Annotated in this window: 99 protein-coding genes and 1 other annotated feature (2 of these 100 cut by a window edge); of the genes, 84 read left to right on the top strand and 15 right to left on the bottom strand. The window is 27.9% G+C overall.

Features of this window, described 5'->3' with window-relative positions; translation table 11 throughout:
* From VJI94_RS02995 to VJI94_RS02985, 3 genes are all read right to left on the bottom strand, one after another.
* Positions 1–385, bottom strand: the 5' portion of a protein-coding gene (locus VJI94_RS02995; protein WP_324008278.1) for a stage 0 sporulation family protein. It extends 497 nt beyond the left edge of the window; the window shows 385 of its 882 coding nt (coding positions 1–385); it begins with the start codon at positions 383–385; its stop codon lies beyond the left edge, outside the window.
* Positions 386–560: 175 nt separating this feature from the next.
* Entirely contained in the window at positions 561–2,870 is a 2,310-nt protein-coding gene (locus VJI94_RS02990) for an ABC transporter permease (protein WP_324008277.1), read from the bottom strand.
* A gap of 1 nt (position 2,871) precedes the next feature.
* Positions 2,872–3,570, bottom strand: a complete 699-nt coding sequence (locus tag VJI94_RS02985; protein ID WP_324008276.1) for an ABC transporter ATP-binding protein — start codon at positions 3,568–3,570, stop codon at positions 2,872–2,874.
* 219 nt (positions 3,571–3,789) lie between these two features.
* On the opposite strand from VJI94_RS02985, the gene uvrB reads away from it, so the two are divergent.
* The 36 genes from uvrB (at position 3,790) to VJI94_RS02805 (ending at position 39,507) form a co-directional block, all read left to right on the top strand.
* Positions 3,790–5,763, top strand: coding sequence for an excinuclease ABC subunit UvrB (gene uvrB / locus VJI94_RS02980; protein ID WP_324008274.1), 1,974 nt, complete (start codon positions 3,790–3,792; stop codon positions 5,761–5,763).
* Positions 5,756–8,593: an excinuclease ABC subunit UvrA gene (gene uvrA, locus VJI94_RS02975; protein WP_324008273.1), complete on the top strand. Its 2,838-nt coding sequence runs from the start codon at positions 5,756–5,758 to the stop codon at positions 8,591–8,593. The genes uvrB and uvrA overlap by 8 nt, the downstream gene beginning before the upstream one ends.
* Positions 8,586–9,176 (top strand): DJ-1 family glyoxalase III, encoded by a 591-nt coding sequence (locus VJI94_RS02970; protein WP_324008272.1) that lies wholly within the window; start codon positions 8,586–8,588, stop codon positions 9,174–9,176. Before uvrA ends, VJI94_RS02970 begins: the two co-directional genes overlap by 8 nt.
* Entirely contained in the window at positions 9,166–10,212 is a 1,047-nt protein-coding gene (gene rlmN / locus VJI94_RS02965) for a 23S rRNA (adenine(2503)-C(2))-methyltransferase RlmN (protein ID WP_324008271.1), read from the top strand. The genes VJI94_RS02970 and rlmN overlap by 11 nt, the downstream gene beginning before the upstream one ends.
* 378 nt (positions 10,213–10,590) lie before the next feature.
* Positions 10,591–11,718: an acyl-CoA dehydrogenase family protein gene (locus VJI94_RS02960; protein WP_324008270.1), complete on the top strand. Its 1,128-nt coding sequence runs from the start codon at positions 10,591–10,593 to the stop codon at positions 11,716–11,718.
* Between the two features lie 73 nt (positions 11,719–11,791).
* Entirely contained in the window at positions 11,792–12,613 is an 822-nt protein-coding gene (locus tag VJI94_RS02955; RefSeq protein ID WP_004833077.1) for a phosphate/phosphite/phosphonate ABC transporter substrate-binding protein, read from the top strand.
* Between the two features lie 7 nt (positions 12,614–12,620).
* Positions 12,621–13,802 carry a cobalamin-independent methionine synthase II family protein gene (locus VJI94_RS02950; protein WP_324008269.1) on the top strand — a complete coding sequence of 394 codons (1,182 nt, stop codon included), beginning with the start codon at positions 12,621–12,623 and terminating at the stop codon, positions 13,800–13,802.
* Complete coding sequence (locus tag VJI94_RS02945; protein ID WP_029948606.1) at positions 13,795–14,262, top strand: OsmC family protein; 468 nt, start codon at positions 13,795–13,797, stop codon at positions 14,260–14,262. Before VJI94_RS02950 ends, VJI94_RS02945 begins: the two co-directional genes overlap by 8 nt.
* Before the next feature lie 178 nt (positions 14,263–14,440).
* Entirely contained in the window at positions 14,441–14,701 is a 261-nt protein-coding gene (locus VJI94_RS02940) for an HPr family phosphocarrier protein (RefSeq protein ID WP_004833080.1), read from the top strand.
* A 47-nt stretch (positions 14,702–14,748) separates the two neighbouring features.
* On the top strand, positions 14,749–16,413 hold the full coding sequence (gene ptsP / locus VJI94_RS02935) for a phosphoenolpyruvate--protein phosphotransferase (protein ID WP_324008268.1): 1,665 nt from the start codon (positions 14,749–14,751) through the stop codon (positions 16,411–16,413).
* Positions 16,414–16,549: 136 nt separating this feature from the next.
* On the top strand, positions 16,550–17,239 hold the full coding sequence (ftsE, locus tag VJI94_RS02930; protein ID WP_041954317.1) for a cell division ATP-binding protein FtsE: 690 nt from the start codon (positions 16,550–16,552) through the stop codon (positions 17,237–17,239).
* On the top strand, positions 17,226–18,122 hold the full coding sequence (gene ftsX, locus VJI94_RS02925; RefSeq protein ID WP_324008267.1) for a permease-like cell division protein FtsX: 897 nt from the start codon (positions 17,226–17,228) through the stop codon (positions 18,120–18,122). The genes ftsE and ftsX overlap by 14 nt, the downstream gene beginning before the upstream one ends.
* Positions 18,123–18,132: 10 nt before the next feature.
* Complete coding sequence (locus tag VJI94_RS02920) at positions 18,133–19,329, top strand: murein hydrolase activator EnvC family protein (RefSeq protein ID WP_004833084.1); 1,197 nt, start codon at positions 18,133–18,135, stop codon at positions 19,327–19,329.
* A gap of 12 nt (positions 19,330–19,341) precedes the next feature.
* Complete coding sequence (locus tag VJI94_RS02915) at positions 19,342–20,538, top strand: S41 family peptidase (RefSeq protein ID WP_324008266.1); 1,197 nt, start codon at positions 19,342–19,344, stop codon at positions 20,536–20,538.
* Positions 20,539–20,653: 115 nt separating this feature from the next.
* The gene (locus VJI94_RS02910) at positions 20,654–21,406 is read left to right on the top strand and encodes a PP2C family protein-serine/threonine phosphatase (protein WP_029948610.1); all 753 of its coding nucleotides are present in this window, start codon (positions 20,654–20,656) and stop codon (positions 21,404–21,406) included.
* Positions 21,400–23,340, top strand: coding sequence for a Stk1 family PASTA domain-containing Ser/Thr kinase (gene pknB, locus VJI94_RS02905; protein WP_324008265.1), 1,941 nt, complete (start codon positions 21,400–21,402; stop codon positions 23,338–23,340). Before VJI94_RS02910 ends, pknB begins: the two co-directional genes overlap by 7 nt.
* Before the next feature lies 1 nt (position 23,341).
* Positions 23,342–24,217, top strand: a complete 876-nt coding sequence (gene rsgA / locus VJI94_RS02900; protein WP_269755442.1) for a ribosome small subunit-dependent GTPase A — start codon at positions 23,342–23,344, stop codon at positions 24,215–24,217.
* Positions 24,218–24,877, top strand: coding sequence for a ribulose-phosphate 3-epimerase (rpe, locus tag VJI94_RS02895; protein WP_029948613.1), 660 nt, complete (start codon positions 24,218–24,220; stop codon positions 24,875–24,877).
* A 72-nt stretch (positions 24,878–24,949) separates the two neighbouring features.
* Positions 24,950–26,215 (top strand): GTPase ObgE, encoded by a 1,266-nt coding sequence (obgE, locus tag VJI94_RS02890; protein ID WP_029948614.1) that lies wholly within the window; start codon positions 24,950–24,952, stop codon positions 26,213–26,215.
* A gap of 12 nt (positions 26,216–26,227) precedes the next feature.
* Positions 26,228–26,524 (top strand): ribosome assembly RNA-binding protein YhbY, encoded by a 297-nt coding sequence (gene yhbY / locus VJI94_RS02885; RefSeq protein ID WP_004833091.1) that lies wholly within the window; start codon positions 26,228–26,230, stop codon positions 26,522–26,524.
* Positions 26,524–27,669 carry a nicotinate (nicotinamide) nucleotide adenylyltransferase gene (nadD, locus tag VJI94_RS02880; protein WP_324008263.1) on the top strand — a complete coding sequence of 382 codons (1,146 nt, stop codon included), beginning with the start codon at positions 26,524–26,526 and terminating at the stop codon, positions 27,667–27,669. The genes yhbY and nadD overlap by 1 nt, the downstream gene beginning before the upstream one ends.
* 4 nt (positions 27,670–27,673) lie before the next feature.
* Positions 27,674–27,982, top strand: coding sequence for a ribosome silencing factor (rsfS, locus tag VJI94_RS02875; RefSeq protein WP_004833093.1), 309 nt, complete (start codon positions 27,674–27,676; stop codon positions 27,980–27,982).
* A gap of 17 nt (positions 27,983–27,999) precedes the next feature.
* Positions 28,000–28,371, top strand: a complete 372-nt coding sequence (locus VJI94_RS02870; RefSeq protein ID WP_029948618.1) for a RidA family protein — start codon at positions 28,000–28,002, stop codon at positions 28,369–28,371.
* 356 nt (positions 28,372–28,727) lie between these two features.
* Positions 28,728–30,242, top strand: coding sequence for a D-alanine--poly(phosphoribitol) ligase subunit DltA (dltA, locus tag VJI94_RS02865; RefSeq protein ID WP_029948619.1), 1,515 nt, complete (start codon positions 28,728–28,730; stop codon positions 30,240–30,242).
* A 12-nt stretch (positions 30,243–30,254) separates the two neighbouring features.
* Positions 30,255–30,482 carry a D-alanine--poly(phosphoribitol) ligase subunit DltC gene (dltC, locus tag VJI94_RS02860; protein WP_004833096.1) on the top strand — a complete coding sequence of 76 codons (228 nt, stop codon included), beginning with the start codon at positions 30,255–30,257 and terminating at the stop codon, positions 30,480–30,482.
* Between the two features lie 2 nt (positions 30,483–30,484).
* Entirely contained in the window at positions 30,485–31,657 is a 1,173-nt protein-coding gene (gene dltB / locus VJI94_RS02855) for a D-alanyl-lipoteichoic acid biosynthesis protein DltB (protein ID WP_324008262.1), read from the top strand.
* A complete protein-coding gene (locus VJI94_RS02850) occupies positions 31,651–31,782 on the top strand; it encodes a hypothetical protein (RefSeq protein WP_004833098.1) in 132 nt (43 codons plus the stop codon). The genes dltB and VJI94_RS02850 overlap by 7 nt, the downstream gene beginning before the upstream one ends.
* A gap of 8 nt (positions 31,783–31,790) precedes the next feature.
* Positions 31,791–32,948 (top strand): D-alanyl-lipoteichoic acid biosynthesis protein DltD, encoded by a 1,158-nt coding sequence (gene dltD, locus VJI94_RS02845; RefSeq protein WP_004833099.1) that lies wholly within the window; start codon positions 31,791–31,793, stop codon positions 32,946–32,948.
* A gap of 104 nt (positions 32,949–33,052) precedes the next feature.
* Entirely contained in the window at positions 33,053–33,571 is a 519-nt protein-coding gene (locus VJI94_RS02840) for an adenine phosphoribosyltransferase (protein ID WP_004833100.1), read from the top strand.
* Positions 33,571–33,810: an RNA-binding S4 domain-containing protein gene (locus tag VJI94_RS02835; protein ID WP_004833101.1), complete on the top strand. Its 240-nt coding sequence runs from the start codon at positions 33,571–33,573 to the stop codon at positions 33,808–33,810. The genes VJI94_RS02840 and VJI94_RS02835 overlap by 1 nt, the downstream gene beginning before the upstream one ends.
* Positions 33,811–33,846: 36 nt before the next feature.
* Positions 33,847–34,158 (top strand): FtsB family cell division protein, encoded by a 312-nt coding sequence (locus VJI94_RS02830; RefSeq protein WP_004833102.1) that lies wholly within the window; start codon positions 33,847–33,849, stop codon positions 34,156–34,158.
* A 51-nt stretch (positions 34,159–34,209) separates the two neighbouring features.
* Positions 34,210–35,583 (top strand): tRNA lysidine(34) synthetase TilS, encoded by a 1,374-nt coding sequence (tilS, locus tag VJI94_RS02825; protein ID WP_029948622.1) that lies wholly within the window; start codon positions 34,210–34,212, stop codon positions 35,581–35,583.
* On the top strand, positions 35,571–36,131 hold the full coding sequence (gene hpt / locus VJI94_RS02820; RefSeq protein ID WP_324008260.1) for a hypoxanthine phosphoribosyltransferase: 561 nt from the start codon (positions 35,571–35,573) through the stop codon (positions 36,129–36,131). The genes tilS and hpt overlap by 13 nt, the downstream gene beginning before the upstream one ends.
* 18 nt (positions 36,132–36,149) lie before the next feature.
* Positions 36,150–38,105, top strand: coding sequence for an ATP-dependent zinc metalloprotease FtsH (ftsH, locus tag VJI94_RS02815; RefSeq protein WP_029948624.1), 1,956 nt, complete (start codon positions 36,150–36,152; stop codon positions 38,103–38,105).
* 50 nt (positions 38,106–38,155) lie between these two features.
* Positions 38,156–38,632 carry a DUF5673 domain-containing protein gene (locus VJI94_RS02810; RefSeq protein ID WP_314719972.1) on the top strand — a complete coding sequence of 159 codons (477 nt, stop codon included), beginning with the start codon at positions 38,156–38,158 and terminating at the stop codon, positions 38,630–38,632.
* Positions 38,632–39,507, top strand: coding sequence for a DNA-3-methyladenine glycosylase family protein (locus VJI94_RS02805; RefSeq protein ID WP_324008257.1), 876 nt, complete (start codon positions 38,632–38,634; stop codon positions 39,505–39,507). The genes VJI94_RS02810 and VJI94_RS02805 overlap by 1 nt, the downstream gene beginning before the upstream one ends.
* Positions 39,508–39,548: 41 nt before the next feature.
* Here the strand turns inward: VJI94_RS02805 and VJI94_RS02800 are convergent, their stop codons facing one another.
* Positions 39,549–45,716, bottom strand: coding sequence for a S8 family serine peptidase (locus VJI94_RS02800; RefSeq protein WP_324008256.1), 6,168 nt, complete (start codon positions 45,714–45,716; stop codon positions 39,549–39,551).
* A 357-nt stretch (positions 45,717–46,073) separates the two neighbouring features.
* Between VJI94_RS02800 and VJI94_RS02795 the strand changes: the two genes are divergently transcribed.
* Genes VJI94_RS02795 through VJI94_RS02775 form a run of 5 tightly spaced genes read left to right on the top strand, consistent with a single transcriptional unit; the run spans position 46,074 to position 50,296 of the window.
* Positions 46,074–46,616: an XRE family transcriptional regulator gene (locus tag VJI94_RS02795; RefSeq protein WP_324008255.1), complete on the top strand. Its 543-nt coding sequence runs from the start codon at positions 46,074–46,076 to the stop codon at positions 46,614–46,616.
* A gap of 9 nt (positions 46,617–46,625) precedes the next feature.
* Positions 46,626–47,675: a spermidine/putrescine ABC transporter ATP-binding protein gene (potA, locus tag VJI94_RS02790; protein ID WP_118058960.1), complete on the top strand. Its 1,050-nt coding sequence runs from the start codon at positions 46,626–46,628 to the stop codon at positions 47,673–47,675.
* A complete protein-coding gene (locus VJI94_RS02785; protein WP_004833110.1) occupies positions 47,676–48,503 on the top strand; it encodes an ABC transporter permease in 828 nt (275 codons plus the stop codon).
* Positions 48,493–49,269 (top strand): ABC transporter permease, encoded by a 777-nt coding sequence (locus tag VJI94_RS02780; protein WP_118058959.1) that lies wholly within the window; start codon positions 48,493–48,495, stop codon positions 49,267–49,269. Before VJI94_RS02785 ends, VJI94_RS02780 begins: the two co-directional genes overlap by 11 nt.
* On the top strand, positions 49,262–50,296 hold the full coding sequence (locus VJI94_RS02775) for a spermidine/putrescine ABC transporter substrate-binding protein (RefSeq protein ID WP_324008253.1): 1,035 nt from the start codon (positions 49,262–49,264) through the stop codon (positions 50,294–50,296). The genes VJI94_RS02780 and VJI94_RS02775 overlap by 8 nt, the downstream gene beginning before the upstream one ends.
* Before the next feature lie 45 nt (positions 50,297–50,341).
* Here VJI94_RS02775 and VJI94_RS02770 read toward each other — a convergent pair whose 3' ends face one another.
* Entirely contained in the window at positions 50,342–51,367 is a 1,026-nt protein-coding gene (locus VJI94_RS02770; RefSeq protein ID WP_324008252.1) for a M42 family metallopeptidase, read from the bottom strand.
* 130 nt (positions 51,368–51,497) lie between these two features.
* Here VJI94_RS02770 and VJI94_RS02765 point away from each other — a divergent pair, with 130 nt between their 5' ends.
* Positions 51,498–51,725 (top strand): hypothetical protein, encoded by a 228-nt coding sequence (locus tag VJI94_RS02765; RefSeq protein ID WP_324001090.1) that lies wholly within the window; start codon positions 51,498–51,500, stop codon positions 51,723–51,725.
* Positions 51,726–51,748: 23 nt separating this feature from the next.
* Here the strand turns inward: VJI94_RS02765 and VJI94_RS02760 are convergent, their stop codons facing one another.
* The 3 genes from VJI94_RS02760 to VJI94_RS02750 all read right to left on the bottom strand — a co-directional run bounded on the left by VJI94_RS02760 (position 51,749) and on the right by VJI94_RS02750 (position 54,984).
* Positions 51,749–53,248, bottom strand: a complete 1,500-nt coding sequence (locus tag VJI94_RS02760) for a C69 family dipeptidase (protein ID WP_324008251.1) — start codon at positions 53,246–53,248, stop codon at positions 51,749–51,751.
* Positions 53,249–53,398: 150 nt separating this feature from the next.
* Positions 53,399–54,256, bottom strand: coding sequence for a pyridoxal 5'-phosphate synthase lyase subunit PdxS (pdxS, locus tag VJI94_RS02755; protein ID WP_004833116.1), 858 nt, complete (start codon positions 54,254–54,256; stop codon positions 53,399–53,401).
* Between the two features lie 92 nt (positions 54,257–54,348).
* On the bottom strand, positions 54,349–54,984 hold the full coding sequence (locus VJI94_RS02750; protein WP_324008250.1) for a thiamine diphosphokinase: 636 nt from the start codon (positions 54,982–54,984) through the stop codon (positions 54,349–54,351).
* Between the two features lie 134 nt (positions 54,985–55,118).
* Here VJI94_RS02750 and VJI94_RS02745 point away from each other — a divergent pair, with 134 nt between their 5' ends.
* Both VJI94_RS02745 and VJI94_RS02740 read left to right on the top strand, forming a co-directional pair.
* Positions 55,119–56,873: a 1-deoxy-D-xylulose-5-phosphate synthase gene (locus VJI94_RS02745; protein WP_004833118.1), complete on the top strand. Its 1,755-nt coding sequence runs from the start codon at positions 55,119–55,121 to the stop codon at positions 56,871–56,873.
* Positions 56,874–56,892: 19 nt separating this feature from the next.
* On the top strand, positions 56,893–57,366 hold the full coding sequence (locus tag VJI94_RS02740; RefSeq protein ID WP_324008248.1) for a flavodoxin: 474 nt from the start codon (positions 56,893–56,895) through the stop codon (positions 57,364–57,366).
* 147 nt (positions 57,367–57,513) lie between these two features.
* Here the strand turns inward: VJI94_RS02740 and VJI94_RS02735 are convergent, their stop codons facing one another.
* Positions 57,514–58,152: a superoxide dismutase gene (locus VJI94_RS02735; RefSeq protein ID WP_324008246.1), complete on the bottom strand. Its 639-nt coding sequence runs from the start codon at positions 58,150–58,152 to the stop codon at positions 57,514–57,516.
* Positions 58,153–58,331: 179 nt separating this feature from the next.
* Between VJI94_RS02735 and trkA the strand changes: the two genes are divergently transcribed.
* The 9 genes from trkA to VJI94_RS02690 all read left to right on the top strand — a co-directional run bounded on the left by trkA (position 58,332) and on the right by VJI94_RS02690 (position 70,407).
* Entirely contained in the window at positions 58,332–59,687 is a 1,356-nt protein-coding gene (gene trkA / locus VJI94_RS02730; RefSeq protein WP_150263103.1) for a Trk system potassium transporter TrkA, read from the top strand.
* Between the two features lie 7 nt (positions 59,688–59,694).
* The gene (locus VJI94_RS02725) at positions 59,695–61,140 is read left to right on the top strand and encodes a TrkH family potassium uptake protein (RefSeq protein ID WP_324008245.1); all 1,446 of its coding nucleotides are present in this window, start codon (positions 59,695–59,697) and stop codon (positions 61,138–61,140) included.
* Between the two features lie 12 nt (positions 61,141–61,152).
* A complete protein-coding gene (locus tag VJI94_RS02720; protein WP_324008244.1) occupies positions 61,153–61,773 on the top strand; it encodes a ribonuclease H family protein in 621 nt (206 codons plus the stop codon).
* Positions 61,774–61,776: 3 nt separating this feature from the next.
* On the top strand, positions 61,777–62,802 hold the full coding sequence (locus VJI94_RS02715; RefSeq protein WP_324008242.1) for an L-threonylcarbamoyladenylate synthase: 1,026 nt from the start codon (positions 61,777–61,779) through the stop codon (positions 62,800–62,802).
* A 285-nt stretch (positions 62,803–63,087) separates the two neighbouring features.
* Positions 63,088–63,771, top strand: coding sequence for a class I SAM-dependent methyltransferase (locus VJI94_RS02710; RefSeq protein ID WP_324008240.1), 684 nt, complete (start codon positions 63,088–63,090; stop codon positions 63,769–63,771).
* A gap of 22 nt (positions 63,772–63,793) precedes the next feature.
* Positions 63,794–64,267, top strand: coding sequence for a GNAT family N-acetyltransferase (locus VJI94_RS02705; RefSeq protein WP_324008239.1), 474 nt, complete (start codon positions 63,794–63,796; stop codon positions 64,265–64,267).
* A gap of 404 nt (positions 64,268–64,671) precedes the next feature.
* Positions 64,672–67,047, top strand: a complete 2,376-nt coding sequence (locus VJI94_RS02700) for a DNA internalization-related competence protein ComEC/Rec2 (protein ID WP_324008237.1) — start codon at positions 64,672–64,674, stop codon at positions 67,045–67,047.
* On the top strand, positions 67,044–68,090 hold the full coding sequence (holA, locus tag VJI94_RS02695) for a DNA polymerase III subunit delta (protein ID WP_324008236.1): 1,047 nt from the start codon (positions 67,044–67,046) through the stop codon (positions 68,088–68,090). The genes VJI94_RS02700 and holA overlap by 4 nt, the downstream gene beginning before the upstream one ends.
* Positions 68,083–70,407, top strand: coding sequence for a heavy metal translocating P-type ATPase (locus VJI94_RS02690; protein ID WP_324008234.1), 2,325 nt, complete (start codon positions 68,083–68,085; stop codon positions 70,405–70,407). Before holA ends, VJI94_RS02690 begins: the two co-directional genes overlap by 8 nt.
* A 45-nt stretch (positions 70,408–70,452) precedes the next feature.
* On the opposite strand, the gene VJI94_RS02685 is transcribed toward VJI94_RS02690, so the two are convergent.
* Positions 70,453–71,895, bottom strand: coding sequence for a leucyl aminopeptidase (locus tag VJI94_RS02685; RefSeq protein WP_324008233.1), 1,443 nt, complete (start codon positions 71,893–71,895; stop codon positions 70,453–70,455).
* A gap of 100 nt (positions 71,896–71,995) precedes the next feature.
* Complete coding sequence (locus tag VJI94_RS02680) at positions 71,996–72,451, bottom strand: COG2426 family protein (RefSeq protein WP_029948650.1); 456 nt, start codon at positions 72,449–72,451, stop codon at positions 71,996–71,998.
* Positions 72,452–72,572: 121 nt separating this feature from the next.
* Positions 72,573–72,689: a sequence feature (ribosomal protein L10 leader region), on the top strand.
* 21 nt (positions 72,690–72,710) lie between these two features.
* Between VJI94_RS02680 and rplJ the strand changes: the two genes are divergently transcribed.
* The 10 genes from rplJ to VJI94_RS02630 all read left to right on the top strand — a co-directional run bounded on the left by rplJ (position 72,711) and on the right by VJI94_RS02630 (position 86,400).
* Positions 72,711–73,214 carry a 50S ribosomal protein L10 gene (gene rplJ / locus VJI94_RS02675; protein ID WP_029948651.1) on the top strand — a complete coding sequence of 168 codons (504 nt, stop codon included), beginning with the start codon at positions 72,711–72,713 and terminating at the stop codon, positions 73,212–73,214.
* Positions 73,215–73,243: 29 nt separating this feature from the next.
* A complete protein-coding gene (gene rplL / locus VJI94_RS02670) occupies positions 73,244–73,618 on the top strand; it encodes a 50S ribosomal protein L7/L12 (protein ID WP_004833133.1) in 375 nt (124 codons plus the stop codon).
* A 246-nt stretch (positions 73,619–73,864) separates the two neighbouring features.
* The gene (locus VJI94_RS02665) at positions 73,865–74,380 is read left to right on the top strand and encodes an NUDIX hydrolase (RefSeq protein WP_004833134.1); all 516 of its coding nucleotides are present in this window, start codon (positions 73,865–73,867) and stop codon (positions 74,378–74,380) included.
* A gap of 261 nt (positions 74,381–74,641) precedes the next feature.
* Positions 74,642–74,980, top strand: coding sequence for a type II toxin-antitoxin system PemK/MazF family toxin (locus VJI94_RS02660; protein WP_004833135.1), 339 nt, complete (start codon positions 74,642–74,644; stop codon positions 74,978–74,980).
* A 16-nt stretch (positions 74,981–74,996) separates the two neighbouring features.
* Complete coding sequence (locus VJI94_RS02655; protein WP_004833136.1) at positions 74,997–75,869, top strand: hypothetical protein; 873 nt, start codon at positions 74,997–74,999, stop codon at positions 75,867–75,869.
* Between the two features lie 16 nt (positions 75,870–75,885).
* A complete protein-coding gene (locus VJI94_RS02650; protein ID WP_324008232.1) occupies positions 75,886–76,995 on the top strand; it encodes an FAD:protein FMN transferase in 1,110 nt (369 codons plus the stop codon).
* A gap of 196 nt (positions 76,996–77,191) precedes the next feature.
* Complete coding sequence (locus VJI94_RS02645; RefSeq protein WP_004833138.1) at positions 77,192–77,791, top strand: TetR/AcrR family transcriptional regulator; 600 nt, start codon at positions 77,192–77,194, stop codon at positions 77,789–77,791.
* A 1-nt stretch (position 77,792) separates the two neighbouring features.
* Complete coding sequence (locus VJI94_RS02640; RefSeq protein WP_040597080.1) at positions 77,793–79,847, top strand: efflux RND transporter permease subunit; 2,055 nt, start codon at positions 77,793–77,795, stop codon at positions 79,845–79,847.
* A 14-nt stretch (positions 79,848–79,861) separates the two neighbouring features.
* Positions 79,862–82,192, top strand: coding sequence for a hypothetical protein (locus VJI94_RS02635; protein WP_324008231.1), 2,331 nt, complete (start codon positions 79,862–79,864; stop codon positions 82,190–82,192).
* A 365-nt stretch (positions 82,193–82,557) separates the two neighbouring features.
* A complete protein-coding gene (locus VJI94_RS02630; protein ID WP_324008230.1) occupies positions 82,558–86,400 on the top strand; it encodes a leucine-rich repeat domain-containing protein in 3,843 nt (1,280 codons plus the stop codon).
* Between the two features lie 58 nt (positions 86,401–86,458).
* Here the strand turns inward: VJI94_RS02630 and VJI94_RS02625 are convergent, their stop codons facing one another.
* Positions 86,459–86,848 (bottom strand): hypothetical protein, encoded by a 390-nt coding sequence (locus tag VJI94_RS02625; protein WP_324008229.1) that lies wholly within the window; start codon positions 86,846–86,848, stop codon positions 86,459–86,461.
* Positions 86,849–86,984: 136 nt separating this feature from the next.
* Between VJI94_RS02625 and VJI94_RS02620 the strand changes: the two genes are divergently transcribed.
* The 6 genes from VJI94_RS02620 (at position 86,985) to VJI94_RS02595 (ending at position 93,719) form a co-directional block, all read left to right on the top strand.
* The gene (locus VJI94_RS02620; protein WP_269755466.1) at positions 86,985–88,202 is read left to right on the top strand and encodes a hypothetical protein; all 1,218 of its coding nucleotides are present in this window, start codon (positions 86,985–86,987) and stop codon (positions 88,200–88,202) included.
* Between the two features lie 14 nt (positions 88,203–88,216).
* Positions 88,217–88,858: a GntR family transcriptional regulator gene (locus VJI94_RS02615; protein ID WP_029948659.1), complete on the top strand. Its 642-nt coding sequence runs from the start codon at positions 88,217–88,219 to the stop codon at positions 88,856–88,858.
* Between the two features lie 445 nt (positions 88,859–89,303).
* On the top strand, positions 89,304–89,681 hold the full coding sequence (locus VJI94_RS02610; RefSeq protein WP_324008227.1) for a GrdX family protein: 378 nt from the start codon (positions 89,304–89,306) through the stop codon (positions 89,679–89,681).
* Positions 89,682–89,695: 14 nt separating this feature from the next.
* Positions 89,696–90,982 carry a glycine/sarcosine/betaine reductase component B subunit gene (locus VJI94_RS02605; RefSeq protein ID WP_324008226.1) on the top strand — a complete coding sequence of 429 codons (1,287 nt, stop codon included), beginning with the start codon at positions 89,696–89,698 and terminating at the stop codon, positions 90,980–90,982.
* A 14-nt stretch (positions 90,983–90,996) separates the two neighbouring features.
* The gene (locus VJI94_RS02600) at positions 90,997–92,292 is read left to right on the top strand and encodes a glycine/betaine/sarcosine/D-proline family reductase selenoprotein B (protein WP_324008225.1); all 1,296 of its coding nucleotides are present in this window, start codon (positions 90,997–90,999) and stop codon (positions 92,290–92,292) included.
* A gap of 83 nt (positions 92,293–92,375) precedes the next feature.
* Entirely contained in the window at positions 92,376–93,719 is a 1,344-nt protein-coding gene (locus VJI94_RS02595) for a sodium-dependent transporter (protein ID WP_269754450.1), read from the top strand.
* Between the two features lie 112 nt (positions 93,720–93,831).
* Here the strand turns inward: VJI94_RS02595 and VJI94_RS02590 are convergent, their stop codons facing one another.
* Entirely contained in the window at positions 93,832–94,833 is a 1,002-nt protein-coding gene (locus VJI94_RS02590) for an asparaginase (protein ID WP_324008224.1), read from the bottom strand.
* Positions 94,834–94,978: 145 nt separating this feature from the next.
* A complete protein-coding gene (locus VJI94_RS02585) occupies positions 94,979–96,421 on the bottom strand; it encodes an ABC transporter substrate-binding protein (RefSeq protein ID WP_324008222.1) in 1,443 nt (480 codons plus the stop codon).
* A gap of 233 nt (positions 96,422–96,654) precedes the next feature.
* On the opposite strand from VJI94_RS02585, the gene VJI94_RS02580 reads away from it, so the two are divergent.
* From VJI94_RS02580 to VJI94_RS02510, 15 genes are all read left to right on the top strand, one after another.
* On the top strand, positions 96,655–97,629 hold the full coding sequence (locus VJI94_RS02580; RefSeq protein WP_324008221.1) for a thiamine pyrophosphate-dependent dehydrogenase E1 component subunit alpha: 975 nt from the start codon (positions 96,655–96,657) through the stop codon (positions 97,627–97,629).
* 22 nt (positions 97,630–97,651) lie between these two features.
* A complete protein-coding gene (locus VJI94_RS02575) occupies positions 97,652–98,641 on the top strand; it encodes an alpha-ketoacid dehydrogenase subunit beta (RefSeq protein WP_324008220.1) in 990 nt (329 codons plus the stop codon).
* A 9-nt stretch (positions 98,642–98,650) separates the two neighbouring features.
* Positions 98,651–99,688 (top strand): dihydrolipoamide acetyltransferase, encoded by a 1,038-nt coding sequence (locus VJI94_RS02570; RefSeq protein WP_324008219.1) that lies wholly within the window; start codon positions 98,651–98,653, stop codon positions 99,686–99,688.
* A 15-nt stretch (positions 99,689–99,703) separates the two neighbouring features.
* Positions 99,704–101,419, top strand: a complete 1,716-nt coding sequence (gene lpdA, locus VJI94_RS02565) for a dihydrolipoyl dehydrogenase (RefSeq protein WP_324008218.1) — start codon at positions 99,704–99,706, stop codon at positions 101,417–101,419.
* A gap of 97 nt (positions 101,420–101,516) precedes the next feature.
* Positions 101,517–102,443 (top strand): lipoate--protein ligase, encoded by a 927-nt coding sequence (locus tag VJI94_RS02560; protein ID WP_324008217.1) that lies wholly within the window; start codon positions 101,517–101,519, stop codon positions 102,441–102,443.
* 9 nt (positions 102,444–102,452) lie between these two features.
* A complete protein-coding gene (locus VJI94_RS02555; RefSeq protein ID WP_324008216.1) occupies positions 102,453–102,956 on the top strand; it encodes a GNAT family N-acetyltransferase in 504 nt (167 codons plus the stop codon).
* A gap of 144 nt (positions 102,957–103,100) precedes the next feature.
* Positions 103,101–104,930 carry a translational GTPase TypA gene (gene typA / locus VJI94_RS02550; RefSeq protein ID WP_324008215.1) on the top strand — a complete coding sequence of 610 codons (1,830 nt, stop codon included), beginning with the start codon at positions 103,101–103,103 and terminating at the stop codon, positions 104,928–104,930.
* A gap of 213 nt (positions 104,931–105,143) precedes the next feature.
* Positions 105,144–106,406 (top strand): UDP-N-acetylglucosamine 1-carboxyvinyltransferase, encoded by a 1,263-nt coding sequence (murA, locus tag VJI94_RS02545; RefSeq protein ID WP_029948674.1) that lies wholly within the window; start codon positions 105,144–105,146, stop codon positions 106,404–106,406.
* Between the two features lie 50 nt (positions 106,407–106,456).
* Entirely contained in the window at positions 106,457–108,676 is a 2,220-nt protein-coding gene (locus VJI94_RS02540; protein WP_324008213.1) for an ATP-dependent RecD-like DNA helicase, read from the top strand.
* Entirely contained in the window at positions 108,676–109,290 is a 615-nt protein-coding gene (locus VJI94_RS02535; protein ID WP_324008212.1) for a ComF family protein, read from the top strand. Before VJI94_RS02540 ends, VJI94_RS02535 begins: the two co-directional genes overlap by 1 nt.
* A gap of 213 nt (positions 109,291–109,503) precedes the next feature.
* Positions 109,504–110,556, top strand: a complete 1,053-nt coding sequence (locus VJI94_RS02530) for a phosphate/phosphite/phosphonate ABC transporter substrate-binding protein (RefSeq protein WP_314939155.1) — start codon at positions 109,504–109,506, stop codon at positions 110,554–110,556.
* Between the two features lie 65 nt (positions 110,557–110,621).
* The gene (phnC, locus tag VJI94_RS02525) at positions 110,622–111,389 is read left to right on the top strand and encodes a phosphonate ABC transporter ATP-binding protein (protein WP_004833162.1); all 768 of its coding nucleotides are present in this window, start codon (positions 110,622–110,624) and stop codon (positions 111,387–111,389) included.
* Position 111,390: 1 nt separating this feature from the next.
* Positions 111,391–112,212, top strand: a complete 822-nt coding sequence (phnE, locus tag VJI94_RS02520; RefSeq protein ID WP_324008211.1) for a phosphonate ABC transporter, permease protein PhnE — start codon at positions 111,391–111,393, stop codon at positions 112,210–112,212.
* Between the two features lie 5 nt (positions 112,213–112,217).
* Positions 112,218–113,033, top strand: a complete 816-nt coding sequence (phnE, locus tag VJI94_RS02515) for a phosphonate ABC transporter, permease protein PhnE (RefSeq protein ID WP_314939159.1) — start codon at positions 112,218–112,220, stop codon at positions 113,031–113,033.
* Positions 113,033–114,535: a bifunctional UDP-sugar hydrolase/5'-nucleotidase gene (locus VJI94_RS02510; protein ID WP_324008209.1), complete on the top strand. Its 1,503-nt coding sequence runs from the start codon at positions 113,033–113,035 to the stop codon at positions 114,533–114,535. Before phnE (VJI94_RS02515) ends, VJI94_RS02510 begins: the two co-directional genes overlap by 1 nt.
* Positions 114,536–114,639: 104 nt before the next feature.
* On the opposite strand, the gene VJI94_RS02505 is transcribed toward VJI94_RS02510, so the two are convergent.
* On the bottom strand, positions 114,640–115,343 hold the 3' portion of the coding sequence (locus tag VJI94_RS02505; protein WP_324008208.1) for an exodeoxyribonuclease III. 49 nt of this gene lie beyond the right edge of the window; the window shows 704 of its 753 coding nt (coding positions 50–753); the start codon falls outside the window, past its right edge — the gene reads right to left on this strand; its stop codon occupies positions 114,640–114,642.

Below are 115,343 nucleotides of genomic sequence, written 5' to 3'. Positions count from 1 at the left end.
ATTCTCTAAAATCAATTCTATTGTCAGAAACAAAGTAAAAAATAACTTTTTGATTGTCAAAAGTATATTCACAATCAACTAATTTCATATCTAAGCCGTGTTCATTTGCTTTTACTTTGCAAATTTCAATAGCATCTTTAGCTTTCTTTTTATTTTCTTCATGTATATAATCATCCATGTTATCAGCAATTCTCAAAACTGGTTTTAATGATGAAACTAGTTTTGATTCTTCAACTTCTCTAGGTTCAATGGCTACATTTCCATACTCTATACCACGAGAAGTTTCTACGATTACATTATCATTTTTATTTATACTAAAGTTGCAGGGATCAAAGTAATATATCTTTCCGGCTTCTTTGAATCTTATCCCAACTACTTTTTTCATGATTCCTCCTAAAATTTATACACACATATTATACCATAATTTTCTGTTGAATACTAGATATATTAATTTAATGGGATTAAAGTTGTCATAAAAAACAACGGAATTTTTTTCCGTTGTTTTCTAAATTAAATATAAGATTATACTCTTGATTATGACAGAATTAAGTGATAGTAAATTATTCTCTGTTTTTTAGAACTTCGCTGAAATTCATTTTTGATATTCTATAAAATTGTAATATACTTACAAATAAATAAGTAGCAATAGTTATCACAATTGACATTATTACAATTTTTGGCGAAATATCAAGCTCTAAATATCCTGAAAATTTTAGCATTGAATAATACATTATTTGTTTTACTGTATATATTTCAAGTGGTATTAAAGCTATTAAACTTAATAATACTGTTAGAGTTACTGGTCGAATATAGATTTTTGAAATTTCTCTATTCGTGTAACCGAAAATTTTTAAATATGCAATTTGGATAGTATTTTTATCTGTTATTATTTTCATTAGACTGTAAGTAAAGCCTGCTAAGAATATTGTAGATACAGCTATAAATGCAGATAGCATTGGTCCCATAAGTTTAGACATTTGTTTAGAAACATCTGTCATTGAATTTTCATCTATTGTTGTTGATACATACTTTTCATCAATATCCAATTTTTCATTACTAAAATATCCATTAAAGAATTCTTTATTTTGCTCTAATTCTTCATTCAAATATTCTTGCTTTATAAATGCTGAAAGATTAGCAGACTTTTTGTGTATATTAACTATTTTATAAGTCTTTTCTTTATCTGACAATTTCCCTTTAACTGTTATTTCATCTCCAACATACTTTCTAAGTTTCTTTGAAAGATTTTCACTAATAACTATCTCATTTTTGTTTTCGGGTAGTTTGGTGTTTTCAAAGTATTTTGAATTTTCAGTAATTCCTAAAAGAAGTATGTCTTCATCTGATTTTTTGATACTGTGATAAACCCTTGCTGGTGTAGTCGTATATTTTTCTGCTGTTTTATTGCCAATTTCAATAGAAGCCTTTAGCACATATTGATATTTACTAATCAAATTTTCTTTTATATTATTTCCGTAGTTGTCGAATGTAGGTTTTGCAGAAATTCCAAAGATGAATAATATTGAAGTAATAAATATTCCAAGTACTATCGCTACATAATCACCTTTGTTGGATTTTATAATTGATTTTCTAAATGAACCTAAAAAGTTTTTGTTGACTTTTAATTCATTTTCATACTTTGATTTTCTTTTATTTTTATAATGTTTTAAATTTTTTCTTAAAAAATCTAAAGGTGTGAAGTTTAATTTTCTATAAATATAAATATAATTAAAAATTAAAATTATTGAAATAGGTATGATAGTCGTAATTATTAATGCTTCCAAGTTGAAACTAGGAGTAAAGTTCTGCATATTAAATGATTTGTAGTAAACAGATTTAAAAGAATTTGTAAAAACTGTGTACCCAAAAATATTTCCTAAAACAGCAGCTAAAAATGTAATTATAACAGAGTTTGCTATATAATTTATAACGAGCTCTGATTTTTTATATCCATTCGCAAGAAGTATTCCAATTATTTCAGATTCTTCTTGTATTTTACTCACAATAGAAAGTGCAAATATGAATCCTATTAGCGTTACCATTAGACAAAGCATAACAATGACCATAGGCCTATCTCCACCCATATCGTCAATCAAATAACTTATAGCATTATTATCTTTTTTTGGAAGTTGTTCTAAAACTGTTTTTGAAATATTTGCAGAATTTACAACTTCTTTATTTTTTTCTTTCGTTTCTTTTTCACTTAGGTTTCTATCGTTAAATCTATATGAAACTTGATATTTTAACTTGCTTTCGTTAAAAATATCTTTGTCTTTATCAGATACTAATCCTACTCCAAAATCTATTGCATTAAATATTAAATCTGTAGATTTTTGAAAAGATGAATTATAATCTGGAGTTGCTATTAAACCAACTATTTTAAAAATACGTTCTTTATTATCTTTAAAAAATTCTTTTTTAAAAGTAATATTGTCACCTATTTTTAAATTATTATTTTCAGCAAATAGTCTATTAATAGCTATTTCATTTTTATTTTTTGCAAGATTACCTTCATTTATAACAGGGAGATTTATATTTTTTCTATTTGTATAAAGTCTAATTGTCTTTTCATCTTTATCATCTTTAATTTTATTAATTTTTGCATCAACGTAAGGAGCTTTTTCGACTTTAACATTAGTTTTTTCAATGGATCTTAATATTTCATCTGTAGGGTCAAATGCGAATAATATTTTTCCATCTTCAACAACTCCAGTTGACATAAGTTCATAATATAAAGTCTTGATACTTCCTGATGAAACTAACATGCCTGAAGTTGTGGAAATCATAAAAAACAGAAGTATAAAGAGAAATAAATTTTTTGACCATTGGGCTTTTAATCCTCTAAGAATTCTTTTATTTAAATTTCTCATGTTACCACTCCAATTCTTGTGCATCCATTACCTTGTCATTTTCAATTTCTTGACATATAATTCCATCTTTTAGCCTTATTGTAATATTAGACATCTTTGTTATTTCTTCATTATGAGTTGCAAGGATAATTGTAGTTTTATATTCATTATTTATTCTTTGAAGTAGAGATAAAATATCCTTTGAAGTTTTATAATCTAAAGCACCTGTAGGCTCATCACAAAGTAAAATTTCAGGTTTTTTTATTAAAGCACGACCTATTGCACATCTTTGTTGTTGTCCACCTGATAATTGTCTTGGATATTTATTTTTATGTTCCCATAGACCTAAATCTTTTATTAATTTTTCAATATCCATAGGGTCATTATGTATAAAAGAACCCACCTGAATATTTTCTGTTACGGTTAAGTCCGGAATTAAATTATAAAATTGAAAAATAAAGCCTAAATATTTTCTTCTAAAATTTGAAAGGGCATTTTGTTTTAAACTTGAAATTTTATATTCATTTATTATGATAGATCCGCTGTCAATTTTTTCAAGTCCGCCAATAGCATTAAGTAATGTCGATTTTCCTGAACCAGATGGTCCTAATAGAGTACAAAGTGCACCTTTTTCTAAAGAAAAATTTATATTTTTTAAAACGGAAATTTTATTTTCATTTGTTCCATAAGATTTGTTTAAATTTTTTACAACTAAAAACATAAATACCTCCATAAAAATTTATTTAACTATAAACCAATTATAGCACTTTCAATATTTATTATCAACAATAAAATTTTATAACAGAAAGTAGTTTTTAATTTGATTATTAAAGAAATTTTTGCGGTATATTAGCTATGTTATAGATAAAAAATATAGTATAATATTATATAGATTATTTTAAATAAAAATATTTGATTAATAAATAAATGGGAGTACATTATGGAGTTTGTTTTAAATTCAAAATTTAAGCCTACAGGAGATCAACCCGAAGCTATTGAAAAAATATCGGATTCAATTAAAAAAGGAAATAAAGAAATAATTTTAAAGGGTGTTACAGGAAGTGGAAAGACTTTTACAATGGCAAATATTATTGAAAAAGTTCAAAAACCAACGCTGGTTATTGCACATAATAAGACTTTGGCTTATCAGCTTGCGAGTGAATTTAAGGAATTTTTTCCTAACAATGCTGTTGAGTTTTTTGTGTCCTATTATGATTATTATCAACCTGAAGCCTATGTTCCACAATCCGATACTTATATAGAAAAAGACAGCTCAATAAATGATGAGATAGACAAACTTAGACACTCCGCTACAATGTCTCTTTTTGAAAGAAAAGATGTAATTATTGTTGCTTCCGTTTCTTGTATTTACGGTTTAGGCGATCCAATAGACTATGAAAATTTAGTAGTTTCATTAAGACCGGGAATGATAAAAGATAGAGATGAAGTTATAAGAAAACTTGTAGATATTCAATATGTAAGAAATGATATTAATTTTATTCGTGGTACTTTTCGTGTAAGGGGAGACAGTTTAGAAATATTTCCTGTTTCTTCATCTGAAAATAGTATTAGAGTCGAATTTTTTGGAGATGAAATAGATAAAATTTCAGAAATTGATGCCTTAACAGGTAATGTAATAGGAACTCGTGAGCATGTTGCAATTTATCCTGCTTCTCACTTTGCTACAAGTGCGGAAAAAATAGAAAGAGCTGTTGGTACAATTTCAAAAGAATTGGAAGAAAGACTTTTAGTTTTAAATCAAGAAAATAAATTAGTTGAAGCGCAAAGACTTGAACAGAGGACAAAATATGATTTGGAAATGTTACAAGAAATTGGATTTTGTAGTGGAGTAGAAAATTATTCTGCTCATTTAAGCGGTAGAGAAAGAGGCTCAAGACCTTATACTTTGATTGATTATTTTCCTGATGACTTTTTGATTATTGTAGATGAAAGTCATGTTACTGTTCCACAAATTGGAGCAATGTATGAAGGAGATAGAAGTAGAAAACAAAATTTGGTTGATTATGGTTTTAGATTACCTTCTGCTTTGGATAACAGACCATTAAAATTTACAGAATTTGAAAGTATGGTAAATCAAATCTTATATGTATCTGCAACTCCAGGCAAGTATGAAAGGAGCCATAATTTAGAAGAAGTTGAACAAATTATAAGACCTACGGGACTTTTGGATCCTTTAATTGAAGTTAGAAAAACAGAAGGACAAATTGATGATATAATTGGGGAAGTGAATTCAGTTATTAAAAAAGGTGAACGTGTTTTAATTACAACTTTAACTAAAAAAATGGCTGAAAATTTAACGGATTATTTAAAAAATGTAGGAATAAAAACAACTTATTTGCATAGCGATATTGACACGATTGAACGTATGGAAATAATCAGAGATTTGCGTGTTGGAAAGTTTGACGTTTTGGTTGGAATAAACTTGTTAAGAGAAGGACTTGACTTGCCTGAGGTAAGTATGGTTATAATTATGGATGCAGATAAGGAAGGTTTTTTGCGTTCTGAAACTTCTATGATACAAACAATCGGACGTGCTGCAAGAAATGTAAACGGAAGAGTTATTATGTATGCTGATAGAATTACAAAGTCAATGGATGTGGCGATTAAGGAAACAAATAGAAGACGTGAAATTCAAAATAAATACAATATAGAGCATAATATTACTCCGAAGAGTGTTAAGAAAGATATTAGAGAGATTATTCAAGCTACGAAGGTTGCTGAGGATAATGTGGATTATAAAACAGAAGATGTAGAAATTACAGATTATGAAAGTTTCATTGAAGATTTGAAAAATGAGATGTTATCTGCTGCTGATTCTTTAGATTTTGAAAGAGCAGCATCAATAAGAGATGAAATAAAGAGATTAAAAGAAATGTGGGGATTAGATGTCTAAAAATACGATTAGAATTAAAGGGGCAAAAGTAAATAATTTAAAAAATATAGATTTGGAAATTCCAAGGGATAAAATGGTTGTTTTTACAGGACTTAGTGGAAGTGGAAAATCATCTTTAGCTTTTGATACAATTTATGCCGAAGGGCAAAGAAGATATGTTGAGAGCTTATCAAGTTATGCAAGACAATTTTTAGGTCAAATGGATAAACCTGATGTTGAATATATTGATGGACTAAGTCCGTCAATTTCTATTGATCAAAAAACTACAAATAGAAATCCAAGATCTACTGTAGGAACTGTTACTGAAATTTATGATTATTTGAGATTGCTTTTTGCAAAAATTGGAATTCCAAAATGTCCAATATGTGGAACTGAAATAAAAAGTCAAAGTATCGATCAAATGGTTGATAGGGTTATGAAACTTGAAGAGAGAAGTAAGATATTTGTGTTAGCTCCTGTAATTCGTGGAAAAAAGGGAGAACATAAAAAACTTTTAGAAAATATAAAAATTCAAGGTTTTGTCCGTGCAATTATTGACGATAAGGAATATGAACTTACAGAAGAAATTGAATTAGATAAAAATAAGAAACATAATATTGATATCGTAGTTGATAGACTTGTTGTAAAAGAAGGAATTGAGTCAAGACTTACAGAGAGTTTGGAAACAGCTTTTAAATTTAGTGACAGTATTGTTAAGGTTAAAGTTGTTGATGGAGAAGAAATTTTATTTTCTGAAAAAATGTCCTGTCCTAATGGGCATATTTCATTTGATGAAATTGAGCCTAGAACTTTTTCTTTTAACAGTCCTTTTGGAATGTGTCATGATTGTAATGGACTTGGAAGCCATAAAATTATAGATCCGGATTTGGTAATTCCTGATAAAAATAAATCACTTTTAGAGGGAGCTATTGAATGTTACAATATGACTACCGGAGAGGATGGATACTATTATAAAATATTTCACGAAATCATAAAATATAATGGTTTTGATGAAAATACTCCTTTTAAGGATTTAAGTAAAGAAACTATAGATGAACTTTTTTATGGGACAGGATCAAGAAATATAAAATTTAGGTTTGAAAGTAAGTTCACAAATGAAAATAAAACTTTTAATAAACCATTTGAAGGAATAGTAAAGAATTTGGAAAGAAGATATGCTTCTTCTCCAATGTCTTCTATGAGAGAAAAAATTGAAACAGTGATGTCTGAAATGGAATGTGAAACTTGTAAAGGAAAAAGACTTAATGAAAAAGCTCTTTCAATTTTTATAAGAGATAAAAATATTTCAGATGTTACTGCAATGTCCGTTCAAAAATTAAATGAATGGTTTAATGATTTAGAATTAACAGAAACTGAAAGTATTATTGGGGAAAGAATTTTAAAGGAAATTAAAGAAAGACTTAAATTTTTAAAAGATGTAGGTCTTGAATATTTAACTTTGGCAAGAAGTGCAGGAACTCTTTCAGGAGGAGAAAGTCAAAGAATTAGACTTGCAACTCAAATTGGTTCTGGGCTTGTTGGAGTTGTTTATGTTTTAGATGAACCAAGTATCGGTTTACATCAAAGAGATAATGAAAAACTTTTAAATGCTTTAAGAAATTTAACAAATCTTGGAAATACTTTGATTGTAGTAGAACATGATGAAGATACAATTCGTTGTGCTGACCATATTGTAGATATTGGACCAAGGGCAGGGATTCATGGTGGAGAGGTTGTTGCACAGGGAACTATTAAAGATATTATGAAGAGTAAAAAATCTATTACAGGTGCATATCTTTCAGGAAAAAGTAAAATAGAAGTTCCTAAACAAAGAAGAAAATACACAGATACAATTAAAGTTTTTGGAGCAAGAGAAAATAATTTAAAAAATATTGATGTTGAATTTCCTATCGGTGTTTTTACTTGTGTAACTGGTGTTTCCGGAAGTGGAAAGAGCAGTTTGGTAAATTCAATTTTAAATAAAGAATTGTCAAACAAATTAAATAGGAGCAAACAAAAAACAGGAAAATTTGATAGGATTGAGGGCTATGAAAAGCTTGATAAAGTTATTGAAATTGACCAAAGTCCAATAGGTAGAACTCCGCGTTCAAATCCTGCAACTTATACTAAACTTTTTGATAATATAAGAGATGTTTTTGCTATGACTACAAAGGCAAAAATGAAAGGATATAGTAAAGGTAGATTTAGTTTTAATGTTCATGGTGGTCGTTGTGAAGCTTGTAAAGGAGATGGAACAATAAAGGTTGAAATGCACTTTTTACCTGATGTATATGTACCTTGTGAAGTTTGTGGTGGTAAAAGATATAATAGAGAAACTTTGGAAGTAACATATAATGGAAAAAATATTTCAGATGTTTTGGAAATGACTGTTGAAGATGGACTTAAATTTTTTGAAAATCATCCTTCAATAAAAAGAAAATTACAAACTTTATATGATGTAGGATTGGATTATATTAAGATTGGTCAAAGCTCAACAGAGCTTTCAGGTGGAGAGGCTCAAAGAGTTAAACTTGCATCTGAACTTGCTAAACGTGGAACGGGACAAACTGTTTATATTTTAGATGAACCAACTACAGGATTACACATTGATGATATAAAAAAATTGATTGAAGTTTTAAATACCTTAGTTGAACAAGGAAATACTGTTATTGTTATAGAACATAATTTAGATATGATAAAAATTGCAGATCATATAATTGATTTAGGTGTTGAAGGTGGCGACGGTGGAGGAACCATCGTTGTAACCGGAACTCCGGAGGAAGTTGCAAAATGTGAGAAATCATATACAGGACAATTTTTAAGGAAAATATTAGGAGGGCAAAATGAATAGATATATTTTAATTTTAACAGATACCTTTGAAGAAGTTGAAGCACTTACTCAAGTTGATTATCTTAGAAGAGCAGATATTAAAGTAGATATGATTTCAATTACAGGAAAACTTCAAGTTACAAGTAATAGAGGAATAACTGTTTTAGCTGATGATTTGTTTGAAAATATAAATTTAAAAGAATATGCAGGAATTATTATTCCTGGTGGACTTCCTGCTGCTTTTGATATCAGAGATGATAAAAGAGTTTTAGATATTATAAAGAAATTTGACGAAGAGCACAAATTGATTTCTGCAATTTGTGCAGGACCTTCAGTTCTTGCAAAGGCAGGTGTTTTATCCGGAAGAGATGCTGTAATTTATCCGGGAATGGAAGATGAATTGCTTGACGCAAATATTAAAGAAGATGCTATTTGTATCGATGACAATATAATTACAGCAAGAGGAGCGGGACTGGCAGGAGAACTTGCTTATACATTGATTAGAAAAATCAAAGGTAAAGTTCAAGAAAAACAAGTTCGATTTATGTCTGTTGATTATTTGTTAAGAGATTTTATTCTAAAGGAAGAAAAGAATGGGAAATAAAAAAATAGAATTTAACTCTTTGAAAATTGAAGAGCTTGAAGATTTATTTTTGAGTTTGAGAGAAAAAAAGTTTAGGGCTGAACAGTTTTTTAGATTTATGCACCAAAAGAAAAACTTTGAAATAGATAATTGTAAACAACTGCCTAAAATTTTAATTGAAAAACTAAAGCAAATAGGCTATATAAATTCTTCTTCAATTTATACAAAATATGAATCAAAGCTTGATAATACAAAAAAATATTTAATTAAATTATACGACAATAGAATAATTGAAACGGTATTTATGGACTATGGAAGTTATTGTACAGTTTGTATTTCAAGTCAAGTAGGTTGTAGAATGGGATGTACTTTTTGTGCGTCAACAAAAGAAAATTTTAAAAGAAATTTAACATCTGCTGAAATGCTAAATCAAATTTATTTAATAGAGAATGATTTGAATTTAACTATAAATAATGTCGTTATTATGGGCATTGGGGAACCACTTGATAATTATAATAATGTAATAGGATTTTTGAAAATTATAAATTCTGAAAAAGGTAAAAATTTGAGCCTAAGAAATATTACAATTTCAACTTGTGGACTTGTCCATAATATTTATAAATTAGCTGATGAAAAATTACCCGTAACACTTACAATTTCACTTCATAATCCGTTCCAAAATGAAAGAAGAGAGATAATGCCTATTTCAGACAATTTTTCAATTGATGAAATATTAAAGGCTTGTAAATATTATTTTGATAAAACTTCAAGAAGAGTAAGTTTTGAATATACACTAATCAAAGGACAAAATGACTCAAGAGAACATGCGTTAGAGCTTAAAAATATTCTAAAAGGCTTAAATTGCCATATTAATATAATTCCTTTAAATTCAATAAAAGAGTTTGATGGAGTTGCACCAAGTACAAAGTATATTTACTCTTTTAAGTCAATGCTTGAAAATTACGGAATAAATGCCACGATAAGAAAGAAACAGGGTGATGATATAAATGGAGCTTGTGGGCAACTTAGACAGGGAGTGTTAGAACAAGAAAATTAACTGACTGAAAGGTCAGTTTTTTAATGTCTAAAATAAATGGATTTATTATAAGATCAAAGTATGACTAAACTGTAATAATATAATTGATATTTTTTATAAAAATTTATTATGATTTTAAATTTTTATAATTGTAAATTTCAATATCTATAAAATAAATAATTTATAAAACTTATAATAATAAATTTTTACATAAATAATATTTATGTAAAAACGCTTATAAACGTTGAAAAACTAATAAACTATAAAAACAACTAAAAAATTATTAATACTATCAAACTGAATTTTTAAAAATGATTATTAATATGCTATAATGGGCAAACAAAGAATAATCTTTATAGATTATAAAGATTATTTATATTTTAAAAATTGGAGGTTAACATGAGTATTTTTTACGAAGAAGCATTAAAATTTGCTAATGAACATATTTTGCCTTATGCAAAAGAAATTGATGAAAAAATGGAGTTTCCCGTTGAATCTTTTAAGGAAATAGGAAAAGCTGGATATTTTAAATTAATGGTTCCAACAGAACTAGGCGGATTAGGAAAAGGAATGACAGAACATTCTGAAGCTTGTAGAGCTTTTGCAAAAAGTAGTGCAACAGCCGGACTTTGCTATATGATGCATAATGTTTGTTTAAGCATTGTTTTAAAATATGGTAGTGAAGAATTAAAAAATAAAATAGTTAAAGATGTAGTAGAAAATAATAAATTTTTAGGATTTGCTTATTCTGAATTTGGTTCAGGAACAAATTTCTATTTACCTGATATTAAAGCTGAATTTACAGATAGTGAAGTAATCTTAAATGGAACAAAGAGTATGGTTACATCTGCTGGACAAGCATCATATTATTTATTACTATCTTCTTCAGAATCTGGAGAAGGAATTGATAACTGGATAGTTCCTATTGAAACTGCTGGTGTTGAATTTAAACAAAGCGAATGGAATGGTTTAGGTATGAGAGGAAATGTTTCATGTCCTATGGAATTTAAAGATGCTCATTTACCAAAATCATATAGAATTGGAGAAATCGGTGATGCTATGACTCATATTTTCGAAGTTGTTGCACCATTCTTCATTACTGGTTTAGCTTCAGTTTATACTGGTGTATGTGAAGCTGTTCTTGCAGAAGCTTTAAATCATGCTACAAACAGACAACATACTTTTGGACCAAAACTTGCAGAATATGAAACTGTACAAACACATATTTCAAGAATTTATTCTCAAACAAATGCTGCAATATTAGGAACAAAAGAAGCTGCTAGAGCTGCTGATGCAGGTGAAAGTGATGCTGTTTTAAAAATTATATCAGCTAGAATTTTCGCATCTGAAGCTGCAATAGAAGTTGCAAGATTAGGAATGAGAGTAGGCGGAGGAAAAGCTTATAATAAGATGGGAATAATGGAAAGACTTTTAAGGGATTCTTATGCAGGACAAATTATGGCACCAAGTGTTGATGTTTTAATTCTTTGGTTGGGAAGAGCTCTTTTGGGACTACCTTTAATCTAAATTTCAATTTTTTAATAAATAGGCTTTTTTGCTTAAATTTATCTTAAATATTTACAAAATAGGAGGAACATATATGAATAAATTAAAAGTTGGAGCAGTAGTTTATGCACCTAGAGTTACTGTTATTTGGGGGATAATTGCCGATTTCTTCAAAGAAGAAGGTTTTGAAATTGAACCGATTTACTACAAAGACTATAGATCACAAGTTGACGGACTTATGAAAGGAGAAATTGATGTTGCTTGGAATTCTCCTCTTGCGTGGTTAGATGCTAATTTAAGAACTAATGGGAAAGCACTAAATGGTTCTATGAGAGATACAGATAATGATCGTTCAACTTATTTGGTTGTAAAAAAATCTTCAAATATAAAATCTATAGAAGATTTAAAGGGAAAAATGATAGGCTTTGGTGCTATTGATTCTCCTCAAGCCAGACTTATACCTATATATAATTTATATCAACATGGTCTTGAATTTAATAAAGATTATGTTGAAAAAAGATTTGATATAGGAATTGGACTTCATGGAGATCATGTCGGTGGAGAATTGGATTCAGCAAAAGCTATGCTTAATGGCGAAGTTGATGCTACTTGGATGTTGGATTTGAATTATGATGCATGGATACAAGACGGAACTATTGATAAAAATCAAGTTGATATAATTTATAAAACTCCGTTTTTTGATCATTGCATTTTTTCAGGAAGACCTGATCTTAAAGTTGAAAAATTTGAAATGTTTGCAAAAATTTTACACAAAATGGATTACAATAACCCTGAACATAAAGAAATGATGGATATGGAAGGGCTAAAAAAGTGGGTTATTGGTCGAACAACAGGATTTGAACAAATTAAAAATGCAAATGAATATATTAATTTTTTAGAAACTTTTTATAAGTAGGTATGAGATGAAAAAAACTTTTAAACCATTTACAACTTCTCTTATAGGAAGTCTGCCAAGAAGTAAAAAGATAATGGCTTTGAAGAGAAGATTAAAATCTGATGTAGATTTCAAAAAGGAATATGATGAATTAATAAAAATCGAAACGGAAAAATTGGTTAAACTTCAAGAAAAATATTCAATAGATATAATAACTAATGGAGAATTGGCAAGAGATAATTATGTTTCTTTTGTAGCAGATAGGATAGATGGAGTTGTTATGATGAATATGGGTGATATGCTTGAATATATAGACGATAAACAGTCGTTCGAACAAATCTTGGAAACACTTGATGTTCCATCTGTTAGTATAAAAAATGCTATTTGTAACGGTGTTTTGAAATATAATAAAAGTTTAGTTTCCGATGAGATAAAATTCTTGAAAAAAATTACAACTTCTTCTGTAAAAGCAACACTTCCGGGTCCCTATCTTATGACAAGATCTATGTGGCTTCCTGCTCTTAGTAAAAAATTTTATAATAGCAAAGAAGAATTAGGTAAAGATGTAGTAAAAATTTTAAAACAAGAGATTGACAATTTAATAGAAGCTGGTGTTGATATAATCCAGTTCGATGAGCCTGTACTTACAGAAGTTGTTTTTTCTGAAGGAAAAACAAGATCTTTTATGTGTGCTGCTCTTTCTGAAAGAAAGGATCCTACAGAGGAATTAATATTTGCTACTAATTTAATAAAATGTGTTATGGATTATATGAAGGATAAACCTGTACTTAGTTCACTTCATGTTTGTAGAGGAAACTGGAGTAAGGATGAGAGTATTTTGCTTAAAGGACCATATACACCTCTTGTTCCTCTTTTTGAAGAAACATCTCCAAATATTTTGACGCTTGAATTTTCAACTCCTCGTGCAGGAGAGCTTGATTCTCTATTATCAAGTGAAAAAATTAAAGAAAATTCAATTCTTGCGCTTGGAGTTATAAATCCTAGAACGGATGTTATTGAAACAGCACAATCAATAATTGACAGAGCTAGAGAAGCGTTGAAATTTATATCTAAAGAAAGACTTTGGTTAAATCCTGATTGTGGCTTTGCTACTTTTTCAAATAGACCTGTAAGTACATTTGAAATAATTGAAAAGAAGTTGGAACAATTACAAATAGCTAAAAATACTTTAAGAGAAATGTATGAGTAGTTTATATGAATCATATAATTATGATGCTTCCTACAGAGCAGTTTTAAGTTCTAATGATGTTGTAAAAGTTTTTACAGAAAAAGACTTTATTGAAGTGAATTCTCAGATAAGTTTTGATATAGAAGATAGCAATAAAACTTCTTTTAATTATTTTGCAAGCTCAATTATTTCAGGGATAATTCATAATTTAATTTTTGTTTCAAAAAAACTTAATATAAAATTAGAGGATATTGAAGGGAAAATTAAAATAAAACTAAAAAATCCGCTGACAGTATTAGCTGTTAAAGGCTATTCTGAAGAAGCAAAAATTGATAGTTGTGATATCACAGTATATTTGTTTTCAGATCTTGAAGATGATGAATTAATTGAATTTTGCAAAAAATCTTTGAATAGTTGTTTTATTTATAACACACTTAAGGATTTAATGGATATTAATATAAAATTTATTCCAATATTATAAAACTTTTATTTATAGACCTAAATTATTAATTGAAAAGTTAATGATTTTAGGTCTATTTTTATATATTTTCCAAGACTGACAGAAATACTAAAATATTTTTAAAAAGGTATTGAATTGTTTTCATAATAATGGTAAAATATAATTGGTTTAGATATTAATATAATTTAGGAGGCGTATTATGGTAGAAAAAAACGTTATAATAAAAAATGAAACGGGATTACACGCAAGACCTGCAGCATCTTTGGTTCAATTTGTTAAGAAATTTGATGAAAGTATTGAAATTATTATGGATAATAAGGTTGCAGATGCAAAAAGTATTTTTAATGTTATGAGTTTAGGTATTTCTAAAGGAACAGAGGTAACATTGAGAGTTGATGGGGAAAATGAGGAAAAAACTTTAGAAGAAGTTGTAAACTTCATAGAAAATTTAGCTGATTAATTTTTAAGTATAGCTTCTCGAGAGAGAAGCTTTTTTGGTGGAGTATTATGAGAATATATAACGGATTTTCTGTTTCGAACGGAATTGTATACGGTAAAGTTGTTACATTATTTTATGAAAAAAATTTTATTCAAGATAAAATTTCTGATAATGAAAAAGAAAGAGAAATTATAAGATTTGAGAATTTGTTATCAAGTTATTTAGAAGTGGATAGGGTAAAAGTTGATGATAAAAAGCTTGAAAATTTATTAAATGTTCATATTGAATTAATAGATGATCCATTTTTAAAAGATACTGTAAAAAATAAAATATTGATAGAAAATAAATCTCTAGAAAAATCTATAGAGGAAACTTTCGGTCATATCTGTTTTGAATTGAACAACCTTGATTCAGATTATATGAGAGATAGAATTTATGATTATATTTCAATTCAAGATGAATTCATTAGAGATTTAACCTCTGATGAGGAGATTGAAATTTATGAAAATAAATTTATACTTTTTACTGAGAATTTATCTCCAAAGATAATTGAAAAGTACAAAGAACGATTAATCGCAATAGTTTCTAAAAACGGCGGGAGAACTTCTCATGCATCTTTGTATGCTAAAAATTTACAAATTCCTTATATAATTTGTGATTCTTTAGATTTTCAAGAGTTAAAAAATAAAAATTTTGATTGTATTTTAGACTGCAATCAAGAAAAAATATTTTTAAATCCGGATGATGAAACAATTAATATTTATAAAAAGTTATTAAAATCATCACAAAAAGAATTTTTAGATAAAAATATAGTAAGGACAAAAAATAATAGATATGTAAGGGTTTGTAGTAATATTTCAAGTTTTGAAGAATTTGAGGTATCCCTTAAGAACGGGACAGACGGTTGTGGATTATTTAGAACGGAGTTTTTATATATGTCTTCTGAATCTCCAACTGAGGAATATCAATTTAAGATTTTTAAAAAACTTGCACAAAGCACGGATAAGCCTATCGTAATCAGAACTTTTGATATTGGAGCGGATAAAAAATCAAAGTTTTTTAGATTAGATGAAGAAAAAAATCCATTTTTGGGACTTCGTGGTTTTAGAATTTATAAAGAATTCTATAAGGAACTTAGGAAACATCTAAGAGCAATTTTAAGAGCTTCAGCTTTTGGAAATATAAAAATTATGATTCCTATGATAACTACATTAGATGAAGTTTTGTGGATAAAAAACGAAATTTTAAAAATTAAAGATGAATTGAAAGAAGAAAAAATTGATTTTGATGAAAACATCGAATTTGGGATTATGATAGAAACTCCGGCATCGGTTTTTCTTTTTGATATTCTTGTTAAAGAAGTTGATTTTGTGAGCATTGGAACAAATGATTTGGCCCAATATATGTTAGCATGTGATAGAGAAAATTCTAAGATGCAACAACTTTATGATTGCTATAATCCGTCAGTTATTCGTTCAATTCATCGTGTTGTGGACATTGCTCATAGAAATGGAAAAATTGTTTCAATGTGTGGAAATTTCGCAAGTGAATTGGATGCTGTTGAACTTCTAATTTTACTTGGAATTGATGAATTCAGTGTTACTAACGATGTTTTGCAAAAAATAAAGAAAAAGATAAAATTGTTTGATCACAATAATTATTTAGACTTTTTTGACAATATAAATAAATTTAAAACCGGTCGTTCAGTTATAAATTATTTTGATAACAAATAAAATCCCTCAAAAATATTAATTTTTTGTAATATTTTTGTAATTATTTTGTAACTTTTTTGGTTTTTTTACTACATTTAGTAAATTTTATGATATAATAGTTCTGATGATTATTTATAAATTTATTTGAGGTGGTATTTTGTTAGAATTTATAGAAGTAAATAAAATATATAACAATGATGTTTGTGCTTTGAAGGATCTTAGTTTCAAAGTCGAAGATGGAGAGTTTGTTTTCTTAATAGGAGCGAGCGGTGCCGGTAAGACAAGTATAATTAAAATGCTGTTAAGAGAAATAAAGCCGACATCAGGAGAAATAATTGTTGATGATGTAAATATAGTTAAGTTAAGAAATAGAAAAATTCCTCAACTTAGAAAAACAATGGGTGTTGTATTTCAAGATTTTAGGTTATTGGAAGGAAAAACTGTTTTTGATAACATAAAATATCCATTACAAATTTTAGGAGTTTCAAAAAGGGTGATAACTAAAAGAGTTACAGAAATTTTAGAGTTGGTAGGATTGTCAGATAGAGCCAATTCTTTTCCAAATCAATTATCCGGTGGAGAACAACAAAGAGTTTGTATTGCTAGAGCTTTGGTAAATAAGCCGAAATATTTAATTGCTGATGAACCTACAGGAAATTTAGACCCGAATACTTCAGAAGGAATTATGAAGTTGCTTTTAGATGTTAATGCTAAAGGAACAACGGTTATTGTTTCTACTCATGATAGAGATATAGTTAATAAACTAAAGAAAAGAGTTATCAGTATGGATCATGGAGAAATGATCAATGATGAAGAACGTGGAGGTTATTTTAATGAGTTCAATTAGAAGATTTTTTTCTGCAATAGGAGAAGGCTTGGTTGGTCTTTGGAGAAATAAATCCATGGGTGTTGCATCAATAGTTTCTATTTGCTCAATGCTTTTAATTCTTGGTGGAATTACTTTTGGAGTTTTTGTGGCTAATAATATTGTAGAAGATATGAAAACAAAGGTTGATCAAATAGATGTTATTTTAGAGCCGGAAGTTACGCATGAAAGAGTTTTGAAAATAAAAGAAGAGTTGAAAAAAATCGAAAATGTAAAAGAAGTAAATTATGTTTCAAAAGAAAAGGCTCTTGAAAAAATGAAAGAACAGTGGAAAGAAAACTCGTTTCTGTTAGATGGAATGGAGTCCGCACTTCCGGAAAGTTATGAATTAAAAGTTGAAAATATTGAAAATTCAAGTACTGTTGCATCAAATATATATAATATTAAAGATGTTGAAAAAGTTGTTTATTATAAAGACATTGTAGATAAACTGACAAAAATGTCAGATGTAGTTAAGTATGTAGGGATTACACTGGTTGGTGTACTGTTACTGGTAAGTTTCTTTATAATGTCTATAACTATAAAATTGACAGTTATTGCAAGAAGAAAAGAGATAAGCATAAAGAAGTATATAGGAGCAACGAATATGAGTATTACAGGACCATTTATTGTTGAAGGTATGTTGCTTGGGGTGCTCGGAGCGGGAATATCTTTTGTAATGATATTCTTTGCCTATAAATATGTTTATGAAAGTCTTGCTTGGGGAGTAGGTAATATATTATATAATTATCTTATACCTGTTAATATTTTTGGATTTTATGTAGCTATTGCGTATTTTGGAATAGGTATAGGTATTGGAATATTGGCATCAATATTCTCAAGTAGAAAGTATATGAAAGTATAGGTGGTTGTGTATGAAAAAGAGAAGATTTATAGCATTAATACTTTTGTTTTCAATGTTTGGTTCAGGAGTAGTTTCTTATGCGGATAAAGTTGATGATTTAAAGAAAGAAAAACAAAATCAAGAACAAAATGTGGAAAATAAAAAGAAATCAATTCAAGATATGACTACTGAAAAAGATGCAGCTTTTAAGGAAATTGTTGAAAAACAAAAGCGTATTGAGCAGTTGGATAAAGATCTTACTGATTTGGAAGATTTGATTAATAAAATATCTGAAGAAATTCAGGCTTCAAAAGATAAAATAACAATTTTAGAAGATAGAATTACCGAAAAACAAGAACTTTTTAAAAAGAGAGTTCGTGTAATGTATGGGAATAAAGATTTAAATTCTATTGAAGTTTTATTTTCGGCATCAGATATAAGAGATTTTATTTCAAGATATTTTATGATGCAATCAATTGCTGATTATGATAAAAAATTAATTACGAGTTTAAAAAATGATAAACTTGCTTTAGTAAAAGAAAAAGAACAACTTGAAGCGAGAAAAGAAGAAAAAGTAGTTAAGAAAAAAGAAATGGAAATAAAATATCAAGCTTATACTGAAGAAGTTGAAAAGAACAAACAACGTATTGCAAAATTGGAAGAAAGCATAGAATATACTAAATCAGAAGTTGACAAATTGCAAAGTAAAGTTAAGAGTCTGGATGCGAATATAAGTTTTGAAGAAAAAGTAAAAGCCGATATTTTAAGAGGAATGAATGAAAAGAGAATCCAAAAAGATATTGCTGACGGTAAAATAGATGCACGTCCTTCAAATGGAGAAATGTTATGGCCGTTAAAAGGCTATTATAGCATTTCTAGTGGATTTGGTTGGAGAAATGCACCAATTGGTAGTGGTGGAGAAAGACATAGAGGAATTGATATTCCCGCTCCTACAGGAACTCCTGTATATTCTGCAACAGATGGTGTTGTAATTTCTTCAGGATGGAATGGTAGTTATGGTAATGCTGTTATGATTAAATATACAAATAATATTGTTATTGTATATGGACATAACTCAAGCCTAATAGTTAGAGCCGGACAAAGAGTAAGTAAGGGACAAGTTATTTCTCTAGTAGGTTCTACAGGAAATTCAACAGGACCTCATTTACATTTTGAAGTAAGATACAATGGATATCCGGTAGATCCACTTAAATATTTGAATCACTAGGAGTAATAATTTATGATAAAAAATAAAAAACTTACGTGTTTTTTGGTCTTGATGATATTTTTGTGTTCATTTATATCATACAAGGCCGGAAAAAATTCTACAGCCGTAACGGGACAAAATACAAATAGTGGAGCAACCGCTGATTACGGAAGTTTTAAATCTTTTGTGGATGCTATAAAGGAAAAATATTATTTTGATATTGATTATGAAAAAATGAATACTGAAATAAAGAAGGCTATATTTTCTTCTTTAGGAGATCCATATACTCAATATATGACTGAAAAAGATATGAAAGAACTTCAAAAAACAAGCACAGGAAAATTTATTGGTATAGGTGTTCAGGTCAGTGTCAACGAAAATGGAGAAGTGGTTGTTGTTGCCCCGATAAAGGGCGGTCCAAGCCAAAAGGTAGGGATACAAGCAGAGGATATTATAGTAAAAGTTAATGACGAAGAAGTCAAAAAAAATGATTTAGAGTCAACTATTAAACTTATGAGAGGAAATGAAGAAGTAGGTTCAGAGGTTAAGGTTACAGTTAAAAGAATTGTGGATTCTAAAGAAAAGATTTTAGATTTTACAGTAAAGAGAGAAGAAATAACCACAGAATCTGTCATTTCAAAACTCTTGGATAATGGAACTCTATATGTTCAAATTACTAATTTTGCTGAAAAAACAGGAGCTGATTTTGAAAAAGCTGTTGATGAGGGTGTTAGTAAGGGAGCAAAATCTTTGATAATTGACCTTAGGAATAATCCGGGAGGACTTTTAACATCTGTTAAGCAAGTTGCAGATAAACTTTTACCTGAGTCTACAATTATGAAAATTGTAGATAGCAAAGGAAAGGAAACTATTGAAAAAGCAACTGGAAAAGGAATTGATATTCCTATAGTAGTTTTGATTAATAAAGGGTCTGCATCTGCATCAGAAGTACTAAGTGTTGCACTTCATGATAACAAAAAAGCTACATTAGTTGGAGAAAAATCTTTTGGTAAAGGAATTATTCAATCAATTTTTCCTATAAATAATGGAGGAAAAACTGAAGGAATAAAAATGACTGTTGCAGAGTATTTTGGGCCTAATGGTACTAAAATACATAAAGTTGGATTGGAACCGGACTATAAAGTTGAACAAAAAAATTATTCTAAAATAGGAATAGAACATTTAGACAGTGATTCACAATTAAAAAAAGCTATAGAATTGTTAAAATAGTTTTGATTGTTAGTTGTTAGAAATTCTTGTCAGTTGTTAAATTGAAAAAAAAATGATATAATACCTTTATGAAAATTATAAATTTTCATAAAGGTATTTTTTTAAGGAGTGTTTTATGTCTTTTTATATGGATTCAGATAGAGGAAATGTTAGACAGAATAATGAAGACAGTTTTCTTTTTGAACAATTTGAAAAACTAAATATTTTAATTTTAGCTGATGGTGTAGGAGGACATGAAGATGGAGAAATTGCATCAGGTTATGCAGTAAATATAGTTATGGAATACATAAAAAGTAACTATAAACTATATTCAGATTATTTGCATTTATTAGTTGATGCTTTTTGCGAGGCTAATAAAGTTATTTATGAGATAAATTTAGAAAAAAATTCAGAAGAAAATAAAATATCAAATAGACTTATGGGAACAACTTTAGAAGTTCTTTTATTTGATGGAGATGTTTTATACTTTGGACATGTTGGTGATAGTAGAATATATATTAAAGATGATAATTTTAGATTGTTAACTAAAGACCATTCTTTAGTTCAATATTTGTATTCAAGTGGGGCATTAACAGAAGAAGAAGTAAAAAATTATAATGATAAAAACTCTATTTTGAGAGCGATCGGGATGGAAAAACATGTAGAAGTTGATGTTAGTTCTGTTAGAATCAAACCTAAAGATATTATACTCGTTTGTTCTGATGGACTTACAAATGAACTTGATGATGACAAAATTTCAGAAATGTTAGATTTTAAATACAGTGCAAAGGAAATGGTTGATAATATTATATCTACTGTTAAAAATGGATTAGCAAGAGATAATGTTACTGTTGGAATTTTTAAAAATGATGAGGAGATTATATGTTAGGATCAATTTTAAATGGCAGATATGAGATAATTGAAAAAGTTGGAATTGGCGGAATGGCCATTGTATATAAAGCTAAAGATATTTATTTAAAAAGAATTGTTGCCGTTAAGGTTTTGAAAGAGCAATATCTTGAGGATAAAGAATTTATCAAAAAATTTGTTATCGAAGCTCAATCTGTAGCTAATTTAAATAATCAAAATATAGTTAAGATTTACGATGTAGGGCAACATATAGAAGATGGCAAGATCTACAATTATATTGTTATGGAATATATAAAGGGTAAAACTTTAAATGAACTTATAAAAGATAAAGGTAGATTAAATTCAAATGCTGTTATTTCTATTTCAAAACAAATAGCAAGCGCTTTAGATTGTGCACATAAGCACCATATAATACATAGGGATATAAAGCCACATAATATTATTATAGATGAAAATTTGAATGTTAAAGTTACGGATTTTGGTATAGCGAGAATAGCCACAAGTTCAACTATAACTTATACTTCATCTGTGCTTGGAACTGTGCATTATATTTCACCTGAACAAGCAAAGGGAAAATTTATTGACGAAAAATCAGATATCTACTCTTTAGGTGTTGTTATGTATGAAATGGTAACAGGTAGAGTTCCTTTTGATACAGATAATGCTGTTGGAATAGCAATGCAACATATAAATGAACCTTTGGTTGAACCGATTAAACTTGTGCCAAACTTAGAACCTTGGTTAAATGCAACTATTGTTAAATGTATGGAAAAAAATCCTGAAAACAGGTTTGAAAGTGCTGAAAGCCTAATTAGAGCGTTGGAAGATAAAAGTATAGGAACTAACCCAAAAGCTACATTTAATGATAATACTAATAGAGCTTTATATAGAGAGTCTGTTTATAAGGCGGATAAACAAAAAGATTTTAACAAGCCGATTATAAAAAATAATAATAAAAATAGGGAACAGCTAAAAAAGAAAAAAGGCATTTTTGATTATAGTATAACATATGTTGTTTTAGCATTATTTATAATTGCGTCGGTATTTTTTATCTATAGACTGGCTATTTCAAACAAAGCTACAAATACTGTCAAGGTACCTGCTGTTATTGGATTGGATAAAGATGAAGCTATAAAAGTTTTAAAAGAAAAAAAACTTAATGGACTTATAGTAAAGACTGTAAATGATGATTCTGTTGAGGCGGGAAAAATTGTTCAACAATCTCCGGCTCCAAATGCAGAAGCAAAAGAAGGAACAAATGTTGAGTTGACAGTTAGTGTAGGCAAAAATAAAACAATAGTTCCAAATCTCTCAAATGTTGAATTTGAAAAAGTTGAAGAATTATTAAAAAAGAGCAATTTGACATTGGGGAAAGTTGAAAGAAAGTATGACGATAAAGTCGATGAAAATAAAGTCATAAGTCAAAGTATAAATTATGGAGATGAGGTTGAAAAAGGAACAAAAATTGACATTGTAGTAAGTAGAGGAAAAGAAGATAAAAAGGTAGAAGTTCCCGATTTAATTGGAAAAACTGAAGCTGATGCTATTAAAGCATTATATGATAGTGGACTTGCAGTTGGCAGAACAGAGAAAAAGGCTGATTCTAAAAAAGCCGGAACCGTAATTTGGCAATCTTATGGCAAAGGAGTAAAGGTTGATGCGTCAACTAAGGTTGATATTGTTGTAAGTTCAGGAAAGACAAGTAAAGATAATGTACTAAACTTAACTTCTTATAGTGAAGCAGATTCTGTTACTAAAAAATATACAATAAATGAACCGGATAAGAATTATCTTTTAATGGTAACAAAAAATACAGAAAATGGTGAAACTAAGCTGTATGAAAAAACTATGGTTACCGGTGGAGGAAAATTGACAATAAATATAAAAGCTAAATCTAGTGAGAAATTTAATATTTATGTAAATGGAGAACTTATTTTATCAGGTGAGAATTAATATGTTTGAAATTGGCGTTATATTTGATATTTCAAAAGATTTATATTATGTAAAAACAAAAACTGGTAGATATATGTCAAAAGCTAGAGGAATTTTTAGGAAACAAAAATTTTCCCCAATGGTTGGCGATAATGTTAAGATTGAAATTTTTGAAGACAATACTGCATGTATCGTAGAAGTTTTTGAAAGAAAAAATGAAATTTTAAGACCCCCAGTTGTAAATGTAGATCAAGCTATAATAGTTTTTTCTTTAAAAGACCCAGAAATTTCATATAAAATTATTGATCGATATATAATGTACTATGAAGTAATGAAAATTCCAATAATTTTATGTTTGAATAAGTGTGATTTAATTGATAAAGAAACAGAAATTAATTTTAGAAATATTTATGATAAACTTGGTTATAAGATAATTTTTAATAGCATTAGTTTAGACAATAGAAAATTATTTGAAGAGATTTGTAAAGATAAAATTTCAGTTATTACAGGTGCTTCGGGAGTTGGAAAAAGTACAATTTTAAATTTTTTAAATCCGGATTATAATATTTGGGTTGGAGATATAAGTAATAAGACAAAAAGGGGTAAACATACAACAAGAGCTGCTACTTTATATGAATTTTTTGATAACTCATTCATCATTGATACGGCTGGTTTTACTTCTCTTGATCTTACTAAATTTATAGATAGTGAAGTTCAAATTAGAGATGCATTTGTAGAATTTGAATTCGGCTCTAAATGTAAGTTTTCTGACTGCAAACATATCAATGAACCGGATTGTTATGTAAAATCAAAATTAGAAAGTGGAAGTATAAGTAAAAGTAGATATGACAGTTATATATTTTACTTAAATGAATATCTAAAAAATAGGAGGTATTAAATGTTAGAATTATCACCATCATTGTTATCGGCTGATTTTACAAATTTAAAATCTGAAATGGAAGTTTTAGACAAAAATGGAGTTAAGTATTTACACCTAGATGTAATGGATGGAATGTTTGTTCCGAATATTTCTTTTGGACCAATGATAATTAAACAGTTAAGACCTTTAACAAATATGATTTTTGATGTTCATCTAATGATAGAAGATCCTGATAGATATGTTCAAAATTTTAAAGATGCAGGAGCAGATATTTTAACTGTTCACTATGAAGCTTGTAAACATCTTCATAGAACAGTTTCTTATATCAAATCATTAGGAATGAAAGCCGGAGTTTCTTTAAATCCTGCAACTAATATTGATGTTTTAGATTATGTATTAGAAGACTTGGACTTAGTTTTAATTATGAGTGTAAATCCGGGTTTTGGCGGACAAAGTTTTATTCCTTCAGCTATTGATAAAATAAAAAATTTGAAAGCAAAAATAAGAGAAAGAAATTTAAACGTTATAGTTGAAGTTGATGGTGGTGTAAAAACTACAAATGTTAAAGATGTTATTGAAGCCGGAGCAGATTTGATAGTTTCAGGTTCAGACGTTTTTGCGGATAAAGAAAATAGAATTAGAGCTTATAAAGAAATTTTTAAAAATTATGAAAAATAATTATGAGCTTGTCATTAAAAAAAGATTGAGCTTTCAATCTTTTTTAAAATTAAATAAGAAAAAGAGGTTAATATGTTTATAGATATTGCAAAAATAGAATTAAAAGCCGGAAAAGGTGGAGATGGCTGTGTTTCTTTTAGAAGAGAGAAGTATGAACCTGATGGCGGACCTTACGGTGGCGACGGCGGAGATGGCGGAAGTGTAATTTTTATATCCGATGAAGGCGTAAGGACTCTTATGGATTTCAGATATAAAAAACATTATTTTGCTCAAAACGGCGAAAATGGAAAAACAAAAAAACAATATGGGAAAAAAGGTGAAGATTTAATAGTAAAAGTCCCTGTTGGTACCTTGATTAAAGATTTTGAAACTAATAGAGTTATTCACGATTTTAAAGTTAAAGATGATAAGTTTATAGTTGCTAAAGGTGGTAGAGGTGGTAAAGGAAATGCAAGATTTGCCACAAGTACAAGACAAGCCCCTCGTTTTGCACAGCCCGGAACAAAGGGAGAAGAGAGAACTATAAAATTAGAATTAAAGTTAATTGCAGATGTTGGACTTGTTGGTCTTCCAAATGTTGGAAAATCATCTTTGCTTTCTGTTTTGAGTGATGCAAAACCTAAAATTGCAAATTATCATTTTACAACTTTAGAACCTAATTTAGGGGTTTGTAGAGTTGAAGAAAATAAATCATTTGTAATAGCTGATATTCCAGGGTTAATCGAAGGAGCGAGTGAGGGAATAGGACTTGGATTTGAATTTTTAAAACATGTTGAAAGGACTAGACTTTTAGTACATGTTTTAGATGTTTCCGGAATTGAAGGCAGAGATCCTATTGAAGATTACAATACCATTTATAATGAATTAAAGCTTTATAATGAAAATATTAAAAATAAAAAAGAGATAATTGTTGCAAATAAAATAGATTTACTTACTTCTGATGATAATTTAAAAAGAGTAAAAGAATATTTTAAAGATAGAACAGTATTGGAAATTTCTGCAGTTACTCAAAAAGGAGTAAAGGAATTAAAATATAAAATATTTGAGGAATTATCAAAAATTGAAATTGATTATGAAACATTTGATGAAGATTATGAATATATAGAGGAAGTTGAAAAAGAGGCTTATGAAATTTATAGCGAAGACGGAACATTCTATGTTGAAGGACCTCTCATTGACTATCTAGTTTATATAACAAATTTTGAAGATTATGATTCTTTAAAATATTTCCAAAAAGTTTTAACTGATAAGGGAGTAATTGAAGAATTAAAACAAAAAGGTGTAAAAGAAGGTCAATCCATTGTAATTGGAGAAATGGAATTTGAATTTTTTGAATAATAAGGAGAAAATATGATAAATCCAAAGCAAAGAGCATTTCTAAAGTCATTAGCCCACTCTATGGAACCTATTATGAATATAGGCAAGTATGGAGTTAATGATGAAACTATTAGACAACTAGATTTGGCTTTAGAGAAAAGAGAGCTTATAAAAATCAAAATTCTAAATAATAATTTAGACGATAATAAAGAAATAGTAGATTTAGTTTTACAAAAAACTAGAGCAGAATTTGTTCAATATATTGGAAATAAATTTGTTATTTACAGAAGAAAAAGAAAAGATGAAAATAGAATAGAGTTACCGGAATAATGAAAAAAATTGGAATTTTTGGTGGAAGCTTTTCACCTACTCATAATGGACATTTACAAATTGCTGAAGACTGTTTGCTGGAAATGGGACTTGATAAGATAGTTTTTCTCCCAAATGCAAATCCTCCACATAAAACGGTTGATAAATTTAGTTTTGATACAAGAGTCGAAATGTTAAGATTAGCTTTAGAAGATAATGAAAATTTTGAGATTTCTTTAGTAGAAAATGACCCTACAAAAGTTCATTACTCTTATAATACCATTAGTGAAAATTTTTACAATGGTAAAGATAAATTTTATTTCATAATGGGAGATGATGAGTTTTTAAATATAAGATCGTGGTATGAATATGAAAAACTTTTAGAACTCACTTCAGTTATAGTTTTTCTAAGAAAATATGATTATAATTCTATTTTAGAAAAAAATAGAGAAATAATTGAAAAATACGATATTAATATAATTAAAAATTCTGTTATTTCTATTTCATCTACCGAAATTAGAGATAGAATTAATGAAAAAAAATCTATAAGATATCTTGTTCCTGAAAAGGTAAGTAAATATATTTATGAAGAACTTAATTATTTTGATTTAATGAAGATAAAAAAAGATTTAGAAAAAAAACTTTCAAAGAATAGATATGAACATTCTTTAAGGGTTGCAGAATATTGTAAAAGACTTGCTAAAATATATAATGTTGATGAACATAAGTCTTATTTATCCGGACTTGTGCACGATTGTGCAAAAAATTTGGAAGAATATTATATGTTGAATAAAAAAGTAAATTCTGATATAATATTGGATATTGAAGAAAAAAATAATCCGAAAATTCAACATGCTCCAATAGGTGCAGCTGTTTGTAAAAATTTGTATGGTATTTCTGATAATGAAATAATTTCAGCAGTTCGTTATCATACAACGGCAAGAGAAAATATGTCTTTAATTGAAAAGATTTTATTTATATCTGATAAAATTGAACCTAATAGAGAGTATGATACAGTAGAGGAGCTTAGAAAAATTGCAGATTATGATATTGATAAGGCTATAATAAAGTTTTTAAACGATAGTTTTGAATATTTAAGAAAAAAATCTCAAAAAGTTCATCCTTTGTCTGTTAAAGCAAGAGATTATTTAGTAAATATGAGGTGATTTTATGGAAAAACTTGATATTATATTGAAAGCATTGGATGATAAGATTGCAGAAAATGTTGTAAGCATTGATTTGAAAGGTAAGTCATCAATTGCCGAATATTTTGTTATCGCAACCGGTAGTGCAGTTAATCATAATCAAGCTATTTGTGATGAAATTGAGTTCCAATTAAAAAAGAATAATATGGACTGTTTAAGTACAGAAGGATATAAAGATGGAAATTGGATTTTGTTGGACTGTGGAGAAATTGTAGTTCATATTATGACAAAAGATTATAGAAGCTATTACAATCTTGAAAGATTGTGGGCATAGATTTAGGAGGTAAGAAAATGAGCGTAGAATTTTTAAAAACTGATAAGGCTCCAGCGGCAATCGGACCTTATTCACAAGCTGGAAAGGTTGGTAATTTAATATTTGTTTCCGGACAATTACCAATTACAAATGGAGAATTACAAACTGAAATAAAGGCAGCAACACTTGCAAGTTTAACTAATGTTTTAGAAATTATAAAAGCAGGTGGCGGAAGTTTAGAAAGTATTGCTAAAGTTAATGTTTTTGTAAAAGATATGAATGATTTTGAAGCAATTAATGGAGTTTATGCTGAATTCTTTGGTAATCATAAACCGGCCAGAGCATTAGTTCAAGTTGCTAAATTACCAAAAGATGCTTTAATAGAAATAGAAGCAATAGCTGCTGTTTAATAAGATTTTTTATACTGATGTGAGAGCATCAGTATTTTTTTTATAAAAATTGGTTTGTTTTTCATTATCTGAACTTTTTTGGGGTTTTGTTTTTTTTATAATTTTGATATAATATAATTTATGAAAATAGAAGTTGATTTAGTATATTATTTTAGGTTTATTTAAAGTTCATATTATAGAATGTAAATGTATTGTGGAATATTTTATTTGGAATCTGTTTTTATGTTGAAAAATACTATATCATATTTTTCACTTTTGACAGTTCTTTAAAATATGAAATATAATAAAATAATTATTTATTAATTATTATTAAAAAAGGATATACTTTATAATTTTTAGTGATTTGGGGGAGCTTTGTGGGGTATTTAGATAGTTTCAATAATTATAAAAATTCAGAAAAAATTGCCTATATTTGTGATGATGAATCCATTACATACAGGGAACTTATGTTGTATTCGGATCGACTTGCAAAATATATTTTAAAAAATTTTGGGGTCGGAAATAAAGATGCAATTGCTGTTTATGGACATAAAGATTTTTTAATGTTGGTCAGTTTTTTGGCCTGTACAAAATCAGGACATCCTTATTGTCCTATGGATATTTCTTTTACCAGAAATAGAGTTGAGGATGTGTTGACTATAACGAATTCAAAATTTTCAATTTTTACAGAAGATTTGATTGTTGATGAAAAATTTAGCATTTTAGATAAAGAAGATATTTTAGATATTATTAATGATGAAAAATATGATGATATCTCAAATGACGGCTTATATAAAATTGAACCGGAAGATATTGTTTATATAATTTTTACATCCGGTAGTACCGGAAAGCCTAAGGGAGTTCAAATAACATATAATAATTTAAATAATTATATTGGATGGATACATAATGTTGTAGGAAATGAAAAGAATAAGATTTACTTAAATCAGGCACCTTTTTCTTTTGATTTATCTGTAATGGATTTATATTTGTCTTTGTATTCTGAATCCACTTTATTTGCAATAACAAAGGAGAAACAACAAGATTTTTCTAAACTTTATGAAAGTTTAGAAAAATCCGGCATTACAAATTGGGTTTCTACACCTTCATTTGCAGATATGTGTTTATCTTTGCAAGAATTTAATTCTGAAAATATAAAGAATATAGAGTATTTTCTATTCTGTGGAGAAGTTTTGACTAAAAAAACAGCTCAAAGATTAAAGCAAAGATTTCCAAATGCAAAAGTAATTAATACTTACGGACCTACTGAATCTACTGTTTGTGTTACGGATATTTTAATTACAGATGAGATTTTAGAAAAGTTTGATATACTTCCACTTGGAGATGTAAAAAGGGGAAGTAGAATTGAAATAAGAGAAGAAGATAAAATTCTTGGAGATGATGAAATTGGTGAGATTGTCATTATTGGAGATACGGTAAGTAGCGGATATTATAAAAATCCTGTTCAAACTGAAAAAGCATTTTTTATTACTGAAAATAACGAGAGAGCATATAAGACGGGCGATTTAGGATATTATAAAGATGGAAATTTATTTTTTTCCAATAGAAAAGACTTTCAAGTCAAGTTAAATGGGTATAGAATTGAACTTGGAGATATCGAAAGTAATCTTTTAAATATAAGTGGAGTAAGTTCCTGCTGTGCTTTGCCGAATTATGATTCAGATAATAAAGTAAAGAGTATTACAGCATTTATTGTAAGTAATAACATTAACGATGAAAAAGAATATACAAAATTTTTAAAAGAAAAGTTAAAAAAATATATTCCAAATTATATGATACCTAAAAAGTTTAAATTTTTAGAGAAATTACCAATGAATAATAACGGGAAAGTCGACAGAAAAGAACTAAAGAAAATATTAGAAAATAGATAGGGAGAGAGTATTATGGAAGAAAAAGTTTTTGAAATTTTAGAAGATATTTGTGAAGAAGATTTAAGAGAAACACCGGACGTAAATATATTTGAAGAAGGCTTTATGGATTCTCTTGGACTTGTCAGATTTATTGTTGAAGTTGAAGAACAATTAGGAATAACTTTAGGAATAATGGAATTAGATAAGGAAGTAGTTAATACACCAAATAAAATAATAGAATTTTTAAACAATAGGAAGTAGAAATGGAGTTTTTTAGTGGATTAAATTTCTGGTTAGTATTTATTTTAATATCTATACCTGCGATATTTTTAGGTATTAGAGAAAAGAAAAGTAAATACTATATCTTGGGAGTTTCTCTTGTTTTTTGTTTTTTTGTTTATTCAAAAAATATAAATTCACTCATATCATTAATAATATTTGTGATATATGAATTTTTATTGATAAAAATGTATCTTAAACTTAAAACAGGAAAAAATTTTGAAAAAGTTTCTATATTTATAATTTTGAGTTTATTACCACTTGTTTTAGTTCGTGTATTACCTTTTACAAAGATGCATTATAAATTAGGATTTTTAGGAATCTCATATATAACTTTTAAGGTAATGCAAATACTTATAGAGATTAAAGATAATTTAATAAAAGAAGTAAAATTTGTTGATTACTTATCCTTTATGATATTTTTTCCAACTCTTGCATCAGGTCCAATTGATAGAAGTAGAAGATTTTTCAAAGACTTGGAAACTACAATTGGTAAAAATGAGTATTTAGATAAATTAGGAAAGGGTATAGAATACATTTTACAAGGATTAGTATATAAGATGATTTTGTCACAATTAATCTTTGATAAGATGAATATCGTTGCTGAAAGACACTATACGATTCCCAATTTATTGATGTATATGTATTTGTATGGATTTTATTTATTTTTTGACTTTGCAGGATATAGTTTAATGGCAGTGGGAGTTAGTAAGGTATTTGGAATTGAAACACCAATGAACTTCAATAAACCGTTTTTGGCAAAGGATATGAAAGATTTTTGGAATAGATGGCATATCAGTTTATCACATTGGTTTAGAGATTTTATTTTTAGTAGGTTAGTTTTTGCAATGTTTAAGAGAAAAACTTTTAAGAGTTCGCTAACTACTGCAATGGTTGCATATGTGATAAATATGTCAGTTATGGGGATATGGCATGGACTAAATTTAAGTTATTTTTTATACGGTTTATACCATGGAATTATTCTTGCACTTACAGAACTATTTCAAAAAACTAAATTTTATAAAGCTAACAAAAATAAAAAATGGTTTGAATATTCATCCATTTTTGTTACGTTTAATTTAGTTATGTTTGGATTCTTTATATTTTCTGAAAAATTTGTTCACATTTTACGAATATTAGGAGGTAGATTATGGTAAAAAAAGAAACAAAAGAATTCATATTTAGAGTTGCGTTTTACACATTGATGATTACCTCACTTATAATTTTTTGTGTATTGTATGATTTTAATGTTGTAAAAGAATTTATATATAGTAATTTTTAGGAGTATGTATGAAAAGATTAAAAGCATTATTTGTAGCAATAATTTTATCTTTAGTTATTTCTTCTACTTTTTTGCATTTTTATACCAAAAAAGAGAAGAAAGAATTTGATGAATTATCCGTTCAGAATAATTCTATAAGATATAATGATTCTCCAAATAAATATAAATCTCATGATGCCATAACAAAAAATATAGGTAAAGGAACTATAATTCTTTTAGGTTCTTCTGAACTTATTGTAACTAACGATTGGAAAGAACATCCAAAACAATTTTTAGATTATTCAGATAGGAATATTATGCAAATTGGAGAAGGATTTTATCAATCTTTAATTCAAGCTATAACTTTAGGTTCTATTGGAGAAAAATCACCTGTAAAAACTGTTAATTTGATATTGTCTATGCAATGGTTTGAAAAAAATGGAATAAAGCCGGAAGCATTTCAATCAAGATTTTCAATAGATCATTTGTATAATTTATATAAGAGTGAAAAAATTTCTAAAGAAACAAAAGATAAAATATATAATAGAATTTTGGAACTTTCAAAAAATAATGCTATTGTAACTAAGATGGTTGAAGGATTAAAAAGAGATAACACTTTAGATAAAGCAATAAATAAAGCTAATGCTGAAAAATATAAACTCATTGCAAATAGCAAATTTCTAAATTCATATCATAGAGATGATAGTGTAAATGATAAAAAAGCTCCGGAAAAATTTGATTGGGAAAAAGCTAAAGATGAGGCTGTGAAGGCTGCAAAAAAAGATTCAAATGATAATAAGTTTTTTATGTTTAATGAATATTTTAATAAAAATTTTAGAAAAAATTTTGCAAAACTAAAAGGTTCTGCGAAAGATACAAAATATAGAAGTGAAGAAGAATATGGAGATTTACAATTATTTTTAGATGTTGCAAGAGAATTGGGTTTTAAAGTTAATTTAATTTTAGTTCCACTTCAAGGACATTGGGCCGATTATACCGGAGTTCCAAAGTCTGAGATAGAATATTTTTATAAAAGAATTAGAGATATTTCAGCAAAAAATAATATAAATTTGATTGATTACAGTAATTATTCATATACACGTTATTTTTTTAAAGATGCTACACATTTAGGAAGGCTTGGACTTTTACAATTACAAGAAGATTTATTAAAATACAATAATGATTAAGTATTAGAGAAAAATATTTTAAATTCAATAAATTGTCTTAAATGATTGCAAAAAAACTTAAAATGTTATATAATGAGTAGCCGATATAAATTTAGGAGGAAATTATGAATTTAAAATCAAAAATTAGAGTTATTGAAGGATTTCCTAAGGAAGGAATCAGTTTTAAAGATATAACTACATTAATCAGTGATGGTAAAGCTTTTAAAGAAGCCGTTAATATTATGAGAAAAAATTTGGAAGATAGAAATATAGATTATATTGTTGGACCTGAAGCTAGAGGATTTGTCTTTGGGTCTGCTGTCGCTTATGCTTTGAATGTAGGCTTTATCCCTGTTAGAAAGCCGGGAAAATTGCCGGGAGAAACAGTTTCTTATGAATATGCATTAGAATACGGAACGGATGTTCTTGAAATCTGTGAGGATGTATTAAAGCCGGGAGATAGAGTTGCAATAGTTGATGATTTACTTGCTACAGGAGGAACAATTAATGCTTGTGCAAAATTAATTGAATCACAAGGTGCAGAAGTTGTTTCAATGCAATTTTTAATGGAGCTAACAGATTTAAAGGGTAGAGAAAAAAATAAAGAGTATCAGATAGATTCTGTTATGGAGTATGACATTTAATGAGAATTGATAAATTTTTAAAAAATTCAAGACTTATAAAGAGAAGAACTGTTGCAAAAGAGGCTTGTGAAAAAGAAAGAGTTTTTAGAGATGGAAGAGCTATGAAACCATCTGATGAAGTTAAAGTTGGAGATATTATAGAGCTAAAGTTTGGAAATTCTGAAGTTAAAATTAAAGTTTTAGATATAACTGACAGTCAAAAGAAAGAAGATGCACAAAAAATGTATGAAAATCTGTAAGAGTATTGAAAAATTGTATCTTTTATTATATAATCTATGTTAGATGGAGGTGATGGCTTGATGAATAAGAAAAATAAAGGTCGAATTCGTGTCTATAGTTTAATATTTTTTATATTCTGTATTGTTTTTGGAAAGACTTTTGTTTATCAAGTCAAGGAAAAAAACAGATTAAATAATAAAATTCAATCTTTGCAAGAAAGAAAAGATAAGTTGGATTCTGAAATTACAGAAGCAAAAGATAGTCTTAAAAAAGTTGATACTGAAGAATTTATTAAAAAAGTAGCTAGAGAAAAACTTAAAATGATAGAAAAAGATGAGATAGTAGTAAAGTATAAGGATAATGATTAGTTTAATTTAGGAAAGAAAGGAGCCGAGTTTTTACTCGGTTTTTTAATTTTTATGAAGAATGAATTTTTGAAAAATTTAAAAAGTTATAATCTTGAAGGTTTCGGCGTTTTACTTGCCGTATCAGGTGGTAAAGATTCTATGACTATGTTGGACTTGTTTAATTATTTTAAATATGAACTAAAATTAAATTTAGTTGTTTGCCATTTTAATCATTCTTTAAGAGATGATGCTGACAGAGATGAAAAATTTGTTAAAACTCAATGTGAAAAATATGGATTGAAATTTTATTCCAAAAAAGAAGATGTCCTTCTTTATTCAAATGAAAATAAATTATCTACTGAAGAGGGAGCAAGATTTTTAAGATATAAATTCTTTGATGAAGTAAAAAGAATTGAAAATCTTGAATATATTGCAACGGCACACAACAAAAATGATTTAGCAGAAACTGTTATTATGAGAATTTTAAGGGGAACTGGAATAAACGGACTAATTGGAATACAATCAGAAAGAGGAGATTTAATTAGACCGATTTTAAACTTTTCAAGAGATGAAATAGAAAAATATATTGAAGAAAATAATATACCTTTTGTAGAGGATAAAACCAATTTTGAAGAATTGTATCTAAGAAATAAAATCAGATTAAATTTATTTCCGATACTAAAGAACGAATATAATCCTAGAATTTTGGATGCTATTTCAAGATTATCTAATATTGCTTTTGATTATAGTACAATTTCAAGAGAATATATTGCTTCAAAAGAAGGATTATTATGGGAATTTAATAAAGAAAAAATACTGGTTTATATTGAAAAATTAAAACTTCAATCTAGGTCTTTCAGGAACATTATGTATAGAGAATTTTTTGAATTTATTAGCAAAGATCCGGATGGAATAAATTATAAAATAATTGAAGAAATAGATAATTTGATTTTTTCAAAAACGGGTAAATATATAGAAATAAAAAATGTAGTTTTTAAAATTGAATATGATAAGCTTCTAATTTATGATAAAAATATTTTTGAAAACTTAGAAATGAAATTTTATTTTGAAAATTTAGATTTTTCTTTGTATTCTACGAAATTTTTTGATATAATTATAGAGCAGTCAAGTTTTGAGGAATTTAAAAACCTAAAACAAAATAAAGACTTGCTTTTTATAAATAAAAAATATCTTGATTTTCTGAAAATTAGAAATAAAGAAAATGGAGATTTTTTAGAATTGGAATTTGGAAAAAAGAAGTTGAAAGATATATTTATTGATGAAAAAGTCAGTAAAGATATTAGAAAAAACATTCCCATATTTGAAATTGAAAATAATATTGTATGGGTTCCGAATATTAGAAGATCTAATAGATATTTAGTAGACGAAAAGGATGATATTATAAAAATCAGAGTTTTATCAAAGGAGAATTTATGGAAAGATTAGATTGTGTCGTTAAGTCAGATATGAAAGAACTATTATTTGACGAAGAAACTATAAAAAATAGAGTTGAAGAACTTGGAAAAGAAATAACGAAACATTATGAAAATGATGAATCTGAGCTCGTTGTAGTTGGAATTTTAAGGGGTTCTACTTTGTTTTTTGCAGATTTGATTAGAAATATAAATCTACCAATTTTAATAGATTTTATGGCAATTTCATCTTATGGGAATACATCTGAAAGTGGAGTTGTGAAAATTGTAAAAGATTTAGAAGCAGATGTTACAGGAAAAAACATCTTGATAGTTGAAGATATTATAGACACAGGAAAAACTTTAAAATACCTTTTAAATTATTTTAGAGAAAGAGGAGCAAAAACTGTCAAAGTTTCCAGTATGTTGGATAAGCCAAAAAGACGACTTGTTGAAATTTCTGGAAATTTTGTGGGGTTTGAAGTTCCAAATGATTTTATAGTTGGTTATGGGTTGGATTATAACCAATCATATAGAAATCTTCCATATATAATTTCACTAAAAGAAGAAGTTTATAAATAGAATAATAGGAGGAAAAACGTGAATAAAAAAACTAAAGCGTATCTTATATATTTGATACCTATCTTATTTTTAACTGTATATTTTTTGGTTATAAAAACTTCAGCTCCTGTAGTTAAGGAATATACGGTTACAGAGATTGTATCAAAAATTAAAAATGATGAAGTTTCTGAAATAACAACTCAAGGTTCATATATAACCGGAAAATTAAATGATAAAAACAAAACTGAATTTAAAACTTATTTACCACAAGAGTTTAGATTCCAATTTTATGAAAATTATCTAAAGTCAAAAGTAGAAAATAACACATTGAAATATAATGGAAAGGCAGAGCCTACAAAACCATTTTATCTTGAGATTTTACCTACTCTTATAATTTTAGTCGGACTTGGAGTTCTTTGGTTCCTATTTATGAAACAAGCTCAAGGCGGCGGAAAGGTAATGAATTTTGGAAAGAGTAAGGCAAGACTCCATAAAGACAAGAAAAATGAAGTTACCTTTGCCGATGTTGCCGGACTTGAAGAAGAAAAAGAAGAATTACAAGAAATAGTAGATTTTTTGAAATCGCCGAAAAAGTATAGTGATATTGGTGCCAGAATTCCAAAAGGTGTTTTAATGGTAGGTCCTCCGGGAACAGGTAAAACTTATCTTTCAAGAGCTGTTGCAGGAGAAGCTAAAGTTCCATTTTTCAGTATAAGTGGTTCAGATTTTGTTGAAATGTTTGTCGGTGTCGGAGCTTCAAGAGTTAGAGATTTATTCGAAGAAGCTAAAAAGAATGCTCCTTGTATCATATTTATTGATGAAATTGATGCTGTTGGCAGAAGAAGAGGTGCAGGGCTTGGTGGCGGACACGATGAAAGAGAACAAACATTAAACCAATTACTTGTTGAAATGGACGGTTTTGGTGTAAATGAAGGAATTATTGTTATGGCTGCAACAAACAGACCTGACATACTTGACCCTGCAATTTTAAGACCAGGTAGATTTGACAGACAAATTTATGTTGGTATTCCAAATGTGAAGGAAAGAGAAGCAATACTTATGGTTCACACAAGAAATAAGAGGTTAGATCCGGATGTTGACCTTAAAGTCATTGCTAAACATACAACAGGATTTACTCCTGCAGATCTTGAAAACTTATGTAATGAAGCAGCTTTGCTATCTGCAAGATATAATTTAAAGACTATTACCATGAAAGTTTTTGAAGAGGCTGCTATAAAAGTCGTTGCAGGACCTGAAAAGAAATCAGCTGTTGTAACAGATAGAGATAGAAAGATAACTGCATATCACGAAGCAGGACATGCTATTGTTTCAAGATTTGTACCATTATCAGATCCTGTTCAAATGATTACTATCGTTCCGAGAGGAAGAGCCGGTGGATTTACTGCCTATACTCAAGATGAAGATAGTCAATATATGACTGTAAATGCCATGAAATCAAGATTGGCGATGATGCTTGGAGGTCGTTCAGCAGAGCTTATAATTTTTGAAGATTTTACAACAGGAGCATCAAATGATATTGAAAGGGCAACTAAACTTGCGAGAAGTATGGTTACAACTTATGGAATGAGTAGTAAAATCGGACCTATAAATTATGATATGGGAGAAGAGGAAACTTTCTTAGGAAGAGATTTTGGAAAAGGCAGATCTTATTCTGAGGATATTGCAAAACTAATTGACGGAGAGGTTAAAGATCTTCTTGATGAAGCTTATGCAACTGCTCAAAGAGTTTTAAGTGAAAATGTAGAATTTTTACACATTATTGCAAAGAGGCTTTTAGAAGTAGAAACTATAAGTGGAAAAGAATTTGAAACTATGTATAAAAAATATATGGGAATTGAAGAAGAAAAAGAAGAAGTTGTAGAAGAAACAGTTGCTGAAAAAAAAGATTCTATTGATGAAATCAGTTCTACTGTAGAGACTACAGAAGAAACTAAAGAAGAAGCTACTGATGTAGAGAAAACTGAAACAGAGTAAAATTAGAATTAAGTAGAAGCTTGCTTCTACTTAATTTATATGGAGGATTTATGGGAAGTAATGATTTTTTATTAATAGTATTTGGAATAGTTTTAATATTTGTAATTAAAAAAATAGTAGCTATATTTCAAACAAGGAAAAAATTGTCCGGAGAAATTTCTACTATTAAGCTTAGAGGAAGAAAAGTATTGTTTGCTTTATCTATTGCATTGGTAGGCTTTGGAATTGTCTATGCTGTGAAAATTCAAGACATCTACAGTATAGTATATGTATTGATAGGTGTAACTTATTCTGTAGTTTCTCTGGACAAATTATATATTGGAGAAAACGGATTTTGTTTTGATGGAAAATTTGGAGAATTTAAAAAAATAAAAAAATGGGGAGCTATAAATAATAAATTTTATGAAGTTGTAGTTTCCGGAGACTTAAAAGATGAAATATTAACTATTCCTCTTGATAAAGAAAATGCTGAAAAATTTTCTGCAATTATTAAACAACATAAATCTAAAACAAAGGCGAAAAAATAATGAAACTTTATGAAAAAGACAATTCAATAATTTTAGAAGAAATTGAAAATTTTGATGCAAAAGCTATTTTTACTTGCGGGCAGGCTTTTAGATGGTATGAAGAAAGTGATGGAAGTTTTACAACAGTCCATTTAGGAAGAGTTTTAAATGTTTTAAACGAAAAAGACAGAGTTATATTTAAAGGAACTAATTTGAAAGAATTTGACGAAATTTGGATGGATTATTTCGATTTGAATACAGACTATAAAGAGATAAGAAAAGTACTATCAAATAATGAAATTTTACCAAAGGCAATGGAATACGGAGAGGGTATCAGGATTTTAAATCAAAACCATTTTGAAATGATAATAAGTTTTATAATTTCAGCCAATAATATGATTCCTAGAATAAAAAAATCTATTGAAGTAATTTCTATGAGATATGGAAAGTTTATATGTGAAGATGAAAATAGAAAATACTATTCTTTTCCAACTGTTGAAGAATTGAGTAGGGCTACTGTAGAAGACTTAAGAGAATTTGCAAAAGTTGGCTTTAGAGATAAGAGAATTTTTGATACTGTAAATATGATTTTAAATGAAAAAATTGATCTAGATAATTTTGAAAATTTAGAAACTGATATTTTAAGAGAAGAATTATTAAAATTTTCAGGAGTTGGAAATAAGGTTGCAGATTGTATAATGCTTTTTTCATATAAAAGAGGAGAAGTTTTTCCGGTTGATGTTTGGATTAAGAGAGTAATGGAAGAACTATTTATAAAAGAAGAAACTCCAGTGAAAAAAATTTCAAAAGAAGCAGATAGAATATTTGGAAAATATGCAGGATATGCACAACAATATCTTTTCTACTACGGAAGAGAAGAAAAAATAGGTAAGTAAGAAAAAAAGGAAGTGATAAAACGCACTTCCTTTTAGATTACTTATTTTATTACTCTTTTGTGAAGAGTTAATATGCCTAATAGAATAGCTGACAACACTAAAATTATTATTGAATTATTTGAAATTCCTGTTTTTACTAATTTGTTTTTGATTTTATTAGTTTTGTTATCATTTTTGTTGTCTGTTGAATTATCAGGTTTATGGTCAGGTCTAGTGTTATTATTGTTATCGCTAGGTACATCATCTTTTTTAACTATTGTTAAAGATGTTTCTATTTTACCTGTTGTAAATTCAAATACAAGTTTGTGTATACCAATTGATAAAGTAGGTTCAAAGTTATCGTTGAATTTTATAACTGTACTTCCTTTTGTAGCTGAATAAAACTCTTTACCTAATTCTTTTCCATCAACTAAAACTCTAACAAATTTTGAAATATCTTCGCTAATCTTGATATCAGATATTTTTCCTCCAACTGTTACTGTTTGATTATCTCCATATTGGAATTCTATTTTGTTTGGAGTGTCATCAGGATTTTGAGGTTTTTCTTTTTTAGAAATTGCTATAGAATCTTCTGCTGATTTATCTTTTGTAAGTTCAACTTCAAAATTATTTTTATCAATATTGTAGTTGTCATTTATTTCTACTTTTATTTTATATTTTCCAAGTAAAACAGCTTTTTCAAAAGAATTACCTTTGTTTTCAAGCTCAACTTCTTCTCCTGTAACTACATTAATAGCTTTAATTTTTAAATCTTTTGGTATGTCATCACCGTTAACCTTGATTTTAATCACATATCCCATTGTTGCTTTAGCATTTTCAATATCTTTAATAGCAGTTTCAAGTTCATTTAATTTGAAATTTACTTTTAATAAGTTTTTAGCATTTTCAATAGCTTCCAAATATGCTTCATTATCTTCTTCATCAGAATTAATGTATAAATGACCTTCTGAAATTAAGTCTTTTTCAACAATTAAATCGTTAAGTTTTTTAACAAGTTTTGCATGAGGTTTATCTCCGTCTAAAGAATCTTTTGCAAGTTTAATATCTTCTACAGCCTTCTTAACTGTAAATTCATTTCTACTATTTTCGTTTTCAATTAATTCTTGACCTGCTTTTATTGAATTATCATATAATTCTTTTAATTCATCAATAGCATTTAGATATTTTTCTGATTCCTTAATTTTTTTGCTTTCTTCAACTAATGATTTCAATTCTGTAATATCTATACTGCTTGGTTTTCTTTTAATTTTGAAATTAAATACTTGATCAGGATTTTCTAGGCTTAAATTAAAATTATTTACTGCATTAGGGGAGATTTCATAGTCTGAAATTTTTCCGTCAATATCTGTAATTTCAAGTTTATGTTCTCCTATTGGAACAGAAATTTTATTTCCTGATAGGGAAATTTCTTTTCCATCAAGTTCAATTTTGCTTAATTTATTAGCTGTATCAATAAATTCAAGTTTAATATCAATGCTTCCTTTGTTTATCTTTTCAAGATTAACTACAATTTCGCCGGTATCTTTTGTAATTTCAATTTCCTTGTCTATATTTTTACCTTTATAACTTTCAGGACTTACTATTTCTACTTTATATTTACCTAATTCGACTATATTCTTTCCAGATTTAAAGTCTAAGTCATTTAATTTAAATTTTACATTTGGAACTTGTGTATCACCAGCTTTAAACTTAAAATCTATTTCTTTTCCGTCAACAACTTCTTTAGTAATATTTAAATTTATTGGATGTCCTTCCGTACCGAATACCCAAGCTTCTCCATTAGGACAAGTATATCCACTTGCTAAATTTGTTACAACTACATCATATCCTGAACCGCTTGGAATAAGTACTGAATGAGTATTCTCATCTGATTGTTTGTAAGTATGTTTTACAACAACTTCTCCTGAATCTTTTTTTCTAATTTCCAATTCAAGCTCATCATTTGGATAGTTTTCAGGAATGTTTACATTAATTTTTCTTGGATATTTTTCAATAAAATTGTTTTCGTTGTTTTTGCCCCAGGTAAATCCAACAGTAACATTTTTTTCTCCTCTTTTAACTTCTATAACTTTTTCTTTTAAGTTGTAAGTAGGAGTAGGTTCATTAGCTTGAGCTTTATATTCTCCATATTCTTCTTCTTGAGCTTCTATACAATACCAACCCGGATTTAACTTCATTCCAGGAGTATAGTCAAGGCTTAATTTACCTTTTTCAAAATTAAATCTTTCGTTATAGTTATAAATCTTATACTTAGTTTTTATTCCTTTTTCATTTCCGTTGTCTTGAATCAATAGGGAAAATTTGTCTTCTTCTGTTTCCTTAAAATATTCAAAAATAACTTCTTGTACAGGGTTTTCTTCTGTTAATTTTACAGTTTGCATACCCGGAACAACATAATATCCTTTAGGAATTTCTTTAGGAACTATTTCTGAACGGCCTCTACCAATGCTTCTAATATTTACAGGTTGACCAACTGAAAGATTCATTCCCATATACTCAATATGTCCATCATATCCTTTTGTTATTGGAATAACTTTAAATTTACTTTCTGAGAAAAGTAAGTCTATTCTATTCTTAAATGAATTTTCATCTATTGTTATTTCCGAAATATCTTTTTGATTTTTTGTACTAAGTTCATAATCATATTTTAATGCTTTGTTTGGATTTGTAATTTCTACATTTATTTTATATTTTCCATAAGGAGCATTTAAGAAAAATTGAGGAGTACCTTCAACTTCTTGTTTTAATTCAAATTTTAACTTAGGATTATCTATATTTGTAGCTGTTATTTTAAATTCATTAAGAGCTAAATCGCCAGTTCCTCTTGCAAGAACCATTTTTTGTCCTATTTTTTGCTTTTCAAATTTTAATTCTATTTTTTTATTTAAGTTTTCGTCAGTTATTTCAAATTCTTGATTTGTATTTTCTCCAATCAATTTATACTCGATAGGACAGAATTTATATACAAAAGTATATTTTCCATTTCTAAGTTTTTGAGTGTTTTTTACTATTTTATTAGATTCGTCATAAACATCATACTTTATAGGTACATTTTCTCCATCTTCTGTTGTTGCAACAACTTCAAGCTTTCCAAGTTTTTTATTAGAAGTCATAATTTCACAGTCTTCAGTATATTCATTGTATGCAATATCTGTTACTGTAACTTTAACATCTTTTAAATTTGAATCATCTTTTAATTGGATTTCATATTTATTTTCTCCAATATTTTTAACTTCTAGTTCAACTTCTTTTGGTTGTTTGTAATCAGGGTATTGAGGGTAAGGTGCTACCATTTCTATTCCTGTAGCTTTAACATTTTTTATTTCATTTGCATCTTCAACTGTAAATGTAAATTTCTTACTTTCACTATCAAATTTAGCATCTTTAAATTTAGGAGCTTCTTTATCTATTGAAAATTTAATAGAATGCTTTTGCTCTTTTGAACCTTCAATAGTTGGTTTAGCTATTATATTAAGAGTATAATCTCCATCTTTTTGCTTGCTTAGATTTCCAATGTCAATATTAGTATATCCTAAGAAGTTTTCATTTAAGTCTTCTTTATCTGCCCAGTCGGAAATATTTTTTAGGAAAAATTTTGTATCTTTTTGTTCAGCAACAACTTTGTCTTCTGAATTTCTTATTTCATATCTTGCATCTGCGTTTCTAGTAAAAACAGAGTATAAGCTGATTTCATCTAATTTTCCATCTCCATTAGGGCTGATTACTAATTTTTTGCTAAATTTCGGTTTTATTTCTGTATCTTTTTGTGCCTTCTTTAATTCGTTTAATTCATCAAAATTATCCATACCTAATACGGTTGGCTTACCATCAATTTTACTTTCAATATGAGTCATGAATCTGTGCCAAGCATTTGATATCGGTTTTAAATTCCAGAACATTGGATTTTCTTTATTAAAATCAAATTCATAAACAGGTTTTTCAATTACTGAAAGATTATTAAAATCTCCTTTAAAAGTTACAAATGGGAAATTAGCTTTTTTGCCATCGTTACCTGATAAAGTTAAAAATCCTTCAATGAAAGCTCCTTTTTCAAAATCTTTAAGTTTTTCTAGATTTTCAACCGGAATATTTATTTCTTTAACAACTTCTTGATTAGCACCTATAATAAACTTTTCGTTTTCTAGTGTTTTAGTAAATAATTCTGTAGGTTTTAATAAATTTTTCTTTCCTTTATGTTCATCAACAGTTACTATTACAGAGGGTGTAATTTCTTTTGAATGATTTGAATAGTTTTTAATTCTTAATTTTAAAGTAATAGTATCATTTATTCCTTTTATAAAAGTAGAAGGAACATTTGTATCCTTATCAACAACAGTAAAGTCTAATTCAGTTGCGGACTTCATATCAACTACACCAGCACCTTGATGTCTAGGGGAGACAGGTACATTATTTTCTTTATCATTAAGTGGTTTTGCAGAATTCATAAGTATTGTCTTAATTAATTTTCCTCTATTAGCTACACTTAAGTTTTTAAATTCTGATCTTTCTTTTAAACTTTGAGAAACAAGGGCAACAGCACCTGAAACGTGAGGAGTAGCCATTGAAGTTCCACTCATTTCAACAAATCCTGAACCGTTTTTTGCAGAGTATATATGTCCACCCGGAGCAGTTAAATCAGGCTTTAGAATCCCGTCTGAAGTAAGTCCCCAGTTAGAAAAACTACTCATTCTTCCTTCTAAGGGATTTTTAACTAAGTCTTCTTCGCTTGAAACAGTAACTTGAGTTGGAGTTTTTGCCTTTAATTTTTCTCCATCTTCCATAGATATACCAATTGCTGGAATTGTTGTAGAATTATCTAAAGACATTGAAAAAGAACCTAGTACATTGTTATAAATTATAACTCCAATTGCTCCGGCATCTTCTAATCTTTTAATTTTGTTATTAAAAGTATCTCCACCACGTTTAACAAGAGCTACTTTTCCATTTACATTAGAAGGAATTGATCCTTCTAATGCTTCTCCACAATCTATAATATCAAAAGTTTTACTTTTAAAAGTTCTATCCTTAACTTCATAATATACTATTTTTTCATTTCCAAATGATAGATATTTTGCTATATATTCGTTGTTTTCAACAGATGCTACGGTTATTGCACTTTGTTGAATTCCTGGAGATGCAATTGTTCCAAAATCAGGATGATCTATTGAAATATCTCCTTGGTATTCACCTTCATTACCTCCTGCAATAACTACATTTGTACCTACAGAAGTTGCTTTGTCAATTATCTCTGCGACGCTTTTATCTCTTTCATTATGAGTTCTTATAGTTCCTTTAGGTTTTCCAAGGCTCATATTTATTGCAGCTGCTCTTAAATAAACAGCATCACTTATAGCTTTTATATAATAAGTTGAGGATGTTCCTTCATTCACAAAACAGTTCATCATTAAAAGTTGTGAATTAGGAGCAACTCCACGCCAATTATATTTATTCTTGATTTTAGTTTGGCTTCCACCAATAACAGCAGCAACATGTTGTCCATGTCCTTCTTCTGTTTTTTCAGGATTTAAGTTTGAGTTTTCATTTATATAATGATATGCTAGTGGAACTTTAGAATTAAAATAAACCTTATCTTCAGTGAAATTTTTATTTTCTCCATTTTTGTGTTTCACTAGCTTTTTAATATCTTCTTTTGTTATTGCAGGAGTAATATCTTTATCCAATTTAAAAACCTCATGAGTTGGATCAAAGTTTGTATCAATAACTCCTACAACTTCTCCACGTCCATCATATTTTTTTAAAAAATCATCATCAATACCGATTAACTTTGTTGCATGTGCAGCACTTCGAGGTGTAGGTTTTGCAGTATTCGGTTTCAAATCAACTTCATATTCAGTATCTTGTTCAATTCTCTTAATAAAGTCTAAATTTTTTAGCTTGGCTATTTGAGTCTTAGTTGCTTCGAATGAAATAAATGGCAAAAGAAACTCGTCTCTAGATAGTTCTTTAAAATCTCCTATAATTTCATTTATTTTTTCCTTTGCAATATTTAGAGAATTTGAATTTATTTCTTTTATTTTTTCATATTCTCCATTTTTTAAAAGTTTATCAATGTTTTCTCCCGAAATTTTGGAAGTGTTAATTGTTAGAATGATTTTACTGACTTTATCTTCAGCTTTAGTTATAAAATTGCTTGTAAATATTGATAAAACTAAACATAATGCTAAAAATCCAGAAAAAAGTTTTTTCATAACAATCCTCCTGTAAATAAAATTTATAAAACATTCTAATATTTTTTAATGAAATATTAGATATATAATATAAGAATATTATATACTAAGATATAGTTTTTTACAATATTATTATCAACACTATTCAATAAATAAATCTAATGGAATTGATTAATTAAATTAGATTTTCTAATAATTTTAATTTAATTAAGTTAAAAATTTATAAAGTTAATTTTGTTTAATATTTTAAAATTTTAAATAAAAATTTTAAATTTTTATTAAAAAGTATTGAATAAAGATTTATTTATGATATAATATTTATTGTTTAATATAGGGATATTTATAGTTTAATATAGTGTTATATTAGGAGAAAGTAAAGTGGATATTGGAGAAAAAATTAAAAATTTAAGAACCATTTTGGGACTTACACAAGAAGAACTCGCAGAGAGAGCAGAGCTAACTAAAGGCTTTATTTCTCAACTTGAAAGAGGACTTACTTCGCCATCAATTAGTTCTTTAGAAGATGTTTTAGAGGCACTTGGGACTAATATTTCAGATTTTTTTAAAGAAGAGAAAGAAGAAAAATTTGTTTTTCAAAAATTTGATGCTTATGAAACTATTTTTGAAAATGGAAATAGTAAATTAGAGTGGATTGTTCCAAATGCACAAAAAAATTCAATGGAACCGATAATAGTAACTTTAAATGGACATAAAAGTTATTCAAGGACTTATGAACCTTTTGAGGGAGAAGAATTCGGTTATGTTTTGAAGGGAAAAGTTGAACTTCATCTTGGAACAAAGGTATTTGTTTTAAAAGAGGGTGAATGTTTTTATACGAAGGGTCAATTTGAAAGAAGTATAATAAATTTGTCTAAAAAAGAATCTAAGGTTTTGTGGATTACTAATCCACCAAGTTTTTAGGAGGAATATATGGGAAATCACGCAGTCGAATTAGTTAATATAAATAAAAGATTTGGAGATAATATTGTTCTTGACGATATAAATTTATATATTAGAGATAAGGAGTTTTTAACTCTTTTAGGTCCATCAGGTTGTGGAAAGACAACTACGTTAAGACTTATTGGAGGTTTTGAAACTCCTACAAGTGGAAAAATTTTATTTGAAGGAAAAGACATTTCTAATGTTCCTCCTTATGAAAGAAATATAAATACAGTCTTTCAAAAATATGCTCTTTTTCCAAATATGAATGTTTATGAAAATATTGCTTTTGGTCTTAGAATTAAGAAAATGCAAGAAAGTATTATTAATGAAAAAGTTAAAGAAATGCTAAGACTTGTAAACTTGAAAGGGTATGAAAAAAGATCTATTCTATCTTTAAGTGGGGGTCAACAACAAAGAATTGCAATTGCAAGAGCTTTGGTAAACGAACCAAAAGTTTTACTTTTAGATGAGCCACTTGGTGCTTTGGATTTACAACTTAGGAAAGATATGCAAGTTGAGCTTAAAAATATTCAAAAGAGAGTTGGGATTACATTCGTTTATGTAACTCATGATCAGGAAGAAGCTCTCACAATGAGCGATACTATTGTAGTTATGAATGATGGTAAAATTCAACAAATTGGAACTCCGATAGATATTTATAACGAACCTAAAAATGCCTTTATAGCTTCTTTTATTGGAGAAAGTAATATTTTAGACGGAGTTATGAATGAAGATTTTGTCGTAAGTTTTTCAAGTAGAAAATTCAAATGTGTTGATAAAGGCTTTGCACCAAATGAAGAGATTGATGTAGTAATTCGTCCAGAAGATTTGGAGCTTGTTGATGAAGAAAATGGAATGTTGGTAGGAATTGTAAAGTCTGAAATTTTTAAAGGAGTTCATTATGAATTACTTGTTAAAGTTGGAGAAGTTGAGTATATGGTTCATTCCACTATTACAAAACCTATAGGTTCAAAAGTTGGACTTAGAGTTACACCTGATAATATTCATATTATGAAAAAAGGAGCTAAAGAAATATAAATGAAATTTAAGAGGTTTGCATATCCATACGTTGTATGGTTAGTAATTTTTATTGTTGTTCCTCTTGTTTTCATAGCAAAATATTCAGTTGACTATGGAGGAGAAAATTTTCTTTTTTCATTGGAACATTACAAAAGATTTTTTAACCCGACTTATATTAAAGTTTTATTAAGATCTTTAAGAATGGCGGTTTTATCTACAGTATTATGTCTTATAATTGGTTATCCTTTTTCATATTTTATTTCAAAGTTTAAAGTTAAAACTAGAAATATGATGATTTTGTTGGTAGTAATTCCGATGTGGATGAACTTTTTACTTAGGACTTATTCTTGGATTAGTATTTTGAGTAAAAATGGACTTTTAAATTCAATTTTGAATTTTTTTGGACTTCCAACTGTAAATTTAATGTATTCTAATGTATCAATTTTAATAGGGATGGTATATAACTTTTTACCTTTTATGATTTTACCTATTTATACAACTTTGATTAAGATAGATAAGGAATATATTGAAGCATCTCATGATTTAGGTGCTAATAGACTTAAGACTTTTACTAAATTAGTATTTCCTATGAGTTTGCCTGGCGTTATTACGGGAATTACAATGGTATTTATACCAGCGATTTCAACTTTTGAAATATCTGCACTTTTAGGTGGAAATAAAGAGAATTTAATAGGAAATATAATTGAACAACAATTTAGAGTAACAGGAAATTGGAATTTTGGTTCTGCAATGAGTATGGTACTTTTAGTTATGATTTTGGTTTCACTTTTCGTTATGAATAAGTTTGATCCAGAGTATTCAAAAGAGGTGGAAAATGGAAAATAAGTTAAAAAAATTATATATTTTATTAGTATTCATATTTATATATGCACCAATTTTTGTGCTTATACTTTATTCATTCAATGATTCAAAACTCCGAGGCTCTTTTACAGGAATTACTTTTAAATGGTATGTTGAATTATTTAATGATAAAGAGGTCTTGAGAGCTCTATATTATACAATACTGATTGCTGTTCTAACTACGGTAATTGCAACTTTTATAGGTACCGTTGCAGCTATCGGGATATATTATATGAAAAAAAGTGAAAAGTTTGTAGTTTTAAATTTGAATTACATTCCAGTTTTAAATCCAGATATAGTAATAGCTATTTCATTAATGGTTTTATATAAAGTTTTTAATATCGATTATGGATTTTTGACTTTGCTTGCTTCACATATCGTACTTGCGACGCCTTATGTAATACTTTCTGTTTATCCAAAGATGAAACATATGAATAAATTTTTACCTGAGGCAGCCATGGATTTAGGGGCAACACCTTTTTATGCTTTGAGAAAGGTTATTTTACCAGAAATTAAGCAAGGAGTATTTGCTGGAGCATTACTTGCGTTTACTCTTTCATTAGATGATTTCGTTATAGCATATTTTAATAGTGGAAATGGTGTTGTAAACTTAAGTACACAAATATACTCTATGGCAAGAAAAGGAATAAATCCATCAATAAATGCTCTTTCAACATTGATGTTTATTGCAATGTTAGTTCTTTTACTAATAATAAATAAGAAAAGTGAGGATGGTATATTATATGACTAAAAAAAATATATTTTTGAATGTACTTTTTTCATTTTGTATGATTTTTTTACTATCTTCTTGTAGTAAAAGAGAAGGTAATGTTGTTAATATGTATAATTGGGGAGAGTATATAGATAAAGAAGTTTTAGATGAATTCACAAGAGAAACCGGAATTAAAGTAAATTATGAAACCTTTGTTACTAACGAAGATATGTACTTGAAGATAAAACAAGGTGGAAGTAATTATGATATAGTTGTTCCTTCAGATTATATGATTGAAAAGATGATTAAGGAAGATATGCTTGAACCAATTGATAAAAGTAAGCTTTCAAATTATAAGAATATAGATGTAAAATTTTTAAATAAGAGCTATGATCCTGAGTCAAAATATTCCATTCCTTTGTACTGGGGAACATTGGGTATTTTATATAATAAAAATTTAGTTGATGGAGAGATTACTTCTTGGGCTGATTTATGGGATGAAAAGCATAAAGATAAAATTGTTATGCTGGATAGTTCAAGAGATAGTTTTGCAGCAGCACTTTTAAAAAATGGTTTTTCGATGAATTCAAGAAATAAAGAAGAATTAGAAATTGCTAAAAAAGATTTAATAAAGCAAAAAAAATCAATACTTGCATATCTTGTAGATGAAACAAAAGATAATATGTTAGCTGAAAATGCTGCGATTGCAGTGATGTATTCTGGAGATGCGACTGAACTTTTAAATGCAGACAAAAAATTTAAGTATGTAAAACCCAAAGAGGGAACAAATCTTTGGTTTGATTCAATGGTAATTTTAAAAAATTCAAAGAATAAAGAAAATGCACATAAATTGATAAATTTCTTAATCAAAAAAGAAATTTTAACAAAAAATATGGATTATACATGTTATGCAGTTCCGAATCAAGAAGTGATTAATAAAAATAAATTAGTAAAATCTGTAACAGAAATTGACGATAAATATTTTAAAAAAATGGAAGTATTCAAAGATCCATCAGATTTTATAAAAGAATATGATAATATCTGGACAGATGTAAAAGCTGATTAAAAAAAGGCATAGATTTTCAAAATCTATGCCTTTTCAAATTAAAATTTATTTATCTAATAAATATTCCAACATTAATTTATAAGTATTTTCGATACCTAAAATATGAGTTCTTTCATAACTGTGGCTAGCATCAACTCCCGGACCAATTAATGCACAACGAATATCATTTCCTGCTCTAAGTGCAGCAGTTGCATCTGATCCATAATGTGGATAAATATCTATTCTGTAGTCAATATTTTTTTCTTCAGCAATTTTTCTCAATTTATTTCTCATTCCTAAATCATAAGGTGTTGTAGAATCCATTGCACATATTGTTACAGCTTTTTCATCGGATTCTTGTCCAACTCCCGGAGCTGCCATATCTACAGCAAAGAATTCAACAGTATTTTCAGGAACAAAACTTGAGCCATGACCGATTTCTTCATAATTACTTATGAAGAAGTTAATTGTATTTTTCGGTTTGATTTTGTTTTCAACTAAATGTTTTGCAAGTCCCATCATAGCAGCTATACAAGCCTTATCGTCCAAATGCCTTGATTTGATAAAACCTGAGTTATAAATTCTACATCTTGGATCTAAACAGATAAAATCTCCAACAGAAATTCCAAGCTTTCTAACATCTTCAGCAGTTTTAACATCTTCATCAATTCTGATTTCCATATTTTTTATTGAGCGTTGACCGGTAGTTGTAGTATCATAAACGTGAACTGACGCTTCATTATATAGAGCAGTTCCAGGAATTAATTTTCCGTCATAAGTTTTGATAAATACATTTTCAGTTTCAACACTTGTTGGAGAAAAGCCACCAACCAAGCTAAAAGCTAGACGTCCATTCGCTTTTATTTCCTTAACCATTAAACCTAAAGTATCAACATGACCTGAAAAAGTTATAGCTTCTTTTTCTTCACCTTCTATTGTAGCTATAAGAGCGTTCTTATTAGTTCTTATACAAGGAATGTTCAATTCCTTAAACTTTTTTTCCATAAAACAAATTGCGTTTTCAGTGTCTCCGGTAGGACTGTAGATGTTTAATAACTCTTCAAGTAAATTTTTAACATAATTTCTATCCATAAAAACCTCCAAATATATTTAATACAAATATTATACACGATATTAAATATATTGTAAATTATCCCAAAATTGACAATAATATGATAAAATGATATACTTTCCTTGATTTTAATGGAATAGAGGAGATACTATGAGCATTTTGACGAATAAAAAATTTAATTTAATTATAAATGTTTTGATTGTTTTTATCTGTATTTTAATGTTAATCTTTTTTAAGGCGAGAACTTTTGAAAAAGTATTAATTATTATGATTTTAATTTTAAAATTATTAAGTGTTTTTGATTTTTTTAAAAATAAAAGAATGGAAGAAAAACAGGAAGTAAAAAAAAGTGGGAAAAAGAAAAAGGGAGCAAAATAAAGCTCCCTTTAAATTTTAATTTTTTAAGCATCAGATCTTGAAAAACCATTTTTCATTTCACAGCTTGCTGTGTAAAGAACTTTGCCTAATAAATCAATTGTTTGTTTTCTTAATTCTGTTGCAATTTCTTCATTTGCCTTTTCGCAGAATTCAACAACTTTTTCTTTTGCAACTTTTCCACCTAAAAATTCATTATCATACTTATTTATGATTTCAGTGCATTTTGATTGAATAGCCAATTGGTAACGTTCAATATGTGAACTACAAGATGCAAAATGAGCATCTGCTAAAGCTGCGACCAGACGATTTGACCAATAGAAATCTTCTGTTGTAAGTTCTTTAGTAGTATTTGCAAGATATTCAGGAGTCTTATCTATATTTACATAGAAAGGAATCATTGCATTAAATACATTTGAACCAAGTGCAAGCCATTCAATACTTCTAATTTCTTCAGGCATATCAGGTCTTATTTGTACAAGTCCCAAGAAGTTATTTCTGTTAATACCGATTGGTCTGAATTTTCCTCTTTCATTTGAGAATTTTCCATAAGGATCATAAGGAGTTCCTTGGAAATGATTAGAAAGTGCATATTTGATATCTTCAACAGTTATTTTTTTGTCCGGAGTTCTACACCATGGAATATAATCTGATTCAGGAACATAATCTGCATCCATTCCATCCCAATAATTTGTAAGTGGATTGAAATATCTTTGTAATACCCAAGCACGAGGTGTATTATAAGTATGATCTGCGTCTGAATGACTACCAAAAGCATCTCTAGGATTTAGACTTCCATCAATAGAAAGATCTAAATGGTATCTATTTATAAATTCTTTTAAATCTGAAGAACACATATATTCTTTTTGTTCACCGAAAGCATCTTCCAAATCAAAATAATCAATTCCAAGTTGATTTGGCATAATTACATAACAATCATCAGGAACACGTCTTGCAATCCAATGATGACCTCCGATAGTTTCTAACCACCAAATTTCATTTACATCTTGAAAAGCTATACCGTTCATTTCATAAGTGCCGTATTTTTCTAAAATTTCTCCAAGTCTGATTACTCCTTCACGAGCAGATTTGATATATGGTAAAACTAAAGTAACCATGTCTTCTTCACCAATTCCGCCAACTTTTTCAGGAACATAATCTTTGTCTCCTTCTTTTCCAACAGCAGGAATGAAATTTACAAGAGGATCAGCACCCAAAACTCTTTCATTTGAAGTTAGAGTTTCTGTTGCAGTCATAGAAATATTTAACTCATTAACACCACAAGCACCCCAAACTCCTGATTCATCAACTGCATTAGGCATACAAGTATAACGCATAGGATTAGTAGGTAAATCAATTTCAACATGAGATAAAACTGATTTATATTTTATTGGTTGTTCGTTAGGTTGAACAACTATGAATTTTTTTTCAGAAAATTGACCAGATGGAGAGTCCTCATTACGAGCAACCATTGTTGATCCATCAAAAGTAACGTTTTTTCCGACTAAAATTGTAGTACAAGCCATAATAAAATCTCCTTTCAAAATATAATAGTTTGCATAAATTGCGTAACATTTTCATCTATGCTACAAGTATATTATACTCCAAAAAAAATAAAAAGTAAACATATTTAATAATAAATATCAAAAGATAAACAACAATAAAAGTTGAATATATTAAATTCCTCTTTCAGCCATTATTATTTCAATTTCATTTTCATTTATTCCAACCATAGCTTCTCCAAGATTTTCAGAAACTTTTGCAATAATTTTAGGATTATTATAATGTTTAACAGCTTCAACAATTGCCTTTGCTCTTTGTTCAGGATTTCCTGATTTAAAAATTCCTGAACCTACAAAAACTCCTTCAGCTCCTAATTGTCGCATAAGAGCTGCATCTGCAGGAGTTGCAACTCCTCCGGCTGAAAAATTTACAACAGGAAGTTTTCCGTTTTTGTGAACATATTTTAATAATTCATAAGGAACTTTAAATTCTTTTGCTTTTTCAAATAATTCATCTTCTGCCATTGCAGTTACTTGACGAATTTCACCTTGAATTTTTCTCATATGTGAAACAGCTTGAACAACATCTCCCGTACCTGCTTCTCCTTTTGTACGAATCATTCTTGCACCTTCTTGAATACGTCTTAAAGCCTCTCCTAAATCTCTTGCACCACATACAAAAGGTGTATCGAATGTTGTTTTATCTACATGATGAATATTATCTGCAGGAGATAACACTTCACTTTCATCAATATAATCTATTCCAATTTCTTGTAAAATTTGAGCTTCAACAAAATGTCCAATTCTACATTTTGCCATAACAGGAATTGAAACAGATTTCATTATACTTTTAATCATTGCAGGGTCACTCATTCTTGAAACCCCTCCGGCAACACGAATATCAGCAGGGATTCTTTCTAAAGCCATTACTGCAACAGCTCCCGCTTTTTCAGCTATCTTTGCTTGTTCGGGTGTAGTAACATCCATTATAACTCCACCTACAAAATTTTGTGTTAAATCTTTCTTTTTCATAATAATACTTTCTCCTTAAATAAATTTTACATAAACAGTATAATATATTTTTGATACTAGAGAAAGCACCAAAATTAATATAAAAAATGGTATCAGATTAAGGTTTTAATTACACATAAAATTTTTCCTTTTTCAAGAGTTATTTTTGCAAAATTTGATTCTATAATATTACTCATACAAAGAGAATTTCCTTTTTTAAGAGTAATATTATCAATATTATATTTAAAACCGAATAATGTTAAATTTTTTATTTCTTCTGAAAATGGTATAAATGAAATTTTTGTATTTGATAGATTGTTAAATTCAAAATTTTTTTCTATCTTAAATAGCATTTCATTTTCTTTTAAGAAATATAAATTATCATATTTAAACATTAAATTAATATTTGTAAGTTCATGAGCTATATCTCCTCCAAATGCTCCAATACAATATATTTTATCGTAAGTTTTATCTTTAACGTAATTTAAAATTAATTCAGAATCTGTAAAATTTTTATCTTCAGGGAATTTTTTTATAATTACATTTTTTTTCTCATAAAAATTTAAAATATCTTTATTAATTGAATCTAAATCTCCCCAAATTTCATTTGGAATTAAATTTAATTCATAGCAAAGATTGGCTCCTCCGTCTGCACAGAATATATCACCTATATTTTGCATAAAGAAATTTTTAAAATATTCTACATTTCCTAAAAATTTTCCATTAAAAAATATATAAGCAAATTTCATATTTTTTCTCCTAATTTTTTCTATATTTATATTTTAACACAATTTAAAAAATTTTAAACTATTGAATATTTTGTTTATTAGGGGTATAATTTAATAAATTGAAGTAAAAATTTTACATAAAAGGAGGAGATATAATGTATTTAGAAAAAATCAATTCACCAAAAGATATAAAAAAATTATCTATTGATGAATTAAAAGAGTTAATTGTGGAGCTTAGAGCACATTTGCTAAAAAGACTTAGCGAAAAGGGGGGACATATAGGTCCTAATCTTGGATCATTGGAATTTACAGTTGCACTTCATTATGTTTTTGACTCTCCAAAGGATAAGATTGTTTTTGATGTATCTCATCAAACTTATGTTCACAAAATGTTGACAGGAAGAAAAGATGCATTTATGATTCCCGAAAAATATAGTTCAGTTACGGGATATACTTCTCCTAAAGAAAGTGAACATGATTTCTTTACTATCGGGCATACTTCAACTTCAATAAGTCTTGCATGCGGTCTTGCAAAAGCTAGAAATTTAAAAGGAGATAACGAAAATATTATTGCAGTTATAGGAGATGGTTCTTTAAGTGGAGGAGAAGCTTATGAAGGACTTAATAATGTTTTTGAACTTGATAGTAACATGATTGTAGTTATAAATGATAATAATCAATCTATTGCTGAAAATCATGGAGGTATTTACAAGAATCTTTTTGAACTCAGAAAAACAAAAGGAAAAGCTGAAAATAATATTTTTAAAGCCATGGGACTTAATTATATCTATGTTGATGAAGGAAATGATATTGAAGAACTGATTTCAGCATTTAAGTCCGTGAAGAACATTGGCAAACCTATAGTTGTTCATCTTTCGACAAATAAAGGTAACGGATTCAAACCTGCAGAAATAAATAAAGAAGATTTTCATTTTGGAGCACCTTTTGATATTGAAACAGGAGAATTTAAGAGAAATAAAAGTGGACAAAAAGACGAAGATTATAGTTCTATAACTTTAGACTTTTTGATAAATTCAGTTAAAAATGATAAAACTGTTGCTGTTTTGACTGCGGGAACACCTGGAGATTTTGAATTGTCAAAAGAAGTTAGGGAAAAAATGGGCAAACAATATATCGATGTTGGAATTGCAGAGGAACATGCAGTAGCTATGTCTTCAGGACTTGCAAAAAATGGTGCAAAACCTGTTTTTTGTGTATGTAGTTCATTTATCCAAAGGACTTATGACCAACTTTCTCAAGACTTGTGTCTAAATAATAATCCTGCATTGATATTAGTTTATTATGCGTCTGTTTATAGAGCAAATGATGTGACTCATCTTGGAATTTTTGATATACCGATGATTTCAAATATTCCAAACTTGGTTTACCTTGCTCCTACAAATAAAGAAGAACATTTAAAGATGATGGAGTGGGGATTAAATCAAAATGAACATCCTGTTGCAATAAGAGTCCCTGCATTAGATTTAGTATCAACAGGAGAAGAAGACAAAACGGATTATTCTATTTTAAATAAATACAAAGTTACAAAAAAGGGAAAAGATGTGGCCATAATTGCTCTTGGTAATTTCTATAAACTTGGAAAAGAAATTGCAGATGAATTGGGAGACATTACTTTGATAAATCCAAGATTCATTACAGGATTGGATGAAGAATTGCTTGAAGAATTAAAAGAAAATCATAAATTGGTAATAACTTTAGAAGATGGAGCTATAGATGGAGGTTTTGGAGAAAAAATTTCAAGATTTTTTGGAACATCCGATTTAAAGGTTAAGAATTATGGGATTAAAAAGAATTTTCCGGATAGAGTTGTTGCAGAAAAATTACTCCTTGAAAATGGAATTTCAAAAGATTTAATCATCAATGATATCAAGGAAATATTGAATAAATAGGAGATAGGAGGTACTGGTTATGAGTAGAAAATTAGTTGCATATTTCAGTGCAAGTGGAGTAACAAAAAAACTTGCAGAAAGAATTTCAAAAATTGCAGGAGCGGATTTACACGAAATTGTGCCTAAGGAAATTTACACAGATGAAGATTTAAACTGGATGAATGAAAATAGTCGTAGCAGTATCGAAATGAAAAACAAATTATTTAGACCTGAAATAGCAAACAAGATTAATAATATTGATGACTATAATACTATCTATGTAGGATTTCCTATTTGGTGGTATGTTGCACCTACAATCATAAATACTTTTTTAGAAAGTTATAATTTAACAGGAAAAACTATTATTCCTTTTGCGACTTCAGGAGAAAGTTTAATGGGAAATACTAACGAAGAATTGAAAAATTCCTGTAAGGGTTCAGTTCTAAAAGAAGGAAGAAGATTTGACATTAAAGATAGTGATGAAATAATTAAAAATTGGATTGAAAGTTTATAAAATGTTAGCCGACTTAATTTCAAGTCGGCTATTTTTGTATAGAAGAACCTCATCCTTCTACGATATTTCACATTGAGAGGAAATGCGGAAACTTTGTTATTGTACAATAAAAAAAGAGATTTCGTTTGAAATCTCTTAATATTTTAATTAACATCCGCATCCGCAAGAACATTCGTTGTAGTTTCTATTTTGATATCTTTTTTCTACAATATCCCAGTTTACAACCTTCCACCATTCTTTTAAGTATTCAGCTCTTTTATTTTGATATCTTAAGTAATAAGCATGTTCCCAAACATCATTTCCTAAAAGGATAATTTTTCCACATGAAATAGGGCAGTCTTGATTAGGTGTTGAAATCACTTCAATATTTCCTTCTTTATCACAAACAAGCCATACCCAACCTGAACCGAATTGTCCTGCACCTTTTTTGTTAAATTCTGCTTTGAAAGTTTCAAAGTTTCCAAATTTTTCGTTAATTTTTTTAGCAACTTCTCCAATAGGTTCTTTTGATCCACCTGGAGTCATGCTTTCCCAGAATAGATTATGATTGAAAACTCCACCTACATTATTTCTAATTCCATTCTTTTTTTCTTCCGGAGCATGTTCTAAATGTGTTAAAATTTCTTCTAATGAAGCTTCTTCAAACACTGTATCTTTAATTAAGTTATTTAAGTTATTTACATAAGCTTGATGATGTTTGCTATGATGAATTTCCATAGTTTCTTTATCTATTACAGGTTCTAGTGCATCATAAGCATAATTCAATTTTACTAATTCAAATGACATTTTATTCCTCCTAAAATTTTAAAATATTTAAAAACTTATTTGTTTTTCAAGTTTATTTTACCCATAGGAATATCCTTAAAACTTTAATAATGAATATCAATAAAATGACGGTTTGTATAAAATATTTTTTTCTATTGAAGTTTTTTAAAAATATGATATACTATGAATTGGAGGTATTTATGAAAATTATAATAGTTGGAGCCGGGAAGGTTGGAGAGTATTTATTTACTGATTTGAATACAGAAGACAATGATATTATTTTAATAGAAAAAAGACAAGAAATACTAAATGAAATGTTATCTAAATATGATATTATGGGAATTTCCGGAAGTGGAACGAACTATGATGTTTTAGAAGAGGCGGGAGTTGCAGATAGCGATGTATTTATTTCTGTAACTGAAAGTGACGAAACAAATATTATATCTTGTATCTTTGCAAAGAATATGGGAGCAAAGTATACTATTGCACGTGTTAGAAATCCGGAATATTCTTCTAAGTCTGGTTTTGTAAAGGAAGTATTGGGAATTGATTTAGTAATTAATCCCGAATTTGTCGCTGCAAGAGAAATTTCCAGAGGGTTAAAGTATCCATTTGCACATTCAGTTGAAACTTTTGCAGATGGGCGAGTGAAGCTTATAGGAATTTCTGTTGGGAAGGACAGTCCATTGAAAGATATCAAAATTTCGGACTTGCAACAAAAGTTTAATATAAAAATTTTAATTGGAATAGTTGAAAGAAAAGATGAAATTTTTATTCCATCAGGAGATTTCATTATTAGAGAAAATGATAAAGTTTATTTCACAGGAACTGATGAATTTGCATATAAATTTTACAATATATTAGAAGGTGGAAATAAAAAGATAGAATCCGTTTTTATAATAGGTGGTAGTAGAATTTCTTACTACTTAATTTCAAACTTAATTCGTGAAAATATTAAAATTAAGCTGGTTGAAGTTAATAGAGATCTGGCAACTTCATTTAGCGAAAAATTTCCATCAAATGTTAAAGTTATTTGTGCAGATGGTTCAGACTCTGATGTTTTAGATGAAGAGGGATTAACAAATTATGATGCTTGTGTAGCATTAACAGGGATTGATGAAGAAAATATTATGTTAGGAATGTTTGCTGAAAAACTTAATGTAAAAAAAGCTGTTGCAAAAGTTAGTAGAATTTCTCTTTTAAATATAATTCCATCTACTGAAAGATTTTCATTTGTTACACCAAAAAGATTGGTTTCTGACATAATAATTAGTGTAGTAAGGTCAATTATTAATAGCGAGGGATCAAATATAGAGACTTTGCATAGATTATCAAATAATGCTGAGGCTGTTGAGATAAAAGTAAATAAAAAATCTAAAGTACTGGATATCCCACTAAAAGAGTTGAAAATAAAAGATAATGTACTTATAGCATACATAATTAGAGATAATAAACTAATTTTCCCAACGGGAGAAGATTCTATAATGGTAAATGATACTGTAATAGTGATTTCGAAGGCAAATTTGATACAAAATATAGATTGTATTTTGGCATAGGTGTATTATGAATAAGAAAATTATAAGATATATTTTGAGCAAAATTTTATATATTGAGGCAGGTTTTCTACTTTTACCTATTATTGTTTCTCTCATATATAAAGAAGATATTAGTAATATTTTAAGTTTTTTAGCGACAATAATTTTATTATTGTTAAGTGGATATGTAATCGGACATAAAGCAGATGGTAGTGGAGCATTTTATGAGAAAGAGGGATTTGTAATAGTTGCTTTATCTTGGATACTCTTATCTGCTTTCGGTTCTTTACCATTTATTTTTTCAGGTTCGATACCAAGTTTTATAGATGCTTTTTTTGAAACTTCCAGTGGTTTTACTACTACAGGAGCAAGTATCTTAACAGATGTCGAAGCACTTAGTCATTCAATACTTTTTTGGAGAAGTTTTACACATTTGATTGGAGGTATGGGTATTTTAGTTTTTGCTCTTGCAATTTTACCTCGTTCAAATAGACATTCTCATATTATGAAAGCAGAAGTTCCGGGTCCTGTTTTTGGGAAACTTGTTGCGAAGATGAGTTATACTGCAAGAATTTTATATAAAATCTATTTTGCAATGACCGGAATTTTGATAATTGTACTTATTTTAGCAGGGCATCCTGTTTTTGATTCATTTATTCATGCTTTTGGAGCAGCAGGAACGGGTGGTTTTGGAATAAAAGCAAGTTCAATAGCTTATTATAATAGCCCGGCGGTTGAAATTATTTTGGCAATTGCTATGATAACTTTTGGAATTAACTTTAATTTATTTTATATAATTTTAATAGGAAAAGTTAGAGATGGATTTAAAAGTGAAGAGTTAAAATGGTATTTATTTATAGTTTTTGGAAGTGTGATTTTAATATTTTTCAATATAAGAAATAATTATACTTCATATCTAAAGGCGATGAGAGATATATTTTTTACAGTCTCTTCAATAATATCTACTACAGGGTATGCTACTGTTGATTTTGGAAAATGGACGGCTTTTTCCCATTCAATCCTTTTGTTTTTGATGTTTACAGGGGCATGTGCAGGTTCAACTGCCGGAGGATTAAAAATTTCAAGACTTATAATTTTAGTAAAGTCATCTATTTTACAATTTAGAAAGTCGATAAATCCGAAAAGAGTTTTAAGCGTAAAAGTGGATAATAAACCTGTTCCTAAAGAAGTTTTAGAAGAGGTGAAGACTTACTTTGTAATTTATATATTTTTAGTTATTATTTTTACAATTTTAATATCTTTTTCAGTTCCGGATTTTTTGACTGCATTTTCAGCCGTGATGGCTACATTTAATAATATTGGACCCGGAATGGGAATTGTAGGGCCTACAGGAAGTTATGCAAGTCTTACTGACTTTAATAAGATAGTTTTATCTTTTGCAATGCTAGCTGGAAGACTTGAAATATTCCCAATACTAATTTTATTTTCATCAACAACTTGGAAAAAGAAATAGGAGGAGTTATTTTTGGCTAAAAAGTATTATGTGGTAAAAGTTGGAAAATCAGCCGGAATTTATAATAATTGGGAAGACTGTAAAAAACAAGTTACAGGTTTTTCAGGTGCGATTTATAAATCTTTTCCAATTTTAGAAGAAGCTAAAGAGTATTTGAATAATGAAAATATAGAAGTTAAAAGCGGTGGATTTAATTTAGAAGACATTGCTGAAGATGAAATTGTGGCCTATGTTGACGGTTCTTATAAAAAAGATACTTTAGAATACGGTTATGGAGTTGTCCTAATTTTAAAAGATGAAGTTATTGAATTTTTTGGAAAGGGAGAAAATCCTGAAGTTGCAAAGAGTAGAAATGTAACAGGAGAACTTTTTGGCTCAATTAGAGCTATTAGTGAGGCAATAAAACTTAAAAAGAAAAAAATAACTGTTTTTTACGATTATCAAGGCATTTCATCTTGGGCTAATGGAGAATGGAAATGTAATTTACCTCTTACTATAGGATATAGAGATAAAATTAGAGAGTTTAGAAAGGAAATAGAGATTTTATTTGTAAAGGTTAAGGCTCATTCAAATGATAAATATAATGATCTTGCAGACCATTTAGCAAAAAAATCTTTGGGAATTGAAAAATAGTTTATGACTGAAATATTAAAACCGACAAAAGAAAATATAGAAAAATCCGCAAAATTAATATTAAATGATGAAATTGTTGCAATTCCAACTGAAACTGTATATGGTTTAGGAGCGAATGGATTATCAGATATTGCTGTTTCAAAAATTTTTAAGGCAAAAAATAGACCACAGGATAATCCTTTAATATTGCATATTTCAGATTATGATATGATGGAAAAATTGGTTTATGAATTAAATAATGATATAAAAGAATTTTTAAATCATTTTTGGCCGGGACCACTTACAGTTGTTATGAAAAAGAAGGAAATAATTCCTGATGCTGTTAGCTGTGGACTCGATACTGTTGCTATTAGAATGCCAAATAATGAAATTGCAAGAAGTTTTATAGAACAATGTGGAGTGCCAATAGCTGCACCTTCTGCAAATATTTCGGGAAAGCCATCACCAACGACTGCAGAAGATGTTTTTACTGATATGAATGGTAAAATTTCTGTAATTTTAGATGGTGGGCTTTGCAATATCGGAATTGAATCAACAGTTTTAGATTTGACTAAAAAACCTTATACAATTTTAAGGCCGGGGTTTTACACAAAGGAAGATTTTTTGAAATATGAAGATGAAATTTTAATTGATGATGCTATTGTAACAGAAAATACAATTCCAAAATCACCTGGGCAAAAGTATAAACATTATGCACCAAAAGCAAAAGTTGTGGTAATTTCAACTAAAGACAGGAAAAAATCATCAATGGAGATTGAAAAAATACTAAAAGAAAATAAAGACTTGAAAATAGGAATATTTAAGTTTGACGAAACTATTTTAAGTTTGGAAAGTGAAAATATTTTATCATTGGGTTCAGTTTTTGACTTAAAAGAAATGTCTAAAAAATTATTTAGAGGTCTTAGAAAATTCGACGAAAAAAATGTTGATTTGATTATTGTTGAGGGTTGTGATGAAAATGGACTTGGATTTTCAATAATGAACAGACTTAAAAAATCAGCAAGTGGTAATATAAAATATATTGATTAAAGATCTTATGCTCTTTTTTTATTGTGAAATAACAAGTTTTCCAAAAAATCACCGGATATGAAGTATCGTAAAAGGATTGGATTCTTATCATAAAGTTGTTTTTAAAATTATAATATGATATACTATTTAAAATTTATCAGGAGTTTTTTTATGAGTAAGGATTTAAGTTTTGATGAAGTAATGAATATAGACGATGATTTACAGAGAAATCAGATGTTGTATAAATTTTTTGATTAAGATTCAAGATTGAAAAGTAAGTTCGGAATGGTGGAAAAATTTACTACAATGAGAGAGATAGATAAAGTTATAAATTTTAATACTAAAATGCTTGATATAGGAGCAGGAACTGGAGTTTATACTATAAATTATGCTGATAAAGTTTCTGAAATATACGCTTTTGAACCTGCTGAAAATAATTTTTTGAAATTAAATGAAAATTTGAAAAATTATAATTTTAAAAATATTATAACAAAGCAATTAAGTTCTTTGGAGCTTGAAATATTACCAGATGACTATTTTGATGTTGTACTTTTATTTGGTCCACTATATCATTTATCCAATAAAGAGGATCAACTGAAAACTTTAAATGATGTAATTAGAGTTTGTAAAAATGGAGCACATATTTTTATAGCATTTATAAATCACGATATGGTACCTATTACGGAAACAAACTATAATTTTAATTATTTTGAAAATGGTGCATATGATAAGAATACTCAAAGAGTATGGAACAGACCTTTTATATTCTTTACAGTTGATGAAAGTAAGAGATTGTTAGAAAAATCAGGACTAAAGATAGAAAGTATAATTGCATCTGATGGCTTTTCTGAATTATTATTTGAAAAAATTGAAAAAATGAGTGATGTAGCTTATGAAAACTATCTACAATGGCATTTTAATCATTGTAAAAATAAAGAACTTTTAGGAGCATCAAATCATTTATTATTTGTTACAAAAAATATAAAATAGTAAATTTAAAGGAGTTAGTAATTTGAAAGAATTGATTATTAAAGAAATTGTTGATATTAAAGAAAAGGAAAAAATATCAAGAGAAATATTAAATGATCTTCCTGAATGGTTTGGTATGCCGGAAAGTACGGAAGAATATATTACAGATTCACAAGATAAACCATTTATTGCCTGTTTTATGGATAACGAGGCAGTAGGTTTTGTAGTTTTGAATGCTACAAGTGTGGATTGTGCAGATATTTTTGTTATGGGAATTAAGAAAAACTATCATAGAATGGGTATTGGAACAAAGTTAAATGATGCTTATGAAGAATTGGCAAAAAAACTTGGTTACACTTATTCTCAAGTTAAAACTGTTCAAAGCGGTCATTATAAAGAATATGATATAACAAATAATTTCTATAAATCTGTAGGATATAAGGAATTGGAAGTTTTTCCAACTTTATGGGATGAATGGAATCCTTGCCAAGTTTATATTAAATATATTGGAAATTAGCATTGTTGCTATTAAAATTAAATAATTGAATATGAGATGAAAAGCAGTATATCAAAATTTTACTGCTTTTTTATTGTTCAAATTATGATATAATAATTATAGATTTATGCCTAATGATAAAGCTATAATTATTTCATCATAATAACCTAAATATAATTATCAAAAAGAGATTATGATATAATAATTATAGATTTATGCCTTATGATAAAGCTGTAATTATTTCATCATAATTACCAAAATTTAATTATAAAAAAGAGATTATGATATAATAATTATAGATTTATGCCTTATGATAAAGCTGTAATTATTTCATCATAATAACCTAAATTTAATTATCAAAAAGGAATTATGATATAATAATTATGTATTGAAGAATGATTTATGATTTTGTATTTGGAGGAAGTATGAAAAGAAATATTATTTTTTATCTGATTTCCTTAATATGTGGAATTTTATTTTGTTATTTTCTAAAAATGGAACATTTTACAAAATTTTATATATTTTTAGGTTTATCAGTTACTTATATAGTTTCATATTTTTTTAGATTCAATAAAATAAAATTATTTCTTTTGATTTTCTCATTAGGCTTTTTAGTTAGCTTCTTTTCAGAGAAAGAAAGTAATTTAAAACAATTCTTTGATCAAGAAGTTTCTTTTACAGGAGAAGTTTTAAATTCAACTGCTCGTTCTGATGGAAATGGATTTAAGCATGAAATTAAATTAAAAAATATTGAAAATATAGAAAAATCAGAGAAAATTTTACTTTTTACAAATCATAAAAAGTTTGAAATTGGAGATATTGTAAGTGTAACTGGAAAACTTAGAGAAATAAGGTCAAATGGTAATCCAAGACTTTTTAATTATAAGAGATTTAATTTAAAAAAGAATATATATTCAAATATTTATTCTGATGATGTGAAAAAAATCGGAGAGAATAAAAATTTAAAGAGAACTTTTCATAATTTTGTCGAAAATGTCTTTGATACTTCTCTTTCATCTGAAAATTCGGATATTATGAAGAGGATATTTCTTGCAAATAATTATGATACGGCTTTTGAAAATGATATTAGAGAAATTGGACTTTCACATATTTTAGCCGTTAGTGGTCTACATATTGGAATAATATATTTAATTTTAAGTAAAATTTTAGTCATTTTACCAATAAAAAGAATTTTTAGAGAAGTTATAATTCTATTTTTTATATTTTTATATTCATATTTAATTGGCAATCCTGCAAGTGTTTTAAGGGCGGAAATATTTTTGCTTATTTCTATATTTTCGTCACTTTATGGAAAAGTTAAAGATAGATTAAATGACCTTTTGTTGACTATTTTTGTCATTTTATTAATAAATCCATATATGATTTTTGATGTAGGATTATATTTAAGTGCGTTTTCAGTACTTGGAATTATAAAGATTTTACCATATTTTTCAAATAAGAGAGATGGCTTTGTTCTTAAATCTTTAAAACTTACATTTTCAGTTATGCTTATAATTTTACCTATTATTTTATATACTTTTGGAAAGTTTTCAGTTATTACCTTCTTTAGTAATTTAGTATTAACACCAATTTTTGTAATTTGCATAGTTATTTCGTTTTTTATTTTGTTATTTGGTTTATTTAGTTTAAAAGTTTGTGTGCTTTTAGGATTATTAGTTAATAATTTATTAAATCTTATAAGATTAAATGTTGATTTTTTAAAGGATATGAATATAAACATTACTTTTTATGAATATAACATAGTACTTTTAATTTTTACATATTTTTTACTTTTAATTTATTTTAAGAGGAGAGATTTTAAGTATTTTACATTTGATAACTTTAAATTTTTTATACTTTCTGTTATGATTCTATTTGTTTCTACAAATATTTATAACATTTATAAAAATGAAGTAAATATCAATTTCATAGATATAGGACAGGGAGATGCCTGTTTAGTAAGAGGAAAACAGAATAATATTCTAATAGATACAGGTGGAATTACTTTTGGTAAAGGAGATAACGGAAAATCTGTTTTAATTCCATATTTACAGAAAAATGGGGTTAAAAAACTAGATTTTGTATTTGTTTCGCATTTAGATGCAGACCATTGTAAAAATTTGGGCTCTTTATCTAAGGAAGTGGAGATTAAAAATTTATTTTTTAGAAAAGACGGGTATAGAGATTTTGTAAAAAAATATGGAGAAGTTAAGGCTGAGAATATTTATAATATTGAAAATAATTTAAAAATAAATTTAGAAGATGTAGATTTAGAAGTTTTAAAAGCAAAAGATTCTACAGAAGAAAATGAAAGATCCATAATAGTTAGAGTTACAGTAAATGGAAGGAAAATACTTTTTACCGGAGATATTGGAGCTTTTACAGAAAATCAGCTTATAAAAAACGATATAGACTGTGATTATCTGAAAGTTGCTCATCATGGGAGTAAGAATTCTAGTTCACCTGAATTTTTATCAGCTTCAAGTCCAAAAACTTCTATAATTTCCTGTGGTTATAAAAATAGATATAACCATCCACATAAAGATGCACTAGATAGAATAAAATCTACAGGAAGTGATGTTTTTAGGACTGATTTACAAGGAAATATAATACTTAGAATTAATAAATTTGAAGAAAAAATTATAGGTTTTAGAGAAATTGATGGTAATTTATTAGGTTTATTAAATTTCTATTTTATGGATATTTTAAATATTATAATGTATTTATTAGGATTCTTTGTTTTAGTTAAAATTAGGAAAGATTCAGTTATAGATTTAGACTTTATTGAGGAGGAACTATGAATTATATACAAGCTATGAAGTTGCTAGACAATGGGGAACTTAATGGTATATATGTTTTAAGTGGGGAAGAAATTTTTTTGATAGATAGATTTGTTGAGCTATTTAAAGAGAATATTGTTTCAAAAGATTTTTTTGATATGAATTATATCGAATATGATTTTTCGAAAATTGACTTGCAAAAGTTAAAGATTGATTGTGAAACAGCTCCATTTTTTAGTAATAAAAGACTTATTATTGTAAATGATGTAAATCTTTCAAAAAATGGAATTTCTATATATAAAAATTTTTTTGAGGAAATGTATGATTATATAGATAAGATTCCAAATACAACAGTTCTTCTTTTTGTCATGAAAGGAAGTCTTGCTTTTCGTGGTAAATTTTATAAACAAATTTCAATTTTAGGTCATAATATTGAATTAGTAAGATTTAATGAAATTGAACTTTTTAAATTTATTAAGAAAAGATTTGTTTCAAAAAATATCGAAGTTAAAGATATTGTTTTAAAATATATTATCGATAGAATTGGGTATTTAGATAGTAGCAGAGAAAAAAATCTTTATGATGTAGAAAATGAAGTAAATAAACTTCTTAACTCATTTTCTAAAGATGTTTTAGATTTTAAAGATGTTGATGAAATTTTAGTAGATAAATTTGAAAATAGTATTTTTAAATTACTTGATATGATTTCTAAAAAAGATTATAAAAATTCTATTAAGATTTTAGTTGAGCTTAAAAAATCGGGAGAGGACTCTTTTTCTACATTTTATATGATTGTAAGATATATTAGAAATCTTTTAGGAGTAAAAGTTTTGAAACTAAAACAAAAACACATAGATTATATTTCAAAAGAGCTAAAAATTTCAAACTATGAATGTAAAAAATTGTATTCCGTTTGTGATAATTTTTCAATAGAAACTCTTTGCAATTATATTGATTTAACATATTCTGTAGAATCAGATATTAAGACAAAAAATAGAGATATAGATTTATTGTTGGAGCTTTTGATTTCAAAAATGTCATTAGGAGGTGCTTCTTTTGAGTAAAAAGGTTAATATTTTTGTTGACGGAATGACTTGTCAAGCTTGTTCTATGAAAGTTGAAAAGGGACTATCAAAGCTTAAAATAGTTGAAGACGTCTCTGTAAATCTTATGAGCAAAACTGTCACAGTATCCGTTGAAGATGGAGCGAAAGTTGAAGGTCTTATCGGAGTTATAAAGAGACTTGGATATAAACCGAAAAGAGATGAGGTAAAAATTGAAAAGAGCAGTATCAAAGTTGAAGATATTGAAAAAATAATTTCTGAGTTAAAAGAAAAAGATACTGTTTTAGTAAAAGATGAAGATGACATTTTAAAAGTAAAATACTTAAAAGATGTTGTTTCTTTAGATGAAATAAATTCAATTTTGGAGAAATATAAAATTTCGGTTAAAAAAGAAAAAAAGGAAAGACAAAATATATATGAAGATGAAATTAAGGACTTAAAAAAGGACTTAATTATTTCAATAGTATTTAGTGTTCCACTTATGGTTTCAATGTTTTTCCATATGTTTAATTTGCATAGATTTATGTTAAATGGTTATATTCAATGGGCTTTGGCAAGTGTTGTTCAATTTTATGTAGGTAAAAGATATTATATAAATGCCTATAAAAACTTAAAAAATAAAAGTACAAATATGGATGTTTTAATAGCTTTTGGAACTTCAATGGCGTATTTTTATTCAGTTTATAAAGTTTTAATAGGAAGCGTTGATGTTTATTTTGACAGTTCTGCAATGATTATAACTTTAATTTTACTTGGTAAATTTTTTGAAGCAAATGCAAAGTCAAATACTTTCGGGGCAATTATGAAATTGATGGATTTGAAAGCGGACTATGCAATTGTAATTGATGGTGATAAAGAAGTTAAAAAGAATATTGAAGATGTAAAAATTGGAGATATTGTTTTAGTTAAACCTTACGAAAAAATTCCGGTTGATGGAGTTATTATTTCTGGTAGCAGTTCTGTAAATCAAGCTATGATTACCGGGGAATCCGTTCCTGTCGAAAAGAATATAGGAGATACTGTTATTGGAGCAACCAATAATATCGAGGGAATTTTAAAAATTGAAGTAAAGAGTACAGTAGAAAATTCTGTATTATCTAAAATACTTGATTTGGTTCAAAATGCTCAGACAAAAAAAGCCCCTGTTCAAAGACTTGCAGATAAAATTTCAAGTTATTTTGTACCGGGTGTAATTTTGTCATCTTTAGCTACTTTAGTAATTACTTATATTGTTACAAAAGATTTTACAACAAGTTTATTAAATAGCTGTGCAGTAATGGTTATAGCTTGTCCTTGTTCACTTGGATTGGCAACACCAACAGCGATTATGTCAGGAACAGGAGTCGCTGCACAAAATGGAATTTTAATAAAGAGTGGAGAAGTCCTAGAAAAAATTCATAAAATGGATAGTATTATTTTTGATAAAACCGGAACTCTTACAACAGGAGAATTAAAAGTTATTGAAATAAAGAATAATACTGTTTTATCAGAAGGAGATTTCTTAAGTATAATTTATTCTTTAGAAAAAAATACAGATCATCCTATCGCAAAATCTATTGTAAACTTCTGTAAAGAAAAAAATATAAAAGAATTGGATATTTCAGACTTGAAAGTAATTGCAGGAATGGGAATTCAAGCTAATTACGATGGTAAAGAAATTTTGATTGGAAAGAGAAAGTATATTGAAGAAAAACTTGGAAAATTAGAACTAAATATAGAAAATGAATTATTGACTATCTTTATTTCGATAGGAAATGACTTTGCAGGTTTTGTAGTTTTAGAGGATGAAATTTCAAAAAACGCTTTTGAAATAATTAAGAAATTAAAAGAAAAAAATATTGATGTTTATATGATAACCGGAGATAGTGAAGTTGTAGCCAGAAAAGTTGCAAATAAACTTGGAATAGAAAATGTGCTTTATGAAGTTATGCCAGATGAAAAATCTCAAAAAGTTTTAGAATTGCAAAAACAGGGAAAAATTGTTGCAATGGTAGGGGATGGAATAAATGACGCTCCTGCTCTTGCAAGTGCAGATATAAGTTTTGCAATGGGAACCGGTACAGATATTGCAATGGAAACTTCAGATATTACTTTGATGAACGGTAATTTAAACACACTTTTAAACTCAATCAATATAAGTGAACAAACTCTTAAAATAATCAAACAAAATCTATTCTGGGCATTTTTCTATAATATTATTGCAATTCCATTTGCCGCATTCGGATACTTAAATCCAATGCTTGCAGGATTTACAATGAGTTTTAGCTCAGTAAGTGTTGTTTTAAACAGTTTAAGATTAAAAAGATATAAATTTTAGCAAAAATGGTATGCCTTTTATGGCATACCATTTTTAAATTCTTAATTATTTTTTATTGTATTTTTTTACAAAATTATAAAGTGTTTTTACAGGAGTACCACTTGCTCCTTCAGGATTTGTTCCCCAAGCTGAATTTGAGTATGAAGGACCTGCAATGTCTAAATGAACCCAAGGAGTGTTTTCAACGAAGTGTTCTAAGAAAACTCCTGCAGTAATTGCTCCGCCGGTTCCGGGAGCAGTTACATTTAATAAATCTCCAACTTTTCCTTTTACACTTTCTTTATGTTCTTCATAAACAGGAAATCTCCATAAGTATTCACCCATAAAGTCTGCTGATTCTTTAATTTTTGCAAAGACTTCATCATTATTACTTACAGCTCCAATAACTCTTGAACCCAAGGCTTGAATACAAGCACCTGTTAAAGTTGCTACATCAATTATACATTCAGGGTTTAATTTTGATGCTCCATAGTAAATAGCATCTGCTAAAGTCAATCTTCCTTCAGCATCAGTATTAATTACTTCAATAGTTGAACCTTTCATTGAAGAAATTATATCTCCATTTCTGTAAGCATGTCCATTAATCATATTTTCACAAGATGCAACAAGTGCAATTACATTTCTTTGCACTTTCATTTTTCCTACTGCATACATTGTTGAAATAACAGAGGCACTTCCACCCATATCAGTTTTCATAGTAACCATTCCTGTAGCAGGTTTGATTGCATATCCACCTGAATCATAAGTTAAACCTTTACCAACTAAAACAATAGGTTTTTCATCTTTGTTTGGTAAATGTTTCATAATTATAAATTTAGGGGGTAGGTCACTACCTTGTGCTACTGATAGAAAAGCATCCATTTTTAAAGATTCAATTTGTTTCTTTTCCAAAACTTCAACTTCTACACCAACTTTTTCAAGTTCTTCTTTTGCAAATTTCGCTAAAGTTTCAGGATAAATATCATTAGCAGGTCTATTTACAAGATCTCTACACATAAATACTGCTTCCATTATCGCTTCAATTTCTTTAATTCCATTTTCTACAATTTCTTTTTTGTCTTCTAAAACATCAAAGAATACTTCACATTCGAATTTATCTTTCTTTTCTTTTAAGAAATTATCAAAAGCATAAGTAACATTTATAATGCCTTCAATCATTGCTTGAGCAGTTAATTTATAACAAATACCATCAAACTTTTTGATTTCGATATTACAAGATTTTACATTATTAGATTTTAAGATTTTTCCAAGAGAAAGGAAGGCTCTTCTGATGTTTTCAAGAGAAATTTCATCTTCTTTTCCCAAACCTAATAAAATTACATTTTCAGAATTTGGACCTAGATTTGAAAAAATTTCGCCTCTTTTTCCGTTAAAAAGTTTGTTCTCTTTTACATATTTTTTTAACTCTTCACTTATTCCGCAAACATCGTTTCCATCAAATAAAGTAATAACTTTAACTATTCCGGAATTGCCAATTTTAAATTCCATATACTACCTCCAAAAATATATTAGATAATAAATATCTTACATATATAATAACCAAAATTTTGATTTTTTGCAATAGAAAAGGACAACTGAGTTGCCCAATTTAAAAAATATTAAAACTAATTGTAGCCATAATTATTCCGGATAGAATTAATCCCATAATAGCCGCTAAAAAACTTGTTTTAAAATCTATATCTAAAATACTCGCAGCAAGTATACCGGTATATGCACCGGTACCCGGAAACGGAATACCTATAAAAATCGCAAGTGCAATTAAAATTCCTCTTTTACCAGATTTTTTTAAAATTTTTTCTCCTGCTTTATGCCCTTTTAGTAAAATTTTTTTACAAAACTTTCCAATATACCTTTTATGTTCACCCCAAATTAAAATCTTTTTAGCAAGAAAGTAAACAAATGGAACTGGAATTAAATTTCCTATTAGTGCAATTATATATGAACTTAGAATCGGAAGTCCCATTGCTTGGGAATATGGAATGGCACCTCTTAGTTCAATAACCGGCACCATTGAAATTAATAAAACTAAAAAATATTTTAACATCAAATCACCTATAATTTTTCTTAAATAATGTATATATTCTACCATAAAAACGAAATAAAAGAAATATAAAAAAATTTTTAAAAAAGTATTGCATTTATTTTGAAATATGGTATAATATATATGTTAATTTTATAGGCTACCCAAGACCGTAGGGACATTCGTTTAAAAATCCTACATAGGTGGAAATACTTATTTTGTATTTTATCTCTACTCTTGGTAGAGATTTTTTAATATGTAGCCTTTTATGGAGGTGAAAAAGATGAAAGATTCTGTTTTAGAACAAAAACAAGCTGTTATATCAGAAATTAGAGAAAAGATTGAAAATTCCGGATCTTTAGTTTTAGTTGACTATAGAGGCTTAACTGTTGAACAAGTAACTGACTTAAGAAAAAAATATAGAGAAGCTGGTGTTCAATATAAGGTTTATAAAAATACTATGATGAAATTAGCCTTTAAAGAATTAGGTTTTGAAGATTTTAATCAATATTTAGAAGGACCAAGTGCCGTTGCGTTTTCAGGAGAAGATTTAACAGCAGCAGCTAGAATTACTAATGAATTTGCAAAGTCAAATGAAAAGTTGGTTATTAAAGCAGGTATATTAGAAGGAAAGATTTTAGACACTAACGGCGTTAAGGCTGTTGCAAACATTCCTTCAAGAGAAGTACTTATTGCAAAATTACTTGGCAGCCTAAAGGCTCCGGTATCAAATTTTGTGTATATGTTAGATGCACTAAGAAAGAAAAAAGAAGAAGAAGCAGCTTAATGGTTGCGTAAAATTTTAGGAGGTATATTATGGATTTCGAACAAATATTAGAAGCAATTGAAAAATTATCAGTTCTTGAATTAAATGAATTAGTTAAAGCAGCAGAAGAAAAATTTGGAGTTTCTGCATCAGCACCTGTAGTAGTAGGTGGAGCTGTAGCTGGTGGAGAAGCAGCTGGAGCAGCAGAAGAAAAAACTGAATTTGATGTAATTTTAGCATCAGTTGGAGCAGAAAAAATGAAAGTTGTTAAGGCTGTTAAAGATTTAAGTGGATTAGGCTTAAAAGAAGCTAAGGAAGTAGTTGACAACGCTCCAAAAGCTGTTAAAGAAGGAGTTTCTAAAGAAGAAGCTGAACAAATGAAAGCTAAATTAGAAGAAGTGGGAGCTACTGTAGAATTAAAGTAAGAAATTATTTCTATTTAAATTTAAGTATTAAAAGTGGATTTTTATCCACTTTTTTTGTAGAAATTTTTAGTACTTATTAAGTATTGATTTATTTTTCTTAAAAATATATAATGAATAAATAAGATTATTTAAGAGGAAATTTTTTAAACGAAAACAATAAGATTGATTGACATTACTTATAAAAATGTTATATTTTTTATTAATTTGTATAATGATGTAAATAAATTTATATAAGGAGGGCATTTGTTGAAAGAAGTTTTTGCTATTCCAGCCGTAGGGGCATTAATTTACAGAATTAAGGATAATAAATTAAATATTTTAGTCCAAGAAAGGCATAAGGAAAATGAAATTTTTGAGAAAGGTTTATTAGAATTACCGGCAGGAAAGATTAGAGAATATGAAGATATTTTTAAAGCGTTAAAAAGAGAAGTAGAAGAGGAAACAGGATTAACAGTTATAGAAATTATTGGTGAAAATAATATAGATACTAGAGAAATGGGTGAATATACTGTTAATAGTTATGTTCCATTTTGCTGTACTCAGAATTTATCAGGAGGGTATTCCATTATTCTTCAAACTTTTTTATGTAAAGTTGAAGGTAAAATAATACCAAATTCCAATGAAACAAGAAATGTTAGATGGATGAATGTTGATGACATATATAGTTCTATTAATAAAAATTTAGAAGCCTGGTATCCTATGCATATTAATACATTATTTAAATTTATTGATTATTATCAAAAAGGGTTTATTTATGAGTGATAAAGTTCAATACTTTAATATTGTAAAAAATATTTATTAGATGAATTTCAATATTTAAAACTATTTGATTTTTTGAAGGATAAAATTATAATTAATATATATGTATGTTCTACTACTTGTAATTTGTATTATAATCCGCTTTTTTATGAAAATTTTTAATAATTATTATTAAGTATTGATTTATTTCTCCTAAAAATATATAATAATTAAATAAGATTATTTAAGAGGGAGTATTTTTAGTTTTACTAAAAGAAGATATATATGAAGGTAAAAAGAGGAGATATTTTTTATGCAGATTTAAGTCCCGTTGTAGGTTCTGAACAAGGAGGAGTAAGACCTGTCCTAGTTGTTCAAAATGATATCGGGAACAAATACAGCCCGACTGTAATTATTGCAGCTATAACTTCTCAGATGAATAAAGTCAAACTTCCAACTCATGTTGAAGTTTCAGCAGAATTTGGGCTTCCTAAAAATTCTGTTGTATTGCTGGAGCAAATAAGAACCATAGATAAAAAAAGACTTAGAGAAAAAGTCGGTTTTACGGATGAGTTCTTTATGAAAAAAGTTGATGAGGCACTTTTAAAATCTGTAGGAGTTTAGTACATAGAGGGAAAATATGCTTAAATTGGTAGAAAATATAGAATTTATAAAAAATAGAAAATTAGAAGTCAATAAAATAGATGAGAAAGAATTTATTTTGGAAAATAAAAATGAAAAGTATATTTTAAATTTATTTCCGTTTGGAAAATTTTCTAAAATAAGTAAAATTTTTGATTGTTTAAATAAATTATCTGAAGAATTTTCTAATATTTCTTATGGAGATATTGGAATTTTAAATGATAAATTTTGTTATAGAATTATTCCTTTTGTTATTGATGAAAAAAATAATTTGACTGATGAAGAAGCTTACAATATAGGATTTGAAATCGGGAAATTTGTTTTTGAATATCATAAGAGTTTTCAAGGTTGTGATTGTGGTAGGTGGAATAAGCATTATAATTATAGGATAAATAAATTCTTACACAAATACGGACTTGGAAAGTACAGAGGGAATCTTGACTACGTTCTTTTTGATTTTTTGGAAAGAAATAGGTATTGTTTAAGTGAGAGGACTTGTACTACTATAATTGGAATTAACGGTCTTAATGATATAAAAATTTCAAAAGACGGAAAGTTTCAAATTATAGAAGAGTATAAAATTTTAAGGTCTGATTCGTATTTTGAGTTTAGAAATTTGAATTTATATTATGATGATAATGCAAGTTTATTGACAGGAATTGTTGATGGATATTTTAATAATAATGTTCCGAGAGCATTTTTTAAACTTTTAGGAGTATATACTATAATTGAAAATTTATATGATATTTTTGTTGAAAGTAATGATTTTGAAGATGAGATAATAAATGAAAAGATAACAAAAATTAACGATATTTATGATGGATTTTCGAGTATATATCCTATTTGGTATTTAAGACATAAAAAATTTTAATAGAAGTTGGAGAAAGATGAAGAAATTTAATAGAAGTATTATAGGGTTATTGTTATGTTGTTTAGTTTTTGGAGCTTGTTCAAAAAAAGCCGAAAACGAGGAATTTAAAAAAAATGTGAAAAATAATGAGAGTGCAAGTTTTAAGAAATTTTCAAAATCATTTTTTGGTGTTTTTGATACAGATGTGGCTTTCAGTGCATATTGTGTAAATGAAGAGGAATTTAATAAATATTTCAAAGTATTGGAAGAGGATATGAAAAGATACCATAATCTTTACAATTCTTTTGAAAATGCTAATGAAAATAATATAAAAACTATAAATGATAATGCGGGAAAAGAAGCAGTTAAAGTTGATAAAGAAATTATAGAGCTTTTGGAATTTTCTATTGAGAGTTATAAAAAACTCTCTGATAAAAATAATATTGCAATAGGAAGTGTAACTTCTCTTTGGAAAGCTGAAAAGGATGCAGCTGTTGATCTTAAGGGAAAACTTCCTGATGATAATAAAATAAAAGAGGGATTAAAACACACAGATATTAATAATATTGTAATTGATAAAGAGAATAGTACGGTTTTTCTAAAAGATAAGGATATGAAGCTAGATGTTGGAGCTATTGCAAAAGGTTATTCAGTAGAAAAAGTGATGAATAAATTAAAATCAATGGGTTTAAAATCTGCAATAATTTCAGCAGGTGGAAATGTAAAAGCCATTGGAAGTCCCTTAGAAAAGGATAAAAATAAATGGGGAATCGGAATTCAAGACCCTAAGTTCGATTCTGATAAAGTTGATATTAAAGAAGTCATTTTTTCAAATGAAACTTGTGCAGTAACCAGTGGAGATTATCAAAGATTTTATTTTGTAGGAGATAAAGCATATAATCATATTATTGATCCAAAAACAGGTTATCCTAAAGATAAAATTAAGAGTGTAACAGTTTTGTGTAATGATTCCGGTCTTGCGGATTTTCTATCAACAAGTTTGTTTTTAATGGATGTTGAAGAAGGTAAAAAACTTTTAGAAAAAGTAGAAGGAGCGGAAGCTTTTTGGATACTTTCAGATGGAAGCGTACATTATACGGAAAAAATGGGAAAAATGTTGCAAAGTAAAGGAGCTACAAATAAATAAAGTTAAATTATATATCAAAAGTTAGGATTCTTTCCTAGCTTTTTTTATGTTTGAATTAATAATAAGTTTTTTATAATAAGAGCATAAAAATAATAAAAAAATTTCAAAAAAAGTATTGAACATTGTTCATAAAAGTGTTATAATAACTTTTGTAAAAAATAATGAACAATGTTCAATAAAATGAAAGGGGGCAATTATGACTGCTATAATAGATAAAAAGATGAGCAAAGAGGTTAAAATTATTAAAGCTGCGCTTGAAGTTTTCAAAGAAAAAGGTTATGAAAAATCAACTATTAGAGATATTATGAGCAGAACTGAATTTGGATTAGGAACTTTCTATTTATATTTTAAAAACAAACAGGATTTGAAAGAACAAATAATTTTAGACAAAGCAATGGATTTAGTTGTTCATGCTGAAAATAAATGTATTCATACTGATTCTGTTGAAAGATATATTTGTTTTTTAAATTATATTATTGATTATTTGATTGAAAATCCATTCGATTTAGAGCTAATATCTCAAAATATTAATTGGACTTTATATACAAAGATTGAAAATGATAAAAGATTTATAGAGGCTGATACAACTTTAAAGTTTATACTTAGTAAGTATGAGAAGTTGTTTTCACATAAATATTCTTATTCACAAAAGTTATATATCCTTTCATTAACCATAGAAATAGTAATTTCTACTTGTAAGAGTGCAATTATGAAAGATTCTATTTTATCAATTGATGAAATGAAAGCTGTTTTATTTGAAGTAATAAAAAAAATATTGATAAGTAATGGAGATTAATATGAGAAAATTTACAAAATTTATTTCACACCATCCAAGACTTGTGTTATTAATAATGACAATGTTATTGATTCCGTCAATAATAAGTTACAAAAATACGGGAGTAAATTATAATATTCTTTCATATTTACCTGCTGATTTAAAATCTACTCAAGGACAAAATATTTTAGATAAAGATTTTAAAAATGCAGCTACAGTAATGGTAATTTTAGATGGTAGTGATAGAGATGCTGAAGAGTTAAAAAAAGAAATAATGAAAATAGATGGTGTAGAAGATGTTATTTCAAGAACATCAATAATTGGAGATTCTATTCCCAGTGATTTTTTACCGGATAAAATTAAGAATATTTTTTATTCCAAAGGAAGTACATTGATGATGGTAAAGTTTAATGAACCGGCTTCATCATTCAAAACTATGAATGCTATCGAAAGCATAAGAAATATTCAATCAAATAAAAAATATTTGAGTGGAGTAAGTTCACTAGTCAAAGATACAAAAGATTTAATAGATAAAGAGACTGTTATTTATGTCGGGTTAGCAATTGTTTTAGGCTTGATTATATTGAGTATTACTAATGAATCTACTGTTATTCCTTTTGTGTTTATGTTAACAATAGGATATGCGGTTATTTATAATTTTGGAACTAATATATTTTTGGGAGAGATATCGTATTTAACCAAAGCTATTGCAGCTGTTCTTCAATTAGCGGTAACAATGGATTATTCAATTTTTTTATATCACAGGTATGTTGAAGAAAAGAAAAAAAGAAATAGTCGTAATGAAGCTATGGATAGGGCAATTCAAAATACATTCACTTCCTTATTTTCATCTTCACTTACAACAATTGCCGGATTTTTGGTTTTGATTTTAATGAGATTAACATTAGGAAAAGATATTGGACTTGTAATGGCTAAAGGAGTTCTAATAGGTTTGTTATGTACAGTAATTGTACTTCCACCGATGCTTTTAATTGCGGAAAAAGCTGTAAATAGATATAATCATAAGGTTTTGTTACCTTCATTTAATCGATTAGCTGATTTTGATATTAATAAAAGAAAAATTTTAGCATTAGTATTTATATTGCTTTTTATACCTGCTATTATAGGTTCTAATAATACAAAACTTTATTATAATCTTGATAGATCTTTACCACAAGATTTAGATTCAATTATTTCGCTAAATAAAATGAAAAAAGATTATAATATGGCAAGTACACATTTTATTATTGTTAAAGAAGATTTATCAAACTCAAATTTAACTTCTATGATTGATGAGTTGGAAAAAGTTGATGGAATAAATACTGTACTAAGTACGCACTCAATTACAGGTGTTACTCTACCGGCTGAATTTTTGCCTAGCAAGTTAAGAGATAACTTTGTAAAAGATGGCTATCAAATGATAATGATAAATTCGGAATATCAAACTGCATCGCCTGAAGTTAATAGACAAATAGAAAAAATCAGAAATATTATTTCAAAATATGATGATGAAGGATATCTAACAGGAGAAGCAGTATTGACCGATGATTTGACAGAAGTTTCAGAAAAAGACTTCAAAATGGTAAATATTGCTTCCATAATTACCGTATTTATAATTATAGCAGTTGCATTTAAGTCTATTGGAATACCAATTATCTTAATATCTGCAATAGAATTGGCTATTCAGATTAATATGGCTATTCCTTATTATTTAGGTCAGACTATTCCATTTATCACATCAATAATAATAGGAGTAATTCAATTAGGATCAACTATAGATTATTCAATTTTGATGACTGACAGATTTTTACATGAATATAGAAAGACAAAAGATTTAAATAATTCTTTGAGAGTTTCTGTAAAAGAAACTTCCAAGTCAATAGTAACAAGCGCATTATCTTTTATGGCTGCAACTATTGGGGTAGGACTTTATTCAAAAATGGAAATAGTATCTACAATATGTATGTTTTTAGCCAGAGGAGCTATTATAAGTATGTTAGTAATAATAATTTTATTACCGGCTATATTGAGTGTAACTTTTCCATTTATTAAAAAAACAACAAAAAATTTAGTATAGAGGAGAGGATGACAATGAATAAAAAATTTCAAAAAATTGTAGCATTAAGTTTGCTTTTTTCAATGATTATTGTGAATGTTTCATTTGCACAAGAAAATAATGTAATTAAGAAAAGTGAAACGGTTTATGTAACAGTAGATGGTGATGAAATTAAAGATAAAACTGTATCAGTTTGGTTAAATTCCGATAAAAATATAAAAGTAAAAGATAAATCCAATTTAAAAGAGGTAAAAAATTTAAAAACAGATGAAAAAGTTTTAGGAAAAAATGGATATTTAAACTGGAATGAAGATAAAAAAGATATATATTATCAAGGAAAAACCGATAAAGATTTACCTGTAGAGTTGACTGTAAAATATTATTTGGATAATAAAGAAATTAAAAATTCTGAATTAGAAGGAAAAACCGGACATTTAAAGATAGTCTTAAGTTCTAAAAACAATAGATATGAAACAAAAAATATAAATGGAAAAAACAAAGAAGTATATTCACCATATATCGTGGCAACAGCTATGATTTTTAGTGATGATAAAGTAAGCGATATAAAATCAGATGATGTAAAAATAGTTAAAGATGGTAAAAATCAAATAGTAACATCAATTTTAACTCCCGGATTGAAGCAAAATTTTGAAGATATTTTAAAAGAAAAAGATTTAAAGATATTTAAAGACACAATTTCATTGGAAATGGAAATAAAAAATTACAAACCGATAGAAATCTATTCAGTTATTACAAATGAATTATTCCAAGAAAAGAAAAACATTGATTCACTTGATAAATTAAAGGATGGGATAAAACAATTAGAAGATAATTCACAAAAATTATTTGATGCTTCTGTTAAGTTAACAGAAGGGCAAGACAAATTGAATAATGGAATAGGTCAAATGCAAACAGGAGTAAAAAAACTCTATTCAGGAACAGAAAAATTATCTGATTCAATGAAAACAATTAAGAGTAAATTTGATTCTCTAGAACCAAAAGTTGGAGTAATTCAAAAGTATATTTCTGAAATGTATGAAGGCAGTGTGAAACTATTTAACGGAGTAAATATTTATACAGGAGCTGTAGGTGAAATAAATAAAAATATTGAAAAAATTCAATATGGAGCAATTCAACTTGATAAAGGTTCAAGTGATTTAGATAATGGAGTTGGGAAGTTAAAATATGCTACTGAAAAGATGAAAGTTGGAACTAAAAAACTTGATAATATAATTGCTCAAAAAGATGAATTATTAAACAAATCATCACAATTATCTCAAGGGTTGACTAATTTGGGAAATAGCTATGGAACATTACTCTCAGGCATCGAACAAATTTCAAAAAAATCTACTGAATTAAAAAATTCAACTCAAGAATTTAATAGTAAACTTCATCAAGTTGAAAATTCAATAAAAAACTTAAATTCTAATATTTCTTTAGAAAATGATATTAAAAATTTAGAAGCAAAAGCTAATAATATTCAAAAAGTCATTGATGATTTATCAAACAAAAATAAAGATGGAAGTTTGACATCTGAAATATCTATTTTAAATAAAACAAAAAATGATTTGTTAAATGAATCAAGAACTCTAAAAGCAAAGCAATCAGGATTGACTAAATTAAATACCCTAACTCAAGCTATATCAGAATTAGCAAATGGTTCAGATAAATTATTGAAGGGGAATACTGATTTATCAAATGCTTTATCAAATGTTTATACAAAGATGAATGAGACAAAATCACAATTGGAAAAATCTTCTTTAGAATTAAACAAAGGACTTTCAAAAATAACAGAAAGTTTGAAAAGTGATGATTTAAAAGTTTTAAAATCTTCAATAAAACAACTCGATGGAGCAACAGGAAAAATCAAAAATGGAACCGAAAGTTTGAAATCAGCTACTAATCAAAATAAAGTTGCTATGGGAATGTTACAATCAGCAATGAGTAAATTAGATGAAAATTCCGATTCTTTAAAAAACGGTTCAGGACAATTATCTAAAGGATTGAGAGAATTTAAAAGCCAATCCGGAATTTTAAATTCATTATCTCAAGTCAAAGAAAAAGCTGTTATCCCATTTTCAAATGCTATTAATTCAATTAATGAAGGACTTAAAAAAATGGATTCAAGCACTGACCAATTAAAAGAAGGTAGCGACAAGTTGACTTCATCACAAAAAGAATTTAGTTCAAAATTAGGAGAATTCAAGCAAAAGGGAATTGATGAATTAGAAAATAAAACAAAAAAAGTAAATGAATTTAAAGATATTTTAGATATAATGCTTTCTATGTCAAAACAAGATGCTTCATTTAGTGGAACAGATGAGAACTTTGACACAAAATCTAGAATTATAGAAAAAATAAAATAAAAAATAGTTAAAAAACACCTACATTAAAATGGATTAGGGGTTTTTGTGTGTAATAATACTCTAAATATTTTTCAAATTATTCGAATTTAAAATAGAATTAAATAATAAATTGTAATATTTTTATTAAATACTTTTATAATTTTAAATGTAATTGAAAAAAATGTATTAATAGCTACATACTTTTTAAATTAATATATTTTAATAATTATAGGTAAAAGTTCTATTTTTATGACTTGTATTTTGTTTTAAAAAAAGAAAACATAATATTAATTATATTATAAAAACTTATAATATAAAACTGTTAAGATTATACATTGACAAAGAATATTTACTATGATAAAATTCCTTTTAAGGAGGATATTAAAATGAAAATTAAAAAACTTTTATCTTATGTAGCATTACTTTCAATTTTGTTGACTGTAATGCCTATTAGCAGTTTTGCTAATGAACCTGTTTCGGTTGTTAGAAATTATACTGACGAAAGTAAATTTGTGTTTGATGAAAATACAAATACAATTACTAAATTCACAGGTGATGAAACTGAAGTAATCACCCCTGCAAAAATTAATGGTGTAGATGTTAAAGCCATTGGTAAAGTGGCTTTTAAAGGGAAAAAAATAAAGTCAGTTGTTTTAAATGAGGGAATGGAAATTATAGGTAATGGTGCTTTTGCAGGTGTTACAACTTTAGAAAAAATAAATTTCCCATCAACTTTAAAGAAAATTGATGATATGGCTTTTGTAAAAACATCATTGAAAGAATTGAAATTAAATGAAGGTTTGCAAGTAATAGGTAAAAGAGCATTTTCGAATTGTTCTTCTTTACAAAAAATTAATCTTCCTAATTCTTTGACTAAAATTTCAGATAATGCCTTTGAAAAATGTAAAATCTCTAATGATATTGTATTTGGAGAAAATTTAGGACATGTAGGACATAAAGTTTTTTCCGGTAATGGTAATGATATAAATATTAGTATTTCAAAGAATGGAAATAAATTATTCCTACACGATGAACTATTCTTGAAAAATCAAAATGAGTTAAATATTCCTCACGGAAGAGAAATTATGCTTTTTGTAAGAGCTTTTTGTGATGGATCTTGTAGTAGTTCTAGAAAAATAACTTTAGATTGCGGAGAAATAAAAGTTAATGAAAGTGACTCTAAAGAAGAAATAATTAAAAAATTAAAAGATAAAATTAAACTTACATCTGGATTTGTAAAAATAGGTGGTGCAAGTGATGGTTCTTTGGATGAGTATTTTGAAACAGAAATAAATTATGATGTCAATGAAAGCATATCTGATGGTTCAATTATTTCAGGCAAATTCAAAAAGTTTAAAGATGGAGCTTATGTAAAAGCAAATCAAAACAAAGAATTAATAGAATCTGTATTGGATAGATACGAAATAAAGGTAAAAGTTAAAGTTATTTCTAATAATAAAGAATTTAATGCTGAAGACTTTAATTATGAAGATGTAAAAAGTAAAATAATTTCAAAAAGAAGGTACTTTGGAATTTCAGGCTTTTCAGAAAAAGGTCTTGAAAAATTAAAGACGAATAAAGATTTGGTAATTCCTAAAACTGTTATAATTAAAGAAAATGGTGCTGATGTTGAGAAGAGAATAGAAGGTATTTGTTCTAAGGCGTTTGAAAATAAAGAACTTAATTCAGTTAAGATAAATATTTCAGAAGGATACAATGAATACATAATCGATACAGGAGCTTTTCAAAAGAATAATTTAAAAGAGTTTGAAATTCCTGATGGTGTTAAATTTATAGAATCCTATGCTTTTAAGAATAATAAAATTAAGAAACTTTATATTCCACAAACTGTTGTAAAAGTTGGAAATGAAAGCTTTGCGTATAATGAGATTGAAGAGCTTAAAGTTTCAGATAGTGTTTCTCTATTTCAATTCGACTCTTTCAGTTTTGCACACAATAAAATTAAAGAGGTAGATTTGCCATTTAGTATATTTAAACTTCTTCAAAATGTATTTGTTGAAAATACCGGAAATGAAGACGGAAAAGTCATTTTATACACAAGAAATAAAAAACATTTGGAAACTTCTACTTACATCAATCCACATAGTGATTATCATAGATTTGTTTTAGTTGGTAAAGATGTTAACCGTAATAGACTTCAAAAAATACTTGAAATAGCTAAAGAGTTGGATAAATCGGACTATGAAGCTACAAGTTTTGAAAAATTAGAAAATATTTATTCAGAAGCGAAAGCTATTATGTTAAATCATAATTCAACACAAAAAGATATTGATGAAATAACAAAAAGTTTAAGTAAAGCAATCGAAAATTTGGTTCCAAATGGTGCAAATAAAAAGGCATTAATAAAAAATATTTCAAGATTAAGTAATATTAATAAAATTCTATATACAGAAGACTCATATAATAAGTTTATAGAAGAACTTGAAAAAGCAAAGCTTGTAGTAAAAGATGCTTCAGCTAAACAAGATGATATTGATAAAGCACTATTGGAGTTATTAAAAGCGGAAGGAAAACTTGTTTTAAGTGAAGAAGCAAAATATAATAAGAATGATTTTATTTTTGAAGGAACTAAGATAGTTGGTTTTTCAGAGCTTGGTAAGGAAAAATCAGAATACAATAAAAATTTAGTTATTCCTAATCAAAACAAAAATGGAGAGGCTATAACGGAAATTGGCGACAATGCTTTTGAATATACAGGAGAGTATGAATATACAACAGATACCGGAGAATCTTTAAATGGTCTTTTAAGTGTTGAAATTCCAAAAACAGTAAAGAAAATAGGTAAAAGTGCTTTTCAAAAGAATAAGTTAAAGGAAGTTATCTTGCCTGAAGGATTGGAAGAAATAGGAACTCTTGCATTTAATGGTAATGAATTGATAAGCATTGAAATACCGGATTCAGTTGTTAAAATGGGAGAGGGAACTTTTTCATTAAATAATATTTCTTATGCAAAACTTTCAAAAAATATGAAAACTGTACCAAATGGTATTTTTTCAAGAAATCTTAATTTGAAAAACATAGATATTCCTGATGGTGTAGAAACAATAGGGCAATCTGCCTTTTCTGGTTGTCCATTGGAAAGCATAAATATTCCAAATACTGTAAAAGCAATAGGAAGATATGCCTTTTTATCACATAGAATTACAACTCTTGAAATACCATCATCAGTTGAAACTATTGAAGATCAAGCTTTTGCTTCAAATAAAAAATTCAGATATTTAAAAAAGTTGATATTAAATGAGGGACTCAAAACAATAGGAAAAGACGCATTCAAAAGTTGTCTAATTGAAGAAGTTGTTATTCCATCAAGTCTAACATTTTTAGACAAGAATGCTTTTAATGACAATATGGATAGTGAAAAAAATGTTATTAAAGTTAAAGTTTACACTTATAATAAAGAACATCTAAAATTTGAACAAAGCAAACATCATAAAATTATATTAAAAAACATAGAACTTGAAAATTTAAAAACGGAAATAGAAAAAGCAAAAACTATTAAGAATACTGATAAATATATTTATTCAGAGGAAAATATAAAATCAGATTTTGATAAAATTCTTAAGGATTGTGAAGAGGCTTTAAATAATCCTATAAGTCAAAAAAATATTGACAGTTTAACAAAAGCTTTAAGTGAAAGTTTGTCAAAATTAAATGGTGTTAAACCGTCTAATCCTGAAGAAAAACCTGAAGATGACTTGATTACAACATTAACTGATCCAAAAACTAATATTTCAGTTTCAGGGAAAAGATTATCAGACTTTATACTTGTTGTTGAAAAAATAAATGGAGAAGACTTCTTAGCATTTAAAGGTAAAGATGTTTCAATCTTTGACATCTCATTTGTAAATAAGATAACTAATGAAAAAGTTAAAATTAAAGATGGTGATTATACAGTTTCAATTCCTGGAGAAAAAGGTAAAACAGTAAATAAGGTTTACTATATTGACAAAAAAGGAAATCTGGAAGAAAAAACTTTTACTCAAAATGAAAAATCTATAATATTTAAAACAGGACATTTTTCAATGTATGCAGTTGAGTATAAAAAAGGAAATAATGAAAAAGATAAAATAATAGATAAGGATAAAGTTATAGATAAAAATAAAACAAATAAAAAATTACCAAAAACAAATATCTCCAGTAATTCGATATTAGTTCCGACTTTGTTAGGAATAGCGAGTATAATAATAAAAAAGAAAAAATATAAGTAATTAAAAGAAAAAATCTAATCTATTTTGTGTAGATTAGGTTTTTTATATAAAATTTATTCTAGCTTTTTTTAATTTCTTCATGTTTGCAATGTGGACAAATTACTTTTATCTTTCCTTTTCCTCTTGGAATTCTAAGCTCTTGTTTGCAGTTTTTACACTTAAAATATATATAATTTTTTCTGTCTTTAGATGCGAATTTTAAAAGTCTAGAATATATTGGAGAAATTAGATTAAAAAATTTTAATTGTTCCATTGCTCTTTTTCTTTTGTTTTTTGAAAATGCTCTAAAAAGTGCAATAAAAATTAAAATTACAGAAGTTATTGTTAAAATATTGCTTCTTCTAAATAGATTTATAATTGAAAATCCAATTGCAAAGTAGAAGATAATATTATTTAAAATGTCTCCGTCATATCTATCTTTCATAAAATTTAAAAATTTTTGTTTCATAACATTCTCTCCTTAATAAAATTATACGAACTAGTTTAATTATACCACAAAAAATACTCCTATCAACAGTTTGATATTGTTTGTAATTTGTGATAAAATAAATGTTATGATGTGATTGAATATGTAGAGGTGTCTTATGGAAAATTTTGGAATAAGTGTTAAATTTCAATACGATATAGATGATTTTTTAGAAAAAATTGATGAATTTGCAGAAAATGGTAATTATGGATTTTCACTTGAAGAAATGGATGGTTTGATGATTCTAAACTTTGAAATTCTTCCTTATCTTTCATTGAATTTTAAAATTGATGAAGAAATAGAAATGAAAACTGAAACTTGCTATTATGGAGTAGGTTATCATATTTTAGTTGTAGATTTTATCAACGAACTCTTTTCATTTTTAGGTTGTAAGTTTGAAATTAAAGATGATACAGGATTTTATAAAGATGGTAATTTTGAAAGACTTAAAGAAATGTATGATCTTTGGTTTAAAAATAGAGTAGAGCTTATTTTAAACAATAGAGATAATATTAGAATTAAGTCCATATTTATGGATAACAAAAAAATTTTTCCTGTAACTATAGAAGATTATATTTGTACTTATATGGGCGTAATTTCTTTAACAGAGTTTGAAAACTTGTATACAAATGATATTGAAGCTATTAAAAAGAGAATTTTCTTGTTTAATGAAAAAGTATTAGATCCTTATTCTGATGAAAATTATTTGCTTTACCATGTTTGGAATAACTTGAAAGATTTGACATTAGTTGACGATTTTGATGAAAGATTGTCTATGGTTATGTTTATGTTTGAAAATTTAATCGAAAATAATGTACAAATACATTTACCACAAAAATATTCCAGAGAAATATATAAATATTTAGGGGTAAATAAATTTTCAGCATCAAATTTTGCATATAGGAAAGTTAGATACGAAGTTGGGTATCATTTTTACGATAAGTTTTTAAAAGATTTAGATTTTTCTTTGAAAATACCAAGCTGGTTTGAGTACAATGGTAAAATTAAAGGCTATTTAACAACTGATAATGCTATATTTTTAAATGAATATGAAAGTTCAGATGGCTTTAATTTTGATGAAAAATATTTATCGGAAAAAAGTTCAGATAATTTTAAAATTTTGATTTTTGATACAATTAACAAAAACAAATTCTTTTTAGGTTTTGAAAACTTGGATGATGAATATGGCTATGTTTCAATACAAGAACAAAATAATATGAATTGTGAAGAAACAAATTGTCAGATTGTTGATTTAAAAAGAAATAAAATGTATGAAATTTGTGTTTTAGGAACGGAATCAACGGAAATAATAAAACATATGATTGAGTTAATGTAGGAGATAGATGTTTTATGAATAAAAGAGGTAGAACAAAGGAAGATATTTTTAATGTTTTAAAAGATAGAATTGTAACTTTACAATATGAACCCGGAAAAATTTTGAACGAAATTGAATTATCGGAAGAGTTTGGAGTTAGTAGGACCCCAATTAGAACTGTATTTCAACAACTAGAATCTATAAAGTTGGTTGATATTGTTCCAAGATACGGAGTTCAAGTTGCAACATTGAATTTTTTAAATATAAAATCACTGTTTGAAGTTACAAAAGTTTTGGATCCGCTTGCTACAAAACTTGCAGTTTCAAAATTAACAGATGAAGACATAAAACAGCTTAAAGAAATAGTTTCAACTTTAGAAACTTATGATACAACAAAAAATTACCAAGAGGCAATTTTACTTGATGAAAAATTTCATAAAATAGTTACAAAATCTTGTGCCAATCCTTGGTTGATAGATATATTAACAGATTTACATTGTCAAACAGAAAGACTGTGGCATTATTGTGATATATATTTTAGTGATATGGAAATTTTTACAAGAACATTTAAAAAGATTGTGGAAGCATTTGAAAACAAAGATGAAGAAATGGCTGAAAAATATGCAAGAGAACATATTGAGGATTTTGTAGAAAAAATAAAATCGGCATTATTATAAGATAGAGAATGAGTGATTAGATTGACTAATCACTTTTTTTATTGTGAAACAACAAGATTCCCGGGAACCCACCCGATGCAAAGCATAGCTGAAGGGTGGAATTATATTTAAGAACAATAAATTTTAAATTTTATTAATTATTTCGACACAAGATATGGTTAGGTGAAATTATTTTTATAGCGATGAACAAATTTTATTGTTAAAAAAATAAATAATAAATTTATTAATAGATAAATTTTATTAATTATTACATTTCTGCAATCTTTATTTATGAAAAAATGGATTTTCATAAAATTTTTTAATGTTTTATAAGTGCCTCAAATTTTAAAATTTTTTTAAATAACTATCTAAAATAAACATTTTCAACAAATAAAAAACTTATAAAATACTTTTGAAATACTAAAAATAATATATTATAATACAATTAACAAAGGAAGTGATTTGTTTGAGTTTAAAAATTGTATCTAATAATTCTTTAGTAAAAGAAAAATTTGATTGTGTTGAATTTGTTGATGGTAATTATATTGATGTTTTAACCACTGCAAGAGATTTAATACATAAAGGATGCTCTCTGGTAAGTCATCCTTTGCCTGCTAGTATCAGAATGGTTTTTTCATCTGTTAGGAGTATTGTAATTGAAGATGAAAACTGTTTTGATGAAAATAGTGTGTTGATTATTGAAGAATCGATTGATAAATATAATCTAATAATGAAAAATAGAAATATTGATTTTAAAAATGTTAGAGATTATGAGTTAGTTGATTTAATGCTGGTTGAAAGTGCATTGGAAGAATACAAAGCACTCAACAATTTGAAAAAATAAGTGGAGGTGGTATTTTGAAACTTCAAGTGAACAGAATCTTCATTAAAGATTTGGCATTTGGTGAAGAAACTAAAGTTGAAAATCATACTTTATTTATTAACAAGGAAAGAATTGTTAATGAATTAAAGAAGGAACCGGGAGTTAAAGATATTGATATTGATTTTGCAAAACCGGGAGAAAAGACAAGAATTATACCTGTAAAGGACGTTATTGAACCTAGAGTAAAGATTAAAGGTGCTAAAGGATTTGCAGGAGTTACAACAGATGTTGCACAATTAGGAGAAGGTATTGTTAATGTGCTTTATGGAGCAGCGGTTGTTACAATTGGAGATATTGTAGGTTTTCAAGAAGGTGTTATTGATATGTGGGGAGAAGGAGCAAAATGGACTCCGTTTTCCAAAACATATAATATCGTAGTAGATATCAAAGTTGTTGAAGGATTACATCCACATGAACATGAAGAAGTAGTTAGACTTGTTGGACTTAAGGCAAGTGAATTAATCGGTGAAGCAGGAAGAAATGCTAAGATTGATGAAACTGTTGAGTACGGCATAGGCGACAACGATGAAGAAACTAAGAAGTATCCTAATTTACCAAAAGTTGTTTATGTTGAAATGTTGATTTCACAAGGATTGCTTCATGATGGATATATCTATGGAACATGTACAAGACAAACACTTCCTACATTAATTCATCCAAATGAAGAATTAGATGGAGCTGTAATAAGTGGAAACTGTGTTGCTGCATGTGATAAAATTACTACTTACCAACATCAAAACAATGCTTGTATTTTAGATTTATACAGCAGACATGGAAAAGATATTAACTTTGTAGGTGTTGTTCTAACTCCGGAACTTACAACTTTAGCAGGAAAATTCAGATGTTGTGATTATACTGCTAAACTTTGTAAACTATTAGGAGCTAATGGTGTAATAGTAAGTGAAGAAGGTTACGGAAACCCAGACTCAGACTTAGTAATGATTTGTACAAGACTTGAAAAACAAGGTATCAAAACTGTTCTTGTAACAGATGAATGTTCAGGTTGGGATGGAATGAGTCAACCATTAACAGATACATCAAAAGAATCAGTTGCTGTTGTTTCAACAGGTAATGTAAGCCATGTTGTTCATTTAGAAAAAGCTGATAAAGTATTAGGAGATTCAGAAGCTATTGCTAATTTAGCAGGTGGTTGGGATGGAGCTTATAATCCTGAAACTGGAACTCTTGAATGTGAATTGAATGCCGTTATAGGAGCTACTTCCGAAATAGGTTATCACAATGCAACTGTTGAATTATACTAAGAGGGGTGAGAGTTTTGAGTAAAAAAGTATTATATTATATCAACCAATTTTTTGGACAAATTGGTGGAGAAGAAATGGCTCATGTAGCTCCAACTTTTGATGAAAAAGCAGTTGGACCTGCAATGGGTTTTGAAAGAAGTTTAGGACAAGACGCAAAAGTTGTTGGAACAATTATTTGTGGTGATAACTTCTTTAATGAAAATTTAGACGAATCTTTAAAATTTATAAAAGAAGTAATGGATAAAGTTAATCCTGACATTGTTGTAGCAGGGCCTGCATTTAATGCTGGAAGATATGGTATGGCTTGTGCTGGAGTTGCAAAATTTGTAACTGAAAACTATAATATTCCAGTTGTTACAGGAATGTATGAAGAAAATCCAGGACTTGACGCTTGTAAGTCAATAGCTTATGTAGTGCCTACAGGTAATGTTGCAAGTTCAATGGGAAAAGCTCTACCAGTTATGGCAAAGTTAACTTTGAAATTATTAAAAGGTGAAGTAGTTAAACCTTTAGTTGACGGATATTTTGCTCAAGGTAAGAGGCTTACTGTATTATCAGAAAAAATTGGTGCTATCAGAGCAACTGAGATGTTGATGAAGAGATTAAGAGGTGAAGAATTTGAAACAGAACTTCCAATGCCGGTATTTGATAAGGTTGAACCTGCAAAAGCAATTGTAGACTTATCAAAGGCAACTATTGCTGTTGTTACAAGCGGTGGTATTGTTCCGTTGGGAAATCCTGATAAAATTCAATCAGCATCTGCCCAAAAGTGGGGTAAATATGACATTTCTGCTTTAAACGAATTGGGAAAAGATTATTGTACAATACATGGTGGTTATGATCCTGTTTATGCAAATGAAAAGCCTGATAGAGTAGCACCTGTAGATATTCTTAAGGAAATGGAAAAAGAAGGGAAAATTGGAAAAGTTTATAAGTATTTCTATACTACTACCGGAACCGGTACAGCAGTTGGAAATTCTATAAAATTTGGCGTTGAAATTGGTAAGGAGTTAAAAGAAGCCGGAGTTGACGGCGTTATATTAACTTCTACTTGAGGTACTTGTACACGTTGCGGAGCAACGATAGTAAAAGAAATCGAAAGATATGGAATACCGATTGTTCACATGGCTACAATAGTTACAATTTCAAAATCTGTTGGAGCTAACAGGATAGTACCTACAGTTGCAATTCCATATCCGGTTGGAAATGCAAGTTTAGAAAAAGACAAAGAATATGCAGTTAGAAAAGATTTAGTTGAAAGAGCAGTTGACTCTTTAGCAACAACTATAGAAGAAGCAACATTTTTCTAAAGAAAAATTTGTAATAAAATACATTCCACTTACAACTTGATGTAAGTGGAATGTTGGCCTAAAATTTATAGGAGGATAAATTTATGGAAGAAAATAGAAGTAATTGGAATAGTAGATTTGGTTATATAATGGCTGCAGCCGGATTTTCAATAGGTCTTGGAAATGTTTGGAGATTTCCTTATCTAGTCGGAACAAATGGCGGAGGAGCGTTCGTATTGATTTACTTAGCTATCTGTATAGTGATAGGCATTCCTTTATTCTATATGGAAGTTACATTAGGTAGAAAAGCTATGGCAAGTCCGATAGTAGGGATGAGAAAATTAACTAAGAAGGGAAGTCCTTGGGTAAGTTTCGGTTGGCTCGGTGTATTAAGTGCATTTTTTATTCTAACTTATTATATAAATATCATGGGTTGGATAATGGCATATATTGTTAAAATGCTTACAGGAGCTATGAAGGGTTTTACAGCTGAACAATTTACTGCTAATTTTAATGATTTGATGGCAAATCCTACTCAACTTATAATGTGGACTTTAATTTGTACTGTTATAATTGGAGTAATAGCAGCTAAAAATTTAAACTCAGGTCTTGAAAAAGCTTGTAAATTTATGATGCCTGCATTATTTATTATGTTAATCATAGTAGTTATAAGATCCGTAACTTTACCGGGAGCAGGAGAAGGTATTAAGTGGTATTTAAATGTTGATTTTTCAAAAGTAACTTCTCAAACATTCCTTACTGCGCTAGGACAATGCTTCTTCTCAGTTGGTATAGCAAGTGGTGGAGCTTTTGTATATGGTTCATATTTAAAGAAAGATTCTAATATTCCAGAAGATGGATTAATGGTTGTTGGTTTTGATACATTAGCAGCATTAATAGCCGGCTTTGCAACATTTCCAGCAGTATTTGCATTAGGATTGAAACCAGATTCAGGATCTAACTTATTATTTGTTACAATGTCAAATGTATTTATGCATATGCCATTTGGTCAAATATTTGGATTTATGTTCTTCTTGTTAATGTTTTTTGCAGCATTGTCAAGCGCTTTAGGATATTTGGAACCAATTAGTTCTTCATTCTCGGATATGTTAAAATTATCAAGAGCAAAAGGTACAATTTGTGCTTTGACATCTATTTTTGTAGTTGGACTCTTCACAATATTTGGATTAAATATAATGAGTGGAGTTAAAATTATAGGAAAAAATTTATTTGACTTTGCAGATTATTTGTCAGGAAATATCATGATGCCACTTGGTGCAATAGCATTAATACTATATGTATTAATCGTTTGGAAATTTGATAACTTTAGAGAAGAAGTTAATGCTGGTGCAAAGGGTCTTAAAGTTCCTGCATTTTTTAAACCTATAGCTTATTTGTTACCTATAGCATTAATAATTATATTTGTTACCGGACTTGGAATATTTTAACTAAGAACTTGAAATATATTAATTTAATACACAACTCACCTATAAAATTTATAAAAACTCAGGCTGTTTTATTGCCTGAGTTTTTTGTGATTTTATGAATTTATAACTTTTTTTAATTTTCACTAAATATCATATCATTATTTATTTTTGTATAGAATAATTTTTTTACTGTTTCAAAATCATTATCGAAATTTCCCAGAATCCACATTATTTTTGTAACTGTTGCTTCTGTAGTCATATTATGAGATTCTAAATAGGATATTGAGCTTATTCTCTTTCCAACTTCGTAAACTCCAACATCAGAACCTTCTTGTGGTACTTGAGTTGTCATTATTATAGTTTTTTGATTATTGTATTTTGAAATTAGTTTCTTTAGTTCTGTTTCTATTGTTTTTGGAATTCCGCCAACACCAAAGCTTTCAATTATTATTGCATCATAGTTTTTGAAAATTTCAGGTAGAATTTTAGCAGTCATTGAAGGAATTAGTTTTAACACAAAAACATTAGTATTTAATGAGTCATAAAACTTAACTTCTTTATCTTCATCTTCATTATTTATATATCTATAAATTTTTTCATCTTGAATAATTGCTAGGAACGGAAAGTTTACAGATGAAAATGCATCGAAGCTTTTAGTCCTTTCTTTTCTTGCTCTTGTTCCAGCTATAACTTTTCCATCAAATACAATGCTGATACCTTTTGAACTATTTTTTGAGGCATATAAAAGGCTATTTAATAAATTATTTTTTGCATCTGTTATATGCATATCTATTGACTTTTGAGAACCAGTTAAAACAATAGGTTTTTGACTATTTTGTATTAAATATGATAGAGCTGAAGCTGTATATGCCATAGTATCAGTTCCATGAGTTATAACAAAACCGTCATATTTTTCATAATTATTCTTTATTTCATCTTTTATTTTTAGCCAATGTTCGGGTTGCATATCTGTTGAGTCCACATTTAATAGATTTACTGTGTCTATTTCAAAATCAAGTTTTGTAAAATTTAGATATTCAAGCAATTTTTTTGAATTGATTTTTGGTGTCAAACCTTCATCAGTAGGCATCGATGCTATTGTTCCTCCTGTTGAAATTAATAAAATTTTTTTCATAATCTAAACTCCTATATTTATAATTTTTACATCCGCTATATTATATCACAAAATATTAATAATAAAATACAAATTTTTCTCATAAAACAACAAGATTTTTGAGAGCTCATCTGATGGGAGGCATCATTGAAGGATGAGATTCTTATTATTGTTTTAATAAATTTTTTATCAACATTAGTCCGTTCGGACTTACATATAACCCTTGAATATTATTGTGAACAAGTACTGAAAATGAACGTTTATATAATGGAAAAATAAGATTTTCTTTCTGTATATCTTCAATTGAAGTATACATTTTTGAAAAATCATCATTTTGTAAATAGTGATTTATATAATATTTAATATCCATTTCATCAGTCGTTCCCATATTAAATATCGAATGTGTTATTTCAGAATTTCCTTCACTTTTAATACTTACTTTTATCTTATATTTATCAATCCACTCTTTTGACAGAGATGCTAAAATTCTTTCAGATAACTTTGTTCCATTATGTTTTAAAGTTAGAATTTCATTTTGTAAATTTGAAGATTTTAAGATTTCATCGACTTCATTTTTTAATTTTGTAATTTGTTCTGAAACTAACTTTTCCTTTTGCACAATAGGTACTGAATTATTATACAAAACGAATTCTGCTAAAAATTTAGGATCTATTAATTTTTCCAAGTTTTTTCTTAAAGTATCATTTTTTAAGATTTTACTATTTTTATCTAATTTTAAAAATTCAAAAACATTAGTTTTAAAGTTTAGCAGTTCCGGCTTTTTGCTGGAATCAAGGCGTCTTTCATAAGGAATTTCATAAAATGGAAGACCGAAAAAGTCAATTTGTTTTAAATCGAAAAGTTGATAAGCCAATATATCATTTTCAACTAATTTCAAAGTTACTTTTTTAATTTTTGTATTTACATTATCCCAATAATTTTCATTTTGTTCTAAAATTATTTCTTCATCGGTATAGCTTTTTAATTTAAAAGCACTATTTGTTATAAGATTTTCTTTATCTATATTACTGTCCTTTTTTGTTGGAAACATAAATACATTAGAAAGAATTTCATCAAAGTTTTTAACAGCATACTCCATATTGACTTCTATGGTATTTTTATCCGTGATCTTAATTCCCTTAAATTCATTTGGCTTTATTTTTCCATCATATAGTTTTTTTGCATCTTTTATAAAAAATAGTTTGAAAGCATTTGGATTTTTATTTGCATTATTTAAGATACTAATCCAAGATTGTACATAATCTTCAGCAGTAATATTTGAACCATCAGACCACTTTAAATTATCTCTAAGTTTAATTGTCCATTTTTTAAAATCTTCACTTTTTTCTATACTTTCTGCTTGATTTAAGGCGATTTTTCCATGTGAAGAGTATTCGGTAAGACCTTCAAAAAGTTGAGACATAACTGAGTCGTTATTTAAACTATTTGATAGTTTTGGATCCAAATTATATTCTTGCTTTTTTATAGCCGTTATTATTTCTGTATTTGATGTGTTTGAAGCATTTTTTTGTTTTTCTTTTTTATTGTTTGAACATGAAACTAATAGAAATACCATTAATATTAAAAATATTTTTGAAAATTTTTTCATAATATTCTCCTTAAAATTTATATAACAAATATATTCTATCATAATTTTATAAAAAATGAAATAATTACAAAAAAGTAATAAAAAAATAAAAGTTATAGTGATTTAAATCACAATTATTAAATTTCTAAAAATTTATTGTTAAAAAATTAAATAAGTTTTGATATATCTTATTAATATGAGGTAAATACATAATACAAAATAATAATTTTGATATTTAATTTTGGAGGTTTATTGTGAGTAGTTCAAAAAAATTAACAAAAAAAGAACTTTTGGAAATGTATGAAAAAATGTTGCTTATAAGACATTTTGATATGGAACTTAGCAAATTATATTCAAGAGGCTTTATTCATGGAATGACACATTATTCTGTTGGAGAAGAAGCTGCGAATGTAGGAGCCATTTATCCTATGAGAAAAGAAGATTTAATGTATTCAAATCATAGAGGACATGGTCAGACAATTACAAAAGGTATTGATATAAAAAAAATGATGGCAGAAATTTTAGGAAAATCTACTGGTCAATGTAAAGGTCGTGGAGGTAGTATGCACCTTTACAATTTGGAAGTAAACAATATGGGTTGTAACGGTATTGTTGGCGGTGGACATGGCTTAAGCACAGGTGCAGCGCTTGCTCAAAAAATGAAAAAGACAGACAATGTTGTTGTTTGCTGTATGGGTGAAAGCGCTACAAATGAAGGAAGTTTTCATGAATGTTTAAATATGGCATCAATTTGGAAATTGCCTTTAATATTTTATGTAATCAATAATAAATATGGAATTTCAATGTCTCAACAAAGATCAATGACAGTTGAAAGAGTTGTCGATAGAGCTGATGCTTATAAAGTAAAATCAATTTATGTTGAAGATGGAAATAATGTTTTAGATGTCTACGATGCTATGAGTGAAGCACTTGATTATGCTAGAGAAGGTAATGGACCGGTTTTAGTTGAAGCGAAAAGCTATAGATGGTTTGGACATTCTGCATCAGATGCTGGAAAATATAGAGATAAAAAAGAAGTTGATGAATGGAAAGCAAAAGATCCAAATGTTGCATATAAAAAATATTTAATTGAAAATAAAATTACAACTGAAACTGAACTTGATGATATAGAAGAAAGTGTAAAGAAAGTAATCACCGATGCAATAACTTTTGCTAAAGAATCACCTTTAGCAGATGAAAAAGAGGCATGTACAGACAATTATGCTTAATATTAATTAATAGGAGAAGATTATGGCTAGTGAAATAAAGATTATGACTTTGCGTGAAGCAATAAAAGAGGCGATGTCCGAAGAAATGCGTAGAGATGAAAATGTATTTTTGATGGGTGAAGATGTTGGTATTTTTGGAGGAGACTTTGGAACTACTGTTGGAATGCTTGAAGAATTTGGAGAAGAAAGAGTTAGAGATTGTCCTATAAGTGAAGCCGCTATTGCAGGATCTGCTGCGGGAGCTGCATCAGTGGGAATGCGTCCTATCGTTGATTTAACTTTTATGGATTTTGTTACAATAGCTATGGATGCGATAGTAAATGAAGCTGCTCCAATGAGATATATGTTAGGTGGAGAAGTTAGTCTTCCTGTTGTTTATCGTTGTGCATCAGGATCCGGAACAGGATCTGCAGCTCAACATAGTAAAGCTCTTGAATCATGGTTTTGCCATATTCCGGGCTTAAAAGTTGTTGCTCCGGGAACCGTAAATGATGCTTATGGAATTTTAAAAGCGTCCATTAGAGATAATAATCCAGTAATTTTCATTGAATCTAAAGCCCTTTTTGGAAGAAAAGGCGAAGTAAAGATTGGAGAAATTGTTGAAATTGGAAAAGGAGAAGTTAAAGTTGAAGGCAAAGATGTAACTTTAGTTTCTTGGGGAAGAATGTTAGAAAGAGCTTTACAAGCAGCTGAAGAATTAAAAGCTGAAGGAATTAGTGTTGAAGTTGTTGACCCAATAACATTAGTACCTTTAGATGAAGACTTGATAGTTGAATCTGTTAAGAAAACAGGAAGACTTGTTCTTTGCCATGATTCATTTAAAACAGGTGGATTTGGTGGAGAAATTTCAGCTAGAATTGCTGAAAGTGATGCTTTTGATTATTTAGATGCACCAATTTATAGACTTGCTGGAGCCGACACAAATATACCTTCTGCTAAAAACTTAGAAGCAGTAATTGTACCAAGTGTTGAAGATATTAAAAATACAATTAGAAAAGCAGTTAATAGATAGGAGGAAATTATGTCTGATATAAAATTAAGAGCAACACCTGCTGCAAGATTTTTATCTAAGCAAAATAATATCGACTTATCATTGCTAAAAGGAACAGGCCCTAAGGGAAGAATTCAAAAAGAAGATGTTTTAAATTTTAAAAATTTTGGAATTATTAAAGTTTCTTCTCTTGCGAAAAAAATTACAGAAGTTGAAGGTGTTGATTTAACTAAGGTAACTGGAACTGGAGTTAATGGTAAGATTTTAAAGGAAGATGTTTTAAAATTTTTAACAAATAAAGATGTAATTTCTACAGAAAAAGCAGTTGAAGAACAACAAATCGAAACTCAAGAAGTTAAAAAATCATATGGTGAAGTTGAAGAAATTCCAATGTCAATGATGAGAAGAACTGTTGCTAAGAGAATGAGTGAAAGTTATTTCACAGCTCCAGTTTTTGTAGCAAATATAGAAGTTGATATGACTGAAGTTAAAAACTTAAGAGCTAATATTATGCAACAATTAATTGATGAAACAGGATATAAACTTACTATTACAGATATAATTTCTTTAGCAACTGTGAAGAGTTTAATGAAACATCCATATGTAAATTGTAGTTTATCAGCAGATGGAACTAAAATTTTACTTCATAAATATGTAAATCTTGCTATGGCTGTTGGTCTTGAAAGTGGACTTTTAACTCCGGTTGTTAAAAATGCTGAGAAAATGAATTTAAGAGAACTTATGATTTCATTAAAGGACTTAACTAAAAAAGCTGTTGAAATGAAATTAGAGTCAGAAGAATTAGAAGATAGTACATTTACTATTAGTAACTTAGGAATGTTTGGAATTGATTCTTTTGCTCCTATTATAAATCAACCTAATAGTGCTATTTTAGGTGTAAGTGCAACTGTTGATAAACCGGTTGTTGTAAATGGAGAAATAACTGTAAGACCTATTATGAAATTATCAATTACTGTTGATCATAGGGTTGTTGATGGAATGGAAGCTGCGAAGTTTTTAAATACTTTGAAAGATTATTTAGAAAATCCTATTTCAATTTTAGTTTAGTGTGAGGAGAAAATTATGTTAACAGAAGTAATAATGCCAAAAGCTGGTAGTGAAATGGAAGAAGGTCAAATTGTAAAATGGCTTAAAAAAGAAGGCGACAAAGTTGAAGCCGGAGAAATAATTTTAGAAATTATGACTGATAAGGTTAATATGGAAATCGAAGCTGAGGCTTCAGGAACTTTGCTTAAAATCTTAAAACAAGATGGAGAAATTGTTCCAGTTATAACAACTATTGCATATATTGGAGATGAAGGGGATGTTATTCCTGAAACTGCTTCAGCACCTGTTAAAGAAGAAGTTAAGGAAGAAGTTAAACCACAAGTTGAAGAAAAAGTAGTTGAAGTTAAAGCTGAAACTAAAAAAGAATTAAAAGATGGTGAATATGATGTTGTTGTAATTGGTGGTGGTCCTGCTGGTTATTATTCAGCAATTAAAGCTGCTCAAAAGGGAGCAAAGGTTGCAATAGCTGAAAATAATAAATTTGGTGGTACTTGTTTAAATAGAGGATGTATTCCAACAAAAACATATTTACAAAATGTTGAAGATATAGAAAGAATTAAAGCATCAAGCAAAAGAGGAATTATTTTAGAAAATGACAATGTTACTGTCGACGTTGCAAAAGCATTAAAATTCAAAAATTCGATAGTAAAAAAACTTACTGCTGGTGTTGAATTTTTATTAAAGAGCAATTCAGTTGAAATGTTTAAAGAAACAGCTTATATAAATTCAAATGGAAATGTAACTTTAGAAAGCGGAAAAGAACTTGTTTGTGGTTCAATAATTTTTGCTGGTGGATCTAAATGTGTTAAAAATATTAAGGGTTCAGATAATTCAAATGTTATAGATACTGATGAAGCATTGGATTTAAAAGAAGCCCCTGAATCTTTAGTAATAATCGGAGCAGATTATATCGGAGTTGAAATGGCTCAAATATTCAGCTCTTTTGGAAGTAAAGTAACTGTTGTTGAAAGAAAGAATTCTGCTATTGAAGTAATAGACTCAGAAGTTTCTTCAATCTTAATCAAATCTTTAGAAAAATCTGGAATTAAATTTATCTTTGGTAAAGAAATTACAGAAATTTCCGGAGAAAAAGCATTAGCAGGTTCAGAAGAAGTTGCTAGTGCAAAAGTAATTTTACTTACAACTAGAGAAGCTGATTTAACCGCATTAAAAGATGTGAAACTTGAAGTTTCAAATGGAAATGTAGTTGCTAATGAAAAAATGCAATCAAGTTTAAAGAATATTTATGTTCCTGGAGATGTTAATGGTAAAAATCTTCTTGCACATGCTGCATTTAAAATGGGATATGTTGCTGCTTCAGAAATAATTGAAGGCAAATCAGACAAATACAATAACAATGTTATTCCTAGAGCAATTTACACATATCCTGAAATAGGAAGTGTAGGTTTAACTGAAGAAGAAGCTAAAAAATCTTATGATGTAAAAGTTGGTAAATTTAACTATGGAGCAAATGGGAGAGCTTTAGCTCATGGAGATTCATCAGGAATGGTTAAAATTATTTCTGATGCAAGATATGGAGAAATATTAGGAGCTCATATTGTTGGACCTAGAGCATCCGAGTTGATTAATGAAGTTTCAGTTTTAATGCAATCAGAAGTTATTGTTGAAGAAGCAATTAAAATGGTATTTGGACATCCAACATTCTCAGAAGCAATATATGAAGCTATTGCAGATGTTGAAGGAGTTAGTGTACATTTACCTAAAAAGTAAAAAATATAAAATTTATTTGAAAAAGGATAGAAATTCTATCCTTTTTTTAATGAATATGATAAAATAGTTTTGATACTTTTGGAATTGAGGAGAAATTATGATTTTTATTAAAAATAAAAGTACAGATGTGTATTTTAATTTAGCTATGGAAGAATATATCTTTGAAAAATTTAAAGAAGATGAAGTTTTTATGCTTTGGATAAATGAACCATCTGTAGTTATTGGAAAACATCAGAATTTAATTGAAGAATTAAATATGAAATACTGTTTTGAAAATAATATCAATATTGCCAGAAGACTCTCGGGCGGTGGAACGGTTGTTCACGATTTTGGAAATCTAAATTATACTTACATAACAAATACAACCGGGGATACTGCACTTGACTTTAAGGAATTTTTAAAACCTATGTATAATGCTCTTTTAAGTTTGAATATAGACGCTAATATTTCTCCGAGAAATGACTTTAGAGTTAAGGAAAAGAAAATTTGTGGACATTCTCAATTTATGAGAAAGAAAAGAGTTTTACATCACGGTTGCATTCTATTTGATAGCAATTTAGATAATTTAAGAAATGCTTTGAATGTAAAAAACAAAAAAATTATTTCAAAATCTGCAAAATCTGTAAAGAGCAGTGTTGCAAATTTAAAAGAAATTTCAAAACTGGATTATGAAATTTCAGATTTTTTAGAAAAATTAAAAAATGAAATTTTAAAAACTCAAGAGAATTTTGAAATTTGCGAATTAACAAAAGAGGATATTTTAAATATAGATAAAATAAAATCTGAAAAATATGCTACAAAAGACTGGATATATGGACAATCTCCTAAATGTACTTTTATCTTAGATGAAGAAAGAGATTATACTGTTGAAATTGATGATGGGAAAATAGAAAAAATTAATATGGGAGACGATAATAAATTTGACAGTTTAATAGGATTATATTTTGAATATGAAGAAATAAAAAATAAAATAGCTGAGTTAAATCTAAAAGATGATTATGCTAAAAAACTTATAGAAATTTAAGGAGATTATATGCTATTTTTAAAAGAGATGAATATTGAAGATGCAAAGAAAGAATATATTGCAATGACTTCAATTCCTGAAGATGAGAATGGGTTTGTGAATAGATTTTATAATGTTTCATTTGAAGAATTTGTAAATGAGGTAATTCCAACTTGTGAAAAACAATCTAAGGGAATTGACTTAAAACCTAATAGAGTTCCTCAAAATTATTATTTCCTATGGGACGATGATGAAATAGTGGGTCTTTTTAAAGTACGAAAAAAACTTAATGACTCTTTAAGAGAGGGAGCAGGACATATCGGCTATGGAATTATAAAAAAATATAGAAATAAAGGCTATGCAACAAGAGGCCTTAAACTATTAATCGAGCTTATAAAAGATGAAATTGAAGAAGAGGAAATTTATATGAGTGTAAATAAGGATAATCCTTACTCTTTAAAAACTCAGCTAAACTGTGGAGCTTACATATTTGCGGAAAATGAAGACCACTATTTTACTAGAATAAAAATTTAATGCAAATATTTCAAAAGAGACAGTTCATAACGAATTGTCTTTTTTGATAAAAAGGCATAAAATCAATCAAAAATTTTACTTTTTGATGTATATATGCTATAATTAATTGTTATGCATTGGATATAAATATAGAAAGGAAAGTATATGAAAAATATTGAAAATATAAGAAATGTTGCGATTATAGCACATGTTGATCATGGTAAAACTACTTTGGTAGATTGTTTATTAAAAAGTAGCGGTGTTTTTAGAGAAAATCAAGATGTAAAAGAAAGAGTAATGGACTCAAATGATATAGAAAGAGAAAGAGGAATTACAATTCTTTCAAAAAATACTGCCATTGATTATAATGGAATAAAAATTAATGTAATTGATACTCCGGGACATGCTGATTTTGGTGGAGAAGTTGAACGTGTTTTAAAAATGGCAAATGGAGTTATCCTAGTAGTTGATGCTTTTGAAGGACCTATGCCTCAAACTAAATTTGTTTTGAGAAAAGCTTTTGAACTTAAATTGCCAACCATTATTTGCATAAATAAAATTGATAGACCTGAAGCTAGATGTGAAGAAGTTGTTGATGAAGTTTTAGATTTATTTATCCAACTTGACGCGTCTGAAGATTATTTAGAAAGTCCTTTTGTTTTTGCATCTGCAAGATCTGGATATGCAACTATGGATTTTAACAAAAAGACTGAAGATATGAAAACTCTTTTGGATGTTATTGTTGACTATATTCCTGCACCAAAAGGAGATGAAAATGCGCCTTTTAAATTACTTATTTCTACTACTGATTATAATGAGTATGTAGGAAGAATAGGTATTGGTAAAATAGAAAGCGGTAGTGTTAAGCTTGGAGATGATGCTGTAATTGTAAATTATAATGATAGCAGTATAAATAAGAAAATAAAAATTACTAAAATATATGAATTTGAAAATTTATCCAGAAAAGAAGTTGAAAGTTCATCTGTAGGAAATATTATTGCAGTAACGGGAGTTGAAGGTATTAGCATAGGTGATACTCTTTGCTCTTTGGAAGATGTAACACCACTTCCATTTGTAAAGATTTCTGAACCTACTCTTGCCATGAATTTTATAGTTAATAACTCTCCTTTTGCAGGTAAAGAAGGAAAATTTGTTACAAGTAGACAAATTCGTGCAAGACTTTATAAAGAATTAGAAACGGATGTAAGTTTAAGAGTTGAGGATACTGCTTCAACAGACAGCTTTAGAGTTTCAGGAAGAGGAGAACTTCATCTTTCAGTTTTAATTGAAAATATGAGAAGAGAAGGTTATGAATTCCAAGTTTCAAAACCCGAAGTTTTATACAAAAAAGACCAAAATGGCAAATTATTAGAACCAATAGAAACTGTAACTATAGATGTAGATCAAGAATTTGTTGGTTCTGTCATTGAAAAGTTAGGACAAAGAAAAGCTGACTTAGTTAATATGAATCCTTCACAAGCAGGATATACAAGACTTATTTTTAATATTCCTGCAAGAGGACTTATAGGATATCGTTCAGAGTTTTTAACTGATACTAGAGGAAGTGGTACTTTAAATACTGAATTTAAAGGTTATGAACCATTTAAAGGGGAAATTCCAAAGAGAAATGTTGGTTCATTAATTTGTTTTGAAACTGGTGTTGCAACAGCTTATGGATTAAATTCAGCACAAGAGAGGGGAATATTATTTATTTCTCCTCAAGCTGAAGTTTATGAAGGAATGGTTGTAGGTTCTAATGCTAAGGGGCTTGATATTGAAGTTAATGTTTGTAAAAAGAAACAACAAACAAATATTAGATCTTCAGCATCTGATGATGCTTTAAAACTTAGTCCACCAAAGATCATGAGTTTGGAAGAAATGTTGGAATTTATTGAAAGTGATGAATATATCGAAGTAACGCCTAAGAGTTTAAGAATGAGAAAAAAAATATTGGATTCACAATTGAGATATAAATCTAAGAAAAATAGTAAATAGTTTAAAAATATAGTATAAATGTGGTATAATAAAAGCAGATTTATAATTTATGACAAGACAGAATCTATTTTTATTATCATAAATTTATTTTAATGACTGAAATAAAGTAGTTTTAAATAGATGAGGACTCCACCTTTCCATGATGTTTCACATCGGATAGGTATATTGGAATCTTGTTATTTCACAATAAAAAAATATTTTGGAGGGATTTGTTTGCCTAAGATATTAGTAAGAAAAAGTGCCCCTTTAGAAGGCACTGTAAAAATAGATGGAGCAAAGAATGCAGCACTTCCTATTATAGCTGCTTCGCTTTTGGGAACTGAACCGATAGTTTTAGAAGACGTTCCTAATTTAGTGGATGTAAAAATAATTTTAAAAGTTTTAGAGAGTTTGGGTGCCAAAGTTGAATTTTTATCTGAAAATAGAGTCTCTATTGATTCCAGTAATATAAATTCTTTTGTAACTGATAGAAGTTTAATGGAAAAGATGAGAGCGTCATTTTTAGTTATGGGTCCGTTGCTTGCAAGATTTGGTAGAGCGGATGCATTTTTGCCGGGTGGTTGTGCAATAGGCTCTCGTCCTATTGATTTACATTTAAAAGGATTTAAAATTTTAGGTGCATTAATTGAAGAAGAACCGGATAAAGTTTCAGCGAGATGTGAAAAACTTTATGGAGATACAATTTATTTAGATTTTCCATCAGTAGGAGCAACACAAAATATAATGATGGCTGCAACTTTAGCAAGAGGAGAAACTATAATTGAAAATGCTGCAATGGAACCGGAAATTGTAGATTTAGGAAATTTTTTGAATAAAATGGGAGCAAAAATTTCAGGAGCGGGAACTTCCACTATAAGAATTATAGGAGTAGAAAAATTAGGGGGTACAGTTCATACTATTATTCCTGATAGAATAGAAGCTGCCACATTTATGATAGCTGCTGCAATTACCGGAGGAAAGGTTGTAGTTCAAAATTGTATTTCAAACCATATCAAACCTGTTATTGCAAAATTGAAAGAAACAGGTGCTTATGTTGTTGTAAATGAAGATGAGGATTCAATTTTTGTAAAAGGAAGCGATAAGATTAAGGGAACAGATATTAAAACTTTACCTTATCCGGGTTTTCCAACAGATGTTCAAGCACAATTTATGGCTTATTTATGTGTATGTGAAGATCAAGCAAAAGTTACTGAAACTGTTTTTGAAAATAGATTTATGCATGTGAAAGAGCTTAACAAAATGGGAGCTATTATTGCAACAAGTGGTAAAGAAGCTAGAATTGCAGGGGTAAGAAAACTTTCCGGAGCAGAAGTTAATGCAACGGATTTAAGAGCGGGAGCTGCTCTTGTTTTGGCAGGTCTTGTTGCGGAAGGTACAACGACAATTGGAAATATTTATCATATAGATAGAGGATATAATGACTTTGTAGGTAAAATGAAGTCATTAGGAGCAAATATTGAAAGAATAGAAGATTAACTTTTTAGGAAACTAGTTTTAGTTTCCTAAATTTATATGCAGGAGAAGTTATGAAATTAACAGGAGAAGTTATAAAGGTCAGATATGTAAATGAAGAGAACGGATATTCGGTTTTTGATTTAAATACAAGTGATGGAGAAATAAAAATTGTAGGAATTTTTGATTCTGTTAATATAGGAGAAAGTTTAGAAGTTGAAGGGGAATTTACATACGATAACAAGTATGGCGAACAGCTGAATGTATCTTCCTATCAAAAAAAGTTACCTAGTTCTACTGTTGAAATTGAAAAATATTTGGCAAGTGGAATTATTTCTACAATAGGTCCTAAAAATGCAAGTTATATAGTTAAACAATTTGGTAAAAAAAGTTTAGACATAGTTTTCGATGAAACTGATAAATTGTTAGAAGTCAGAGGAATTGGAAAGAAAAGTATAGAAAAAATAAAAAAATCTGTTGAAGAATTAAAGTTCAGTAAAAACATTTTATTTCATCTTACTGGTCTTGGTATAAGTTTAAGTTTATCTAAAAAAATTTACAATATCTTTAGAGAAAATACTTTGGAAGTCATCAATGAAAATCCGTATAAGTTGATTAAAAATGTAAAAGGAATTGGCTTTTTGAAGGCAGACGAAATAGCTTTGAAGAATAATTTAGATAAAAATAGTCCCTATAGAATAGAATCAGCCATTCTTTATGTATTAAATCAAAAAGCTATAAATTTTGGACATGTTTACTATCCAAAAGAAAAACTTACTAATGAAGTTTCTAAACTGATAGGAGTTGAAACAGAACTTATAGAACCTGTATATATGAATTTACTTTTATCTTCTGAAGTAGTTATAGATAATTCATTTGAGGAATCAAATATTTATTTAGATTATTTATATGTTTCTGAAAGTTATATTGCAAGTAAACTTGCAAAAATGGCATTAAATGATGATTTCAAAATTTTATTTGATATTGAAAAGGAAATAAAGGAAGCGATTAAAAGTCTATCTATAAAATTATCAAAAATTCAAATAGATGCAATTAAATCTTGTTTTGAAGAAAATATTTCTATTATAACTGGTGGTCCGGGCACCGGAAAAACCACAATAATAAATACAATATCTAAGATATATTTAGACAATGGTTATAATATTTCTCTTTGTGCTCCAACCGGTCGAGCTGCAAAAAGAATTGAAGAAACTACCGGAATAGAAGCTAAGACCATTCATAGAATGTTAGGTTATATTCCAAGCAGCTATGATGATATTGGACATTTTGAGTATAATGAAGATAATCCTTTAGATACTGATGTTATTATTATTGATGAGATGAGTATGGTTGATGTAGTTCTTTTTGAAAAACTTTTAAGAGGAATGAAAGATAATACGAGATTAGTAATTGTAGGCGATGTTGATCAGCTTCCAAGTGTCGGTGCAGGAAATGTCTTGAGGGATCTAATTAATTCTAAAAAGATAAAATATACAAAACTTGTTGATATTTTTAGACAATCTGAAAGTAGTAATATAATTGTTAATGCTCACAAAATAAATAATGGACAAGAGCCAATTTTAAATGAAAAAAATAGTGATTTTTTCTTTTTAAAAACTGAAACACCAGCAATTACTAGAAATGTTGTAGTTGATTTGATTAGTAAAAGGCTTCCGAATGCTTATGGCTATGATTTTTCTAAAGATATTCAAATTCTTACTCAAAGTAGAAAAGGAATCTGTGGAGTTTTTGAATTAAATAGATTGTTACAGGATATTTTAAATCCGAAAACTGAAACAACTGATGAACTATTAGTTGGTAATAAACTTTTTCGTGTAAATGATAAAGTTATGCAAACTAAAAATAATTATAATCTTTCTTTTTTTGATTCTGACGGAGAAGAAAATTTTGGTGTATATAATGGAGATATGGGACATATTATTTTCATTGATAAATCAAGTAAGAAGTTGACAGTTGAAATGGATGATAATAGGGTTATAGATTATACCTTAGAAGATTTAGATAATTTAGAATTAGCTTATGCAATAACTATACATAAGTCTCAAGGTTCTGAATTTAAATCTGTAATTATTCCTATGTTTGATGGATATAGACTACTTCAAACCAGAAATTTATTATATACTGCTATTACAAGAGCTAAGGAAAATATTGTACTAGTTGGAGATAAGAATGTTATGAATAATATGATTAGAAATAATACAATAAATAGCAGATATTCTAATTTGGAAAATAGGATAAAACATTTTTATGGACTTGTAGAGGATTTATTGTAATGATTAAAGAATTTTTAAAAAGTTTCTTTTTTAATGAAGATTACTGTTTTTTCTGTAAAGAAAATATTATAAAAAATTCATATTTGTGTGAGGATTGTTTATCTAAAATCAGAAAATATGATAAGGAAATTTTTAATGATTATGGAGAAAAATATTTTAAAAAAGATATTTTGTTTTATTATTCCGGAATGTTAAAGACAAAAATAAAGGAATTTAAGTTTGAAAATGGAGTATATTTGAAAAAACCTTTTGGAAAGTTGATATTTGATAATTTAGATAAATCTTTGCTTGAAAAGATGGATTATATTGCTTATGTTCCTTCAAGTAAAAAGAAAATTAGACAAAGAGGATATAATCATTCAAAACTGCTTGCAGAGGAAATTTCAAAGTATTCAAACATACAGTTGTTTGATAATCTTCATAAAATAAAAAATACTAAATCACAACATTTTTTATCTCTTGAAGAAAGAAGTGTAAATCTAAAAAATTCTTTCTTAGTTGATTGCGATTTAACAGGAAAAAATATTTTACTTATAGATGATATACATACAAGCGGTGCTACAATTGATGAGTGTTATAAAGAATTGAAAAAAGCTAATTGTAATTTTGTTTGAGCTGTTTGTCTGTGTGGAGTTTTTTAATATTAAAAATGAGCGAGTTTAATTGACTCGTTTTTTTGTTATTAAAATTTAGAAAATTTATTAATATAATTAAATATTAAAAAAGTTGAAAAAAAGTCATATTTCTAATTGTAAACGCTTATTCAAAATGATATAATATAAGGGCAAATCATACAATTTATGTTTCACTAATATACAGGGGGAATTATGAAAATATTTAAAAGAATTTTAATTTCATCTTTGGCACTTGTTTTAAGTGCTGGACTTCTTGTGGGCTGTGGCTCTAAAAAAGAAGGAAAAAAATCTGCTGATGGAAAAACTACTATTGAAAAACTTTCAATCGGTTTTGTACCTTCAAGAGAACCGTCAGAAATAGTTACTGCAACTGAACCTTTAAAAAATTTATTAAAGGAACAATTGGCAAAAGAAGGCTTTGATGTAAAAAATGTTGAAATAACAGTTGGAACAAGTTTTGAAGCAGTTGGAGAAGGTCTTAATGCCGGAACTTTAGATGTTGGATTTATTCCGGCAGGAACTTATGTTTTATATAGAGACGGAGCAGAAGTTCTTTTAACTGCTACTAGAAAAGGGCTTTCTATAAATGATGATTCTGCTAAAGTTTGGAATGACAAAAAACCGACAAAGAAAACAGAAGATCAAGCTACTTCTTATAGAGCATTAATGATTGCCGGACCATCTGAAAAAGGACAAGCAATAGCTAAAAAAGTAAATGCCGGAGAAAAATTAACATGGGATGATGTTAAAGATTTAAAATGGAGTGTTATGAATCCAACTTCTCCTGCAGGCTATATTTATCCAACTCTTTGGTTAAATGAAACTTTTGGAAAAACTATTAAAGATTTAGGAAATAATGCAATTTTAAGTGATTCTTACGGTTCTGCATTTGCAAGACTTGCTTCAGGACAAGTTGATGTACTTTGTACATATGCTGATGCAAGACTTGATCAAGAAAAGAAATGGACTGAAAATTACGGAAGAAAAGCATCTATTTGGGAAGAAACAAATCTTATAGGTGTAACTGCTCCTATTTATAATGATACTGTAAGTGTTTCTAAGAAGTCTAAAAATGTAACACCTGAATTCAAAAAAGCTTTAGAAAAAGCATTGATTGAAATTGCTAAAACTGAACAAGGCAAGAAAGTTATAGCTGTTTATAGTCATGAAGGTTATCAACCGGCAAAAGATGCTGACTATGATAACGAAGCAAAAGCTCAAGAAATTGTAAAAAAATTAAAATAATGATGAATTAATTAAATTGTGTGAGAATTAGGGAGAGAGAAATCTCTCCTTTTTTAACAAATTATATGGAGAAAAATATGATAGAATTTAAAAAAGTTAGCAAAGTTTATCCTAACGGAACAAAGGGATTAATTGATGTGGATTTACAAATTGAACAGGGAGAGTTTGTAGCTATTATAGGACTTTCCGGTTCCGGAAAATCTACATTAATAAGATGTGTCAATAAGATGCATGAAATTACTTCAGGAGAATTAATTGTAAATGATGTTGATGTAAAAAAATTAAGTGGCTCCGATATTAGAAAGTTTAGAAGAAAAATTGGTATGATTTTTCAATCTTTCAACCTTGTTACTAGAACAACTGTTATAAAAAATGTTTTAACTGCATTTGTTCCGGATTTAACAGGTTTTAGAAAGTTTTTTGGAATATTTCCTAAGGAATGTAAAATAAAATCTTTAGAGGCTCTTGATAAAGTAGATATGTTGGAAAAAGCATATGTAAGGGTTGATCAACTTTCAGGGGGTCAACAACAAAGAGTAGCTTTAGCAAGAGCTTTGGGTCAGAACCCACAAATTATTTTAGCCGATGAACCTGTTGCTGCTCTTGATCCTGTAACTTCAAATCAAGTTATGGAAGATTTTAGAAAAATTAATAAAGAAAATAAGATTACTATTTTACTAAATATTCATGATGTTGATTTAGCTTTAAAATATTGTGATAGAGTTATTGGAATAAATAAAGGTAGAATTGTTTATGACGGGAAATCAAGTGATATTACAAAGGAAATTTTAGATAAAATTTACAAAAAAGATTTATTTGAAACTGGAGAATAATATGAAAAATATATTTGATACTATATTTCCTAAGGAAAAGATAACTTTAGATAATGGAAAAGTAGTTTTTAGACCACGTTCAAAAACTCCTTTAATCACAATTATTGTAATTTTTTTAATGTATATTTCAGTAAAGGTTACCGGATTTTATTTTGAAGTATTTAAAAATTTTGGAAACTTTTTTAATATTTTAAAAGGAATGATTCCACCTGATTTTAGTTATAGTAAAGAGGTTATAATTCCACTTTTTGACACTATAAAAATGTCTTTGATGGGGTCGTTTTTAGGGGCATTAGTTTCATTACCTATTGCAATTTTAGCTTCCAGCAATATAACTAAAAATAAATTTGTAAATGGATTTTTTAAATTATTTTTAAGTATTTTAAGAACTCTACCTTCTCTTGTTTGTGCTTTAATAGCAACTTATATTTGGGGTCTTGGTACTTTTGCAGGAACTGTTGCAATCTTTATTTTTTCATTATCTTATGTTGGAAAATTATTGTATGAGTCAATTGAAACTGTTGATATGGGTGCTTTTGAATGTATGGAATCTATGGGATTTACTAAATTCTATGCCTTTAGATATGCTATATTGCCGGTTGTTTTACCTTCATATATTTCAACTGCATTATTCAACTTTGAAGGAAATGTAAGATATGCTGCGATTTTGGGTTATGTAGGTGCGGGTGGTATCGGTATGATTTTGAATGAAAAGCTCGGCTGGAGAGAATATTCAAAAGTTGGTACTATAGTATTTTTATTACTTTTAACTGTTTTTGTAATAGAAATTATAAGTGAACATTTTAGAGGAAGGTTGGAGTAATGGAAATGATGAATTCAAAAGTAGAAGAAAAATTAAAAAAAGAGCCAAAATCATACACTTATATTATTGCCATTATTGTAATTGTTTTGGGACTTTTAATTTGGTCTGCAATGTCAATTAAAAAAGGTGACGATGTTAAAGATTCAATGACTATTGCTAAAAATATTATAAATGGTATATTACATCCTGATTTGGAATTCCTTTTTAGACTTGATAATAAAGGTGTAATTTATTTGCTTTTTGAAACAATGTGTATTGCATTTTTAGGAACAATAATAGGGGCAATTATTTCTATTCCTTTTGCATTTATTTCTGCAAAGAAAATTGTTTCAAAATATGTAGCTGTAATAGGAAGATTTTTTACAATGTGTGTTAGAACTGTTCCGGCTTTTATTTATGGACTTATGTTTATAGGTGTTACAGGCCCTGGAGCGTTGGCTGGTGTATTTACAATGTCAGTTGTTTCAATAGGAATGGTTACTAAATTATATATAGATGTTATAGAAGATTTAGATTTTGGTATTATCGAATCTCTTTCAGCGATTGGATGTACTAAAATTGAACAAATAAGATATGGAATTTTACCACAAATTTATTCAAAGTTAATTTCTATCGTTATTTATAGATTTGATATGAATTTAAGAGATGCATCAGTTCTAGGACTTGTAGGAGCAGGTGGAATCGGGGCACCACTTATTTTTGCGATGAACAATTATCGTTGGAATGAAGTTGGATCAATTTTAGTTGGAATAATTATTTTAGTTTTAATTATTGAAGTATTTTCTAATAATGTTAGAAGAAAATTAGCGAGGGGATATTAATGGCTTTTAAAATTTTATCTACCACTGATGTTCATGGTAATTTACTAGCATATAATTTTGTAAACTCTGATATAGCAAATAAAGGACTTTCAAGATTTTCAACTTTTTTAAAAGAGGAAAGAAAAAAAGGGAAAGTAATTTATGTTGATAATGGAGATATAAATCAGGGAACACCTTTGGTAACCTATGCTAATGCAAATTTAAAAGAAAATATAGTTGCTAAAGCTCTTAATCATTTACATTGTGATTATATAAATATAGGAAATCACGATTTTAACTATGGTAGTGTTTTTTTATATAATTATGTTAAAGAAACTAATGCAAAATGTATTACTGGTAATGTAAAGTATAAAGATGAAAAACTTGGAAATACAGATATTATTTGCATAGATAATAAAAAAATTGCATTAATTGGAGTTGTAACTGATTATATTGACCATTGGGAAAATCCTAAAAATTTAGAAAATTTGGAAATATTAAGTGTTTTTGAAACTGTTAAAAATTCAGTTGAAGCTGTTAGAGATAAGGTTGATTATGTTGTAGTTTTTTATCATGGCGGTTTTGAAAGAGACTTAGAAAGTGGGAATCCTACCGAAAACTTGACAGGAGAAAATGTCGGTTATGAGATTTGTGATAAAATTTCCGGAATAGATGTTTTAGTTACAGGACATCAACATAGGACTTTAACAGGAAAGATAAAAGATACTTTTGTAATACAATGTGCAGATGGATGTGCAACTTGTATGGAAATTTTATTTGATGAAAATATTTCAGTTAATCTTAAAGATATTTCAGAATATGAAATTGATGCTGAAATGGAAGAAAAATTTAAAGAAGTTTTAAATGAAACTGAAAAATGGTTGGATATTGAAATTGGTAGTTGTAATAAAGAAATGTATATTTCTGATACAAAGTCTGCTCAATTGGAAAAACATTCAATTACAAGTTTTATAAACAAAATTCAAAAGGAAACTATGGGAGCGGATATTTCTTCTTGTTGTCTTTTTGAAGTTATGCCTGGTTTTGGTAAAAATTTAAGATATAGAGATATAATTTTAAATTATCCATTCCCAAATACATTAGTTTTAAAAGAAATGAGCGGGCAAAATATTTTAGATTATTTAACGCAGCTTTCAACTTACTGGATAGTGAAAGACAATAGAATTGATATTAATCCAAAGTTTTTATATCCAAAAAGAGAGATGTATAATTATGATATGCTTGATGGAATAGAATATACAATGAACATTTCAAAAAATGGAAAAAATTTCATAACAGACGTAAAAGTTGATGGAGACGAGCTGATTTTAGATAAAAAATATAAACTTGTATTAAATAATTATAGAGCGACAGGAGGAGGAAATTTTTCATTTTTCCCGGAACTTAAAACGCTTAAAGAAGATACAAGGGATATCGCAGAAGTTTTGATTGATTATGTAAAAGAAAATAATTATGTTGAAATTGAAGATAAGAATAATATAAAATTAAAAATCGTTGATTAGAATTAAAGACTATCGCAGTGATGTGATAGTCTTTTTTATAATTAATAAAAAATAAATATATAAAAAAAGATATATCTTATTCAATATATCTTTCTAAAAAGAGACTATTTTATTTCCAAATAAACAGGACAGTGATCACTACCTAAAATGCTTTGATGTATTTGTGCATCTACAAGTCTATCATTCATGTCTTTTGAAGTTAAGAAATAGTCAATTCTCCAACCTGCATTTCTTTCTCTTGATTTTCCAAAATAACTCCACCAACTATATTCATTTTCTTTATCAGGGTAGAAATATCTAAAAGTGTCTGTAAAACCGCTATCTAAAAGAATGGACATCTTTTCTCTTTCTTCATCCGTAAATCCTGCATTTTTTCTATTTGTCTTCGGATTTTTTAAGTCAATTTCTTTATGAGCAACATTTAAGTCGCCACAAACTATTACTGATTTTGTTTTATTTAAATCAAGTAAGTAATTTCTAAAAGCATCTTCCCAAACCATTCTGTAGTCAAGTCTTAAAAGTTCCTGTTTTGAGTTTGGTGTATAACAAGTCACTAAAAAGAAATCATCATATTCTAATGTTATAAGCCTTCCTTCATTGTCGTGTTCTTCTATTCCCATTCCATATTTTACACTTAAAGGTTTATATTTTGTAAAAATTGCAGTTCCGCTATATCCCTTTCTTTTTGCATAATTATAGAAAGCTTCATAGCCTTCAAGTTCAAGATCAAGTTGACCTTCACTCATCTTAATTTCTTGTAAGCAGAAAAAATCTGCATTAATATCATTAAAATAATCTAAAAATCCTT

This window comes from Parvimonas sp. D9 (assembly GCF_035282565.1).
Taxonomy (GTDB): Bacteria; Bacillota; Clostridia; order Tissierellales; family Peptoniphilaceae; genus Parvimonas; species Parvimonas micra.
Note: the sequence above shows the minus strand (reverse complement) of the source record. Positions and strands in the feature narration are given on the sequence as shown.

Excerpts from the sequence above, each read along its gene's own strand:
- hpt (WP_324008260.1), top strand. The coding sequence starts at position 35,571 with ATGGAAAGATTAGATTGTGTCGTTAAGTCAGATATGAAAGAACTATTA.
- VJI94_RS02990 (WP_324008277.1), bottom strand. The coding sequence starts at position 2,870 with ATGAGAAATTTAAATAAAAGAATTCTTAGAGGATTAAAAGCCCAATGG.
- VJI94_RS02985 (WP_324008276.1), bottom strand. The coding sequence starts at position 3,570 with ATGTTTTTAGTTGTAAAAAATTTAAACAAATCTTATGGAACAAATGAA.
- phnC (WP_004833162.1), top strand. The coding sequence starts at position 110,622 with ATGGAGAAAAATATGATAGAATTTAAAAAAGTTAGCAAAGTTTATCCT.
- VJI94_RS02835 (WP_004833101.1), top strand. The coding sequence starts at position 33,571 with ATGAGAATTGATAAATTTTTAAAAAATTCAAGACTTATAAAGAGAAGA.
- VJI94_RS02725 (WP_324008245.1), top strand. The coding sequence starts at position 59,695 with ATGAATAAGAAAATTATAAGATATATTTTGAGCAAAATTTTATATATT.
- VJI94_RS02630 (WP_324008230.1), top strand. The coding sequence starts at position 82,558 with ATGAAAATTAAAAAACTTTTATCTTATGTAGCATTACTTTCAATTTTG.
- obgE (WP_029948614.1), top strand. The coding sequence starts at position 24,950 with ATGTTTATAGATATTGCAAAAATAGAATTAAAAGCCGGAAAAGGTGGA.
- VJI94_RS02660 (WP_004833135.1), top strand. The coding sequence starts at position 74,642 with ATGAAGGTAAAAAGAGGAGATATTTTTTATGCAGATTTAAGTCCCGTT.
- VJI94_RS02555 (WP_324008216.1), top strand. The coding sequence starts at position 102,453 with ATGCTATTTTTAAAAGAGATGAATATTGAAGATGCAAAGAAAGAATAT.
- VJI94_RS02700 (WP_324008237.1), top strand. The coding sequence starts at position 64,672 with ATGAAAAGAAATATTATTTTTTATCTGATTTCCTTAATATGTGGAATT.
- VJI94_RS02945 (WP_029948606.1), top strand. The coding sequence starts at position 13,795 with ATGAGTAGTTTATATGAATCATATAATTATGATGCTTCCTACAGAGCA.
- VJI94_RS02915 (WP_324008266.1), top strand. The coding sequence starts at position 19,342 with ATGATAAAAAATAAAAAACTTACGTGTTTTTTGGTCTTGATGATATTT.
- tilS (WP_029948622.1), top strand. The coding sequence starts at position 34,210 with ATGAAGAATGAATTTTTGAAAAATTTAAAAAGTTATAATCTTGAAGGT.
- VJI94_RS02620 (WP_269755466.1), top strand. The coding sequence starts at position 86,985 with ATGGAAAATTTTGGAATAAGTGTTAAATTTCAATACGATATAGATGAT.
- VJI94_RS02585 (WP_324008222.1), bottom strand. The coding sequence starts at position 96,421 with ATGAAAAAATTTTCAAAAATATTTTTAATATTAATGGTATTTCTATTA.
- lpdA (WP_324008218.1), top strand. The coding sequence starts at position 99,704 with ATGTTAACAGAAGTAATAATGCCAAAAGCTGGTAGTGAAATGGAAGAA.
- VJI94_RS02870 (WP_029948618.1), top strand. The coding sequence starts at position 28,000 with ATGAGCGTAGAATTTTTAAAAACTGATAAGGCTCCAGCGGCAATCGGA.
- VJI94_RS02920 (WP_004833084.1), top strand. The coding sequence starts at position 18,133 with ATGAAAAAGAGAAGATTTATAGCATTAATACTTTTGTTTTCAATGTTT.
- VJI94_RS02510 (WP_324008209.1), top strand. The coding sequence starts at position 113,033 with ATGGCTTTTAAAATTTTATCTACCACTGATGTTCATGGTAATTTACTA.
- VJI94_RS02595 (WP_269754450.1), top strand. The coding sequence starts at position 92,376 with ATGGAAGAAAATAGAAGTAATTGGAATAGTAGATTTGGTTATATAATG.
- VJI94_RS02715 (WP_324008242.1), top strand. The coding sequence starts at position 61,777 with ATGACTGAAATATTAAAACCGACAAAAGAAAATATAGAAAAATCCGCA.
- VJI94_RS02530 (WP_314939155.1), top strand. The coding sequence starts at position 109,504 with ATGAAAATATTTAAAAGAATTTTAATTTCATCTTTGGCACTTGTTTTA.
- VJI94_RS02740 (WP_324008248.1), top strand. The coding sequence starts at position 56,893 with ATGAGTAGAAAATTAGTTGCATATTTCAGTGCAAGTGGAGTAACAAAA.
- pknB (WP_324008265.1), top strand. The coding sequence starts at position 21,400 with ATGTTAGGATCAATTTTAAATGGCAGATATGAGATAATTGAAAAAGTT.
- ftsX (WP_324008267.1), top strand. The coding sequence starts at position 17,226 with ATGAGTTCAATTAGAAGATTTTTTTCTGCAATAGGAGAAGGCTTGGTT.
- phnE (WP_314939159.1), top strand. The coding sequence starts at position 112,218 with ATGATGAATTCAAAAGTAGAAGAAAAATTAAAAAAAGAGCCAAAATCA.
- VJI94_RS02745 (WP_004833118.1), top strand. The coding sequence starts at position 55,119 with ATGTATTTAGAAAAAATCAATTCACCAAAAGATATAAAAAAATTATCT.
- rplJ (WP_029948651.1), top strand. The coding sequence starts at position 72,711 with ATGAAAGATTCTGTTTTAGAACAAAAACAAGCTGTTATATCAGAAATT.
- uvrB (WP_324008274.1), top strand. The coding sequence starts at position 3,790 with ATGGAGTTTGTTTTAAATTCAAAATTTAAGCCTACAGGAGATCAACCC.
- ptsP (WP_324008268.1), top strand. The coding sequence starts at position 14,749 with ATGAGAATATATAACGGATTTTCTGTTTCGAACGGAATTGTATACGGT.
- potA (WP_118058960.1), top strand. The coding sequence starts at position 46,626 with ATGGGAAATCACGCAGTCGAATTAGTTAATATAAATAAAAGATTTGGA.
- VJI94_RS02840 (WP_004833100.1), top strand. The coding sequence starts at position 33,053 with ATGAATTTAAAATCAAAAATTAGAGTTATTGAAGGATTTCCTAAGGAA.
- phnE (WP_324008211.1), top strand. The coding sequence starts at position 111,391 with ATGAAAAATATATTTGATACTATATTTCCTAAGGAAAAGATAACTTTA.
- VJI94_RS02575 (WP_324008220.1), top strand. The coding sequence starts at position 97,652 with ATGGCTAGTGAAATAAAGATTATGACTTTGCGTGAAGCAATAAAAGAG.
- VJI94_RS02560 (WP_324008217.1), top strand. The coding sequence starts at position 101,517 with ATGATTTTTATTAAAAATAAAAGTACAGATGTGTATTTTAATTTAGCT.
- VJI94_RS02800 (WP_324008256.1), bottom strand. The coding sequence starts at position 45,716 with ATGAAAAAACTTTTTTCTGGATTTTTAGCATTATGTTTAGTTTTATCA.
- VJI94_RS02955 (WP_004833077.1), top strand. The coding sequence starts at position 11,792 with ATGAATAAATTAAAAGTTGGAGCAGTAGTTTATGCACCTAGAGTTACT.
- rsfS (WP_004833093.1), top strand. The coding sequence starts at position 27,674 with ATGGAAAAACTTGATATTATATTGAAAGCATTGGATGATAAGATTGCA.
- VJI94_RS02810 (WP_314719972.1), top strand. The coding sequence starts at position 38,156 with ATGGGAAGTAATGATTTTTTATTAATAGTATTTGGAATAGTTTTAATA.
- holA (WP_324008236.1), top strand. The coding sequence starts at position 67,044 with ATGAATTATATACAAGCTATGAAGTTGCTAGACAATGGGGAACTTAAT.
- uvrA (WP_324008273.1), top strand. The coding sequence starts at position 5,756 with ATGTCTAAAAATACGATTAGAATTAAAGGGGCAAAAGTAAATAATTTA.
- VJI94_RS02850 (WP_004833098.1), top strand. The coding sequence starts at position 31,651 with ATGGTAAAAAAAGAAACAAAAGAATTCATATTTAGAGTTGCGTTTTAC.
- VJI94_RS02710 (WP_324008240.1), top strand. The coding sequence starts at position 63,088 with ATGAGAGAGATAGATAAAGTTATAAATTTTAATACTAAAATGCTTGAT.
- VJI94_RS02655 (WP_004833136.1), top strand. The coding sequence starts at position 74,997 with ATGCTTAAATTGGTAGAAAATATAGAATTTATAAAAAATAGAAAATTA.
- VJI94_RS02590 (WP_324008224.1), bottom strand. The coding sequence starts at position 94,833 with ATGAAAAAAATTTTATTAATTTCAACAGGAGGAACAATAGCATCGATG.
- VJI94_RS02950 (WP_324008269.1), top strand. The coding sequence starts at position 12,621 with ATGAAAAAAACTTTTAAACCATTTACAACTTCTCTTATAGGAAGTCTG.
- VJI94_RS02735 (WP_324008246.1), bottom strand. The coding sequence starts at position 58,152 with ATGTCATTTGAATTAGTAAAATTGAATTATGCTTATGATGCACTAGAA.
- VJI94_RS02535 (WP_324008212.1), top strand. The coding sequence starts at position 108,676 with ATGATTAAAGAATTTTTAAAAAGTTTCTTTTTTAATGAAGATTACTGT.
- VJI94_RS02680 (WP_029948650.1), bottom strand. The coding sequence starts at position 72,451 with ATGTTAAAATATTTTTTAGTTTTATTAATTTCAATGGTGCCGGTTATT.
- VJI94_RS02685 (WP_324008233.1), bottom strand. The coding sequence starts at position 71,895 with ATGGAATTTAAAATTGGCAATTCCGGAATAGTTAAAGTTATTACTTTA.
- VJI94_RS02625 (WP_324008229.1), bottom strand. The coding sequence starts at position 86,848 with ATGAAACAAAAATTTTTAAATTTTATGAAAGATAGATATGACGGAGAC.
- dltD (WP_004833099.1), top strand. The coding sequence starts at position 31,791 with ATGAAAAGATTAAAAGCATTATTTGTAGCAATAATTTTATCTTTAGTT.
- VJI94_RS02540 (WP_324008213.1), top strand. The coding sequence starts at position 106,457 with ATGAAATTAACAGGAGAAGTTATAAAGGTCAGATATGTAAATGAAGAG.
- typA (WP_324008215.1), top strand. The coding sequence starts at position 103,101 with ATGAAAAATATTGAAAATATAAGAAATGTTGCGATTATAGCACATGTT.
- VJI94_RS02910 (WP_029948610.1), top strand. The coding sequence starts at position 20,654 with ATGTCTTTTTATATGGATTCAGATAGAGGAAATGTTAGACAGAATAAT.
- nadD (WP_324008263.1), top strand. The coding sequence starts at position 26,524 with ATGAAAAAAATTGGAATTTTTGGTGGAAGCTTTTCACCTACTCATAAT.
- VJI94_RS02830 (WP_004833102.1), top strand. The coding sequence starts at position 33,847 with ATGTTAGATGGAGGTGATGGCTTGATGAATAAGAAAAATAAAGGTCGA.
- VJI94_RS02645 (WP_004833138.1), top strand. The coding sequence starts at position 77,192 with ATGACTGCTATAATAGATAAAAAGATGAGCAAAGAGGTTAAAATTATT.
- VJI94_RS02640 (WP_040597080.1), top strand. The coding sequence starts at position 77,793 with ATGAGAAAATTTACAAAATTTATTTCACACCATCCAAGACTTGTGTTA.
- VJI94_RS02970 (WP_324008272.1), top strand. The coding sequence starts at position 8,586 with ATGAATAGATATATTTTAATTTTAACAGATACCTTTGAAGAAGTTGAA.
- VJI94_RS02960 (WP_324008270.1), top strand. The coding sequence starts at position 10,591 with ATGAGTATTTTTTACGAAGAAGCATTAAAATTTGCTAATGAACATATT.
- VJI94_RS02635 (WP_324008231.1), top strand. The coding sequence starts at position 79,862 with ATGAATAAAAAATTTCAAAAAATTGTAGCATTAAGTTTGCTTTTTTCA.
- VJI94_RS02785 (WP_004833110.1), top strand. The coding sequence starts at position 47,676 with ATGAAATTTAAGAGGTTTGCATATCCATACGTTGTATGGTTAGTAATT.
- VJI94_RS02570 (WP_324008219.1), top strand. The coding sequence starts at position 98,651 with ATGTCTGATATAAAATTAAGAGCAACACCTGCTGCAAGATTTTTATCT.
- VJI94_RS02615 (WP_029948659.1), top strand. The coding sequence starts at position 88,217 with ATGAATAAAAGAGGTAGAACAAAGGAAGATATTTTTAATGTTTTAAAA.
- VJI94_RS02775 (WP_324008253.1), top strand. The coding sequence starts at position 49,262 with ATGACTAAAAAAAATATATTTTTGAATGTACTTTTTTCATTTTGTATG.
- dltB (WP_324008262.1), top strand. The coding sequence starts at position 30,485 with ATGGAGTTTTTTAGTGGATTAAATTTCTGGTTAGTATTTATTTTAATA.
- VJI94_RS02760 (WP_324008251.1), bottom strand. The coding sequence starts at position 53,248 with ATGGCTTGTACTACAATTTTAGTCGGAAAAAACGTTACTTTTGATGGA.
- VJI94_RS02805 (WP_324008257.1), top strand. The coding sequence starts at position 38,632 with ATGAAACTTTATGAAAAAGACAATTCAATAATTTTAGAAGAAATTGAA.
- rpe (WP_029948613.1), top strand. The coding sequence starts at position 24,218 with ATGTTAGAATTATCACCATCATTGTTATCGGCTGATTTTACAAATTTA.
- dltC (WP_004833096.1), top strand. The coding sequence starts at position 30,255 with ATGGAAGAAAAAGTTTTTGAAATTTTAGAAGATATTTGTGAAGAAGAT.
- trkA (WP_150263103.1), top strand. The coding sequence starts at position 58,332 with ATGAAAATTATAATAGTTGGAGCCGGGAAGGTTGGAGAGTATTTATTT.
- VJI94_RS02780 (WP_118058959.1), top strand. The coding sequence starts at position 48,493 with ATGGAAAATAAGTTAAAAAAATTATATATTTTATTAGTATTCATATTT.
- VJI94_RS02650 (WP_324008232.1), top strand. The coding sequence starts at position 75,886 with ATGAAGAAATTTAATAGAAGTATTATAGGGTTATTGTTATGTTGTTTA.
- VJI94_RS02770 (WP_324008252.1), bottom strand. The coding sequence starts at position 51,367 with ATGGATAGAAATTATGTTAAAAATTTACTTGAAGAGTTATTAAACATC.
- pdxS (WP_004833116.1), bottom strand. The coding sequence starts at position 54,256 with ATGAAAAAGAAAGATTTAACACAAAATTTTGTAGGTGGAGTTATAATG.
- rplL (WP_004833133.1), top strand. The coding sequence starts at position 73,244 with ATGGATTTCGAACAAATATTAGAAGCAATTGAAAAATTATCAGTTCTT.
- rlmN (WP_324008271.1), top strand. The coding sequence starts at position 9,166 with ATGGGAAATAAAAAAATAGAATTTAACTCTTTGAAAATTGAAGAGCTT.
- rsgA (WP_269755442.1), top strand. The coding sequence starts at position 23,342 with ATGTTTGAAATTGGCGTTATATTTGATATTTCAAAAGATTTATATTAT.
- VJI94_RS02940 (WP_004833080.1), top strand. The coding sequence starts at position 14,441 with ATGGTAGAAAAAAACGTTATAATAAAAAATGAAACGGGATTACACGCA.
- VJI94_RS02765 (WP_324001090.1), top strand. The coding sequence starts at position 51,498 with ATGAGCATTTTGACGAATAAAAAATTTAATTTAATTATAAATGTTTTG.
- VJI94_RS02750 (WP_324008250.1), bottom strand. The coding sequence starts at position 54,984 with ATGAAATTTGCTTATATATTTTTTAATGGAAAATTTTTAGGAAATGTA.
- yhbY (WP_004833091.1), top strand. The coding sequence starts at position 26,228 with ATGATAAATCCAAAGCAAAGAGCATTTCTAAAGTCATTAGCCCACTCT.